The following is a 115,343-nucleotide window of genomic DNA, read 5'->3' on the forward strand; positions in this document are numbered from 1 at the left end:
TACCCGTGTCAGCAAGCCCATGCCGTATTGATGGGAATACTGCTGGAAGTTGGTGTGAAAACCGCTGACCACCGAAATCCCCAAGCGCCGGGCCGCGCGCAGGGCCGACAAGCCGAGGGGGCCTTCGGTGGCGATATACAGCACGTCCGGCCGCTGGCGTTTCCAGCGCCGCAGCAACTTGTGCATCGACGACTGCCCCCACTGCAGGCCGGGGTAACCGGGCAGCGGCCAGCCACGGCAAAGCAGCAGTTCGGTATCGCTGGGGCGGGATTGGTCACAGCTCTGGCGCGGGCGTACCAGTTCGATCTGATGCCCGCGGGCGCGCAATCCGTCGCACAATCGGCCAAGGGTATTGGCCACGCCATTGATTTCCGGTGGGAAGGTTTCGGTGATCAGGGTGATATGCAGAGCTGTCGTCATGTTTACAGTGTCGCCCCGGGCGGTTGCGACACTGTGGCTGTTTGATGATGGATTTATGACGAGGCAGCGTTGTACCGCCTCAGCGCTTCTCGCCGGCCACGGCTTCTTCGCCGCGCTCCCGCACCCAGAACAAGGTCGCCCCAGCCACCGCCGCCGGCATCATCAGCAGGTTGACCACCGGCACCAGCAGCACCAGGTAGACCACCCCGCCAAAGCTCATGCACTGCCAGCGTTTCTGCCGCAGCCAGGCGAGCATGCCGTTCCAGCTCAGCTTGTGGTTGTCCGCCGGGTAGTCGATGTACTGGATCGCCATCATCCAGACCCCGAACAGCAGCCACAGCGGCGCGGCGATGATGTTCACCACCGGGATGAACGACAGGATAAACAAGCCGATGGCCCGCGGCAGGAAGTAACCCAGCTTGCGCATTTCCCGCGCCAGGGTGCGGGGGATCATCGCCAGCAGTTCAGCCCAGCTGAAGGCCGGGAAATTGTCGGTGCCGCGCACCACCACTTCGACCTTCTCTGCGAGAAAACCGTTGAAGGGTGCGGCTATCACGTTGGCGATCAGGGTGAAGGTGAAAAACACCATCAACAGCACCAGCACCACGAACAGCGGCCAGAGGATGTAGTTGAGGAAACCCAGCCAGCTCGGCAGGGTCGGCATCAGGGCGTCGACCCAGACACTGAATTGATGACCGGCCAGATAGATCAAACCGACAAACAGCACCAGGTTGATCGCCAGCGGCATCAGGACGAACAGGCGCAGGCCCGGGCTCAGGACCAGCTTCAGGCCCTCGCGCAGATATTGCGGGCCGGACAGGACGGGTGCGGGCATAACGTGCTCCGAAAGAGGGAAAACGCGCCGACCTTACCGACTTTGCCGGGGCGGTGAAAGGTTCGACATTTGCGGTAACAAAGGCGTCCTGAGAACACCGTTCAGGATAGAGACCTGCTATGAGCTGGATTGTTATTGCGTATTTCCTTAATCTTCGTCTCCTCGATACGCTGCACCTCATTATTTTTCAGGACTGTGTGCTACAAGCCTTCCCCAAGTGCTTTCGCAGTCCTTTTTTTATTCCAGCCGGTCCGCCGGCGTTCCGCACCGGTAGTTGACGGGCGGTCGATAGGAGTGAGTCATGTCTGAAGTACGCCATTCGCGAGTGATTATTCTCGGTTCCGGCCCTGCCGGTTACAGCGCCGCGGTCTATGCCGCCCGCGCCAACCTCAAGCCGCTGCTGATCACCGGCATGCAGGCCGGCGGCCAGTTGACCACCACCACCGAAGTCGACAACTGGCCCGGTGACGTGCACGGTCTGACCGGCCCGGCACTGATGGACCGGATGAAAGAGCACGCCGAGCGCTTCGAGACCGAAATCGTCTTCGACCACATCAACGCCGTGGACCTGGCGAAGAAGCCGTACACCCTGGTGGGCGACAGCGGCACCTTCACCTGTGACGCACTGATCATCGCCACCGGCGCCAGCGCCCGTTACCTGGGCCTGCCGTCGGAAGAGACCTTCATGGGCAAGGGCGTTTCCGCTTGCGCCACCTGCGACGGTTTCTTCTACCGCAACAAGCCGGTTGCCGTGGTCGGTGGTGGCAACACCGCCGTGGAAGAGGCGCTGTACCTGGCCAACATCGCCAGCACCGTGACCCTGGTTCACCGTCGTGAAACCTTCCGTGCCGAGAAGATCCTGATCGACAAGCTGCACGCCCGTGTGGCCGAAGGCAAGATCATCCTCAAGCTGAATGCCACCCTGGACGAAGTGCTGGGCGACAACATGGGCGTGACCGGTGCTCGTCTGAAGAACAACGATGGCAGCTTCGACGAACTGACCGTCGATGGCGTGTTCATCGCCATCGGCCACACCCCGAACACCTCGTTGTTCGAAGGCCAGCTGGCGTTGAAAGACGGCTACCTGGTGGTGCAGGGCGGCCGTGAAGGCAACGCCACCGCGACCAGCGTGGAAGGTGTGTTTGCCGCCGGTGACGTGGCTGACCACGTTTACCGTCAGGCCATCACCTCGGCCGGTGCCGGTTGCATGGCGGCCCTGGACACCGAGCGCTACCTCGACGACCTGCAGAACGCTTCGTTCTGATTGCGTCGCCATAAAAAAACCGGCCGCGGCCGGTTTTTTTATGCCCGCGGGTTTCAGGCCAGCTTGGCCAGGCAGGCCTCAAGGATATCCAGCCCTTCCTCCAGCACCGCTGCTTCGGTGGTCAAGGGCGCCAGCAGGCGAATGATGTGCCGCGACTTGCCGCTGGGCATCAGCAGCAAGCCGGCCTCGCGGGCCAGGGCGAGCAATTGCGTCAACTGCGCCGACGCAGGTTTGCCGTCGGTATTGATCAACTCGATACCACGCATGGCGCCGATACCGGTCAAGCGTCCCAGATAGGGCGACAGCTTGCTGGCTTGCCAGGCTTGGTAACGGCTGACCAGCGCTTCTTCCTGTTGCGCACCCCAGGCGTGCAAGTTCGCGTCAGTCATTTCGTCGAGGGTTGCCAGTGCCGCGGCGCAGGCAAGCGGGTTACCTGAATAGGTGCCGCCCAGCCCGCCCTTGGGCAAGGTGTCGAGCAGCGACTTGCGTCCGACCACCGCCCCCAGTGGTACACCGCCGGCAATGCTTTTACCGAGCAGGATCAGGTCCGGTTCGATCCCCAGTCGCGAGAACGCAAAACGCTGGCCGGTGCGTCCGAAGCCGGACTGGATTTCATCGGCGATCAGCAGGATGTTTTTCTCATCGCAGAAGCGTCGCAAGGTCTGGGCGAACTCCACGTCCAGCGCCAGGAAGCCGGCTTCGCCCTGCACCGGTTCGAGAATGAAACAGGCAATGTCCTCGACGTCGATCTCGACACTGAACAACCGTTCCATGGCTTTCAGCGCCTCGGCGCAGGTCACGCCGTTGTCCGCGCTGGGGAAGGGCAGGTGATACACCGGCCCCGGCAGCACGCCGACTTTCTGTTTGTAGGGGGCGACTTTGCCGTTGAGGTTGAGGGTGGCCAGGGTGCGGCCGTGGAAGGCGCCGTCAAAGGCGATGACGGCCGTGCGGCCGGTGGCGCCACGGACGATTTTCAGGGCGTTTTCCGCGGCCTCCGCGCCGCTGTTGGTGAGCATGCCGCTGACCGGGTAAGTCACCGGAATAAACGCCGTCAGGCGATCCATCAGTTCGAGGTAGGGCGCATGGGGGGCGGCGTTGAACGCGTAGTGGGTCAGCCGGGTGGCTTGTTCACGAATGGCCTCGACGATGCGCGGGTGGCAATGGCCGAGGTTGAGCACGCCGATGCCGCCGACAAAATCGATATAGCGTTTGCCGGCGGTGTCCCAGACCTCGGCGTTTTTGCCGTGGCTGAGGCTGATCGGGTGAACGATGGAAATCGACTGACTGATGGTTTCGCTGCTCATGGATGCCTGACTCGAAGAAGGAAGACTTCTTTTTATCTAAGCCGTGAGCAGCGGTCCCCGGCAAACGAAATAAAGTCGCCGGGTCAATCTTAAAAATCGCGATGTGCGTGCCGGGCCCCGAATCAGCGCCGGGTCAGCGGTGCCTGGGTGAAGGTCACACCGGCCAGGCCGTGTTCGATCAACGCGCGGATATTGCCGTGATCGCTGCCTTCCGGGGTCGCCAGTACCGAACGGTAATGCTCGCCGAAGGCCAGCAACGCTTCCTGATCGCTCAAGCCTTCCAGCAGCGCCAGGCCGAGGGTCTTGCACGAGCCTTCGTTCTGCCCGGCGGCGTTTTCCACGCCACCGTTGTTGAAGGCTTGCGGCTGATAGTCGTAACCGGCGGCAACGAAGGCCAGGGTCTCGGCGAAAACATGTTCGCCGCTGTTGAGGCTGGCGCGCAGGGTGTTCAAATCACTCATCATTTCTGGATCCTTCTTAACTGTTACATGTGATATTCACACGCGTATTCAGGGACTTACATATAGTAACTTTTTTTGCTTTTTCTGAAGTCATTTCGAACCAGTGCAAGCTGGGTAATTGCACGGACTTGGCCACCCATTGCATTTGAACTGACCAGGCGTTTGCGTTGGACTTGAACAGGATGCATGGTAGCCATGATCTGCCGAAACCGGATTGTCACGAAGGGCCGCAGCCGAAAGCGGACGCTTTAGGTGCCCCCAATCCGTGTTTACGTTTTTCCTGTTCCCTGTATCAGGGTTGGCTAGTGAAGTGACGAGAATGAGCCTGCCCCTACATAGTCGCGAAATTGACGAAGCTCAGCGACTTTCACGGTACGGCCGTCCTATAGTCCGCCGTGGAGGTTGACGCCGCAGCGGTCGTGCTCGATCATCACGCACTAACGAATCACAAGGAGGAACACCATGTTCTGGATCGAACGATGCGCCGATGGCAGTTATCTACACCAAGGCGTCGAATACCCTCTACCAGCGGAAGCCATTGAGCAGCTCGACGCTTATGAGATCGACAACTCGGGAAATGAAGGGGCTAGGATCGTTTACCCATTCGAGTTGGAAACCAAACACGGATGGTTCAAGTGGGATTTCGTCATCATCGAATACGTTGAGCAAGACGCCGCCAGCTTCGTCGGCTTCGAAATCACCGACTTCCCTGCAGGGGTTCGACTCAAAGACGAGCTGGAGCTTCGCCTGCAAGACGGTTGGCCTGACTGAAGCACTCGACATGACGTCAGCGATGAGTAAAATGCGCCACGCTCGAAAGAAGATATCTCCCCATGATCGATGCAGTTGACCTTTTCTGTGGTGCTGGCGGACTGACCGCCGGCATGCTCAATGCCGGAATTGCAGTGCGGGCGGGCTACGACATCGAAGCCCAATGCGAATACGCCTATCACGAAAATAACCGTGCGGCTTTCGTCGCTTGCGACGTAAAGGACGTGACCGCCGAGCAGCTTCTCGGCTGGTACCGCCCCGAACGCTACCGCCTCCTCGCAGGTTGCGCTCCCTGCCAACCCTTCTCTACGTATAACCAAGGTAGGGATACCCGTACCGATCGTAAATGGCCGCTGCTGTACCATTTCGCGCGCCTAATAGAGGAAACCGAACCTCACCTCGTGACGATGGAAAACGTTCCCGACGTAACCAAGCACCAGGTCTACCGCGACTTCGTCAAAAGCATCGAAAATAAGGGCTACAAGATTTGGGACGGGCGTGTTTCATGCGTCGATTACGGCCTGCCTCAAAAGCGCCGCAGGCACGTGCTTTTGGCATCGAAATTGGGCCTGCCCATCAGCATCATTCCACCAACCCACAAAGATACTCACGTATCGGTGGAGAGCGTGATAAGGCACTTGCCACGTATCGCAGCAGGTCAGTGCGACCCGAATGACCCACTTCATCGAGCAGCGACCCTATCTCTGCTTAACTTCCGGCGAATAACCCATTCGATACCTGGTGGCACCTGGCGAGACTGGCCGAAGGAACTGGTCGCCGAATGTCATCGCAAGGAGAGTGGGAAGACTTACGCCAGCGTTTATGGACGCATGCGAGCGGATGAGCCGGGCCCTACCATGACCACTCTCTGCTTCGGTTTTGGCAATGGCCGCTTTGGCCATCCCATCCAGAACCGTGCGATATCCCTTCGCGAGGCAGCGATCCTGCAATCCTTTCCAGACGACTATGTCTTTATGGAGCCCGAAAACATCACCTTCAAGGCAGTGGGCCGCATGATCGGCAACGCGGTGCCCGTCCGTTTAGGTGAAGTTATCGGCGAAAGCCTGATGAATCATGTCAGGGAGTACGAGGCGCAGCAGGCGGGAGGCCGAATTCGCGCCTGAGCCGAACGTCCAAAGCTACTAAGTCCTTCGTTTCACATTCCCACACGATCAGCACACGCCAGCCCAGCTCCTGCAGTTGGGCTTCCTTTCGAGCATCTCGCGCTACGTTTCCTTCGAACTTCGGAGTCCAGAACTCCGGGCGAGTCTTGGGCGTCGTAGCGTATTTACAACCAGGATGGCGATGCCAAAAACAACCATGCACGAAAACTACGGCGTGATGCTTCGCTAGAACAATATCTGGCGAACCTGGGAGCGACTTGGCGTGAAGCCTGAAGCGAAGCCCGAGCGCGTGCATCGCCTTGCGAACGAGCACCTCGGGCTTTGTATGAGCACGTCGTACGGCGCGCATGATGCCACTTTGCTTGAACGGCCCCTCAGAGGCCATCGACAATGCCCTTTATTCGGCCAGCATGGTGAGAGGCGGCAATGTAGTCCTCATAGATACGAGTAGCCTGGTTAACGAGATCACTGTATGTGCGAATACTGCCATTCATTATTTTCATTCGAGAGTCGTATTCCTCTGCCAGGAAATTCGAATACACCGGCTGTTTCTCAACGATGAAAACAATATCGATCATAGGAGGGCCGCCGGGAAATGGACTGGATGCGGGATTCTCATGAAAATACTGCTTGAGCGCACGCGAGTACTTAGTACCTTGCTCAATCAGAGCATCCATACCAACTGTGAGGCCTGGCTTTTTTAATTCCAGAACGATGAATCTATTAGCAGTGCTCGTATATGCAATATCTAACCTTGCACCTGCCTCAGCCTCCGGACAAATCCTTTTCAGATAGTTGGTAAGCGTCATTTCATATTCTGTTGGTTTCTCTTTGTACCCCCATGAAGGGTCAACCAACCATAGATGCTTATATATATGATCTTGGACTACGCGCTCTTTGACCTGTTGCTCCTTATGCTGATCAAGCTTCCTGATAACACTCAACCTTTGTTCGATCACCTCCATCTGCATAGCGGCTTCGATATCCTCAACGGTAACCATAACCTCCCGAAAACCGCTAATATTTTTTTCGATGTCTATCGACTCAATTGCTTCGATATTATCTTGAACCTTCAATTTCTCGAACGCTAATATCTGCGCTTTCAAAATTTCACGCTTTTGGCTTTTCTGCTCAGCAGCAGTACCATTGAAACGCATGGTGTATATTTTATTGATCAGCTGCTTGGCTTTTTTCTTAAAATTCGGCTTAAGACTTTCTATCCACTCTTCCAGCTTAGGGAACTCATCTACCAACTCTGCAGAGCCTAATTCTCTGCGCCATTCATCCCAATCGGAAGCGATATTCTTGAGCCTAGTTCTTATGTATCCCATAAACTCTTGGAAGCGGGGATCATTTTCCTGTACCCCCTGGCGACTACTTACGGCTATATCCCTCTGGCCGTTAGCATCCAGAACGTCATATTGAAGCTCGCCAACAAGGTAACTATTGAAAACCTTAGAGTCATCAATTCGTTTCTGAATATCTTCTTCAAAGATACGCCCATTGGCCAATAAGGTAATGGCATTATTATTATCGTCATCCTTCTTCAACTGTTCGGGCACAACAACGCTGCCTATGAAGCCATTGACTACGGCCCCAGCTACAGTAACCCCATCAAAATGATGATGTTTCACATGATTGGCACAAAGCGCTAGAGTTGAAGCCTCCGCGTTCCCGAAAGTCCATACAAACTGGATGTCAGGATAGAACCCTCTGTCGGCGAGAGTGATGGGCGTACCGTTGACATGAATTTTGAAGTCGTGTGACTCACCGATCACACTGAAACGCCGGGCTATCCGCCTACGAAGAAAGGACTCGGTGGCGGAGGTCAGATTCTTGTTGAGCGCTTCAAGCTTGATGACGGTGCCCGAACTTTGTATTTCAATTTCATGTGGCGCGACCTTCGGCTCAGGAAAATACTCTCCGTTTCGCTCGATGGTAGTGGCTAGCTCATCAACCAAAACTTTGAACCCATGCTGCGTGTGGCCAGCCATTCGGCTGTAAAGGGTTACATCGTTTGCCAATGAAAACATGGCTAACTTACCAATCCCTTTACGCCCCATACACTGTCGGCCTTTCGGGGTGATGCTTTCCCCATTATTGCGGCGCGCATATCCCACTGTAAGAAACTTATCTTGAAGAGCACCATAATCCATTCCATGACCGTCATCGGTGATGGTAATCTCACCATTACCTAATTCTATGAAAACATTTTCGGCATCTGCGTCCCAAGCATTCGCAACTATCTCGGTCAAAACCGCTGGAGTGTTGCTGTACAGGCCGATTCCCAAGTGATTGAGAACGTTTGAGTCGATTTTGATTTTTAGGGGGGAAAGAGTGGACATGTTCATCCTTGAAAGTGTTGGTTGTTTTAGTTGACGATCAAAGCTATAAAGTTTAATGCTGCTCAACGTTACTTTGCTGTGCGGCAGATTTGACAAAAAAAGTAAGCGCAGCATCGTATGCTGGTCTTTTTTCTACAAAGGTGTCCTGAGTAAACTCCTCAAAAACATAGTGCATCCAAATTGCTGTGCTAAACATTTTAGTCTCAGTCGATAAGTATTTTTTATAAAATATTTTTTCCAATTCCCTCAACCTACCTAGCACCTCAGCTTCTTTGTTGATATTGCATTCAGCACTGAACTGCTCATTTTTAATTTTAGATTCTTCACCCTGATCAGACGACCAGCTTTTAGAGCACGACTCAACACCTTTTTGCAGCGCAACGAGCACCAAGAACGCTTTTCTCTGACCTGGTGAGAGAACGGAGTAAGCGTTTTCATAATCAGCGATGAGTTCTGGAAAAACGAAACTGGGCACACTATAAGACTCTACAGAGTGTTCCCCTTGCGATATAAAAAGACGTCGATTTTTCATGGTGCTGTCCAGCATATTCAACTGCCAAACTAGGGAGATTTTAATGTCCGCACACTTGAGCAATAATTTTTTCTTAGTCAGATATTGCTGAGTTCTGTGTTTTACGAACTCGACCAAAGGAAGAAAAAGCAGGCCAATTAACGCGCCGATTAATACATATAAAGCTTGCCCGTTGCTCATTTTAGTTCTCCTTAACTAACGAATTAAACATCCATTAGCTACAGCATTTTTATTTCCCAATAGGGTGAGATAAATTGCTGGCCAGCGCTGCAATCATCGTCCTGGTGTAGCCCTGCTCACCATCTGGCAGCAGGCGAAAGTGTTCGAGCAGATCCGCCTCGGCGGCGCTGATGCTGTCCGCCGGGAGCGGTTTCCGTGCTCCACTTACGACGTACAGCACGTCGACGTCCAAGCGCCCACAGCTGCCAGATAAAACGCATCCGGCGCTCCCGATCCTTTCTCGTAATTGATCTGAGTGGTTTTACCCACCCCGCCGGCCGCAGCCATATTGGTCTGATTAAGACCCAGGCGCGACCTTTCTTCCTTCAGCCGAACGCCGATAGCCATTTTTTTGAACCTCAGGCAATTTCAGGATCAAATATCTGAACCAGTATCACCGCGTCATCACACGAAACCGCACTATGCCGAACGGCTACCCCACTGAGCAAGCGTGCAAAGCAGCGCGCGAGCGGCTGCAAAAGCTTGGACTGCCCGCAAAAAACGGGCAGAGCAGAACGACTTCACCCCCCCAGCACCGTGTACGCAGTGCTGAACGGGCGGAAGAAGTGCCTGCGCTGCGTATCGCGCCGGGCCGCTGTGCTGCTGGGTGTTGCCGCTAACCGAAAACTCACGCTTCTTAAAGCCCATTGTCGGCGCTACGTACACAAAGCTCAGTGCTCCGATCGCCGGCCAAGCTGCCGCAGCGGTGCACTTCACGCCAAGTAGTAGCTGGTAGGCATTGCATTGCTCCAATCTTCTCGGTTCGCGGCAACAATTTTATGTATGCAGCTCATTTCATGAGCGGAGATCGACCACCTAACACTTAGCAAGCGCCTAATCATGGGGTTTTCCTTTGGCGAACGCCGCCTGTTGTTCGGCGCTGGCTTCTTGCTGGTATTGGGCTTTCCACTCGGCATAGGGCATGCCGTAGATCACTTCACGGGCGTCGTCGAGGCTGACTTCGATCTGGCGTTCGTCGGCTTCGGCCTTGTACCATTTGGACAGGCAGTTGCGGCAGAACCCGGCGAGGTTCATCAGGTCGATGTTCTGCACATCCTTGCGGCTGTCCAGGTGCGCGACCAGCCGGCGGAAGGCGGCGGCTTCGAGTTCGAGGCGTTCTTGCGTGGTCATTAAGAGGGCTCGCAAAGCGAGCAGTTTCGAGCTTCAAGCTGCAAGCCGCAAGTAAAAAGCGATCAGCTTGCAGCTTAAAGCTTACCGCTCGCAGCCCTAGCGGCTCGCCGCTAGCGTAATCGACACCGATTCGGCAAACCGCAACGCGTGGGGCTTGTCGACTTCGACCTCGGCATACAGCACGGCTTCGTTGCTCATCACCAGGTCCAGCAGTTCCTGGGTCAGGCGTTCGAGCAGGGCAAAGCGGTTGCCCTCCACATGCTGGATGATCGCCTTGGTGATGGTGCGGTAGTTCAGGGCGTGATCGATGTCGTTGTCGCGTACCGCTTCCTGGGCCGCATAGAGGATGGTCAGGTTGATCAGCACATCCTGCTTGTTGAGGATCTCGTCCTCGTTGATACCGATAAAGGTCCGCAGGCACAGGTCCTTGACCCGGATGCGCGCCATGCCTGGTTGAAGTTGTGGCATTACTACTTGCTCCGTCCAATCAGTTGCAGGAACTCCATGCGAGTGGTGCTCGAGTCGCGCAGGGCGCCGAGCATCACCGAGGTGTTCATGGTCGAATTCTGTTTTTCCACACCGCGCATCATCATGCACATGTGCTGGGCTTCGATCACCACCGCCACGCCGGCGGCCTGGGTGACTTGCTCGATGGCGTCGGCGATCTGCCGGGTGAGGTTTTCCTGGATCTGCAGGCGGCGGGCGAACATGTCGACGATCCGGGCGATCTTCGACAGCCCCAGGACCTTGCCGGTGGGCATGTAGGCGACATGGGCCTTGCCGATGAAGGGTAGCAGGTGGTGTTCGCACAGCGAGTACAACTCGATGTCCTTGACGATGACCATCTCGTCATTGTCGGAGGCGAACAGCGCGCCGTTGACCACCTCGTCGAGACTCTGCTCATAGCCGTGACACAGGTATTGCATGGCCTTGGCGGCCCGTTTCGGGGTGTCCAGCAGGCCCTCGCGGTCAGGGTTTTCGCCCAGCCCCAGAAGGATTTCGCGGTAATGCTCGGGCAATGTGGCACTCATGGAAAGGGTTCCTCGCGGGGCGGCTTATTTAAGGTGCCGGCCGCCGTTGACGGTCAAGGTTGTGCCGGTGACATACGGGTTGTCCAGCAGGTAGCGCAGGCTCTGGTAGACCACCCCGGCTCCGGGCTCGATACCCAGGGCCGATTTGGCCAGGGTCCTGGCGCGGTACGCCGCGTCGTCGTCGGGGTTGAACATCAGCAGGGCCGGGGCGATGCCGTTGACCTTGATCCGTGGCGCGTAGCGGGCCGCGAAGGACAGGGTCAGGTTGTCCAGGCCGGCCTTGCTGGCGCAGTAGGCCATGTGCTGGCTGCTGCCCTTGCGGGTGACATCGTCGCTGATGTGCACGATATCGGCCAGCGGCGAGCGTTCCAGCAACTCGGCGCAGTGCAGGTTGATCAGATAGGGTGCTAGCATGTGCAGGCTGAACATCTGGGTAAACGCCGTGCTTTCGTTGCCGGGGCTTTCGCTGATCCAGGCCGAGGCGTTATGGATGATCGCCCGCAGGCTGTCGGTATGCTGCTTCAGCGTCTCGATAAAGGCCAGGATCCCGGCTTCGCTGGAGAAGTCGGCGAACAGCGCAGTCGCGCCAAGGTCGCGCAGGGCCTGGACGCCGGGACGCTCGCTGCGATAGCTGAAGATCACCGGGTAGCCGTCGGCCAGCAGTCGCTCTGCGCAATGCAGGCCGACACGCTGGCCGGCGCCAGTAATCAGGATCGGGGCAGAAGACGGTGGCATCGAAGGCTCGTGGCAAGCGGTGAAGGGGCATCGGTTGACGTTGAAGTCAAAACTATACCAGCCACACCGCTTGTACAACTGCCAAGCCGGCTACCGCGTACCGTCAATGCCGGGCAGCGGCGGTATCGCCCGGCAATGGCAAGGCTTTTGGGCTGTTCAACCAAGCCGCCAGCAGGTGGGTCGACAGTGGAATGAAGAAGTAGACCATCAGCGGAGTCAGCACCAGGGTGCTGACCAGGACCCGTGGCACCAGGCTCAACTCGGCCAGCAATGGCCCGAGGCCAAAGTTGAACAGCAATGACACCGGAAAGAACGCCAGCCAGATCGCCACCGCCTGCTTCCAGCGCGGCGGCCGTTGGCCCGCGGCGCCGAACCAGCCGTCGATGCCACTGACCCGCCGCTCCTGCGGTCCGGCGAACAGGTCGCGGCCACGCACCAGCCAGGCCTTGCGCGAGGCGGAGTGCTCCCAGGCGCCCAGGGTCGCGGCATCGCTGAAGCGGAAAATCATCTGGAATTCGTTGTCACCGGGCGGCGGGGCGAGCACGCCGGAGCCCAGGTAACCGGGAAAGTCGGTGGCGAGCAATTCGCCCTCCTGCAACCAGGCGAGCATGTCCTGGTAGCGGCCATCGGCAACGCGCCGGGCAACCATCATGGTGACGGGTGAGGTAGACATTATGTATCTCCGTAAGACAAGCATGCCGCCCGGGTAGGGTCGATGCGCAACGCAGCGCCGGGGTGGTGGGCTGCGCTTGTGGACAGGCAAGAATTATTCCCTATTCCGGGAAATGCACCAAGACAGTGAGTCGTATTGCGTATGATTTGCAGGGATCTGGATCCATTGGGCTAGAATATCTGTCAATCCTATTCATAAATGTGTGACAGATGCCCGTCATGACCGAACTTGAACCTGCCGCGCCGCTGTTGCGGGCGCTGAAACAGGAAGAGTTGTTCCCCATTCGTGAGGTCTCGCGCCTGACCGGCGTCAATCCGGTCACCCTGCGGGCGTGGGAGCGGCGCTACGGTCTGATTCAACCGACGCGCACCGAAAGTGGGCATCGCCTCTATGCCATGAGCGATATCGAGACGGTCCGCACCATCATGGGATGGATCGAGCGCGGCGTGGCCGTGAGCAAGGTCGGCAAGATCCTGGCGAAAACCAGCGCCCAGGCCCAGCCCATCCACACCCCTTCCGGCATTGCGGCGCAATCGATTGCCCAGGCGGAATGGGACGACTGGCAGACGCAATTGCGCGTGGCGGTCAGCGCTTTCGACGAGCCGGCCCTTGAGCGTCTGTACGGGCAAGTGTTTTCCAGTTATCCACTGACCGTGGTGTTCCAGAATATCCTCCTGCCGCTGTGGCAGCGCTTGCAGCAGGGTGGTGAGTTCGGCCAGGCCAGCGAGTGGCTGTTTCTCGATACCTTCCTGCGTGCGCGTGTTCTGCAGCGTCTGCACCTGGTGCGCGGTCTGCCCTCCCAGCGCATTGTGCTGGCGGCGTTACCGGATCAATGCCGTGAACTCGAATTGCTGGTGGCCGGCCTGTTGCTGGGTGATGGCGACCGCTCCGTCAGCGTCCTGGCCGTCGGCCAGCCCTTCGATGAACTGACCCTGGTCTGTGAAAAGGTCCGGCCCGAGGCGTTGGTGCTGTATTCCAACCGCTCGCCACTGTCCGATCTGCCACGCCGCCTCAACCGTCTGGCGCTGTCGGTGGACTGCGCGGTGATGTTGGCCGGGGATGTCTCGGAGCTATTGCAGGAGCGCCTGGAAGGGTCGAGCATCGGTTGCCTGGGTAACGACGGCCGGCTGATGCGCCGGCGCTTGCAGCAGTTGCTGGCGGGCCGGCTCGACACCTGATCGAACATCAGGCGTCTTCTTTGAGCGGCTGGAGGATTGCGCCAGGTTTATCGCGCAGTGCCGCCGGCTGCCTTCAGTGCATCCAGTTCGGCCTGGACCTCGGCCAGTTGCGCTTCCAGCTGGGCCACCCGCTGTTGCGCCTTGACCTGCACCGTCACGTCTTTTTGCACGCCGACGAAGTAGGTCAGCTGGTCGCTTTGGTTGAACACCGGGGACAGCGACAGTTCGTTCCAGAAATGGCTGCCGTCCTTGCGATAGTTGCGCAGGATCTGCCGGCACGGCTTGCGCGTGTGCAGGGCTTCGCGGATCAGCTCCAGTGCCGGCTGGTCGCGGTCGCCCGACTGCAGGAAGCGACAGTCCTGGTAGAGGATCTCTTCGTTGGTGTAACCGGTCAGGCGTTCGAACGCCGGGTTGGCGTAGATCAGGATATGGTCTTCACCTTCCTGTTCGGCGACCACGATGCCGTCATTCGAGGCGTCAATCACCATTTGCAGCAGTTTGGGATTTATCATCGTTCAAAGCCCCCCGCATTCCGTTGACATGTCCGGCGAAGTTTAAGGCATCGTCTTGAATAATCCATCCCATTTGCTGGCGGCGAAGGGCGGGTTTTGTGAGAAAGTCTCTCATCTGCTGGTATCCTGGGTTTTTTATCAAGCATCAGGATCAGATTGATGAAAGTCGCCATCCTTTCCGGCTCGGTCTACGGCACCGCCGAAGAAGTTGCCCGCCACGCTGAAAAAGTCCTTCGCGAAGCCGGTTTTGAAGCCTGGCACAACTCGCGGGCGACCCTCGCCGATATCCAGGCCTTCGCCCCGCAGGCTTTCCTGGCCGTGACCGCCACCACCGGCATGGGTGAATTGCCGGACAATCTCCAACCCTTGTATAACGCCATCCGCGATCAGTTGCCCGCGGCGTGGCGCGGCTTGCCGGGCGGGGTGATCGGCCTGGGTGACTCCAGCTACGGCGACACGTTCTGCGGTGGCGGCGAACTGATCCGTGAGCTGTTTGCCGAGCTGGGCGTACGGGAAGTCCAGGACATGCTGCGCCTGGATGCCAGTGAAAGCGTCACCCCGGAAACCGACGCCGAGCCTTGGCTGGCCGAGTTCATCAGCGCATTGCGCTGAGGCTGGGTCGCTCGCGCGCCAGCGCCAGCCAGGCCTGGGCGGCCTTGGACAGGTAGGCGCCGCGGCGCCAGATAAAGGTGATGTCCCAGCGCAGGTCGCTCGGTGAACTCAAGGTCAGGCGCACCACCCCGGGCCGTATCAGCGAACGCGCGACCACACTGGGCAGCAGCACCACGCCTTGCCCGGCGGCCACCAGCGCGGCGAGGAAGTCCGCCTGGCCGCTGCGCCCGCTCTCCTTGGGGGTGAACCCGGCTTGCCGACAGGCCTCCATCAAGCGGTGATTGAGGACGAAACTGCGCTGGTACAGCAGAAACGGCGTATCGGCCAATTGCTCCAGGCGGATGGAACCTTCTTCGGCCAGTGGATGATCGGTCGCCAGCAGCACGTCCAGCGGCTCATCGCAAAACGGCTGATGGTCGAACGCCGGATCGCTCGGTTTGAGGCCGCACCCCAGTTCCAGTTCGCCATTCAGCACTGCCGGCTCGATGGTCAGGCTACCGCCTTCGAACAGATGAATGCTGATATTCGGGTAACGCCGCCGGTACTCGGCGAAAAGGCTGGCGAACAGGGCCTCGCCGCCCAGTTGCGGCAAACCCAGACGCAGTTCACCCCGTGCCAGGTGGCTCAGGTCATCCAGTTCGCTGAGCAACTCGTTGCGCAGGCGCAGCATGGCTTCGGCCCGCTGCACGACCACACTCCCGGCTGCGGTCAGCAGGACTCGCGAGCCTTGGCGGTCGAGCAACGGCGTGCCGAGGTCGTGTTCGAGTTGGGCGACCTGCTTGCTCACCGCCGATTGGCTGATGTGCAGGGTTTTCGCCGCCTGGGTGAAGCCGCCTTGACGGACCACTTCGATAAAGCTGCGCAGCTGCTTGAATTCCATGGTCTGATTCCAAAGTGGAATGGCTGTCAGTCTAACAATTCGCTTTCGGGATGGTAGCGACAACTTTAAAATCGGTGTTCTGAGAGGACCGAATCCGATGAACCGTCTGTTGCTGAGAAAATCCTGCCGCTTGCTCGCCGAACTGGCCGTGTTGCTGGGGCTCTATCAGTTGGGCACGTTGTTCGCCGCCTGGAGCCACTGGCCGATTCCCGGTGGGGTGATTGGTCTCGCCTTGCTGTTGTTGGCCTTCGCCAGCGGCTGGGTCAAGCCTGCCACCTTGCAACTGGGGGCCGGGCTATTGATGGCGGAGATGTTGCTGTTCTTCATCCCGGCATTGATGAGCCTGCTGGACTACGGCGCCATGGTCCGCCAGGACGGCTGGCGGATTCTGCTGGTGATCGGCGTCAGTACCCTGGCGGTGATGCTGGCGACCGCCTTTACCGTCGAGTTCGTCTGTCGTTGGAGCGCCCGCCATGAAGCTTGAAGGGATGTCCCTGTTCTGGCTGGGGCTGACCCTGGCCGCCTATGTGTTCAGCCGTTGGGTATATGGCCGCACGGGTCGTTATCTGTTGTCGCCGCTGATCCTGGTGCCGATCGTGTTGCTGGCGGTGGCGGTGCCGCTGCACACGGCGTACGCCGAATATTCGCGCGATACCCACTGGTTGATGCTGATCCTCGGTCCGGTCACCGTGGCTTTCGCGGTGCCGATCTGGCAGCAGCGGCAGATGCTCATGCGTCATGGCCCGGCGTTGCTACTGGGGATGCTCGCCGGCAGCGCGGCGTCCATCGGCACTTCCTATGGGTTGGCCCGGGCATTGTCGCTGGATAACAGGCTGACCCTCTCGCTGGTACCGCGCTCGATCACCACGCCCTTTGCCATGCCGCTGGCGCAGAACCTGGGCGGCGTGCCCGAGCTGACCGCGGTGTTCGTGATGGTCACCGGGGTGTTCGGGGCGTTTCTCGGCGGGCTGTTGCTCAAGTGGTTGCCGCTGCGCAGCAGCCTGGCCCGTGGTGCATTGTTTGGCGTCGGTGCTCACGGTGCCGGGGTCAGTCGCGCCCGGGAAGTGGGCGGTGAAGAGGGCTCGGTGGCGGGCCTGGTGATGGTCCTGACCGGCCTGCTGAATCTGTTTGCCGCGCCCTTGCTGGCCGCCGTGATCTGATCAGCACGGGACAATTCTCATCCTCGGCCGCCTGGCTGACTCGCTGGGTCATCAAGCTGGCTGGCAATGCAACTCCGTTGCGGCAACGGGCTGCTCTAGACTGGTGGGCACTCGAATAAAAACCAGAAACCGCCGAGGTCAGTGCCGTGAACGCAACCCCTGTTAGCGCCGCACCCGATGTGAAGAGCCAAGTCAGCGCCGCCGAATGGCAGACCCGCGTTGACCTGGCGGCCTGTTATCGCCTGGTGGCGATGCACGGTTGGGACGATCTGATCTTCACCCATATCTCGGCCAAGGTGCCGGGCACCGAGGATTTCCTGATCAACCCCTATGGGCTGATGTTCCACGAGATCAGCGCATCGAGCCTGGTCAAGGTCGACCAGGCCGGCAACAAGTTGCTGGAGAGTCCCTACGAGATCAACCCGGCCGGCTACACCATCCACAGCGCCATTCATGAGGTGCGTCACGACGTGACCTGCGTGCTGCACACCCATACCGCCGCCGGTGTCGCGGTGTCGGCGCAGCAGCAGGGGGTGTTGCCCATCAGCCAGCAATCGCTGTTCGTGCTCTCGAGCCTGGCCTATCACGCCTACGAAGGGGTGGCGCTCAACCATGAAGAGAAAGCGCGGCTGCAAGCCGACCTCGGCGAAAACAACTTTCTGATGCTGCACAATCACGGCTTGCTCACCTGTGGTTCGACCATCGCCGACACCTTCCTGATGATGTTTACCTTCCAGCGCGCCTGCGACATCCAGGTGCTGGCGCAAAATGGTGCGGCGCCGCTGATCGTCATCGAACCGCAGATTCTCGCCGGGGCCAAGACCATGGTCGCCGCAGTGACCCGCAGCGCCCAGGGCATGGGCGGTGCGCTGGCCTGGCCGGCGCTGTTGCGCAAGCTGGACCAGCAAGACCCCGGATTCCGGCTCTGAGGCCGCTGTCCGGGAATGGGTCGTTGTGGGCAACGCGGGACTATCCCGCTGCCTTATCGCGTACCATTCAGCCCTGGCCGACTTTATTGTGACCAAAGGCCGGGTGTCCGACACTCGGCGTCTATTTCCATCGGCCCTGGCTGGAGTCCTGTATGAGTGAGTCTGTGCGCTTCGAAGATAAAGTGGTGATCGTGACCGGAGCCGGCGGTGGCCTGGGGCGTGCCCATGCACTGCTGTTCGCCCGCCATGGCGCGAAAGTGGTGGTCAACGACCTCGGCGGCTCGGCCCACGGTGAAGGCGCCAATGCCTCGGCGGCGGACAAGGTCGTGGCCGAGATTCGCGAGGCCGGCGGTACGGCCGTGGCCAACCACGACTCGGTCACCGATGGCGACAAGATCGTGCAGAACGCCCTGGATGCCTTTGGCCGTATCGATGTGGTGGTGAACAACGCCGGCATTCTGCGGGACAAGACCTTCCTGAAGATGGAAGACGCCGACTGGGACCTGGTTTACCGCGTGCATGTCGAGGGCGCCTACAAGGTGACCCACGCGGCCTGGCCTCATATGCGCGAGCAGAACTACGGCCGGGTGATTTTCACCGCGTCGACCTCCGGCATCTACGGCAACTTCGGCCAGTCCAACTACGGCATGGCCAAGCTGGGTTTGTATGGCCTGACCCGGACGCTGGCCATTGAGGGCCGCAAGAATAATATCCTGGTCAACGCCATCGCCCCGACGGGCGGCACGCGCATGACCGAAGGCTTGATCCCGCCCCAGGTGTTCGAGCTGCTCAAGCCGGAACTGATCAGCCCGCTGGTGGTGTTCCTCGCCAGTGAGCAATGCGACGAAACCTCCGGCTTGTTCGAAGTCGGTGGCGGCTGGATCGGCAAGACCCGCTGGGAGCGCAGCCTGGGTGCCGGCTTCGATCCGCACAACGGTTTTTCGGTGGAAGACGTGGCGGCCAGCTGGAAGCAGATCTGCGATTTCGACGGCGCCGTGCACCCGAAGGACACGCCTGAAGCCCTGCGGGAAATGATGGCGAACCTGCAGAAATACATGGCCTGAGTAACGCGGGCGACCTGACACAACGCGATCCTGTGGGAGCCGGCTTGCTGGCGATGGCGTCAGCAAGATCACCGTCAGGCTCAAGGGCCCCATCGCTGGCAAGCCAGCTCCTACAAGGACCTCGGCAGCACGATAGTTTTGTGGTGAGACGCAGTTTTGTGGGAGCCGGCTTGCTGGCGATGGCGTCCGGGCACGCGCCGCAAGGCTCAAGGGCTCCCACGCTACCGTGGCGTTTTCAAGCGCCCGGTATGGAGGCAGTCCAGCCCGTTGGCCTGCGTTCAGGGAAAGTACTTCGCCACCAGTGCCTTCAGGTTGGCGGCGGTTTCGCCATCGAGTACCCCATCGTAATTCGACGGCCGGAAATGCAACTGGAATGCCCTGACCAGTTGTTTGAACCCCGCTTCCGTCTCCGCGCCCTTCACCTCATAACCGTATTTCTTGAAACTCGCCAATATCGTCGTCCGAGTCGGTAGGCCGTCGCGCAGGTATTGTTGCTGGTACGGGTCGCGGGTGGCTTGATCAAACCAGGCGCCGATGCCCGACAGGTACAGATCGTGCCAGGGAAAGGCGGCCCCCGGATCGCTCTTGCGGTTCCAGGCGATATCCGAATGTCCGAGCACCTGGGTGGGTGTGATCTCGGGATAGCGGGCGAGGATATTCAACGACAACTGCTTGAGCGCCTCGATCTGCCGGGGTTCATAGGGCGGAAAATAAAACTGCCCCGCATTGTCCGCGGCCTGGTTGACGATCTCGATGCCGATCGCGGTGTCATTGAGCTGGGTCCTGCCGCCCCAGGCACTGATGCCCGCATGCCAGGCGCGTTTTTGCTCATCGACCAGATTGAACACTTCCTGCTCGTTGAAACCTGCCCGCAGATAACTCGGGTCGGTGACATCGGGCACCAGGTAATGGCTACTGACATTCGGCCCGGTCAGGGCCGCGAGGGAACTGGCGAAGTCGGCTGCGGTGTAATGCAGTACCAGAAAACGAACCCTGTCGTTGAAACTCCGGGTGCTGCGATAAGTGTTGTAGCTGATCGGTTTCATCAGTGATTCCTTTCCCTATTTATGACGTCGTCAGCGTGAGTTCTGGCATCTATCAACGGGAAGAGGATGGATCTTTCGGCGGAGTGAGAAGTGTCCCTGTCTTCTGTGTTTCAAGTTTCAGGCGTGGCAAAACGTGCAGGCATAAAAAAGGCCACTGCAAATAATGCAGTGGCCAAGGGAAGACGTTCGATCAAGGAGTAAATCAACGTCAGTAAAGAGTAGATGACGATCATAATAAGGCGTTCAAACCCGCTGAAAAAGCCTGCTTTGCGACAATCACTGTTACCGCTGGGGTAACAGTCGCCGGTTCCAGTCGCAATGTCCGGAGCCGCCCCGGCTGCCCTCCATCCATGGGCGCTATGACGCGTTATCCATGGGTTCGATGGTCCGCTGAAAACCCCGTCGCAAGCACTCATTCATCCTTTCGAGGTACAGCACGAATACCTCCTTGGTGCGCTTATCGCTCCCGCTGGTGATGAGTAGGGTGAAGCCTTCTGTCACACACCGGGGAAGACGCATGACAAAAACAACAATGCGCGCCATCTTCACGCCGCAGGCTCTGGCCATCGCGGTTGCCATGGGCGCGAGTGCGCAGGCGCAGGCGGTTTCATTCAACATTGGAGAGATCGAAGGCAAATTCGACTCATCCCTGTCGGCTGGCGTGAGCTGGGGCCTGCGCGATGCCGACAAGAGCCTGGTAGGGGTGCCCAACGGCGGCACCGGCCAGGCCGCCACCGGTGATGACGGACGCCTGAACTACAAGAAGGGCGAGGCCTTCTCGAAGATCATCAAGGGTATTCATGACCTGGAGTTGAAGTACGGCGACACCGGCATCTTCGTCCGGGGCAAGTACTGGTACGACTTCGCGACGGCCGATGGCAGTCAGGACTTCAAGAACATCAGCGATTACCACCGCGATGAAGCGGCGCGTTCTTCCGGCGCGCAACTGCTCGACGCCTTCATTTACCACAACTACTCCATTGCTGACCTGCCGGGCACCGTGCGCGTGGGCAAACAGGTGGTCAGTTGGGGTGAAAGTACCTTTATCGGCAACTCGATCAACAGCATCAACCCCATCGACGTGTCGGCCTTCCGCCGGCCGGGTGCCGAGATCAAGGAAGGCCTGATCCCGGTCAACATGTTCTTCGCTTCCCAGAGCCTGACCGACCAACTGACGGTCGAAGGGTTCTACCAGTTGAACTGGGAAAATACCGTTGTTGATAACTGCGGCACCTTCTTCGGCAACGATGTGGTGCAACACGGTTGCAACAACAACTACACCGTCGGCAGCCCGGCGATTGCGCCCCTGCAACCGGTTGCCGCCGCGTTCGGCCAAGGCTTCCAGGTCACGCCGGAAGGGGTTGTCGTGCAGCGTGCCGATGACCGTGACGCCCGTGATGGCGGTCAGTGGGGCATGGCCTTGCGCTGGCTGGGTAGCGATACCGAATACGGCCTGTACTTCATGAATTATCACAGCCGTACGCCAACGGTAGGGACTATCACGGCCAATCAAAGCGCGATTAACAGTATCCCGGGGATTATTGCCACCGGTAACGCGCTGTCCCCTGGAAACGGGGTCAACCTGGCCACCAGCATGCTGCTCGGCCGTGGCCAGTACTACCTGGATTATCCAGAAGACATCCGTCTCTATGGCGCGAGCTTTTCCACCACCCTGCCGACCGGCACCGCGTGGAGTGGCGAGATCAGCTACCGGCCCAATGCGCCGGTGCAAATCAACACCACTGACCTGACCCTGGCCCTGGTCAACCCCCTCAGTGGTGGTACCTCCTCACCGCTGCAGACCAGTGCCGGCGCCGACAACTCCGGCTACCGCCGCAAGGAAATCACCCAGATACAAAGCACCCTCACGCAGTTCTTCGACCAGGTCCTGGGCGCCGAGCGCCTGACATTGGTGGGCGAGGCGGGGATGACCTACGTCGGCGGCCTGGAGAGCAAGGACAAGATTCGTTACGGGCGTGACTCGGTCTACGGTGCCTATGGCTATCAGGGTGATACCAGCGGTTTCGTCACCGCGACCTCCTGGGGCTACCGTGCCCGGGCGATCCTCGACTACAGCAACGTGTTCGCCGGGATCAACCTCAAGCCCAACGTGTCCTGGTCCCATGACGTCAAGGGCTACGGCCCCAACGGCATCTTCAACCAGGGCGCCAAGGCGGTCAGCATCGGTGTGGACGCCGACTATCGCAACACCTACACCGCGAGCCTCAGCTTCACCGACTTTTTCGGTGGCAACTACAACACCCTGATTGACCGTGACTTCGTGGCGCTCAGCGTCGGCGCGAACTTCTGATCCAGGCTTGAGAAGGACAACTTTATGCGCAAGATGATTTTGCAATGTGGCGCCCTGGCCTTGAGCCTGCTGGCAGCCAACGTCATGGCGGCGGTTTCCCCGGAGGAAGCGGCCAAGCTCGGCACCACCTTGACCGCTATCGGCGCGGAAAAGGCCGGTAATGCCGACGGTTCGATCCCGGCCTACACCGGCGGTATCCCGAAAAACGCCGGTGCGGTGGACAGCAAGGGGTTCCTGGCTGATCCGTTCGCCAACGAAAAACCGCTGTTCATCATCACCGCGGCTACCGCCGACCAGTACAAGGCCAAGCTGTCCGAAGGCCAACTGGCGATGTTCAAGCGTTACCCGACGACCTACAGGATCCCGGTCTACCCGACACACCGCACCGTGGTCCTGCCGGACGCGGTCCTTGAGTCGGCCAAGCGCAGCGCCCTCAACGTCACCACGATCAACGACGGTAACGGCCTGGCCAACTTCACCGGCAACCGCTACTACGCCTTCCCGATTCCGAAGACCGGCGTAGAAGTGTTGTGGAACCACATCACCCGCTACCACGGCGGCAACCTGCGCCGCACCATCACCCAGGCCACACCGCAGACCGATGGTTCCTTCACGCCGATCACCTTTGAGGAAGAAGCCGCCGTGCCGTCGGAAATTCCCGACCTGTCGCCGGACAAGGGTGCCAACGTGCTGACCTTCTTCAAGCAGGAAGTGACCGCGCCGGCGCGTCTGGCGGGCAACGTGTTGCTGGTGCACGAGACCCTCGATCAGGTGAAGGAACCGCGTTTGGCCTGGATCTACAACGCTGGCCAGCGTCGTGTGCGTCGCGCCCCGCAGGTTGCCTATGACGGCCCGGGTACCGCTGCCGACGGCCTGCGCACCTCGGACAACTTCGACATGTTCTCCGGCGCGCCGGACCGTTACGACTGGAAACTGATCGGCAAGAAGGAGATGTACATCCCCTACAACAGCTACAAGCTGGACTCGCCGACCCTCAAGTACACCGACATCATCAAGGCTGGCCATATCAACCAGGACCTGACCCGCTACGAGCTGCACCGGGTCTGGGAAATCGAGGGGACGGTCAAGCCGAGCGAGCGGCATATCTATGCCAAGCGGCACATGTACATCGACGAGGACAGCTGGCAGGTCGCGCTGGTGGATCACTACGACGGCCGTGGCCAACTGTGGCGGGTGGCTGAAGGTCATGCGCAGTTCTACTACGACCACCAGGTTCCGGCTTATACCGTTGAAACCCTCTACGACCTGATTGCCGGGCGCTACATCGCCCTGGGCATGAAGAACGAAGAGAAGCACAGCTTCCAGTTCGGCTTTGTCGGCAAGGCGGCGGATTACACGCCGGCGGCGCTGCGGGCGAGCGGGGTTCGCTAAACCCTTGTGGCCAGGCTTTAGATTGTTCTTAACTGACTGACATCAGGCCCTTCGGGGCCTTTTTTTATGGTCTGCGATAAGTTTCCTGAATATTTGTTCATCTCCAGGCGCGAACAGAGCTAGGGTGATCGGATAAAATCAAGAAAGGCCGCCGCAATGACCGCCATGACCCCGCGTCTGGATCGTCCCGGGTTCCTGCCTCGTTTATCCTCCCGCCATTTGCCGCGCCCGCGGCTGAGTACCCCCTTGATCGAGTCCCAGGCACGGGTCCGCCTGCTCTGCGCACCCGCCGGCAGCGGCAAGAGTGCCTTGCTCGCCGAATGCCTGTTGCAAGCCCCAGCCAGTTTTGGCGTGTGCTGGCTGCCACTGTCCGGGACGAATCTGACAACCGAGGCCTTCTGTACTGCCCTGGCCCAGGCGCTCGGGCTGGAAGAACCCCAGGACGAGTCGAGCCTGTTGGCACGCTTGGCGCGCTGGACCACACCGACCTGGATTTTTCTCGACGACTATTGCCGTTTGCCCAATCCGGCGCTGGATCAACTGCTCGATCGGTTGCTGACCGTCAGCAGTCCGGTCCTCAGCTGGTGGCTGGGTGTGCGCCGCCGGCCCCACTGCAATTGGCCACGCCTGTTGCTCGAAGGTGAACTCTACGAAGTCGAGGGCCCGAGCCTGGCGTTCGAGCGCGGTGAAATCGAACGGTTGGTGAGCCATCCGTCGATCACCCTGACCCCGCAGTGCCTCGACCGGATGGACCAATACACGGCCGGTTGGTGCGCCGGGGTACGGGTCGCCATGCTGGAGGCCCCGGCCTGGATCGCCAATGTGCCCGACGCCGGGTCGCGACGTTCGGCGACCTTGCTCGACTATCTGCAGCACGAACTGTTCGATGCCCTGGCGCCCGAGCTGGCCGAGGCCTGGCGCGTGCTGGTGCATCTGCCGCGTTTTAATGCCGATCTCTGCGAGCACCTGTTCGGGGCCGGGGAGGGCGCCCAGTGGATGCGGACCCTGCAGGAACTGGGGTGTTTTATCGAACCCTGGGAAGACTCTTCGGAATGGCTGCGGGTCTTCGCGCCGTTGGCCCTGTTGTTGCGCGATGAGCCTTGGCCGGCCGGGCGTTCCTGGCATCGCCGCGCCTGCCAATGGTTCAGTGCCCGCGGTGACTGGCAGGCGGCGGTTGAGCAGGCCCTGGCCGCCGAAGAGTTCGAGGTGGCGGCGAGCCTGCTGCACAACTTCACTTTCGATTACCTGTTCCAGGAGCAGAACGTTGCGCTGCTGTTGCGCCTGCACGAGCAACAGCCGGACGACCTGATGTTCGGCACCCCGCATCTGGTGGGCTTGATCACCACCGCGTTGCTGTTCGCCGGGCGCTTCGACGAGGCGGCCCAGAGCATCGAGCAGATGGCCCGTTTCTCCCCGCAACCGTCGGCGGCGGCCCAACGGCAACTGGTGGCGCGTTGGCAGGCCCAGCAGGGTTGGTTGTCGCATTTGCAGGGGCAGGCGCAGCGGGCGCGCGGGCATTTTCTTGAAGCCTTGCAGGATCTGCCGGCGGCGGCCTGGCCGGCGCGGTTGTTCTGTCTGTCGGGGCTGACCCAGCAGGCGTTGCTCGACGGTGAATTGGAGCAGGCCCACGCCTTGAGCCGCGATGCCTTGTGCCTGGCGCGGGCGCAAGGTTCGCTGCTGTTCGAGGCGCTGCTGGAACTGGATCATGCCCAGTTGCTGGAGCAGCGTGGCGCGCTGCACCGCAGTGAGAGCCTGCTCGACAGCATACAGGCCTTGTTATCGGCCAAGCGCCATCTGGCGGGGCCGCTGCTGGGGCGCATAGCCTTGCGCCAGGGACGGATTGCCCTGCGCCAGGGGCGCGATCAACAGGCGGCCGAGTATTTTCAGACGGGGCTGGATGAGTGCCTGCGCAGCCAGGATAAACAGGTGTTGTATGGCTTTCTCGGGCTGGCCTTGCTGGATGCCAACCATGGCGACTACGCCCAGGCGTTTGTCCGCCTGCGTGACGCCGAACGCTTGATGCAGCAACGGCATATTCCGGATGTGGTGTATCGCGCGGTACTGCTGATGGTCAGCTGCCATTTCTGGTTGCAGCAAGGGCGAGCGGAGCTGGCGGAAGAGGCGTTGACCCGGGTGCTGCGTCACTACAGCGGCGCGAATGGGGTGCAGGCGCCACCGGCAACGCTGGAGTTGATCCCGCGTCTTGAATACCTGTTGGTGTTGGCGCAGGTTTATCTGCACAAGGCCCTGGCGCCATTGGAAGCGCTGGCGCTGTTGCTCGAACAGGCCCAGCGTCGCGGCATGCAGGGGATGGAAACCGAGCTGCGCCTGGCGTTGGCGGAAGTGGCTTTTCTGCAAGGGCGTAATACCTTGGCCAAGAATCACCTGGAGGAGGGGTTGGCGCTGGTCAGCCGCTGCAACCTGCAACAGGCGTTGCGTGAGTTGCGTTTGCGCCAGCCGGGGATCCTGGCGAGCCTGGGCTTTGAAGAGGCGATGATTGCCACGGGTGACAACCCCTTGAGCCAGCGTGAACTGGAAGTGCTCAAGCTGATTGCCCTGGGCAGCTCCAATCTGCAGATCGCCGATCAGTTGTTTATTTCACTGCACACGGTGAAAACCCATGCCCGGAGGATTCACAGCAAGCTGGGGGTGGAGCGGCGCACCCAGGCGGTGGCCAAGGCCAAGGCTCTGGGGTTGATGGGATAAAGCAGCTGCAAGCTTCAAGCTTCAAGCTTCAAGCTGCAAGGTTGCTGCGGCTTTTGCTTGTCGCTTGTTGCTTATGGCTTGCGGTTTGGCGCTGCTTCAAATCCCATCCGCCAACTGACCGCCTCGCTCGCTGCCAGCAAGCGCTTGGCCGCCGGGCCGTCTTCATCGGCGTGGAACAGCGACGTTGGCCCCACTACCGTGAGCACCGCCACTACTTGGCCGAGGGCATTGAACACTGGCGCCGACAAGGCATCGACCCCCGGCATCAGCAAACCATGGACGAAATGCAGCCCACGCCGACGAATCTGTTCACAGGTCGCGGTATACGCCGCCGCATCCGCCAGCGGGTGCGGTTGGCCGGCCTGGAGTTCGGCTTCCCGCAACTCGACCGTTTCCCGGTCCGGCAGGAAGGCGTTGAACACCAGCCCGGTGGACGAACTGAGCAACGGCAACACCGAACCCAACTGCGTCACCACCGTCACCGCCCGTACCGCCGGTTCGATATGCACCACGGTCGCCCCGTGATTGCCCCATACCGCGAGGAAACAGCTTTCATTCAGATCGTCGCGCAACTCCGCCAGTGGCATCGCCGCCACTTGCAGCACGTCCATGCTGTTGAGCGCCGCGAGACCGACCCGCAGGGCTTCGCGCCCCAGACCGTAGTGGTTGGTCGCGCGGTTCTGCTCGGCAAAGCCGCTGGCGATCAAGGCCTGCAGATAACGGTGTACCTTGCTCGCCGGCATCTGCACATGCTCGGCCAGGCGTGACAGCGAGGTGCTGGGCGACAGCTGCGCCAAGGCCTTGAGGATGTCGGTACCGACCTCCGCCGAGCGGACTTTCTGTTTACCGTTGCTGTCGCTGGTAGGACGCGGCTTTTCCATGGAGGCAATGTAATCCCGGGACGAATGGGCGTCTTTATAGCTTGACGGGCACTGTCAATCAAATTACGTTCTGCATAATTAAGTTACGTAATGCATAATTTTGTTCCCATAAAAACAAACCGACCCGTGCTGCACTCGCCTCGAATCCGAGGCAGCCCCAGGTCCACTCCCTTCAGGAGGCTCCATGAACCCCGATTCCACGGTGCTGGCCTATCAGTCCGGCTTCGGTAACGAATTCAGCAGCGAGGCGTTGCCCGGCGCGTTGCCGGTCGGCCAGAACTCCCCGCAGAAAGCGCCCTATGGTCTGTATGCCGAACTGTTTTCCGGCACGGCCTTCACCGTGGCCCGCAGCGAAGCCCGCCGCACCTGGATGTACCGCATCCAGCCATCGGCGCGGCACCCGGCGTTCGTCAAGCTGGAGCGGCAGTTGGCCGGTGGCCCGCTCGGTTCGGTCACGCCCAACCGCCTGCGCTGGAACCCGCTGGAGCTTCCCAGCGAGCCCACGGACTTCATCGACGGCCTGGTGAGCATGGCGGCCAACTCGGCGGCGGAGAAGCCGGCCGGCATCAGCCTCTACAGTTACCGCGCCAACCGTTCGATGGAACGGGTGTTCTTCAATGCCGACGGCGAATGGCTGCTGGTCCCTGAACAGGGACGGCTGCGCCTCGTCACCGAACTGGGGGTACTGGAGATCGAGCCGCTGGAAATCGCCGTCCTGCCCCGTGGCCTGAAATTCCGCATCGAACTGCTCGACCCGCAAGCCCGCGGTTACCTCGCCGAAAACCACGGTGCGCCGCTGCGCCTGCCGGACCTCGGGCCGATCGGCAGCAATGGCCTGGCCAATCCGCGGGACTTCCTGACCCCGGTGGCCCATTACGAAGACCTGCGGCAACCGACGACCCTGGTGCAGAAGTTCCTCGGTGAACTCTGGGGCTGCGAGCTCGATCATTCGCCGCTCAACGTGGTCGCCTGGCACGGCAACAACGTGCCGTACAAATACGACCTGCGGCGTTTCAACACCATTGGCACGGTCAGCTTCGATCACCCGGACCCGTCGATCTTCACCGTATTGACCTCGCCCACCAGCGTGCCCGGCCTGGCCAATCTCGACTTCGTGATCTTCCCGCCGCGCTGGATGGTGGCCGAGAACACCTTCCGTCCGCCGTGGTTCCACCGCAACCTGATGAACGAGTTCATGGGCCTGATCCAGGGCGCCTACGATGCCAAGGCCGAAGGTTTCCTGCCCGGTGGTGCGTCGTTGCACAGCTGCATGAGCGCCCACGGTCCGGACGGTGAGACCTGCACCCGGGCGATTGCCGCCGAACTGGCGCCGAGCAAGATCGACAACACCATGGCCTTCATGTTCGAGACCAGTCAGGTATTGCGCCCAAGCCGCTTCGCCCTCGATTGCCCACAGTTGCAAAGCAACTACGATACCTGCTGGGCCACCTTGCCCGTCACCTTCAACCCGAATCGGAGATAACCCATGAGTCAGCCCACCATCCTTCGCAGCTGGGTTGCGTCCGCCAACGGCCATGCCGATTTCCCGTTGCAGAACCTGCCGCTGGGGGTGTTCAGCCACAAGGGCTCCGCTGCGCGCAGTGGCGTGGCAATTGGCGAGCTGATCTTCGATCTGGAAGCGGCCCTGGAACTCGGTTTGTTTGAAGGCCAGGCCAAGGTCGCGGTTGAAGCGACCCGTGGCGGTCAGTTGAATCGGTTCTTTGAACTCGGCGCTGCGGCCCGCGTGGCCTTGCGCAGCCGTCTGCTGGAACTCCTCGGCGAGGGCAGCAGCCTGCGCGGCAAGATCGAAGCCCAGGGCGCCAAGTTGCTGCACCTGACCGCCGATTGCCAGTTGCACCTGCCGGCCAGGATCGGCGACTACACCGACTTTTATGTCGGCATCGAGCATGCGCAGAACGTCGGCAAGCTGTTCCGCCCCGACAATCCGCTGCTGCCCAACTACAAGTACGTCCCGATCGGTTATCACGGCCGGGCTTCGACCGTGCGCCCCTCCGGCACCGACGTACGCCGCCCCAAGGGCCAGACCTTGCCGGCCGGGCAGAGCGAACCGACTTTCGGTCCCTGCGCACGGCTGGACTATGAATTGGAACTGGGCATCTGGATCGGCCAGGGCAATGCCATGGGCGAGTCGATCGCCATTGGCGATGCTGCCGAGCATATTGCCGGTTTCTGTCTGCTCAACGATTGGTCGGCGCGGGATATCCAGGCCTGGGAGTACCAGCCGCTGGGGCCGTTCCTGTCCAAGAGCTTTATCACCAGTGTCTCGCCCTGGGTGGTGACGGCCGAGGCCCTGGAACCGTTCCGCAAGGCCCAGCCTGCGCGTCCGCAAGGCGATCCACAGCCGCTGCCGTACCTGTTCGATGCCCGTGACCAGCAGGGCGGTGCCTTTGACATCGAACTGGAAGTGCTGTTGCTGACCGAGGCCATGCGCGAGCGGAACCTGCCGGCTGAGCGGCTGACCCTGAGCAACACCCGGCATATGTACTGGACCGTGGCGCAACTGGTGGCACACCACAGCGTCAACGGCTGCCAGTTGCAGGCCGGCGACCTGTTCGGCTCGGGCACCTTGTCCGGTCCTGAAGCCGGGCAGTTCGGCAGCCTGTTGGAGATTACCGAAGGCGGCAAGAAACCGGTGGAATTGGCCTCGGGTGAAGTGCGCAAGTTTCTCGAGGACGGTGATGAAATCATCCTGCGGGCGCGTTGCAGCCGCGAAGGTTTTGCTTCCATCGGCTTCGGCGAGTGCCGTGGCAAGATTGTTTCGGCCCGTTGAGAGGAGGGGACCATGGAGCTTTACACCTACTACCGTTCGACCTCGTCCTACCGCGTGCGGATTGCCCTGGCCCTCAAAGGCCTGGATTACCACGCGCTGCCGATCAACCTGATTGCCCCGGGCGGCGGTGAGCAGCGCCAGGCCCCGTACCTGGCGGTCAACCCCCAGGGCCGGGTGCCGGCGTTGCGCACCGATGCGGGGGACGTGCTGACCCAATCACCGGCGATCATCGAATTCCTTGAGGAACGTTATCCACAGCCCCCGCTGCTGGCTTCGGACCTGCTGACCCGCGCCCGTGAGCGGGCGGTGGCGGCGGTGATCGGCTGCGATATTCATCCGTTGCACAACTCCGGCACCACCAACCTGCTGCGCCAGTGGGGGCATGACGACGCCCAGGTGCAGGAGTGGATCGGCCATTGGGTCAGCCAGGGGCTGGCGGCGGTGGAGCAGTTGATTGGCGAGGTGGGTTATTGCTTTGGCAAGGAACCGGGATTGGCGGATGTGTACCTGATTCCGCAACTGTATGCGGCGCAGCGTTTCAAGGTGTCGCTGGACGCTTATCCGCGTATTCGCCGGGTGGCGGCGTTGGCGGAACAGCATCCCGCGTTTATCAAGGCGCATCCGGCCAACCAGCCGGATACGCCGGCCTGAAGATCGCGAGTCACGCGTCGAATGGCCACAATCGTGCTGTATGCACCAGCGCCAGTATCCAGATGACTTCGCTGTTGATTTCATACACCAGACGATAATTTTCGTGGGGTATCAGCTCACGGGTGCCGGGTACAGTTCCCGGCCGCCCCATCTCGGGGTGTGTGGTCAATCGGTTTGCCGCAGCGCTGAACAGTTCATCCAGGCGTGCCGCTGCATAGGGGCTCTCGGTTGCGATGTATTCCCATATTTCAAGGCGGTCTTGTTGCGCTTCCGGCGTCCAGATAACGCTCACGCCAGCTTGGCCGCACTCGCGCGGCGCGCGGCAAATTCGGCCTCAACCTCTTCATTCGAGCGACCTCGACCCGCATCCATCGACGCCCGCCCCGCCTCGACCTTGCGGTGTAGGAAGGCTTCATATTCCTGGGATTCGTGTTGGCGTTGAATAAATTCGCGCATCAGTTCGCGCAGCACTTGGGAGGCGGGTCGATGTACCGCTTGGGCACAGGCCATGAATTCGGCGCGCAGTTCAGGTTCCAGTTTCATGGTGAAAACGGCTTCTTTCGGCATGGGCGGGCATCTCATCACAAAGTACTGACGTAGTGTATATATCTTCATTACATGATACGACAGACGCGGACAAAGCGATGGCGAGCACACACTGGTCTTTTCGAGGCTGTCCTGTAATCGCCTAATGCACCACCGCATTCGGCGGCAATTGTCCCAGACGCTCCGTCAGTCTCAGCCGCTGGAGCGGGTCTTCGCTGAGCAGCAGCGCCCGCTCCAGGTCATGGCGTTCGGCCCGTGGGCAATCGAGGCGTTGGTACAGGCTGGCGCGCACCAGGTAGTCGCTGGCGTTGGCCTGGCCCAGTTCCAGGACCCGTTCGGCATCCACCAGGGCACCGAGGAAATCATCGTTGGCCTGGTGCAATTGCCGCAGGTTGCGTGACAGGCGCTGGAGCATCTGCACCGGCGTGGCGTTTTGCATGTGCTCGGCCTTCAGCACGGTGTTCGGGCCGTACTGGCGGATCAGCAGTTCGCGGCAATCGTTGGGGTACAGGCGTCGACCGCCACAGGGATCGAGCAAATGGTCAGCCCCCGGCACCCGCAGCAGGAAATGTCCGGGGAAACTCACCCCGACCAGCGGAATCTCCAACTGCCGGGCCAGTTCCAGGGCGATCAACGCCAGCGCCAATGGCTGCCCGCGCCGCCGCTGGAGGACCTTGTCGAGCAGTGCCGCTTGGGGGCGTAGCGGGGTGAACTCGTCCTGTTGGAACCCCAGTTCATTCAGCCGCCGCAACAGCGGCTGGCCCAACTCGCTGACCGGCAGCATCGGCAGACCGGCGCTGACCCGCTGCTGCAAGTCGCGAAAATCGTGCAGCACCGACTCGGGGCGGACCTGTGGATCATGTTCGGCGGCCATCCACACGGCCGCTTCGAATATCGCGGGTGGAGTGCGTTGCAGGCAGGCGAAAAAAGCTTGGCGGGGGTTCATCAAGATCTCCGGCAGAGTCTCTGTTTTAGCCCCGTGGCCAGCTTTCGTCCAGTCTCTTGCGCAGCTTGAGGGTTATGTCGCAAAGCCAGCAAACACTGGAGGCTTATTCCTGCTTGCTTCTGCAAGCTTTCCCACGAAGCCTATACTCGCTACAGGTAGTATTCAGGGGGGCCTCTCGATGTTCGCTCTCATGCAAAGCACTCGTCTTGAGTCGCTGCACCTCAGTGTCGATCCGATCACCGGGTTGAAGGCGGTGATTGCCATTCACAACCGTCGTCTCGGGCCGGCGTTGGGCGGCTGTCGTTACCTGGCCTATCCCGACGATGAAAGTGCCATGGTCGATGCCATTCGCCTGGCCCAGGGCATGAGCTACAAGGCCGCGCTCGCGGGATTACCCCTGGGCGGCGGCAAGGCGGTGATCATTCGTCCGCCCCATGTGGAAAGTCGCGCCGCCTTGTTCGAAGCCTTTGGCCGTTGCATCGAGCAACTCAACGGGCGCTATATCACCGCCATCGACAGCGGTACGTCCACCGCCGATATGGACTGCATCGCCCAATTTACCCAGCACGTCACCAGCACCACCAGTGCCGGGGACCCGTCGCCCCACGCGGCCATGGGAGTGTTCGCCGGGATTCGCACCACCGCCATGGCGCGGTTGGGCAGCGACAACCTGGAAGGTCTGCGGGTGGCGGTGCAGGGCTTGGGTAATGTCGGTTATGCCCTGGCCGAGCAGTTGCACGCGGCGGGAGCGGAGTTGCTGGTCAGCGACACCGACCCGGGCAAGGTGCAACTGGCCATGGAGCAATTGGGCGCGCATCCGATCGCCTGTGAAGCCTTGCTCAGCACCCCGTGCGATATTCTCGCCCCTTGCAGCGTGGGCAACGTCCTCACCAGCCAGAGCGTGGCGCAGTTGCGTTGCGCGGCGGTGGCGGGTTCGGCCAGCACCCAGTTGACCCATATCAGCGTCGCCGATCAGTTGGAAAAACGCGGGATTCTGTATGCGCCCGACTACGTGATCAGCTCAGGCGGATTGATCTATGTTGCCCTCAGGCATCAGGGCGAGGAGCTGTCGACCATCACGGCCCACTTGTCCCGGATTGGCACCCGCCTGACCGAAGTCTTTGCCCATGCCCAGGCGGAAAAGCGCTCGCCGGCACGGGTGGCCGACGAACTGGCGGAGCGCCTGCTTTACCGTTGAAACAGCGGGCTTCTTCGGTCTGACGCGGTCTTATTCGACAGGGACAGGGGACGAGAGCAATTCGCTCAGTGCATCCGGCTGGCTCTTGAACGCCCGGGCGAACACATCGCGGTTTTTCGCCATGTAGATGCCGGCTTCTTCCACCTGCTGCTCGCTCAGCGAGGGCACGGCTTTTTGCAGGACTTCGGCCAACAGCTCGGCCAATTCGAGCATTTTGTCATGACGATCAGCTTCGGCTTTATCCATGAACAAACGCTCCAGATCTCGGCTGCTGCGGTATACCACTTCGACGGCCATTCACCACCTCACATGCCTTCACGATAGTTGTGTTTTGCAATTACTGTATTTATATACAGCTAAAAGCATAAGCGAATCCCCAGGGTTTGGGTAGTGGCTTTTTAATGTAGACCGGTTTCACGGTTTGTCAGGTCACCCGCCGCGTCGACAGGTCGCAGCCGCGTCACGTGCCCCGAAACCCATTGTTACCATCTCATCCCCCGTCCCTGGCCTTTTTTCTGCATGTTTGTGCAGCGAGGGACAACAGTCATCTTCCACCTGCATCCTCCGATCAAGCCGAACCAAGGAATCTGTACCGTGAAAATCAATTGGGCCGAAAACCTGCGACAAAACGTGCATCAGGTGGCCGAATCCCTGGGCAACCTGCTGGTCGAGTCGTTCCATTACCTGGCGTTGTTCGCCATCGGCGGGGTCACGGCCTGGGCGGCGGTGATGGAGTTCCTGGTGATGATCGAAGAAGGTCACCTGAAGATCGACGACATCCTGCTGCTGTTCATCTACCTCGAACTGGGGGCGATGGTGGGGATCTATTTCAAGACCAACCACATGCCGGTGCGCTTCCTGATCTACGTGGCGATCACCGCGCTGACCCGGCTGCTGATTTCCAACGTGTCGCACCACAATCCGCCGGACATGGGCGTGGTTTACCTTTCCGGTGCAATTCTGTTGCTGGCGTTCGCGATCCTGGTGGTGCGCTATGCCTCGTCGCAGTTCCCGTCGGTGAAAATCGAGAATTCGCAACGCAAGACCGGCGAGGGCTCCAGCGAGCATCCGGAAGTGGAGAAGGGCGAAATCTAGGGGGAGGAGGTAGGAGCGAGCTTGCTCGCGATGGTCGTCCAGACGCCACGGGTATCAGATCTCCCGCGTTATCGTTGACGCCCCTCGCAAGCAGGCTCCGTCTGTATCAGTTGATCCAGGCACCGGCACGCAGATGCCAGCCATCGTTATGCCGTTCCCAGTGCGGGTGCACATAGCGATAACCTGGGCGCACCGGTTCCCAATGACCGTGCATCGCCACATAGCGCCGCCCGTCCCAATGCCAGTAGCCGCGCGTCCAGATGAAACCGGGGCGATAGGCTGGCTCGACTTCGATGACTTCCTGCGGTGGCGGCTGCGGCGCCACCACTTCCACGTATTGCGGCGCGGGTCGTTCGACCACCACCTGGCGATCGTGAACCACTCGCTCCTGTACGCAACCGGAAGCCGCCACGACTACCGCTGCAAGTGCTGCGTAACGTAAAAACATGTTGCCTCCTCGGAATGGTCCGCCCCACGGCGCATGCCTGGCGAACGGATCGGTGCCGTATTTTCTGACCGGCTACGCTTGTTGTAACAGTATGTATCTGTCCGGATCCTGAACCCGATACAGTCTTTTTCACGGCAAGAGCCGCTTGTCACAAGCCTTGGGCAGGATAGAACTGAATGCGCAATTGTCAGCATTGGTACAGCCAGTTCGACAGACACTGGGGATGAAAGGATTGCTGTCGCTCTCACCTTTGGAAGCCTCTTGATATGCCAGTACCGGTTGCTGTTCTTCGTTTTCTGGGGTTGTCGGTGTGTCTGGCGGCGGGCCTTCCCGCCCTTGCCGTGGCGGCGCCTGCCGTGCCGCTGAGTCCCGCCGACTCGGCCTGGCTGCGGCGCGACGGTTACGACCTGGATGCGGCCAACGTCGCGCGCTTTCGCGCCATGGGCCGTTCCGGCCTGCTGGAGGCGCAACTGAGCGAGCGCATTCGTGACCCGTTGCCGCCGGGCATCGATGCGCAATTACGGGCCTTCCCGATCCTCGCGCAACCGCTGCAGGCCACCTTGCTGGCCTTCAAGCAGAACCAGGAGCAGCTCCAGTCGATGCCGGACGGTGACGCCAAGGCCGAGGCGAAAAAGTCCCAGCAACAAAGCCTCAATGACGCCGCCGACCAGGCCCGGCAAATCACCCTGCTGCGGGCGGTCTATGGCAGCAACCAGCTCAAGGAGCAGATGGTCGGCTTCTGGCTCAATCATTTCAGCGTGTTTGCCGGCAAGGGCGCGGTCCGCCTGATGGCGGCGGACTACGAAGAGCAGGTCATCCGCCCACATGCCTTGGGCAAGTTCAAGGACCTGGTTCTGGCGACCCTGAAGAGCCCGGCCATGCTGGAGTTTCTCGACAATGCCCAGAATGCCAAGGGTAAGGTCAATGAAAACTACGCCCGCGAACTGATGGAGCTGCACACCCTGGGCGTCGGTTCCGGCTACACCCAGCAGGATGTCCAGCAACTGGCGCTGATTCTCACCGGCGCCGGGGTGCGGCCGCTGGATGGCCGGGTGCAGAAGTTCGGGCCGCGGGTCGCGCCGTTGGTGGTGAATGACGGGATGTTCCAGTTCAACCCCAAGCGCCATGATTTCTCCGACAAGGTGCTGTTGGGCGAGTCGATCCCGGGCACTGGTTTCGATGAAATCACCCGGGCGGTCAACCTGATCACCCGGCAGAAAGCCTGCGCGCAATTTATCTCACGCAAACTGGCGCAGTACTTTGTCGCCGACCAGCCGCCCCAGTCCCTGGTGGACCGCATGAGCGTGACCTTCCAGCGCAGCGATGGCGACATCGCCCAGGTACTGCGCACGCTCTTCGAGTCGCCGGAGTTGCTGCAAAGCGCCGGGAAAAAATTCAAGGACCCGACCCAGTTCGTGGTCTCGGCGGTGCGCCTGGCCTATGACGGCAAGCCCATCGCCAATCCACGGCCGATGCTCAACTGGCTCAATCAGCTAGGTGAGCCGGTCTTCGGCCGGCAGACCCCGGACGGTTGGCCGCTGGACGCCGCCGGTTGGGCCAGTTCGGGGCAGATGTCGAAGCGTTTCGAAATCGCCCGATCCATCGGTTCGGGCTACAACAAACTGTTCACCCCGGAGGGCAGTGACAGGGCCCAGGGCGGTTTTCCCATGATCACCACGCCGCTGTACTACGAGGCCATCGGCCCGCACCTGTCGGCTGCTACCACCGCCGCGCTGAACCAGGCCACCTCGCCGCAGGAATGGAACACCTTCCTGCTGTCGTCGCCTGATTTCAATAACCGCTAACGTCGTGCTCTTCAGAAAGGTGTTGTGATGAATCGTCGAGACTTTCTGGTCGCTTCAGCGGTGGCTGCCGCGACCCTGCCGACCTTGTCGTTCTCCGGCAAGCTGTTTGCCGCCCCCGCGTCGGCGCCGCGCTTTCTCATGGTCTTCCTGCGCGGCGGCTACGACTGCAACAACCTCCTGGTGCCCTATACCAGCGATTTCTACTACGAGTCGCGGCCGACCCTGGCGATTGCCCGGCCCGATCCGCACAACCCCAACAGCGCCATCGCCCTCGACGGTCATTGGGGCCTCAACCCGGTATTGCGCGACTCGCTCTACCCACTCTGGCAACGCAAGCAGATCGCCTTCGTGCCCTTTGCCGGCACCGACGATCTGTCGCGCAGCCATTTCGAGACCCAGGACAATATCGAGGCCGGCCTGGCCGGCGATCAGCACGGGCACTATGGTTCGGGCTTTCTCGCCCGCCTGGCCGGCGCCACGCCCGGCAGTGCGCCGATTGCCTTTACCGACGCCTTGCCCCTGAGTTTCCAGGGCGGTCGGGATATTCCCAACCTGTCGTTGCGCGGGGTGTCGAAACCGGTGTTCGACGAACGCCAGTCCTCGATCCTCGCCTCGATGTACAAAGGTACGACGCTGGCCGCGCCAGTGTCTGACGGCCTGCAATTGCGCCAGCAAGTGTCGAAGGACCTGCAGGACGAAATGGCCAAGGCCGGGCGCGGCGCGCAGACCGCGCAGAACTTTGCCGCGGAAACCCGGCGCATCGCTACCTTGATGCGCGATCAGTATCGGTTGGGTTTCGTCGATGTCGGTGGCTGGGACACCCACGTCAACCAGGGCGGCGCCCAGGGCCAGTTGTCCAACAACCTGGCGAATCTGGGACAGGGCCTCGCGGCGTTTGCCGATGCCATGGGCGATCAATGGAAAGACACCACCGTGGTGGTGGTCTCGGAATTTGGCCGCACCTTCCGCGAGAATGGCAATCGCGGCACCGATCATGGCCATGGCACGGTGTATTGGGTGCTGGGCGGCAGCGTCCACGGTGGGCGTATTGCCGGCGAGCAGGTGGCGGTGGCACCGGGCAGTCTGTTGCAGAACCGCGACTACCCGGTGCTCAACAATTACCGTGATTTGCTGGGCGGCGTACTGGGGCGTACCTGGGGTTTGTCCGCTGCGCAACTTCAGGGCGTTTTCCCCGGCGCACGCCCCAATGGGTTGCAGTTGGTGTAGCCGCTACTTAACGAATCGGTAGCGTCAGTACCCGTCCGGTGACGATGGCCGGGCGCCCGACGCGGTGACCGGAACCACTCCACGTGGGAGCGGGAAGGGTCGCCAGCTTGACACTGTCGCTGTCGGTCATGGCGGCGAGAATATCCATCGCGCTGTGCCCCTGCTCGATGGCGATGCCGAATTGCACGCTCTGGATCAGGCGTTTCAGGCGCCGCGGATCATTGCGCTGCTCGGCGCTGATCATCCGCTTGGCCACCACGCCGTCGGCGTTGGACAGGGTCAGCATGACGTCGCCGTCCAGTCCCTGGAGGCTGAGGTTGACCCGGTATTCGGGCTGGAAAGCCTCGTTGATCAACTGAAAGGGGTTATCCATGTGTGTCACCACTCTGATCGAAACCTGCATTCATTGACTGCTCGCTGACCGGATTGGTTCGTAGGTTCCGGACCGGCGGCAGGTCAGGTGCCCTGACCTCATGTCGGGGCACAACTGCATCGATACGGCATGGGTGCTGTATCGACGAGTCTGCAGGTGCAAGGCTTGTGCCGAGTAAACGACCGTTCAGTAGAAACGCCGTGGGTCGGCATCGATCAGGCTGGCCAGCTTGGTCAGGGCGAAGCGTAGTTCGTCCCGGCTGGTGGGTGACATCAGCACGACCCGCACGCTGCGGGTATGTCCCAGGCGCTCGGCCTGGAACTGTGTGCCGCTGAGCACCAGCACACCGTTGGCCCGCGCCAGCAGGGTGAATTCATCGCCGTTCCAGGGCTCGGGCAAGGTCAGCCACAGGTGGTAGCTGTGGGGCTGGGTGGCGATTTGAAAGCCGTGAAAGATTTCCGCGGCGATGGCTTGGCGCGCGGCCGCTTCGCTGCGCTGCACGGCGACCAGGCGGGTATCCAGCCCTTCGCTGAGCATCATGCTTGCCAGTTGCGCGGTCAGCGGCGACGGCATCCAGATGCTGCTGCGGACCATGGAGGTCAGGCGCGACAGCAGCTTCGGCGGGCTGTACAGGTAACCGATGCGCAGGGCCGGCATCACCGTTTTCGACAGGCTGGTCAGGTACACCGAGCGGTCCGGTGCATAGCTGGACAGCGGCTTGATCGACGGGTCGCTGGCGAGGAAACCGTAGATATCATCGTCGATAATGATGAAATCGAACTCTTCGGCAATCGCCGCGATCTGCGCCCGGCGCGCGGCGGACATGATCGCCGTGGTCGGGTTCTGGCAGGTGGCGACACAGATCAGCAATGCCGGTCTTTCCCGCAGGCAGCGCTCGCGCAGGGCTTCGGGAATGATCCCTTCATCGTCCATTTCCACGCCGCCGAGCCGCCGCTCCAGGCCATGGGCCAGGGAGATGATGCCGGGGTAGCAGAGCGCTTCGCAGAGCACCAGGTCGCCGCTGTTGCTCAAGGCGCTCATGGCGACCATCAACCCATGTTGCGCACCGGCGGTGATCACCACCTGTTGCCATTGCGCATCGGGCACCGACTGGCGCAACCACTGCGCGCCGGCCTCACGGTGGGCCGGGTGGCCGCCATCAGGGGCGTAGTCCAGGGCGCGGGCAAAATCCGCATCGTTGGCCATGTTCACCAGGGCATCGCGCAACTCGTGTTCGAGAGGCTCGCCATGGGGCTTGATGATCGACAGGTCGAGCAGGTCGGTCGGTCCCGGCGCCAGCAGTGCCGGGGCTTGTTGGCGTGTCGCGGGGGCCGCGCCCTGTTCCAGCACGTAGGTGCCGCGGCCGACTTCGCCCTGCACCAGCTTGCGCCGCTGGGCCTCGCTGTAGGCCCGGCTGATGGTGCCCGGCGTGACATCCAGCGCCTGGGCCAGCTCACGCAATGTGGGCAGGCGGCTGCCGACCTTCAGCGCACCGCTGGCGATATCCCGCGCCAATGCATCGGCGATGGACAGATACACCGGTTGGTTGAAGTCGCTGAGCCGAGGAACCCACATGCTTGATGGCTACCGATCCTGAAAGAATGGGTGGCAGCTTATCACAGGGTCTGTAAAGCTAAATTGATTCTATTGAATCGAATCAATTTTTGCGGTTATATGCGCTTAAATCGATTCAATCGAATCAATGTCTCCCTCGCCCAGGTGCCGACGCTTATGAGTAACCTCAGACAGGACTTTTCGTTATCCGCAGTGATCGCCGGCTTTATCGCCGTGGTCATTTCCTATGCCGGCCCGTTGATCATCGTGTTCCAGGCGGCGTCCCAGGCCCATTTGTCCAACGACCAGGTGTCGTCGTGGATCTGGGCGATCTCCATCGGCAGCGGCGTTACCGGCCTGTTGTTGAGCTGGCGCCTGCGGATCCCGGTGATTACCGCCTGGTCGACGCCCGGCGCGGCGCTGCTGGTGTCGATGTTGCCGACGGTGTCGTTCGCCGAGGCGATCGGGGCCTATGTGGTGGCGTCGGTGATCATCCTGGTCGTCGGCTTGTCGGGGGCCTTCGACAAGTTGATGAGCCGCCTGCCCAAGGCGATTGCCGCGGCGATGCTGGCGGGGATCCTGTTTCGCTTCGGTGCCGAGCTGTTCACTTCGATTCGGCTGCAACCGGCACTGGTGTTGTCGATGATTGCCGTCTACCTGGTGTGCAAGCGCTTTTCGCCGCGCTACGCGATTCTGTCGGTGTTGATCGTCGGTTGTGCCTTCGCCGGGGCGATGGGTGAGTTGAACCAGGGGGCAATCACCGTGGCGGTGGCCCACCCGATCTTCACTGCGCCCGAATGGAGCTGGCACGCAATCATCAACATCGGCCTGCCTTTGGCGTTGGTGACCCTGACCGGTCAGTACGTGCCCGGCATGGCCGTATTACGCACGGCCGGCTACACCAATCCTTCCCGCCCGATGATTTCGCTGACCGCCATCGGCGCGGTGTTGCTGGCGCCCTTCGGTGCCCACAGCCTCAACCTGGCGGCGATCACGGCGGCGATCTGCACCGGTCGCGAGGCTCACGAAAATCGCGACAAACGCTACATCGCCGGTATCGCCTGCGGGGTGTTCTACATCCTGATGGGCACTTTCGGCGCGACCCTGGCCTCGGTGTTCGGCGCCTTGCCCAAGGAACTGATTGCGTCCCTGGCCGGGCTGGCGCTGTTCGGCGCGATCAGTGCCGGGCTCACTGGCGCCATGGCCGATGAGAAACAACGGGAAGCGGCGCTGATCACTTTTCTGGTGACCGCTTCGGGCATGAGTTTCCTGGGACTGGCGGCGGCGTTCTGGGGATTGATCTTTGGCCTGGTGGCGCATTTCGTACTGAGCTACACCCGTGAACGCAAGGTGCTGGCGGGGCTGAGCGACGCTTGATGGATGGAATGCCGGGCAAGGAGGCCTGGCACTTCAAGGCGTGTTTGCCGAGGGCGTTGCAAGGTTTTTTCAGGGAGGTTGTTGCAGGAAATGACAGGAAAGCGACTCGACCGAACTCCCGACATTAACAGCGCTTTGCCGGCTTGTCCGGCTATTTCGTCGGATAATTATTTATCTTTTCAAAGGGGTTGAATTGTTTTTCCAACTGCCCAACTCTGTCATCAAGAGGTCATGTTCAGCACGCCTCCAGGCGTTGCCGACGAGCCTCTTGCAAGCTCGCTGAAATAAGGGAAGAACTATGCAAATCCAAGTCAATAGTGATAACCATATTCAAAGCAGCATTCGACTGGAGGAGTGGGTCCGGACGAGCGTAGAGAACGCGCTCGAACGTTATGAAGAAGACCTGACACGGGTCGAGGTTCACCTGGCGGACGAGAACGGCGACAAACCTGGTCCCCACGATATGCGCTGCCAGATGGAAGCGCGGCCAAAAGGCCATCAACCGATTTCGGTCACCCATAAAGCCGATACGCTGGAACAGGCGATCGATGGCGCGGCCACCAAACTGGAACATGCACTGGAGCATCTGTTCGGCAAACTGCAAGCCAAACGCGCGACCGCCATCAAGGGCGAGCGCCGCGACCTGGGAGACGCACTGCTGGAAGAGGAGTTCGAAGAGAAAGAACGTGTACGGCTGGCCGCTAACGGCTGATCTTCAACACTGACCATGACGGGCCTGCATTTGCAGGCCCGTTTTCGTTTGGCTCCCTTCAACACCGCGTCAGTTCAGGGGCTCGCCGGCCTGGCGCGCGGCCCTTGCCCGCAGCCAGTGGGAAATCGGCGCGGCGTTGATGAACACCGCAATGCCCAGCAGGATCAGCATAATCGAGGCCAGCTTATAGGGGCCGATGCTTTCGTCGAACATCAGCCACGCGGTGGTGACGCCGGAAATCGGCACCATCAACGACAGCGGCGCAACCATTGCCGAGGGGTATTTCTTCATCAGGTTGTTCCACACCCGGTAGCCGAACAGGGTGGTGACATAGGCCTGGAACAGCACCGAAAAGATCGCCGAAGGCGTCAGGTTGCTGCCCAACTGATAAAACGGTGCCGTGCCCTTGGCCAGCCAGGTCATGAAAAACAGCGGCGGGGCGGCGAACAGGCTGGACCAGACGATAAAGGCAACCATATCGCCGGGGCGTGTCTGCTTGACGATCAGGTTGCACGCACTCCAGCTCAAGGCGGCCAGCAGCACCAGCGCGGTGCCGGCGAGTACCGCGTCGCCTTCGGTGAAGTGAATGATCGACAGCAGCCCGACGCTGGCCAGGACCACCCCGGCGATCTGCGGGCCGGCGATTTTTTCCTTGAACAACCAGGCGCTGAGGAAAATCGTGAAGAAGGCGCTGAACTGCAGGATCAGCGAGGCCAGGCCCGGGGTCAGTCCCAGGTGCATGGCGTAGTTCACCACCCACCAGAGCCCGACCCCGAACAGCAGGCCATACCCGGCGATGGCGCTGAGGCTGACGCCTGCCGGTCGTTTCATGAAAAACACCAGGGGCAAGGCGCAGCAGGTAAAGCGCAGGGCGGAGAGTAGAAACGGGTCCAACTGCTCAAGGCCCAGTTCGATGACCGAGAAGTTGCTGCCCCAGATAATCGTGACCAATAGCCCCAGGGCCAGGTCCAGCGGTTGAAATTTCATAGGGTTTCGACGTCCTTTGGGTTCAGGCTTGCAGAGTCCCCGGCCGGCGCCAGGGACGCGTGGGCGGGTCAGGCGGCGATCTCGGGGTCGACACCGTCATAGACGAACGCGTCGAATTTCTCCGGCCGCCATACGTCATCCCGGGTGTAGTAGTTCAGGACCACGGTGATCTTCCTTTCCGTGACCGTCGGCTCGCAGTCATGGAGGATTTCCCGGCCCTTCATGACCAGCAGCGAGCCGGCCCTGGCATGGATTTGCCGGTGTTCGATCCAGGGTTGCGGTTTGCTCGGATGGGCGCGGGGAATCTGCATGCGCAGGGGCGCTTCACGGTTGCTGGTGAGGAACAGCAGCACGGTGATCGCATTGGTGTCGTAATGCTCACCCAGTGTTCCGCCGCCTTCGGGGTAGACCTTGATATTGATGTCGGAGCGGTTGTGGGGCGAGACAATCACGTCCTGACTGGTGATCAGGCTGATCAGCGGCAACAGCGAATGATAGATCGCCGTCAGCTCCGGCAAGTGATCGCGCACATCCTGGCCCTGAAAGATGTAGTGCAGGTATTGCCCGCCAGCGTCGGAAACCTCGTCGGTGCCGAGTCCCTGGTGGTCGACCAGCTTGATCCGGCCTTGGGCGATGGTGTGTTCGACCCGTTCTTTCAGGGTGTCGCACAGCGGCGGCGGGACGATATCGTCCAGGACCGTGACATAGTCGTAGTGATATTCGGCAATGTGCCGGGTGAGATTGAACTGAGCGTTTTTCATGGAAGCTCCCTGCTGTTTTTTGCGGACGGCGCTACCCTCGACTGCCTGGCTGAAGAGGCCGTATATTGAGCGATCAGGTAAGGCGGGCCCAGGGATTTCCATTCGCTACGCAAGCCCGGGCCGGATCGATGGCCCGTGCTGGCACGGCACCGTCGATGGGGCGAAATTAGCCCAGCCTTCGGCTGATCCACCAGTGTTTTTCTCCGTGGCTAGCCGTTCGGATAGTCAGTGGCTGATGTCCTTGTGCTACTGCGAGTCGTCGGATGTCTTTGCGTATGAGAATTTTTATCATTAATATTGGCGTCTCTTCACGCCGGCTTTCCTGATCGCGCTTCTCCAACGCGCCCGGCGACTCCTCAGGTTCCAGGGTCCAACCATGAAAAGCGCTGTTGGCGGTCTATCTGTTGCCCATCGCCTGGCTGTCACTTCACGCCTGGCAAGCCCGGCTGTGGCGGGTGCGCCGCGATGAACCTGGCGATGCGTCCCCCCGAGAACCCGGAGGCCGAGGGCAACGAGCAGCACGCCGGACGCGCGCACTTCCTGCAAGTGTTCCTGTCCCAGCGTTCACAGATGGAAGCGCTGGTCAGTCGTCGGGTCGGTTGTCGGGCGACGGCGGCGGACCTGGTCCAGGACCTGTTCCTGCGTTTCTGGCGGCGGCCCCTGGTGCAGGTGGAGGAGTTGAGCACCTACCTGCTGCGCTGCGCCGGCAACATCGCCATCGACCATTTGCGCAGCGAGGGTGCCCGCGTGCGAGTCAATGAAGGCTGGCTGCCCGAGCAGCAGGACAACCAGAGCCTCGAGCCCGAGGCGGCCCTGGAGGCGGGTAACGATCTACGTCATGTCGAGGCGGCGTTGCGCAGTTTGCCGGAGCGCACCCGGCAGATTTTCCTGCTCAACCGCATCCATGGCCGCAAGTACGCCGAGATCGCCAAGGCCATGGGCCTCTCGCAAAGTGCCGTGGAAAAACACATGATGCGTGCCCTTGAAGCCTGCAAGGCCAGTCTTCGAGAGCCCTTAGCCACGCGTCTGCCAGGGAAAGCATCGTGATCCATTCTTCCAGCATTGTTGTGACACCCGCCCAGGAACAGGCCGCGTTGGCCTGGCTCAGCCTGCTGCACGATCAGCCGAGCCGGGGCGACCAGGCGCGTTTCAGCTTTTGGCTGCAAGCCGATCCGGCCCATGTCGAAGCCTATGCCCAGGCCCAGGTGCTCTGGGAGTTGAGCGAGGTGCCGGCGGGCACCCTGGCCCGGGAAGACGACGCGGCCTTGCAGGTTCTGCTCGCGGCCATGGACCGAGCGCAACCGGCGTCGCGCTGGCGCTGGTCGGCGGGCCTGGCCATGGCCGCCTGCCTGCTGCTGACGGTGTCCATGGGCCTGGGGTTCGAGCCCGGGCGCTGGCTCGACGACCTCGGCGCCGACTATGTCTCGGTGCCGGGGCAGGTGCGCACGGTGACCCTGGCCGATCGGTCCGAAGTGACGTTGGACACCGACAGTGCCATTGCCGTGGATTTCAGTGGCGGCGAACGGCACGTCCGGCTGCGGCGCGGTTCGGCGTTTTTCCAGGTGACCCATACCGGCGAACCTTTTGTGGTGGATGCCGAGGGCGGCGAGGCGCGGGTGCTCGGGACGCAGTTTGAAGTGCGTCTGCAACCGGGCGGCGCACGGGTGACGGTGTTGTCCGGGCGGGTCGGGGTGCGTGCCAGCGCGGGGGCGCCGCAACAGATTCTCGGCGCCAACCAGCAGGTGGCTTATGCCGACGGTTCAGCGCAGCCGCTGCATCCGGTGGACAGCGACCAGCTGTTGGCCTGGCGCCAGGGTTGGCTGAACTATTCGAAAGTCACCTTGGCCGAGGTGGTCGAGGACCTGGGGCGTTATTACCCGGGACGCATCCTGGTGTTCAACGACAGCCTGGCGGCGCGGCGGATCAGCGGCAGCTTTCCGAACAAGGATCCACGGGCGGTGCTCGACTCGTTGCAAGGGGTGCTGGGCTTTGAACAGCACAGCCTGCTGGGTCGGCTCATCGTCCTGCGCTGACCCTCCCGGAAAATATTTTCAAAATAAAGGTGAGGTAAACCCGAAGCCCATCCGTGTAGTGGTTGAAAGTGCGATTCATTCGCATTAATGTTTTCTCTACGCACGGGTCGTACACACATGAAGTCCAGGGCAAAATCGGTGGCAGGCAGTTCGGTCAAGCGGTGGTTTGGCGCATCGGCGCTGGCGGTATCGGGGTTGGCCTTGCTGCCCCTGAGCGTGGCCCTGGCCGCCGAGTCCGCGGCGCAGCACAGCGCGCAATTCAACTTTGCCATCGCCGCCAAGCCGCTGCCCCAGGCCCTGAGCGACTTCAGTCGGGTCACCGGCCTGAGCGTGGTCTACACCGACGACACGGCGTATGGCCGCCAGGCACCGGCGGTCAACGGGCAGATGAGCGCCGAGCAGGCCATGCAACGGCTGCTGAGCAATTCCGGCTTCACCTTCCGCCGCACCGATGACCACACCCTGGCCCTCGAGCCTTTACCGACCCAGGGCGCCCTGAACCTCGGCGCCACCACCATCAACGGCAACCAGCAGGCCTCTTCCACCAGCTACCAGCCGCCGCAGGTCACCTCGGTGTCCCGCTCCAGTGCCTCGCTGCAGGAAATCCCGCAGACCATCAACGTGGTGTCGGCCCAGGTCCTGCGTGACCAGACGCCGCGCAACCTCGACGACGCGCTGAACAACATCAGCGGCATCACCCAGGCCAACACCCTCGGCAGCACCCAGGACGCGGTGATGATTCGTGGTTTCGGCGACAACCGTAACGGTTCGATCATGCAGGACGGCATGCCCCTGGTGCAGGGCCGTGCGCTGAACGCCACCACCGAGCGGGTCGAAGTGCTCAAGGGCCCGGCCTCCTTGCTCTACGGCATCCAGGACCCGGGCGGCGTGGTCAACCTGGTCAGCAAGAAACCCCAGCTGGAACAGTACAACGCGGTGACCCTGCGCGGCTCGACCTATGGCGACGGCAAGAACGGCAGCGGCGGCAGCCTCGACAGCACCGGCGCCCTCGGCGACTCCGGGCTGGCCTACCGCATGGTCCTCGACCGTGAAGACGAAGATTACTGGCGCAACTTCGGGGCCCACCGCGAGACCCTGATCGCCCCGTCCCTGGCCTGGTTCGGCGAGACCACCAAGCTGCTGCTGTCCTACGAGCACCGCGAGTTCCTGACCCCGTTCGACCGTGGCACCGCCATCGATCCGCGGACCAACCACCCATTGGCCATTCCCAAGGATCGTCGGCTGGATGAGCCGTTCAACAACATGGAAGGGCGTTCGGACCTGGTTCATTTCGAAGCCGATCATGACCTGAACGACAACTGGAAGGCCCACCTCGGCTACAGCTGGAACCGCGAAACCTACGATGCCAGCCAGGTCCGGGTGGTGTCGGTCAACCCGGTCAACGGCACCCTGGTGCGCAGCATGGACGGCACCAAAGGTGCATTGACCACCGACCGTTTCACCACCGCCAGCCTCGAAGGCAAGGTCGATGTGGCCGGCATGCAGCACGACCTGGAGTTCGGTGTCGACGACGAGTATCGCAAGATCTACCGTTCCGACCTGATCCGCCAGAGCCCGCTGAGCACCTTCAGCTACCTGGACCCGGTCTATGGTCGTGAAGTCCCGGGCTCCACCGTCAGCCCCAAGGACAGCGACCAGACCGACCTGCTGCGCAGCGACTCGCTGTTCGCCCAGGACTCGATCCACCTCAACGACCAGTGGATCCTGGTGGCCGGTGGACGTTTCCAGATGTACGACCAGTACGCGGGCAAGGGCCGGCCGTTCCAGGTCAACACCAACGGCAATGGCGAGAAGTTCGTACCCCGTGCAGGCCTGGTGTACCGCTACACCGACGAGTTGTCGTTCTATGGCAGCTACACCGAGTCGTTCAAGCCCAACTCCACCATCGCCCCGTTGGCACTGACCAGCAGCACCCGCCTGGTGCTGGACGGCTCGCTTGAGCCGGAACAGTCCAAGGCCTGGGAGATCGGTACCAAGCTGGATATTCCAGGGCGCATCACCGCCACTGCGGCGATCTTCGATATTCAAAAACGTAACGTGCTGGTGTCCGTCGCCGACGGCCTGACCACCCAGTACAGCGTCGCCGGCCAGGTGCGCTCCCGTGGCTTGGAACTGGATGCCAGCGGTCAACTGAGCGACCGTTGGAGCGTGATCGGCAGCTACGCCTACACCGACGCCCAGGTTACCCAGGACGCCAACTTCCAGGGCAACCGCCTGCAAAACGTGGCGAAGAACGCCGGCTCCCTGTCGGCGGTCTACGACTTCGGCTCGATCATGGGCGGCGGCGACAAACTGCGGGCCGGTGCCGGGGCACGTTATGTCGGCCAGCGCGCCGGGGACGCGGCCAACACCTTCCAACTGCCGGGCTACACCGTGGCCGATGCCTTCGCCACCTACGACACCAAGGTGGAAGGGCAGAAGGTCAAGTTCCAGCTCAACGTGAAGAACCTGTTCAACAAGGTCTACTACACCTCGGCGGTCAGCCAGCTGTTCGTGTCCATGGGTGATGCCCGGCAGGTGTCGGTGTCCAGCACCCTGGAGTTCTGATGAAAAGCGTCAGCGCCATGCTGCTGGCCCTGAGCCTGAGTGCCACCGCCCTGGCGGCGGCACCCGGGGACGGGCGCCTCTACCATCGCGAGCATCAGGCGCGCTTGCCCGGCTCCGGCGACAGCTGGGGTTTCGCCGCCCTCGACCCGACACGGCCCTACCTGTTTCTCGCCCGGCGGGACAACGGCCTGAGCGTGTTCGACGTGGCCAGACAGCGCCTGGTGAAAACCCTCGAGCACTCGGCGGGGGCCAATGCCGTGGTGTTCGTGCCTGAACGTAATCGCGTGTTTGTGCTCAACACTGATGGCAGCCTCGGCGTGGTCGAGTTGTCCAGTCTCAAGCTGTTGAAACGAATCCCGGTGGCCCAGAGCAACCTCAACAGCGCGGTGTATGAGCCGCACACCGGCCAGGTGATCGTCGTCAGCGGACGCCGGGCGGATCGTTCGACATTGTTTGTCTTCGACCCACGGGCGGAGAAGGTCACGGCGGCCCATGAACTGGACGTGAAGAAGATCGATCCGTTGCTGGTCAAGGGCGATGGCAGTTTCTTCCTGCCGATGCGCGACGAAGGCAAGGTGGCACGGTTTTCGGCCAGCACCTTCGAAGTGCTCGACAGCTGGAGCTTCGACGGCTGTCCCAAACCCAGTGCCCTGGCCGAGGATCAGCAGGGGCAGCGGCTGTTCGTCGCCTGTCGCGGCGAGCAACCCCGGTTGATCGTGGCTGACCTTGCGAGCGGCGCGGTCAAGGCCAGCCTGCCGATCACCCGGGATGTGAATGCCCTGGCCTGGGATGCCCGCCAGCATCGGCTGATCATCCCCAGCGGGGTGGACGTCAACCTGACTCTGGTCGAACAGACGGATGTCGACCACTACCGCACACTGGGCAGCGTCAGCACCTTGCCGATGGCCTACAACATGGCGTTCGATCCGGTGAGCCGCAAGGTCTACCTGCCCGCCATGGACTTCACCCTGCCGGCCACCGCCAAGGGCGAAGCCAAGGCTGACCCGGTTTTCCACGCCAATACCTTCTCGCTAACCACCCTGGCGCCCTGAGGGCGCTATTCTGTTCTTGGGGAGCGAGCTGCTCCCTCATGGATTCCGAGGGGCGAGTTACCGCATAATTCCATCTGTTGACTCGATAAGTGTCCTGTCCTTTCGTGCCTCCTGAGTGATGAGCCTCTGCCGACCGCAGGGGCTTTTCTGTATGGTTTGAGTTGAATTGAGGCAAACGATGAATTTGCGACAAGGTTTCATGGGCAAGGCCGTTGTCGCCTCGCTCTTTGTCCTGCTGGCGGCCTGTTCCAGCAAGCCGGTCCGTGCTCCCGAGCCGGCCAGGACGGTTATCCTGCAGGCCGCGCAATTACCCCTGCCGCTGCCGCGCAGCGCTTTTTGCGCCGGACTCGACAGCACCCTGCGCAACTCCGCGCTGCAAGGTGCGGTGACCTCGCTGGTGGTGCGCGAAGCGAACGGTGGCAAGCTGGTCTGTGAGTACAACCCCGAGAGTCGCCTGGTGCCGGCCTCCAGCCTCAAGCTGGTGACCACTGCCGCCGCGATGGACGTGCTGGGCGCCGACTACCGGTTCTCCACCACCCTGCTGACCACCGGTGTGCAGCAAGGCAATGTGCTGGTCGGTGACCTGTACCTGCGTGGTACGGGCGATCCGAGTATCCGCCAGGAAGATTATCGTGCCCTGGCCGCTGATCTGGCCCGCAAGGGCATCACCCGCGTACGTGGCCGGCTGATCCTCGACGACACCGCCTTCGACCGCGAGCGGCTGGGACTCGGCTGGGACAGCCAGGATGAGCAGCAGTACTACTCGGCGCAGATTTCCGCGTTGAGTGTGTCGCCCAACGACGATCTCGATGTCGGCTCAATCCTGGTCAATGTGCGCTCCAGCGGCCCGCGCCAGCCTGTGCGGGTCAGTTTCACGCCCGACAATCGCTACATGAGCGTGCTTAATCGTGCGACCACCGGCCGGGGGCCATTGTCGGTCAGCCGAGTTCATGGCGGTAACCTGTTGCGGATCGATGGCGGCGTGCCCAAGGGCGCCGAGCGAACGGCCCAGGTCAGCGTCTGGGAACCGACCGGGCTGGTCGCGGACCTGTTCCGCAGTGCCTTGTTGCAGTCCGGTGTCGCGATGGAAGGAAACACGCTCCTGGGCCAGGCCACGCCGCCAGGCGCCAAGGTGCTGGTGGAGCATCAGTCCGCCGTGCTGGCGGACCTGATGGCGCCGTTGCTCAAACTGTCGAACAACAACATGGCGGAGATCCTGCTCAAGTCCATGGGGCGCAAGACCACTGGCGCTGGTACGGCCCAGGCGGGCGCGGCGGCGGTGAATGGGTTCCTGCATGCCCGTGGCGTATCGTCGGTGCAGTTGCTGCAGGTGGACGGCTCGGGACTGTCGCGTGGCAACCAGATCTCGGCCAGGACCCTCAGCGACCTGTTGCTGGTGGCGCGCAGTCGTCCCTGGTTCCAGTCCTGGTATGCGGCACTGCCGGTGGCCGGCAATCCTGAGCGGATGATCGGCGGCACCCTGCGCAAGCGCCTGGCTGGCACGGCGGCGGCCAACAACCTGCACGCCAAGACCGGCAGCATGCGCAGCGTGTCGTCGTTGGCCGGCTATGTCACCAACCGCGACGGTCGGTTGCTGGTGTTCGCCATGTTGACCAACAACTATGCAGTGGGGGGCCGGCAGATCAAGGCCGTGGAGGACGCGGTCGTCGAGTCCCTGGCCAACAAGGCTGACTAAGCCAGGTCGCTGTGGCGCCACTGCTCGGCGCCGCCTGCTGGACACAGCAGCAGGCGCGAAGGGCCGCGCACGCAAGCCTTGGTCGCTCAAGCCAAAACGCCAGTCCTCAAGTCTGGCCGAAATTTGTGGCGAGCGGGCTTGCCCGCGTTGGGCTGCGAAGCGGCCCTAAAACCATTAATCGCGGTGTATCAGGTACACCGAGGTGCTTGGGTTTACGGCTGCTGCGCAGCCGAGCGCGGGCAAGCCCGCTCGCCACAAAACCGCGTTCGGCTTCAAACTGCCTTAACTGACTGGCATTAGCTCAAGCCCTGGTATCCCGATTCAGGTAGTGACTGGCTGGAGTGGTCAATAACCAAGCTATGCAAGTTGCCGCTATTATTAACGCAGTGTTATGTGTTGATGATAATAATTTAAAATCTGCGCGTGTTTCTGCGGCACTTTCTTTTTTTTCATACAACTCATACTTGTATATCTCCGACTCCCGGTTTTAAAGCACTTTCGGCCTTAAGTGGGCCCGCACGCACGCCTAAAATTAATGTCATCGACTGGCCATGTTGCTGTTAACGACCACTTAATATTATTAATCGACAGTACCGCTGGATTATCAAGCCGCCCAGACGGCACTTCCTTTTATTTACTTAGAGATTGAACTCATGAAACTGTCTACGTTAGTCATTGCCGGCTTGTTGTCCGTCAGTTCTGTTGCTGCCTTTGCCGAGGGCGGTTCCGATCGCACCATCGAGCATTGGCAGAAATTCCAGCTCAGCCAACAGGCCAGCCGCGAACAGGCCGAGCAGAAGACCCTGACGGCCCAGGCACAGAAAGTCGACGATGTATCGAACGGGTCGAAAGACGCCCAGCAGCAACCTGACACCTGAGTTGCAGCGGGCCAGCCGCTTCAGCGTGCAAACGCCTGCCGATAGTCACCCGGCGTTGCACCGAGGATCTGCCGGAAGCGATTGTTGAAGTGGCTGGCGCTGGCAAAACCGCAGGCCAGGGCGATCTCGCCCAGGGGCTGGTGGGTGGCGCGCAGCAGTTCGCGGGCCCGGGTCAGTCGCCGCGCCAGGACATACTGGTGGGGCGGCAGGCCAAAACTGGTACGGAACATCCGCGCAAAGTGGTATTCCGACAGCGCGCATAAGCCGGCCAACTCACCGAGGCTCAACGGCTGGCCCAACTGGCTGTCGATGTACTCCACCAGCAGGCGCCGCTGATACGCCGCCAAACCGCCTTTCAATCTCAAGCCCTGACGCAACCCCACCTGATTGAGCAACGTATGACTGAGCAGTTCATGGGCCAGGCTGCTACTGAGCAGGCGCTCTCCCGGTTCGTCCCAGTCGAGGTCGATCAATTGGCGAAAACGCCGCGCCTGCTGCGGGTCTTCCAGAAACGTGTGTTCCTGCAATTGCAGCTCACGGGGCTCACGATCCAGCAGCGTCACGCAACCGGCCGCAAACTGTTCCTGACTGAAATACAGGTGGGCCAGGCGAATACTGCCGTTGATCACCCAGCCGGACTGATGTTCGGCGGGCAGGATACACAGCTTGTCCGGGCCGCCCTTGGTGTCCGGGCGGTCGCGGCGAAAAGTCCCGGTGCCGCCGGCGATATAGCAGGACAGGGTGTGATGGCCGGGCGCCTCGTAGTCCTGGGCGTCGTGATGATTGCTCCACAAGGCCGCCGCCAGGCCGTCACCGAGCTCCGCGCTGTGCTCCAGGCGTGAATTGGGTGAGCGGTTCAGGGCTTGAAAGACTTGCAGGGTATCCAGTGCGGGCATGGTCTGTTCTCCAACGCCTTGCATCCTACTCCGTCGCGTAAAGCCCTGGCAGCCGCGGGCCGACAAAAGCGCAAGTTTTTGCAAGCGCGCAAGCGGCGTGTCCACCGACACTGAGGCCTGTCTTCTGGAGTCCGCCGCATGAACCTGTTTCTCTACCTGCTGACCGTATTGATCTGGGGCACCACCTGGATCGCCCTGAAACTGCAACTGGGGGTGGTGGCGATTCCGGTGTCCATCGTCTATCGCTTCGGCCTGGCGGCGCTGGTGCTGTTTGTCATGCTGCTGCTCAGTCGCCGCCTGCAACCGATGAACCGCCGTGGTCACCTGATCTGCCTGGCCCAGGGCCTGTGCCTGTTCTGCCTGAATTTCATGTGTTTCCTCACCGCCAGCCAGTGGGTGCCCAGTGGCCTGGTGGCGGTGGTGTTTTCCACCGCGACCTTGTGGAATGCCCTGAATGCCCGGATCTTCTTCAAGCAGAAGATCGCCCGCAATGTGTTGATGGGCGGGGCCTTGGGTCTGCTCGGCCTGGGCCTGCTGTTCTGGCCGGAGCTCTCCGGGCACACCGCCGGCCCGCACACGCTGCTGGGCCTGGGTTTGGCCTTGCTCGGCACGCTGTTTTTCTCGGCTGGCAACCTGCTTTCCAGCCTGCAACAGAAGGCCGGGCTCAAGCCCCTGACCACCAATGCCTGGGGCATGCTCTACGGCGCCTTGATGCTGGCGACCTACTGCCTGTTCCGGGGCATCCCGTTCGAGATGGAATGGAACACCCGCTATATCGGCTCCTTGCTGTACCTGGTGATTCCGGGTTCGGTGATCGGCTTCACCGCCTACCTGACCCTGGTCGGGCGTATGGGGCCGGAGCGCGCGGCCTATTGCACGGTGCTGTTCCCGCTGGTGGCGCTGAACGTTTCGGCCTATGCCGAGGGCTACCACTGGACGGCCCCGGCGCTGCTCGGGCTGGTCGCGGTGATGGCGGGCAATGTGCTGGTGTTCCGCAAACCTGCGGCGCCGTTGCGGCAGACGTCGGCCAGGGTCGCCTAAGAAACAGCACATCTATGTAGATCAGTCCCGAGTCCATGGCTGGATAACCTGACGCTTTGCACGGCGTATCAGGAAGGACAGGCCATGAACCGATCTGCTGGAAAAAGCACCGATGTCGACAGGGCGGATGAGCTGCTGGCGCAGCTTCCCGCCGAGGTCGACGACCCTTTGTTGCTGGCGTTCATGCGTCGCGACACCGACCTGCTGCACAACCAGAAGAGCTGGGCGCGGCAACAGGTCGTCGAGCAACTGGCGATTTCGTTCAAAGCGGCCATGGGGCCCTTGCATGAAGCCGAACAGCGCACCTGGCTGGGACGTTATCGCCAGTTCATGGCGGCCAGAGAGGCACTCGACGAGGAGAGCCACAAGGTCGTCGACGCCTTCGAAAAGGCCGGTTTGGCCAAGCTGCGCGAACGCCTGCGACAAGCTTCGGGCCTGGACCTCGACCCGCTCAGCACCTATCTCCATACCGTGATCGATTCGCCAACGCAGGTCCGCCAGCCCCAGGGGGATGGCCCGCCGGTGCAGGTGGAATCGTTCGAGCGGCGCATCGGTACGGTCACGGTCTCGACCATGACCTTGTGGCAAGCCGCCTGTCTGAATTTCGCCTTCTCCGATTCCAGCTACGCCAACCTCAAGCGGCGCTGGATTTCCTCCGACAAAAAAGTCGATATCAACGACCGGCGCTGGTTGCTGGCGACGCAGACCTTTGTCCAGATCGTCCGTGAGCTTGATCTGGGGGCCGTGCTCAAGCCCCATGTGGCGCAGGCCATGGGCGTGGACGAGCCATTGCCGCAGTCGATACTGGCGTTTGCCCACGCCGCGATTCACTTCGGCCTGTATGACGCGGCCCGGCAGCCGACCATCACCGGCATGACCTACGCCGCCTTCGTAGCCTTCAGGGATGAACTGACGGCGGCTCGCCCTCGGCTCAAGGGCTCCTATGTTGCACTGCGCCTGCCCGGTGGTCTGCAAGCGCGGCTGGACCGGGTGCTGGAGTCCATTGAAAGCGAGTGGCTGCATCTGTTCGATATCGAGCGTGAGCCCCTGGAGCTGATCTACCTGCCGCTGCAAGTCTTTGTGGTACCGGGCCAGCAGGGGCTTTACAGCTTTTGCGGCGACCGTCCCGGGGCCGCCATGCGCTACCACGATTCAACCGCTGCGTTCGAGCGGGACTTCAAGGCGCAACTGGAAAATGACAGTCGCAGCGGACAGCTGGGCTGGTTGCTCTCCTCGTTGGCTTTCAAGCAGCAGCACCAGTTCTGGCAATGGCTCAAGGATCACGCCAGGACCAAGCCCCTGAGCTGGATGTCGACCTTCGAAGACGTCTACCGCTGGCTCTGGTCGGGGGAGGGCATTGAGGCACTGACATTCGAGTATGGCGATACGCCCGCCGATTCCAGCCCCGGCCAGGTTCTGGCCGGGTTCTATGCCTGGCGTTTTCGCTTGAATACCGAAGCCATCGCGGTGGCAAAGACCGAACACGATCTGCAAGCCGTCAAGGAGGGCTTTCTTGAGGTCATGAACCTGCTGCTGAACGTTCTGATGTTGCCGGTGCCGGGAGGTTTCGGGGCTCTGGGGCGGATGCTCGCGGTGGTCATGTTTGCCCAATTGGGTGTGGGGCTGGCCGATGGCATCCTGGCGACTTTCCAGGGGCGCCCCAGGGCGTTGGGGCAGGCGCTGGCCAACGTCGGCCTGGCGATCCTCGCCGGGGGTGTGCTCGGCTATGCCGGACACGTCCTGGAGCGCAAGCTTCAGGCCTTGTCCCTGGAGCTTTGGCGCTGGCGCAAGGTGACAGCGGCCCAGGGGCCGCCCCGGCTGTGGAAGGTCGACCTGAGCGGTTATGCCGTTTCCGTGAAGGGCTTGCGGGAACGCTTTGCTGCCGATGAGCGCGGGCTCTTCGAGGAGAGTGAAGCGCTGTTCGGCATGGTGCGCGAGCCCGGCGGCCTGATTCCGGTCAGGCTGGAATACGACATCGTGCTCAAGCGCTATGTGGCGGTCGCGCCCGAGCCTTCGGGATTCCGCCCGCCCATGCGCTATGAAAGGCAAGCGCGCAGCTGGGTGGTGGACCTGGATGACAGCCATACCCTGAGCGAAGCCCGTTGGCTGGAACGGATGATGGTCCAGGGTAATGCCGAACAGGCCGAGACGCTGTTGCAGATCAGCGGTGTTCGCCGTGAGGTGTTGCAAGAGGTCTGGGCGGGTGGCTTGCCACCGGCGTCGCTGGCCGAGGCCGAGCGCCGCCGACAGATCGACGCCGGCCTCGATGCGTTGATCGGCGGCAGTGATGCGCGGCTGAGCTTGCCGGTGGAGGCCGAGCGTGCCCTGTTCTGCCTGTTGCCGCGGCTGTCCGATTGGCCCGAAACCACCGGGTTGTTTATCCACGGACCCGAGGGCGAGTTGTTGGCGGTCCATGGTCGCCAGGCGCGACCGGCCGACTTCGAGCACAGAGTGGCGATCCGGCGGTTGGAAGAGGGCGGGTATATCGAGCAGCCGGCCGATCCATTGCAGGTTCCCGACGGTCTTGCCCATGAAGACGGGGTGCAGGCGTTGATCCTCGGCCTGTTGCCCGACGGCTGTCCGCTCAAGGGCGACTTCCAGCCCTTTGTCCGGCGCCAGTGGAACAAGGCGATACGCCAGCAAGTCAACGCTCTGGCTCGGCTTGAACGCCTCGGGTTATTCGAGGTACTCGGCAGTCACGACGGCCTGGATCGTTCTACCTCGCGATCCCCCGCCCGCCATTTCCTCTCACTGGTCACGCCGTCCCTGCCGCCCCTGGTGCTCAAGCTCCAGGCCTTGTATCCCGCGCTGTCACTGGCGCGCATCGGTGAGTATCTACGGCACGTGAGCCTGGCGCCGCAGCCGCTCCAAGGGTTTCTGGAAAGCGGCCAATTGCCTGGGGCGCAGGCCCGTGCGTTGGCCGATGCACAAGCCATGACCCGCCTGGGCCGGGCGCTGGACGGAATCCATCAGGCCCGCTCGTTTCACCGCGACACCGATCAATGGTTGCAACTGGCCGGCGAGTTGTTGGTTCGCGAACGACTGGCAACGACCCTGTGCCCTCGGGTCTCCACCAGCCCGACTCACGACAGTTTCTACCTCGCCCTGGCGGCGCTGTTCACCCCCCATGAATTGAGCCAGTTGGGTGTGACCTCGGCGACCGACGTGAAGGCCTTGCGCACACTGCTCGCCGGCGTCCTGGAGCGTCGGCGGGCGGCCGACGGGCGTATTTTGCTGCCGGTCGAACGTTGCCGGGAGACGCTCGTCCTGCCGGCGACCCTGATGCCTGATGAAGCCGGTCTCTACCGACACGACGACAACACCTACCTGTCGCTTGAGGGCGGTCTCTACCGCATTGAAAATACCGGCTTGCCCGAGGATTGGCGGATCAACCCCAGCGATCTGCCGGGTGCCTATACACCGCGTCTGGAACATAACGGCGCCAGCGCCTGGTGGCACGAGTTCGAAGACCCGCTGGGTTGGGAGGGGCCGACGGCGTTTCGTCGCCTGGGTGGGCAGGCGGCGTCGTTTTCCGAGGCGGTTGCCCGGCAGATCCTGGCGGTCAGCGATACCTCGGACAGCCTGTTGCGCCAGACGATTTTCTGCAATCAACCTCCTCCTGCGTTCCTGCTGTCGGTCATGCAACGCTTCAGGGACCATCTGGATATCGAGCAGCACATCGCCGCGCTGACATGGCGTTCGACGCAACTGCCGGCGCTGTTCAAAACCGCGCTTGATGGTCTCAGCGTCGCTGATGAACTGTGGCTGGGCCTCGATCCGGGTGTGTCGGCAAGCCAGGCGATCGGTTACTTGCTGCGGCGCCTGGCGCTGGACCCGCGACGTGTCCGGCAGGTACTGGCCGACGGTCTGGCCGGTCAGCGGGCCCAGACCGCAGAGCCTTTGGTGAGTCAGTTGGAGCAGGCCTTTGCGGGGCTGCCAGGTGGGGTGGCCGAGGAGATGCTGGAACACAGCGAATCCTGGCAACGCCGACTGCTCACCGACTCGCGACGGATACCGCTGGCGTTGGCCGAAGAGGCCCGCTGGTGGTGCGAGGAAGCCATCCTGGGCCAGGCTCTCACGGGGTTGAGCCCCGACGGGTTGAGCAATCCCCATAGCGATCAGATCCTGTTGACGGTGCTCAAGGCACTGCCGGGTTGGCCGGATAGCGCCCGGATTGAAATCCGCGAGACGGGAGTCGACGGCCCGCTGCTGGACAGCAGCGGGCGCGGCGATACCGACAAGCGCCGGGTGGTGGTCAAGCGGCCCGACGGTTATGAGGCGTTTATCGTCGATGGCGAGCAGGTTTCCCGTCAGGGAGCGGTGCAGAGCGACCTGCTCCTGGCCTTGTCCCGAGTGGTACGGGATCTGCCCGCGCGCCTGCCCTGGGGGGGAGCGCAAGGGCCGGAGGCGCTGTTGAAAAACCTGATCGGCCAGCAGGCGATTCGCCTGCGCGCCGAACTGCGCCAGCGACTCGGGTTGCGTCCCACGCCGGGCTGGGCGTCGCTGCCGCGCCGTCTGGTGCGTCAGCGCGACGGTCAGATTGGCATCGCGATGAGTGGACGTGGCAGGAATCTGCCGGAGGTGCAGATGTTTGCCCGGTTGAAAAAACTCTATCGCGGCGCCACTCAGCAGGAGTTGTTCGACCAACTGCGCTCGGCGGGCCGCACGAACGCCGAGCAACGGCTGGCGGTCGAGGCGTTGGAGCGCGACTACAGCACCTTGAAGAGCGAGTTGGTGAGCTGGGTCAACATGCCGCGAGGCGTCGACGGACTGGTATGGGACGCCAACTTCAGGATGCGCGTGGCCATGGCGTGCAGGATCAGGCGTTGCTGGCGTTGGGAAAGTCGCAATCTCATGGGCGGCCTGTTGTTGCTCGAAGGCTTCGTGATCAAGCAGATGCCCAGTCTCAGCGTATCGTTCAGCCACGTGACCCAGTTGCTGGTGCGTGACATGAACCTGGATATCAGCTACGTGAATGGGTTCCTGCGCGCGTTTCCGGCCTTGAAGCACCTGCGCCTGTATGGCGCCGGCCTGAAGCGTCTGCCTCCGGAGATTGGTCAGATGACGGCGCTGGAAGAACTCGACCTGGAGGACAACCGGATTGTCCTGACCGAGGCGGCGGTCTTGCAACTGGCAGGGCTGCAGCGCTTGAAGAGTCTGAACCTGCGTGGGAATCCATTGAAGCTGCTACCCGAGTTCGGTGCCCTGACCCATCTGCAATCACTCGACCTGAGCCGGACCGGCATGGATTCATGGCCCTCGGGTACGCTCTTTCTCAAGCACCTGGCCTACATGAATCTGGCCGATAACCGGATCCGCCAAGTCCCCAATGCCTTGCTCTCGGCTTCACCGCTGATCAAGCGTGGCGTGCGTCTGAATGGCAATCCGCTGGAGCACGACGTGCTCGCCAAGCTAGCGGTCGAAGCCCGGGAGCAAAGGGGTGAGGGGATTACCTTCGGGCTGTCCGCCGGCCAGCTTGCGGGCCCCGTCGGGATCGAGGCCTGGGGTTCGGTCGTGGGGCGCAGCGATGAGCAGCACCAGGTCTGGCAACGGGTCCGCGATGAGCCGGACGCCGACGTGCTGTTCGATTTTCTCGACCAATTGAGTGCCTTGGCGGCCTTTTATGAGCCGCAGTTTTCCGCCGCACGGAGCAATCTGACACGGCGTGTCTGGCGGATGCTCGAAGCGGCGGCCGAAAGTGCGGATTTTTGCGAGCAACTCTTCGTCCGGCAACAGGTGTTGGCGGCCGGGGGGATGGGCAGTTTGCAACTGTTCAATGAACTGGAGTTCGCGGTGCTCTGCCGCCAGGCCTTGAACGAGGTCGACAAAGCCACGGCCCAGGCCCGGCTGCTGCGTTTGCTCAAAGGCAAGTTCCGCTTGCAGGTGCTCTGGGACAAGTCCGCCGACCTCAGTATTTATCGGACTTATTGGGAGCTGTTGGGCACACGGCTGGAGTTGCCCGATCTGTTCAACGAACGCTTCTACAAGGAGCGGGTGGTGTTGAGCGACGCTCAGCTCGAGGCCATGGTCGAGCAGGTCCGGCGACGGGAAACGGCGGTGAAGGGGGCGCTTGGCCTGCATCGTTACCTGACGGAGGATATTGCCTGGCGCAGGTTTCTCGAGCGGGCCTATGGCGAGGATTTCCAGTCGTTGTCCGAACAGGAGCGTCATGCCCGCATCGACACGTTGACGATCAACGCCTTGAGTGACACGGCACCTGTCGTATTTAGTTAGAGCCGGTGCCCGGGGCGAGAGGGCTAGGCTGGGCTTTTCCAGCAATGAAAAGAGCAGCCATGGACGACTCCCACCCCCTTCCCGACCCCGGCGTCGGGCTTGAGACCCAATCGCTCATCGACGAACAACAACGCTTTGTGCATTCGCGGGAGAGTTGGCGACTCGCGGACATCGGCAACCATCTGCTGTCCGTTTCCGCCACCGCGATGGAGCCCCTGAACGAGGTCGAGCGGCTGACCTATGCCAGCGCGTTTCGCTACCTCAACGACATGACCCGGGCGGTCGAAGCCGAGAATCGCAAGCTTGGCAGCGCCTTCGAGCAGGATGGGCTCAAGCGCCTGCGTGAGGCCTTGCGCGAAAGCACCGGGCGCGACCAGGATCCGCGCAAGGTCTATATCCATACCCTGCACATGGAGTTCAAGGACAGCGATTGGCAAACCGGCCGCCGCAGCAAGCGGGCCTACGACCCCAATGCGCCGCTGGCCCATGTCTACAGTTTGTCGCTCTGGCAGGCGGCCTGCCTGAACTTCGGCTTCGGCGATCTGTTCAGCTCCGAGCGGGTGCGTGCCAGTTGGATCGATGAGCGACCCGGCCCCGGCTATCAATGGGGATTCGCGCCCCATGACATCCTCCAGGTCAGCACGATGCCGATCCTCGATTTCGTCAACATCGCCCGCGCTCTGGATCTCGGGCGCGATCTCAAGGCCCGTGTGGACAAGGCGCTTGGCGAGGGTGGTGTGCTGGGCCAGCGCCTGGAGCAGATGGCCTGGGCCGAGATCGTGTTCAACCCCTATGAGGCTTATCGCAATGGTGCATCCAGCGGGGTCACCCATGCACCCTTCACTGTCCTGCGTCATGCGTTATGGAGCGCGCCGCAGACCGTGACCGTGAATGCCGTCTCGATCCGGCTTCCGGACAACGAAGTCGTGGTCATTCTGAAAAAGGTCAACCTTTCCTATCAACTGGGCAAGGCGCTGTTCGGCGAGAGCGACGTGATCTCCAGTTTTCTCGAACTGCCGTTGTTCACCTTCGAAATCGAGCGCTTCGACGGGGTTTTCAGTTACTACCCCAATCGACTGGGAGGGGCGTTGCGTTACCACAGCGACACCTCAACCTTCGAGACCGAGTTCAAGCAGCAGCTCAAGGACGACAATGCACAAAAGCGCCTCAATTGGTTTCTGGCGCCATTGAGTATCAAGCAGCAGGCCGTTGTGCGCGATATCGTCACCGAGCATCCCCGGCCGGAAGGGCTGAACGCGGTGACCGGCGGGCTATACGATGCCTTCCATTGGGCGTTTCCTGCGCCGGTACTCGAAGCACTCCAGTGGAATTACCAGGCGCTGACGAGCACGCCCGCGCAGGCGTTGAGAGACTACTACCTGCAACGTGACCGGCAGAACCTCAACGAACTGGCGGTCGAGCGCTCGGTGCAGGATTGGCGGGCCTTCATCGAGGGTGCCAGTGCGGTCCTGGATGAAGTGCTCGGGCTGTTGCTGTTGCCGGTGCCGGGAGGGTTGCGCGGCATGGGCCGGGTTGTGCAGATCGCCCTGTTCGGAACCCTGGGCTACAACTTCATCCAGGGCCTCACGGAGGCGGCAAAAGGGCGGCCGGAGCAACTGGCGCAGTCGGTCGTCGATATCGGCAATCTGTTGATCAGCGCGGGCCTTCATCGCAACGCGGTGAAATGGTCGATACGCCGTCACCGCGAATTGCAGCGTTGCCTGGGCGCCGCGCACCGGATCCAGGTGGCGGGCAACCATACCCTCTGGGCTTCGCGGTTGGACCGTTATGTCAGCGTGAAAATCGGCCTGCTGCATGGTGAGTCGGTCCGCGAGCCAGGGGTGATCGAACGGGGCGGCAAGCGATACGGCGAGCTGCGGGTCGATGGCGAACGGCAGGCGTTCGAGCTGGCCTACGATCCCGTCTCCAAGGAATACACCCTGGTGCATCCGGACCCCGGCGTATACCGCCCGGTGGTGAACTTCGACCCGCAGTTGCGGCATTGGCAGCTGGCGCTGGACAACCCCGAGCCGCCGACCCTGAGTCAACTGGGCGAACGACTGTTGCCGGGTGGGCCGTTGACGAGTCGCGAATTTGCCCGCTTGAACCGGATCAGCGGGACCACCTCGCAGACCCTCCAGCAGGTCTGGAAGGGCGAGCCGGCGCCCGCCGCGCTGGTCGACACGGTCAAACGGCATAACATCGACCGCGCCCTGCAGGCCTTGAGCGCACCGTTGGTGTCGCGGTCGCCCTTGCCCGAGGAAGCGGATCGGGCGTTGTTCTCGGCGTTGACGCAACTGCCGGACTGGCCGGACGACCTGGCCCTGAGTATCCATGACCAGCAGGGCGCGCTGCTGGAGGCCTACGGGAAACAGGACCGCTTGGCCGAACATGGCCGGCGTGTGTCGATACGCCGCCTGGCGGATGGCGGGTATGTGGATCACGGGGCGCCGGAGACCATCGCCGATCACGATCTGGGCCCGGTGGGGTTGATTCTCGGGTTATTGCCGAGCGATGCGGCGCTGGCCCGGCCCCTTTCGCCCAGCCAGGCATTTTCGAGCCGGGTGGTTATCCTCAGGCGACGGATCGTTGATCTGGTGACCCGTGAGAGACCCCGACTGTTCGAAACCCTGAGCCGCTATCCGGGGCAGCTGAAGTCCGAGCGGCCGGAGTTGGCGCCGGGTCTGCGCAAGTTTCTCCCGGTGGCGCGAGCGCCGCGATCGGCGTTGTTCGAAAAGGTCCTGGCCCTGCATCCCGACCTGTCTCCCGCACGTGCTGCCGAGTGGTTGCGCAGCCCGTCATTGACGGCCGCCGAGCGTGCCGGCCTGCTGACTTCGGGCCTGTTGCCCGAAGGTCCTCGTCATGCCCTCGCGCAAGCGGCCAGAAGTCAGGGCCTGGAACAGTCGCTCGATGGTATTTATCAGCGTCGGTCGTGGAATCTGTCGACGGATGCCTGGGCGCGTGAAGGCATGGCGGCGCTGTTGTGGCAAAAACTGGGGATGACCCTGGAGATTACCGAGGTCCGGCCAGGGCAAACCGTGGCGCCGGTTGCCGCGGATCCGGCGGCCAGGCGGGTGTTGTTGCACCATCACGGGCAGGGCCGCTATGGGGTATTCGATACCCTCAGCCAATCTGAGCGCCCGGTCCCGGCGGGCGATGACAATTTCTACAAGGCCTTCAACGCCGCGTTGCCGCGTGACGATCAGATCCGGCTGGGGATCAACGATGTGACGGCGGACAATGCCGGGTTATTGCGGCGCGACACCGGGGACGCCCTGACGGACCGGCGCACCGATGACGGTGATATACGGCCCTGGAACGATTCGGCGCACGCTTACCGGCAAGCCTTCGACCTGCCTGCCGAGCTGGAGCCCGATCCGCTGGGGCTGTATCGCTGGCGGGAGAAAACCTGGTTGCCCTTGGATGACGGGCTGTTCGAGGCCAATCGGAATCCGCTCCTGGACGAATGGGGCATCGAGCATCCGCGCTTGCCTGGAGCCTATCGGCTTGAGCTGGAGCACAACGACGCCGGTGCCTGGTGGCACGAGCAGGAACAGCCGCTGGAGTGGGAAGGGCTGAAGCTGTTTCGGCGTCTGGGTGATCGGGCAGCGTCGCAGTCCGATGAGTTGGCGCGGCACTTGATGGCGATCTGTGATGTCAGCGAGGACCAGTTGCGCAAGGTTCATGTGACCCGTTCACGGGCGCCGGGGCTGCTGATGGATACGTTGCAACGGGTGGACAGTCATGTGCGGGTCGGCGACAGCCTCGACCGGCTGAGCACCACCGGCAAGCTCGACCAGGTTCTGAGCCGGGCGCTCGAACAGTTGGGCGACTCGGAACGCCGCGCACTCTTCGGCGAGAGTGAGCGTGACGAAGCGAGCCGTGTGCAGGCGCTGATGGACAAAAAACGCGAGGACGCCCAGGCACTCAAGACCCTGCTGGGCAACGCACTTGAGCGGGCCCGGGCGCCCGCCAGCGATCCGTCGACGGCGCTGATTCGCCGGCTGTTTCCCGGTTTGCCAGAGCGGGTGGCCCGGGAAATCGTCGAACAGGCCGATGACGAACAGCTTCGAGAGATGGACACCGGCAAGCTGCCCCTGGCGTTGGGGCAAGAGGCCCGTTGGTGGATTCAGGATGTCCGGCTCGGTCGGGCGCTGGAAGGTTTTCAGGTCGACAGCCTGATCAATGGCGACAACGACCGGCTGGCCTTGCATCTGCTCGAACATCTACCGGAATGGCCGGCAGACCTGCGCATCGAGATCCGCGAGACCTCGGCGTCGGGGGCGCTGCTCGACGGCCTGGGCAGTACTGATGCGTCCCAGCGCGCATTGATCGTCAAGTCCGCCGAAGGCTATGCGCCTGGCGCCGACCAGGGCAATGGCCTGCGCCCGGTGAGTCGCAACCTGATTCCCTCGATCATGGCCGCCTTGCCTGCGCCTGTGCGCCGGGCGCTGGTCCCCAGCGGCCTTGCCAGCCAACTGCGCCGCGACCTGGCCGGTGTCGCGGTCGGCGACCGTGGACGAGCGAAGCGTCTGTTGGGCATGCGCCCCGAGATCCCCGGTTTTGTGCCGCCACAGCGTCTTGCCGATGGCCGGGTCGGCTATGAACTGAGCGGCGGTGAAGGGCGGCACAATCGGCAATTGACGCGTTTCAGAAACCTGTATTCGGGCTATTCCTATGCCGAAGCGTCTCGACAGCTGGCGCTGCTGGGCGAGAGTTTCGCCAGTCGCGATGGGGTGATCCGTCAACGCGTTCAGGAGCTGGATGCGCTCAGGGGCGATCTCAAGCGCTGGCGCCAGACCCGGTATAACGCTGAATCACAGGCGCATTTGTATCAGTTCGCCAAACGCATCAAGCAGTGCTGGCGCCGGGAAACCTTGCGAGCCCCCGCTCAGAGCAGTGGCGAGTCCGGTTACCTGCTGAGCCTGGACCGCCTGGAGGTCAGTCGCTTTCCGTTGTTTCCCAGAGCTGCCGACTTTTCCCACGTCACGCGCTTGTCGATGCGCAGTATGAAGGTCGAGGCGCCGGTGTTTCTCGACCAGTTCCTGCGTCAGTTCGTGTCATTGCAGGAGCTGGATCTGTCCTACAATCGCCTGTCCGATTTTCCTGTATTGGAAGGCTCGATGCGTGAGCTGCGTCGGCTGAAGCTGGCGCATAACCGTATTGTCTTTCCCCAGGGCGGTCATCAGCGCCTGGCCAGCATGAGCGAACTGGTTCAACTGGACCTGAGTGACAATCCGCTGTGGCATTCGCCCGATCTCACCGAGCTGCATTTGCTGAGAAAACTGGACCTGCGCAATACCCAGATAGAAACCCTGCCTGACGGAATCGAGCAGCTGCACCAACTGACTTTTGCCAACTTGAGTAATAACCGTATTCGGAATATTTCGGGGCGAGTCCTTGCCGGCTTCGCGGCCGCCAGGCCCGAGAACGTTGAACCGACAGCGGTTGCGCTGACCCACAATCCGCTTTCAGGCAATACACGACGACGCCTGCAATATTTCAAGCTGAGTCATCCGGATAATCGCTTCGGCTTTGATGTGCCTGAGCTGGAGGGGCTCGATCTGTGGTTATGGGAACAGTCTGCCAGCCGCGACGATGCGCTTGCGCAGGCCTGGCATAGCTTGTCCGCCGCCTCGGGGGAGGAGTTCCTGCTTTTTTTCCGCGAGTTGGCGAAGCTTCCCGAACTGTATCTGGAGAGCAAGGATACGATTCGCGAAAACCTGATCGAGCATCTGCAGTACGTCCTCTCTTCTGCCGCACGGAACCCGGAGTTGCGCAGCCAGCTATTCGATATCGTCCACTACGGTGGGCTGGGTGACTCGACGGCCTTCGAGATTTTCAGACGGCTGCAGTTGGAGGCGTTTTATGCGTTCGCCCGCCGTCAGACCGAGGTAAGTATGAGGGAGCAGAGGGTCTTTGTGCTGGCCCGGGGAGAGTTCCGCTACTTCACCTTGCACAATGAGGTGTACAGACAGAACGTCCAGTATCCGGAGGAACGCTTTCGGGCGTATGCCTCCGACCTCGGCGAGCTTCACCTGCCGCCGCTGTTTCTTGATGACGTGGTGCCGAGGAGCGTTGATCCAAGGGCGGTCGAGTCCATGCGCCGGCTCGTCCTGGACGCCGAAGCGGAGCGAGGGCTGGACAGTATATTGATGAGCAACCGTCATTGGCAGGCGTTCCTGAAGGACAGCCATATCAGCGAGCACGACCGGCTCTTTGGCGAGTTCTTCGACTATGAACCCTTGGAAGGCGAGACCACGCAGGACTACAGGGACCGTGGCGAAGCGTTGCAGCGTGAGTACCTGAAGCGCTGTGAAAACTGGCTGCGCATCCTGACGCGCCAGGCACTGCCCAGGCTCTTTCGGGTCAACATCGACGCCGGGCAGGATTAATCCTGCCCGGCGTCCGTTCAGCCTTTCCAGACCTGGGGATTGACCAGGTCGCGCGGGCGTTCGCCCAACAAGGCGCTGCGCAGGTTGGCCAGCGCCCGATTGGCCATGGCTTCGCGGGTTTCGTGGGTGGCCGAACCGATATGCGGCAGGGTCACGGCGTTCTTCAGCTGGAACAACGGCGACTCGGCCAGCGGTTCTTTCTCGTAGACGTCGAGGCCGGCGCCACGCAGGGTGCCGTTTTGCAGGGCCTGGATCAGCGCCGCTTCGTCCACCACCGGACCCCGGGAGATGTTGATCAGGATCGCGTCGGACTTCATCAGGCCCAGTTCGCGATGGCTGATCAGGTGGCGAGTCTTGTCGCTCAAGGGCACCACCAAGACCACGAAGTCGGACTCGGCCAGCAAGGCGTCGAGGCTGCGGAACTGCGCGCCGAGTTGCTGTTCGAGGTCCGGCTTGCGGCTGTTGCCGCTGTAGAGAATCGGCATATTGAAGCCGAGGTGACCACGACGGGCGACGGCGGCGCCGATATTGCCCATGCCGACGATGCCCAGGGTCTTGCCGTGCACATCGCCGCCGAACAGGGCCGGGCCGACGCTGGCCTGCCATTGTCCGGCCTTGGTCCAGGCGTCCAGTTCGGCGACCCGGCGGGCGCTGCTCATGAGCAGGGCGAAGCCCAGGTCGGCGGTGCTTTCGGTGAGCACGTCGGGGGTGTTGGTGAGCATGATCCCGCGTTCGTTGAAGTAGGCCAGGTCATAGTTGTCGTAGCCGACCGAGACGCTGGAGACCACTTCGAGCTTGCCGGCGTTTTCCAGCTGGGCGCGCCCGAGCTTGCGGCCGACGCCAATCAGCCCGTGGGCGTGGGGCAGGGCTTCGTCGAATTGGGCGTTGAGATCACCGCGTTTCGGATCCGGGACAATCACTTCGAAATCCTGGCGCAGGTGCTCGACCATGGCAGGGGTGACACGGCTGAAGGCGAGTACAGTCTTTTTCATCGCGGGGCTCATCGAACGGCGGGAATGCCAAGCACGCTATCATTTTTCGCCGGATCCTGCCTCGCCTGCGATCTCAAGCCTGGCCGAGATGCAATTTGAAGCCGAGCGCGGACGTGTGGCGAGCGGGCTTGCCCCAATGCCAGTCAGTTAAGAACCATCTCAAGCCTGGCCGAGACTTGTGGCGAGCGGGCTTGCCCGCGCTCGGCTGCGAAGCAGTCGCAAAATCTATCATCGTGTTCTACCTGACACATCACGATCACTGGTTTTGGGGCCGCTTCGCAGCCCAGCGCGGGCAAGCCCGCTCGCCACAGGACCGCGCTCGGCTTCAAATTTTCTTAACTGACTGGCATTAGGGCTTGCCCGCGCTGGGCTGCGAAGCGCCCCTAAAACCAGAGAACTCGTTCCACCTGATACAGCGAGGTGTCAGGTTTTACGACTGCTGCGCAGCCGAGCGCGGGCAAGCCCGCTCACCACAAGGGAAATCGCCTGCGATCAGGTTGCGATCCGCACGTGCCCCAGTTCATACGCCGCCAATTCGGCCTGATGACTCGCGAGGATCTCCGGCAAGGTACTGCGCAGGTACTCGACCCAGGTCTTGATCTTGGCATCCAGATACTGGCGCGACGGATAGATCGCATACACATTCAGTTCCTGCGACCGATAGCTGGGCATCATCCGCACCAGGCTGCCGTTGCGCAGCCCTTCAATCGCCGCATACACCGGCAACACGCCAACCCCCATGCCACTGGTGATCGCCGCCTTCATCGCATCGGCGGAGTTGACCAGGAACGGCGACGTCGCAATGTTCACCGCTTCCTGACCATCCGGGCCATCGAAGGCCCAGCGGTCCAGGGCGATCACCGGGCTCACCAGGCGCAGGCAGGCATGGTTGAGCAGGTCGCTGGGGCGCTGCGCGCAGCCGTTGGCTTTGACGTAGGCCGGCGAGGCACACACGATGCTGTAGGTGATCCCCAAACGCTGGGAGACAAAACCCGAGTCCGGCAGCTCGCTGGCCAGCACGATGGACACGTCATAACCTTCGTCGAGCAGATCCGGCACACGGTTGGCCAGGGTCAGGTCGAAGGTGACATCCGGATGGGTCTTGCGATAACGGGCGATGGCGTCAATGACGAAATGCTGGCCGACCCCGGTCATCGAGTGCACTTTCAACTGCCCGGCCGGACGCGCATGGGCATCGCTGGCCTCGGCTTCGGCTTCCTCGACATAGGCCAGGATCTGCCCGCAGCGCAGCAGGTAACGCTTGCCGGCCTCGGTCAGGGCGATGCGGCGGGTGGTGCGGTTGAGCAGGCGGGTTTGCAGATGGGCCTCAAGAGCCGAGACCGCGCGCGAGACGTTGGCCGTCGTGGTGTCCAGTTGCACGGCGGCGGCGGTGAAGCTGCCGGCTTCGGCCACGCAACTGAAGGCGCGCATGTTTTGCAAGGTGTCCATGGGGTGCTCTCTGGGGTGACGGCAAATTGTGACACGAAGTAACGGTGTGAAGGGCATACGACCAAGGGATTATCGCGTTAACGGTAACAAAGATTCACAGAAAGGCCATCTTATCGCCTGACGGGCCGCCCCCTAGAATTGCACGCATTCACCGCTGGGCTGTGGGAGCCGGCTTGCTGGCGATCCGCCGAAGGCGGCCATTGATGACGGATGTGTGGCGTTAATGAAATCGCCATCGCCAGCAAGCCGGCTCCTACGGGTTCGGTGTTTCACCACACAATACCGTCAGCCCCCGTAGGGGCAATCCACCTCGCTTAATCTCAGGAATTCGCAGCAGTGCCGCGTCGCATCAGCAGAGAGCTGAAGACTCTCAGTGTTTGGGCTTTATCCTTGGCTATCAGCGGCTGCATCGGAACCGGAGGTATTGCCCCGCAGGGCCACACCCTGGCGGCCAACACCTTGCTCACCGACGAAGCGATCCAGAGTGCCGAGCGCGATGCGCACTGGCCGGCGGCGCAGTGGTGGCAAGCTTATGGCGATCAGCAGCTCAACCAATGGATCGTCCGCGCCGTGCAAGGCAGCCCGAGCCTGGCCATGGCCGCTGCCCGCGTGCGTCAGGCCCGGGCCCTGGCCGGCCTGGCCGAGTCTGCCGAGTCCGTGCAGATCAAGGGTGACGCCGCGCTGAAACGCCACAACTGGGCCAACGACCAGTTCTACGGCCCTGGCGAACTGGCGAGCACCACCACCTGGGACAACAACGCCAGTCTCGGCCTGAGTTATTCCCTGGACCTCTGGGGCCGCGAAAGCAATGCCAGCGAACGCGCCGTGGACCTGGCCCATATGAGCGTCGCCGAAGCACGGCAAGCCCAGCTCGAATTGCAGAACAGCATCGTCCACGTCTATATCCAGCTGTCGTTGCAATACGCCCAGCGCGATATCGTCGAGGCCACCCTCAAGCAGCAGATGCAGATTCTCGAACTGGCGCAAAAACGCCTGAACGGCGGCCTCGGCACCCATTTCGAAGTCAGCCAGGCCGAGACGCCGCTGCCGGAAACCCATCGCCAGATCGACTCGCTGGACGAGGAAATCGCCTTGAGCCGCAATCAACTGGCGGCCCTGGCCGGTGCCGGTCCGGGGGAGGGCGCGCGGTTGCAGCGCCCGTCGCTGTCCCTGCACACCGCGTTGAAACTGCCCTCGGCACTGCCCGCGCAACTGCTCGGCCAGCGTCCGGACGTGGTCGCCAGCCGCTGGCAAGTGGCGGCCCAGGCCCGTGGCATCGATGTCGCCCACGCCGGCTTCTATCCCAACGTCGACCTGGTCGGCAATCTCGGCTACATGGCCACCGGCGGCGGCATGCTGGAGTTTCTCACCGGCCAGAAATTCAACTATGGCGTCGGCCCGGCGGTGTCCCTGCCGATCTTCGACGGTGGTCGCCTGCGCGCCGAGTTGGGCGAAGCGGCGGCGGGCTACGACATCGCCGTGGCGAAATACAACCAGACCTTGGTCAACGCCCTCAAGGGTATTTCCGACCAGTTGATCCGCCGCGAGTCCCTGGACAAGCAGCAGGTGTTCGCCGCCCAGTCCGTGGCCTCGGCGCAGAAAACCTACGACATTGCCATGGTCGCCTACCAACGGGGTCTGACCGATTACCTCAATGTGCTCAACGCCCAGACCCTGCTGTTTCATCAACAGCAGGTCGAACAGCAGGTCCAGGCCGCGCGCCTGAGTGCCCATGCCGAACTGGTCACCGAGTTGGGTGGCGGGCTGGGCGCGGGCAATGACGTGCCGGCCGAGAGCCGCACCGTGGCGAACAAACCTCCAGCGGTGCTGGCCGCCTTCGATCACTGAGAAACGTTTCATGACTCCCTTGCCCGCCCCGGTGCGCTGGCTGTACTCCCTGGAATGGCGTCGCGGCTTCTTCGACTGGGCCCGTAGCGACGGTGTGACCTGGATCTATATCTTCAAGGTCCTGGCCGCCGCCTTCCTCACCTTGTGGCTGGCCATGCGCCTGGAGTTGCCGCAGCCGCGCACGGCGATGATCACCGTGTTTATCGTGATGCAGCCGCAGAGCGGCCATGTCTTCGCCAAGAGTTTCTACCGCTTTCTCGGCACCCTGGCCGGGTCGGCGGTGATGGTGGCGCTGATCGCCCTGTTCGCCCAGTACACCGAACTGTTCCTCGGCGCGTTGGCGATCTGGGTCGGCCTGTGCTCGGCCGGCGCGCAACGCAACCGCAACTTTCGCGCCTACGGTTTTGTCCTCGCCGGCTACACCGCCGCGATGGTCGGCCTGCCGGCGCTGGCCCATCCGGAAGGGGCCTTTATGGCGGCGGTCTGGCGGGTGCTGGAAATCTCCCTGGGGATTCTCTGTTCGACCCTGGTCAGCGCCGCGATCCTGCCGCAAACCTCCAGCGCCGCCATGCGCAACGCCCTCTATCAGCGCTTCGGGGTGTTCGCCGGATTTGTCAGCGCCGGCTTGCGCGGCCGTCATCCGCAGGCCGCCTTCGAAGCCGCCAACGTCGGCTTTATCGCCCAGGCGGTGGGCCTGGAAGGGCTACGCAGCGTCACGGTGTTCGAAGACCCGCACATGCGTCGGCGCAACGGTCGGCTCAATCGGCTGAACAGCGAGTTCATGACCCTCACCACCCGCTTCAACGCCTTGCACCAGTTGCTTGAGCGGCTGCGCAGCCGGGGCCGGGTCGAAGTGCTGGCGGCCGTCGAGCCGGGCTTTCCCGGGTTGGGCACATTGCTCGACGACTTTGCCGGCCGCGCCCTGACCGATGCCGATGCCCAGCGCCTGGCGACCCGCCTGGCCGACTACAAGCTGGGGTTGCCGGAGCAGGTCCGCAGCCTGCGGGCGAGTTTCCTGCACAGCGCACCGAGCGAAGACGACCTGCTGGATTTCCACACCGCCTACGAGTTGCTCTATCGCTTTGTCGAGGAACTGCACAGCTACGCCCTGACCCACGCATCCCTGGCCGATCATCGCCACGAACGGGAACAGTGGGACGAGCCCTATGTGCCGAAAACCAACTGGCTCGCCGCGTCGGCGTCGGGCCTTCGTGGCGCGTTTATCCTGATCGTGCTCGGCAGCTACTGGGTGGCGACCGCCTGGCCGAGCGGCGCGACCATGACCCTGATCGCCGCCGCCACCGTGGGCCTCTCCGCCGCGACGCCGAACCCCAAGCGCATGGCCTTCCAGATGGCCTGCGGGACCTTGCTCGGTGCGGTGATCGGTTTTGTCGAAATGTTCTTCGTGTTTCCCTGGATCGACGGTTTCCCGCTGCTGTGCCTGATGCTCGCCCCGGTGATCGTGCTGGGCGCCTTTCTCGCCTCACGACCGGCTTACGCGGGCATCGGCCTGGGCCTGCTGATCTTCTTCAGCACCGGTTCGGTGCCGGACAACCTGACGATCTACAACCCCTACGCCTTTATCAATGACTACATCGCCATGGTCATCGGCATGCTGGTGTGCGCGGCGGCGGGGGCGATCATCCTGCCGCCCAACAGTCGCTGGCTGTGGCGGCGCCTGGAGCAGGACCTGCGTGAACAGGTGGTGTTTGCCATCAGCGGCAAGCTCAAGGGCTTGGGCTCGACCTTCGAAAGCGGTACCCGCGACCTGCTGCACCAGGCGTATGGCCTGGCCGCCGGACAACCGAAAGTACAGAGCCAACTGCTGCGCTGGATGTTCGTGGTGCTGGAGGTCGGCCACGCCATTATCGAGCTGCGCAAGGAACAGGCGATTTTGCCGGTGCACCCGGCCTATGCCGAATCGCAGCCATGGCGCCAGTCGATCCGCGTCATGGGCCGGGCGCTGATGCGCCTGTTTATCCAGCCCAACGCGAGCAACCTGGAACGTGGGCTGCTTGCCGTGGATCACGCCATCAGCCGGGTCCAGGCCACCGACGAACCTTTTGCCCGGCACTTCGACACCTCGGCCCTGCGCCGGGTGCAGAGCTACCTGCACTTTATCCGCACCTCATTGCTGGACCCGCAATCCCCGCTGGCCGCGCTGGGCCGTCCACAAGGAAATCCCCATGCTCCGTGAAATCGCCTTCCAGGGCGTCTATATGCCGACCATGACCCTGATGTTCCTGATCGCGGCGGGGTTGGGCTGGGCGCTGGACCGGTTTATCGCCAGCCATGACCTGTACCGTTTCTTCTGGCACCCGGCGTTGCTGCGCCTGAGCCTGTTCTGCTGTTTGTTCGGCGCCTTGGCGCTCACTGTCTACCGTTGAGAACGACCTGATGAAAAAGCTTTTCAGCCTGATCGCCACCTTGCTGGTCCTGGCCCTGGCGATCTGGATCGGCCGGGTCTTGTGGGTCCAGTACATGGAAACCCCCTGGACCCGTGACGGCCGGGTGCGTGCCGACATTATCAACGTCGCCGCCGACGTTACCGGTGAGGTGGTGGAGGTGCCGGTGCGCGACAACCAGCAGGTGAAAAAGGGCGATTTGCTGATGCGCATCGACCCCGAGCACTACCGCATTGCGGTCAAGCAGGCGCAGTCATTGGTGGACTCGCGCAAGGCCACCTGGGAGATGCGCAAGCTCAATGCCCATCGCCGCGCCGACCTGGACAACCTGGTGATCTCCAAGGAAAGCCGCGACGACGCCAGCAACACCGCCGACGCGGCCCTGGCCGATTACCAACAGGCCCAGGCGCAACTGGAGGCGGCGCAGTTGAACCTGGCGCGCACCGAAGTGCGGGCGGCGGTGGACGGTTACGTCACCAACCTCAATGTGCACCGTGGCGACTACGCGCGAATCGGCGAGGCGAAGATGGCGGTGGTCGATATGAACTCGTTCTGGGTTTATGGCTTCTTCGAAGAGACCAAGTTGCCGCATCTCAAGGTGGGTGATCCGGCGCAGATGCAGTTGATGAGCGGCCAGGTGCTCAAGGGGCATGTGGAGAGTATTTCGCGGGGTATCTATGACCGTGACAACCCTGAAAGTCGTGAATTGATTGCCGATGTGAACCCGACGTTCAACTGGGTGCGCCTGGCCCAGCGGGTGCCGGTGCGGATTCATATCGACCAAGTGCCGGACGGCGTGCTGTTGGCGGCGGGGATTACCTGCACGGTGATTGTTAAACCGCCGGGGGAGTGAGGGCAGCCGGTTGATGCTGCGTTGCCAGTGCCGGCCTCATCGCTGGCAAGCCAGCTCCTACAAAGACCTCGGCAGCACGATATTTTTGTGGTGAGACGCGATCCTGTAGGAGCCGGCTTGCCGGCGATGGCGTCCGCAAGAGCACTGCAAGACTCAAGGGCCTCATCGCTGGCAAGCCAGCTCCTACAAAGACCTCGGCAGCACGATATTTTTGTGGTGAGACGCGGTCCTGTAGGAGCCGGCTTGCCGGCGATGGCGTCCGCAAGAACACTGCAAGGCTCAAGGGCCTCATCGCTGGCAAGCCAGCTCCTACAAAGACCTCGGCAGCACGATATTTTTGTGGTGAGACGCAGTCCTGTAGGAGCCGGCTTGCCGGCGATGGCGTCCGTAAGAACACTGCAAGGCTCAAGGGCCTCATCGCTGGCAAGCCAGCTCCTACAAAGACCTCGGCAGCACGATATTTTTGTGGTGAGACGCGGTCCTGTAGGAGCCGGCTTGCCGGCGATGGCGTCCACAAGAACACTGCAAGACTCAAGGGCCTCATCGCTGGCAAGCCAGCGCCTACAAAGACCTCGGCAGCACGATATTTTGTGGTGAGACGCGGTCCTGTAGGAGCCGGCTTGCCGGCGATGGCGTCCGCAAGAGCACTGCAAGGCTCAAGGGCCTCATCGCTGGCAAGCCAGCGCCTACAAAGACCTCGGCAGCACGATATTTTTGTGGTGAGACGCAGTCCTGTAGGAGCCGGCTTGCTGGCGATGGCGTCAGCAAGGACAGCGCCAGCCCCAAGGGCTTCATCGCCGGCAAGCCAGCTCCAAGACCCGGGTCGGCCACAGATTTTCTGTGCGCTGAAGTCCGGTCGTGTTATCAGGCGCCGCTGATGGTGTTGACGCTGGTGATTCTGCCGTTCCAGATCATCTCGTAATGCGCGGTCTGGATGATCGATGAAACCGGGCGCGGGGTCATCAGTGCCCAACAGTGCTGGCCAGGATTACGCACGGATCGGTAGCGCAGCCCAGGGCATCCGCCATCCTTTATCGCCTTGCCCAACGCGTGAGCGTGGCTGTAATCGTCCGGGGCATAAATGGGATCTGCCATCGGGATGACAACCGCATCTTTCATCGCCGTATCGGTGAACTGGCAGGACAGGCCCCGAAAAACAAATCGCTCGTAGTTGAGGCCCTGCACCTTCGACCAGTAGTGGTTCTGATGGTGCAGGACTTCGGCCAGCGCCGTTTCCATGGTATCGGCCACGTATAGCACGCCAAAGCGGCCATCGCTGAACCGCGACCCGGCGGGATTGACGTGGGTGAACGGCGCCGTTGCATAGGCGCACCCCGGAATACCAAAGGGGATTTCTTCGCGCGCGATCAGCTCCAGCCGCCCCAACTCGTTCTGCAGCCTCGGATTGGTAAGCGCCTGAATCTGGTACAGGACCTCAAACTCGTCGGCATCCGCCACGTCATCGAACAACGCAATGGGCGGGAATTTGGAATTGACCAATCGGTAGGCCGGCAAGTGGTCGCCGGGTAATACAGGTAGATCGCTTGCTATCACCATTGCGCGCCTCGCAGCACGTCAATCCGCCGAAACGTCTCGTACAGCGAGATCATGTCGCCCTGGGACATGATCTCAAGCGGGGTACGCCCGTTGAAAAATGCGTTGTCGTTCGCCATCGCCGGAAAACCATACACGTTCTCGGGATTGTCGAAGACAATGCGCAAGGCTGCGTGGATGTTCAGGACAAAGCTGATTCGTTGCATCTGGTCCGAGTCCAGGCTGACGGACCAGGCGGGATCACGCTGTTTGGCACGGGTGTAGGTGCTGCGGGAAATACGCAGGATATGGCAGGCCTGATCACTCGACGCCTGCCATTTTTCGAGAATGCCCACGGCGGCCCGCAGACCCGCCACGCACTGGTCTTTGGTAAATCCTTGTGCTGGGAGGGTGACTGTCATGACGACTACCTTGAAATTAATCTACAGATTCAAAAATATCAAAATAGGGTCTGTAGATCAAGTTCGCTTGCATGACTGGCGTCAGGCGCCACAGAACGTCTCATGCAAATGCCGCCACAGCACCCGCCCATCCGCCTGTTTTTCAAACACCGCCGTCGATAATCGGTCCGTGTGTGTGCCGCTGTCATCCGCCTGCCATTCGCGATAACGAACGATGGCTCCCGCCTCATGCAGCGCAAATACTTCAAGCTCGCCGAGGGTGATGGTGCAACCGGGTCGACGTCCGCCTGCACCGGCAAACAATTCGGCCAAGCCTGGCTTGTCCAACTGCCGGCCTCCGGGCGTGACCATTGAAAAGGCCTCGGAGAATCGCGCCAGCAGCGGCGCCAGCGCATCGTTTGCCAGGGCCCCGGCAAACCATTGCTCGATGACTTTATGGGCTTCGATCACTTCATTGAGGTACAGCGCTTTATCGCTCATGCAGGTTCTCCTTGTTTGGCGGTTAACAGTGCCAGCACTGCTGGCGTATCGAGACGAAAGACGGCGAACAGCGGCACCAGGGTCAGTGCCGCGGCGATCAGGAAACACTCGCGGAACCCACTGGGGTTGCTGCCCAACTGATCCAGCAACCCCATCAACAGCGCCGCGCCCAGGCAAAAGCTCAGTTGCCGGTTGATGTTCCACACCGAACTGGCGTGGCCCATACGCGGCAACTCGACATCGATAAAGGCGCAGTTGTGTGCGGTGCTGCTGCACAGGCTGCCGCCCAGGCCCATCAGCCCGTAGGCGAGGATCGGCAGCGGTCCGTGGGGATCGACGATCAGTGCCAACACCCCGATGCCCAGCGCCTGGGCCAGCATGCCGGCCAGCAAGAGGGGCTTGGGGCCGATACGGTTGAAGTAGCGCTTGCCCAGCCCAATCGCCACGCCCGAAGCCAGGGCCCAGGGCAACATCAGGGCGCCGGTCTGGGCCGCGCTCGCTCCCAGGCCACGCAGATAGAGAATTGCTACCAGCTGGGTGCCGATAAACACCCCGGGCACGAACAGGTACACCAGCATTGCCAGGCGCAGCAACGGAATACGCGTGACCTGGGCGGCGCTCCAAAGCCCGCGATGGCTGAACGCCGGTCGTTGCGCCGGCAACAGGTCCGGCTTGAACCACAGCCCGGTCAACAACAGCGGCAGCAGCGCCAGCGGGATATTGGCGTAGAAGATCCAGCGCCACGACGCATGGTCGACAATCAACCCGCCCAGCGCTGGCGACAAGGCCGGAATCAGCAAGGCCACCAGCATCATCCGCGAGGTCAATCCGGCGCGTTCATTCACCGGGTAGTTGCGGTAGGCCATGGCCTGTCCGACCGGGATCAGCAAACCGCCGGCCAGGCCCTGCACCAGCCGCCAGCCGATCAGCGTCTCGATGGAGCCGACCTGGGCCACGCCACCGGAGGCCAGCGCGAAGAGTGCCAGTGAGGCGGCGATCAAACGCCGCTCGCCGAACACCGACGCCAGCCAGACACTCAAGGGAATGATCGCCGTCAGACCGAGCATGTAGGCATTCCCGACCCAGGCCAGTTGCGTCACCGAGGCCCGCAGCTCAAGGCCGATTTCCGGGTAGGCGACGTTGGCGACAAACATGTTCACCAGGTCCAGGGAAAACCCCAGCAGGTACACCAGGGCGATTTTCGAGCGGTAGCTCATGACGGTCTCCATCGAATAAGGCGACAGGTTAGGTCGCCGACCAGGCTTGGGAAACCGCGCGTTGACTGCTAGTTTGTCAAAATTATTTTGACAATGGAGGCAAGGGCCCATGGTCAGCCTGGATCGTTTCGAGACCTTCAAGACCGTGGTAGAAGCCGGTTCGTTGACCGCTGCGGCCGAACGCCTGGGGCAGACCCGGGCCGTGGTCAGCTTTACCCTCAAGCGCCTGGAAGCCGAACTGGGTGTAACCCTGTTGACCCGCAATACCAGACGCCTGGCCCTGACCGAGGCCGGCGAGCGCTTTTACGGTCGCTGCCTGAGCATGCTGGAACAGGCCCGCCTGGCGATTGACGAAGCGCGTTCGGAACATACGCAACTGCGCGGCACGCTGCGCATCACCACCACGGTGGAATATGCCTTGGCCAAGGTGGTTCCGGCGCTGGAGCTGTTCCGGCGGATTCATCCGGAGTTGAAGGTGCATCTGTTGACCTCCTCGACCCACGCCGACCTGATCTCGGAGCGTTTCGACGTGGCGATCCGGCTCGGCCAGGTTTCCGATTCCAATCACCGGGCCACGCAGCTCGCCACCTTCAAGATCTTTGCCGTGGCGTCACCGGGGTTTGTTGCCGGGCTGCCCGGCGGCGAGTTGCACCGCTTCGAGGACTTGAAGCAGGTGCAGAGCCTGGTGCATCGGCGCCTGGGGGATCTGGGCCTGACCCACGTGGAGAGTGGCGAGCCGTTTTTCTTCCGACCCGCCGCCGAGCAGTCCCGGATCGTCGCGGACAACTCTTCGGTGCTGCGCGGTTTTGCCCTGGCCGGGCAGGGCGTGGCGATTCTGCCGGACTGGCTGGTACGCGAGGACCTGGAAACGGGGCGCCTGTGCCGTTTGTTGAACGACTACCGCTTTGTCGAACAGGGGATTTACGCCTTGTATCCGGACACCCGGCACCTGCCGCTGAAGGTGCGGGTGTTTATCGATTTCATGAAGGAATATGCCTGAGCATTATTGTGGGAGCGGTGCTTGCCCGCGAAGCTTTTGGCGCTCTCAAGGCCTCATCGCTGGCAAGCCAGCTCCCACAGGGATCGTGCCCGTTGGCAAACCACACAGGTATGACTTGCCCTCAGGTCGTTACAGCCGAGCACCCAACCCAAAGCGTTTCATCAAGACCTTTTCCAGCAAGCCCTTGGGCAGCAACCAGGCCATCAGCGGCAATGCCCGAGAGCCATTGCCCAGGCGCAACAGGCGCGGCGGCCGGTCCTGCTGCACCGCTTTGAGCAAGTCGGCAGCGACACGGGTGGCCGGCGTCGGATTGTTCTGCGAAGCATTGGCCCGCGCGCGAATACCGTCACGCAGCGGCCACCAGGGCGATTGCTCGCTGATCAGTTGTTCGGCCTCATGCCCGGCGTTCCTGGCGAAGCGGGTATCGATGGCCCCCGGCTGCACTTCCATCACCCGGATCTCGAACGGCGCCAACTCCATGCGCAAGGCATCGCTCAAGGCATGCACCGCCGCTTTGGACGCGCAATAGGCCCCGGCGAACGGCGTCACCAGTACCCCGGAGACACTGCCGATATTCACCACCAGACCCCGGCTGCGGCGCAGCACCGGGAGCATCGCCCGGGTCACCCCGACGATGGAAAACACATTGGTTTCGAATTGCCGGCGCATGGCCTCGACCCCGCCGTCGAGCAGCGGGCCCATGGCGCCATAACCGGCGTTGTTGATCAATACATCGAGGCCGCCACATTGGCGGTTGAGGCGTTCGCCCAATTGCTGCAGGGCCTCGCCGTCATTGACGTCCAGTTGCACCGCGGTGAACCCGGCGTCGGTCAGCACCGCGACATCCTCGGCCCGCCGTGCCGAAGCCCAGACCTCGTAACCCGCGTGCTTGAACACATCCGCCAGGGCGCGGCCGATGCCGCTGGAACATCCGGTAATCAGGGCAACGGGCATGGCACTTCCTTAGTGGGCTTGATGAGAGTCGAAGACCTCCGAGAATACCCCGTTCGAGACAAAAAGGAGCGAATCGAGGCCTTTCTTGATCTCTTCCTTCTGCGTGCCGTACATGTGCGTCTGGGCGCCATGGCCATCGAGGAAAAACAAGGCCGGGACGAACTCTATCCTGATCTCCGGCTGGAACAGTTTGAAGATCGGATAACTGATCTGATAAAACACCACCCGCTCCCGGTAAGGTCCCGCCGCCAGGGCTTCGAGCAAGGGCTTGAGCTTCTCACACGGCGCACAATCACGTTTATAGATCAGCAGCACGGCGGGGCGGGGCCGGATCAACGGCACCTCCAGGCTGCCCAACTCTGTTCTGAACGTTTGTCGAGTCTTGATCTCGATAACCGTGTTCGTCCCTTTCATGCTCGATACCCTGCCACCCGTTTCAGTGTTGGGAGGTATTCAACGTCAAATGTGATCCAATGTAACCTGTCAGAAATGACGGGTGTCAAAGTGCCACTATTGTTGAGTGAGGCGTCTGAAATAGCGTTATTTCAACCGTTCTGCCTGAAACTCAAGGGGTTGCGGGCAGAAGCCGGGGGACGACGTTGCAATGGATCAGGTCGTTTTGAGTTTGCTCCTGGTCGGTAATAATGAGTCCCGGGCTCAGGTTGTCGTATGAGGGCAAGCGGGATATACCCCGTTTGGCTTTTGATTATTTCGTTAAACACTAAAAAACTGTCAGTTCTGACAGTAGATCGGCCCCATCGGTTACGCCCACATTAGCTCCAGCAGACCTGCTTGGAGCCTGGCGATGGACCCACAAGAAAGCTTCAGTATCACGCCGCCTTCGCTACCCAAGGGTGGCGGTGCGATTCAAAGCATCGGCAAGGGCTGGGGCGAGGTCGGCTCCACCGGCAAGGCCTCCTTTGACCTGCCGTTGCCCATTTCGCCCGGACGCGGTTTTGCCCCGGCCCTGGCCCTCGGTTATGGCAGCAGCGTGGGCAACAGCCTGTTCGGCATCGGTTGGGTACTGTCGCTGGGGTGCGTGGCGCGGCGCACCAGCAAGGGTGTTCCGGATTACACCGATGAGGATGTCATGCTCGGCCCCGACGGGACCGTGTGGATGGCGGAGCGTGATGCCAGCGGGGCGATTATTCTCCGGTTGGTGAATACCTATCGAGACCTGGACCTGGGCATCGACTATCAGGTAGCGCGTTACTTTCCCCGTATCGAAGGCGCGTTCGAACGTATCGAGCACTGGCGTTCGGCGCAGGACTACCCGGGGTTCTGGCTGATTCACGGGGCCGACGGCAGCCTGCATCTGTACGGTTTCAAGACGTCGTCGCGCAGCACCGACCTCGACGATTCCCTGCGGGTCGGCGAGTGGCTGCTGGACGAAAGCCTCAATGTCCACGGCGAACACATCCTTTATGAGTACGCCGGCGAGGACAACGCGGGCATGCCCGCCGATACGCCCCGTGACTTCAGCGCCCAGTGCTACCTGAGCCGGGTCCGCTATGGCAATGCCGAGGCGAACGCACACCTCTACCATTGGGCGCCGGAACAGCTGGAGCAGGCGCAATGGCACTTCGATCTGATCTTCGACTACGGCGAGCGTGACACCGGGCTGGAAGATATCCCCAGTTACGAACCGACGGGCGAGTGGCCGGTGCGCAGCGACCCGTTTGCCACCTATGGGTATGGTTTCCTGCTGGGCAACCTGCGTCTGTGCCGACAGGTGCTGATGTTCCACCAGTTTGCCGAACTGGGCAGCGAGCCGCTGCTGGTGCAGCGGTTGCTCTTTGAATATCGGACCACCGAACTGGGCTACAACCTGCTGTGCGCCGCCCATCAGCAAGGCTATGACGAGCAGGGACGTATCGAGTCGCGCCCGCCCGTTGAGTTCACCTACTCGGCGTTCGAACCCGAGCACAGCGAGTATCAAGAATTCGATGCCATGCCCGGCCTCAACGACGGCCAGCAGTACCAACTGGTCGACCTGTATGGCGAGGGCATTCCGGGTGTGCTCTATCGCAGTGACAAGGCCTGGTACTACCGCGAGCCGCTACGGGCGCAGCCGGCGGCAACGTCCGATGAGGTGGCCTACGATGCGTGGCGACGCCTGGATGCCATCCCGGTCATGGACAGCCGCAAACCGGTGCGTCAGTCGCTGATGGACCTCACCGGCGATGGCCGCCTGGACTGGGTGATGGCGCAACCCGGCGTCAGCGGTTTTTTCACCCTCAACCCGGATCGCAGCTGGTCGAACTTCGTCACCTTTGCTGCCTTTCCCGTGGAGTTCTTTCACCCGCAAAGCCAACTGGCCGACGTGATGGGCGGCGGCCTGTCCGACCTGGCCCTGATCGGCCCGCGCAGCGTGCGCCTTTACGCCAACCGCCGCCGCGACGGTTTTGCCCAGGGCAAGGACGTGGCCCATGACGTCCCTACAGCCCCCGACGATCGCCTGCCGCTGGTCAGCCCGGCGCAGACCGAACTGGTGGCCTTCAGCGATGTATTGGGCAGCGGCCAGCAGCATCTGGTGCGTATTCGCCACAATGAAATTCGCTGCTGGCCCAATCGCGGCCATGGGCAGTTCGACCCGGGCTTTCTCCTCGGCACCTTGCCCTACAGCTACGAATCGTTCGATGCCTCGCGCATCCTCCTGGCCGACCTCGATGGCTCCGGCGCGGCAGACCTGATCTACCTCACCAGCGAGCATGCCGAGATCTTCATGAACCGTACCGGCATGGGCTTTGAAAGCACGCCACTGATCCAGCCCTGGCCGCCGGGCGTACGTTATGACCGGCTGTGCCAGGTCAGCACCGCCGACCTGCAAGGGCTTGGTTGTTCCAGCCTGGTGATCACCATCCCGCATATGAAACCCCAGCATTGGCGCGTCGATTTCGTCCAGGCCAAGCCGTATCTGCTGCATGGCACCAATAACAATATGGGCGCGGTGGGGGAGGTGATCTACCGCAGCTCGGCCCAGGAATGGCTGGATGAAAAACAGGCGTTGCTGGCGGCGAATCTCGAGGTTGCCAGCTATGTGCCGTTTCCGATGCCGGTGGCCGTCGAGCAGACCCAGCTCGATGAAATCACCGGCAATCGGCTGACCCAGCGCTTTGAGTACTGCCAGGGTTTTTACGATGGGCAGGAGCGCGAGTTCCGTGGCTTTGGCCTGGTGCTGCAAACCGACAGCGAAGCCACGGGCGACGCACCACGGCAGGCCGGTTTTACCGCGCCGGTGCTGCGCAAGAGCTGGTTCCATACCGGGCGCGCGCCCGACCTGCCCGGCCTGGATTACGACCATTCGGACAGCGCGGCCCGGCCCCTGGGAGCGGCCTTGCTGCTGGCGCCACAAGGTGACTCGCCCGACGAAATCATCAGCACCACCGATGACGCGACCTGGCACGACATGGCCTACGCCCTGGCCGGCCTGCCGCTACGGGTCGAAGTCTTCGGTCTCGACGCCGACGACCCGTTGCAGGCACTGCCCTATTCGGTGCAGCAATCGCGGTATGCCGTGCGTCTGTTGCAACGGCGCGACGAGCACCAGCCCTATTGCCGGATGCAGCCGCTGGAACTGGAGTCGATCGCCTATACCTACGAGCGCCAACCTGACGATCCGCTGTGCCAGCACCATATCAGCCTGGCCTGGGACCCTTATGGTGGGCTGACTCATGAGGTGACGGTCGACTATGCCCGGCGCAAGAGCGTCACTGACGATCCGCCGTTCGACGAAGTCCATGAGCAAACCTGGTGGCGTGCGGCCCACGATGATGCGCAGCACTTTTACTACCTGAATGAAGGCCGCGCCCAATTCATTCACCTGGATGATCCGCAAGGCTGCCGCCTGGGCTTGCCCTACCTGTCGCGGGGCAATGCGCTGGTGCTGTCGAAGGCCGTATTGAGGCCGGAAGATATTTTCCATGAGGCAATGCTCGACCGTCTCGATGCGCCGCCAACGGGTGACTACCAGCGGGTGCTGACGCAGTTGTCCGTGCAACGTTATCAAGAGGCCGGCCAGACTCTGCCAGCGGGCCAGGCCAGCTTCGAGGCGCTGGCTGACTTCCTTGAGTCCGCCGAGCTGGATGAAGTGGCGCTGCAGGCGTACGCCTCGGTGCTCAGCCCCGAAGAGCTGGCGGACACATTGCCCGGACTCGGTTATCGGCCTATCGGCGCCGTGCTGCCGGCGGAACCGGACAGGGTGCTGTGGTCGACCCGCAAGGGTTTTATGACCTACGCCGGGCTGGACGGTTTCTATCGACTGATCAGTGCCCGGGCCACCGAAAGCCAGGGGCCGACGGACATCGAATTCGATCCGTATTACTGCCTGCCGATCAGTGTCACCACGGCCGATGCTTGTGTCACCCGCGTGGCCGCCGTCGATTATCGGTTCCTGCTGCCCCGTCGCATCGTCGATCCGAACCAGAATATCCAGGAGGCCCGCTATGACGGTTTTGGCGAGCTGTCGGTCAGCAGCTTCCATGGCACCGAGGCGGGCGTTGCGCTCGGTTTTGATCCGCTAGACGAGTACCTGCCGGTTGCCCGCTTGCCCGCCGAGGCCATCGCCGATCCGGACGCGGCGTTGCAAGGGGCCGCCAGCGCCTGCTTTCGCGACGCGTTCAGTTGGATGCGGCAGCGTGAGCCGGTGCATGCGGCGGTCCTGCAAGCCGACCGCTACCCGGCACCTCCCGACCATCCCGGGCGCAAAATCCGTATCGCCGTGGAGTGCTGGGACGGCTTTGGCCGGACCTTGCAGAGCAAGCACAAAGTCGAACCGGGGGACGCTTACCAGATCGCCGCCGACGGCACCCTGGTGCTGGACGGCGACCAGCCCGTCAGCGCCCCGGCGGCCGAGCGCTGGCGGGTCAGCGAACGGGTCGAATACAACAACAAGGGCCTGGCGGTACGGGTCTATCGACCGTATTTCGCCGATGGCTACCGCTATATCAAGGACGAGTCCTTTCGCGTTTTTGGGCATTGCGACCAGCAATTCTACGATCCGCTCGGGCGGCCGACCTTGACCATCACCGCCATGGGGTATTGGCGTCGCCAGCGGTATTTGGGCTGGTACGGGATTGCCGAGGATGAAAACGACACCTTGGAAGAGTCCTCAACGGGAGATGGGCAATGAACAAGACTCCAAGTTCACTGTTGCAGTTGCTGGGCAAGACCGAACGCAGTCGCAGCCAACTGCTGGAGCATTACGACTCGGTACTGGAGATCGCCAAGGGGTCGCTCCAGCAGTTGATGAGCACCGACAAAACCTTGCACATCACCGAAGCGCGGGCCTTGCATGAACAGGCCAGGGCCATCAGCGCCGTCACGCTCCGACAGTTTCGTGAGCAGCGGCTGACCACGGCGATACACCGTGCCTTCGAGCCCGGCTCCGGCATCCGTGGGCTGGTGGAGGCCCCGACCTACAACGACCTGTTCCGGCCGGACTGGGCCAACCATTGCCCGACGGATGCGATTGAAGCGACCACCTCACCTATCGCCTATCTGGCCGATCTCTACCGCGAAGTACAGAAGATCGAGCAGAGCGGCAGGACGAGGGATGGGCAGGGCAACCGTATTCTGTTGGCCGACCGGCGTCCGGACCTGGCGGACCTGTGGTTGGATCACAGTGCCCTCGAGCGTGTCGAACCGACCTTGGTCCTGGTCAACGAAATACTGGAAACCTCGGCGCGTGGCTATCTGGACGACATCAGCGACGAACGTTCTCTGGATGACGTGCTGCTCGATGTCCGTTATCCCATGACCCTGCCTTACGAGCGATATCAGCAGCAGATCAACTACACCTTGCAGCGCAAGGATCGCCTGCCCGGCGACGTGATCCGTTGCACCGACCGGGCCTATCCCTATTTCAAGGAACCTGGCGTGCATTCGCTGCTGTCGGATATCGCCCTGGTGCAAGACACCGGCTTTGGCCCGGTGCAGCAGGGGATCTTGCTGGAGGCACCGTATTTTCCGGAGTTCGACCCCGATCTGGAGCCCGAGCAAACCTTGGCCTTGGGCCGTATCAACCCCAGAACCCACCTGCTTGAAACCGCCGGCACGGATCCCGAAAGCTTCTTCAGGACCAACTTTGGCGAGGGCGACGTTTTCAAGCTGCTCGATACCCAAACCTTCTGCCTGCATACCGGGCTGAAGACCGAAGAGCTCGAATCGCTGTTGTCCGTGGGCGCTTATGCCCCCTATTCGTCGGCCAATCTCATCGTCTCGGATGAGGTACCGGTGGATGGCGCGGTGTTCGGTTCGGTGTACGTCAACGCCGGTATCGGCCCAGCCATGGCCATTGAAACGACCGGCGACGATGAAAGTGGCCCCAGTCACCAGATCGTCAATGGGTCCCATGATCGTTTTGATCGTCTTAACCGCATGATCCGTCTGGCACGCTGGCTCAAGCTGCCGTTCGACCAGGTTGATCGCCTGCTGATGGCCTCGATTGGCGCCGAAGGGAGAGCGTCGGACCCTCGGATCACTACCGACACCTTGCGTGCCCTTGGCCTGTTCCAGAGCTTGCGCACGCGCTACAAGGTCAGCGCGGACGACTTTGCTGCGCTGCTTCAACGGCTGGCGGTGCGCGCCCGGGGCAAGCAGCCGACGCAGTTCGACCAGATATTTAACAGTCAGGCGCTGTTTCCCACTCCCCTGGTCCTGGATGGGGAGGTATTTGATATCACCCCTGGCAATGAGGCCGAGCGCCAGAAAATCGATCATTTGTGCGCCGCCCTGGGCATGACCTATGAGATGTACCGTTTTACCGCGAAGGTCATCGAGCAGGCCTACGCCGGTGAGCCCTTGCGCTGGAGCGCGGCAGTGGTGTCGGCGTTTTACCGGTTGGTCCGGCTGCCTCATTATTTGGGGCTGACGACCATCGAGGCGTTGGCGTTGCTTGAGCTACTGGACAACGGCGGCAGCCAATTGGTCTCGAAACTGGCCGGGCCGACCCATATCGCCTCCTACCAGACTTCCGGCAACACCGACACCTTGAGCGCGATCCATGCCCTGGTCGAAGCCAGCGCCTGGCTGGCCGAGCACAAATGGACGGTCGGCCAGGTCTGTCGGATCGTGCTGCCGGCCCTGACCAAACCGGTGGCCAGCGAGGCCGAGCTCAACCTGCTCAAACAGATGCACTCGCGCCTGGCCGCGGCGCTGATCAGCGACAGCAGCTTTGCCGAAACCGGCGCACCGCAAACCCGCGTGGTGATTAACGTCGACGACGAGAAAGGCGAGGTGTTTTCCTTGGTCGCCATCGACTGGTTCGAGGAACTGCAAGACTTCATCGAGGCAGGAGAAACCACCCCGGCGGCCAGGGGCCTGGTCAAATACCTGAAGGGGGAAACCGAAGAGAACTATGAGTCGGCTTTGAGCGGCACCGTGGCGCAGGTGCTGGAGCGATTCGATCTGCCGATCGAAGGCCTGCACGCCCAGATCTGCAATATGATCATGCGTGCTCGCGGCGCGCAGGAAGCCTTGCTGATGGAAGGGCTGGCCGGCTACCTGGACAGCTCCGTCGATCTGGTGAAGGTGTTGCTGTCCTGGGCCGAGGGCAATCGCTATCAGTTGCTGATGGAGGTGCTGCGGGTCTATGGGCTGGCGGGTAACACCAGCGGCCCCTTGCAGTTGGCTATTGGTGACGAAGTCCTGTTGGTGCTCGACAGCCTGGTCAAGCGAGCCGCCGTGACGACACACCTGGACCTGAGCCCGGCATTTATCGATCAGTGTGTACAGCAGCCGCAGTGGTTCGGCCTTGAGGATGTCGGGTTGTCGTTGCAGACCCTGTACTTTTTTTCCCAATACGCTGCGACGGTACGCCTGAGCGCCCAACCGGAAGAGCGGCTGCTGGATTATCTGCAACTGATCAATACCCTGTGGGACAAGGCCCTGGAAGGTGACAAACGGCTGATCCGCGACAGTGCGGCGAACAAGCTGGCCGGCTTTCTTGACTGGGGCGTGCGCCAGGTACTGGCGGTGGCCTTTCACCTGAACCCGGAGGACGGGGTGATCTTTACCCTCGCCGAACTGGATCTGTTGGTGCGCACCTGTCGTTTGGCGCGGCATACCGACCTGGATGCCGAGGCGCTGTTGGCGCTGGGCTGCCTGACGCCGACCAGTGACGTGGCGGATTTTCGGTATGCCGCGGAGCTGGCCTTGGCCAGCCTCACCGAGCCCGTGCCGGGAATCCCGGCCGGTGAAGTCGGGCAAAGCCATAGCAGCGTGATCACGGTGACACCGGATTATCTGGTGGCCAACAAATCGGGCGAAAGCGCGACCTACTCCATCACCCTGCGCGACTTCATGGATGAGCCGTTCGAAGACGTCACCATTAACTGGAGTACCAACAACCTCGGGGAATTGGAGCAGACCTCGACCGTCACCGACCAGTACGGCGAAAGCAGCGTCACGCTGGCGAGCGGCAACACGATGGGCATCGCTCATGTGGTGGCCGAGTATGGGCTGGGCGACAAGGTGCTGGCGCCGGTGGTGACCATTGGTTGCGATGAAGCCTCGTTGCACTTTTCCGCGCCGACCTATGATCGTTCGGAGGCGTTGTCCAACAAACTCGAAGCCATCAATTTCAGCATCACCCTGGTGGATGATTTTACCAACCTGGGGATTGATCGTCTGGTGGACTGGGGGACGACCTTGGGCGAGTTCCAGCGCTACCAGACGATGACCAACCACGAAGGCATCAGCCATGCAAGTCTGCGTAGCGGGCCACTGGGCGAGGCAACGGTGATCGCACGGTACGGAAACGGTAGTTACTGGGAGTTTCCAGAAGTGAACTTTACCAGCACACCGTATTTTCAATATGTACGTTTTACCAGCACGGTGGTTGAAGATGTCGAGGTTGAGCTGAGTTGTCGATTGGTGGAGCTTAATGGTGATGCTGTACCGGAGGGAACGCGTGTTGCCTGGCGCGCGGATGCTGAAGATTTGCTTGTGCTGGAAAGCACCACTGATGCTCAGGGTATTGCGTTGTCGCGATTCAAACCCGAGGGCTCCGGCACGGTCACTGTAACGGTCAGTGCGCAGGGCGAGATAAAGGAGAAATCAACGGAAGTCACGAAAATTTACCCTCAGGCTGTGATTGCCAAGTACGAATCTTCTCAGCCGCTTTATATGGTGGGCGATCCGAACCCCGTCATATTTTCTGTTTGGCTGTTGATGGGGGGTGATATATCGCCAAGGGCGCCTGTTGAGTGGAAAGTGGATGGTGTGTTCAAGGCGACCTCTCTGACTGATAAGGATGGGCTCGCGACCTTCAGTTCGAAGTTTGAAACCGAGCAAGGCGCCTATACAGAACATACGGTGGTGGCGACAGTCGCGGGCACCGATAAAATGGTCGAGTTTAAGGTTGTGGCAGTACCCTATTTTAAAATTCAGGTGGAACTCGCTGGGGAGGGCGTCTATGAGCGGGCTCCCAAATTTATCGGCTCGGGCAGGCCTTATACGCTTGTGGTAAAAGCGATTGGTGGTGACGGTCAATCCTTGGCGGGTATTTCATTTAAACTGACAAGCCTCGGTATCGACCCATCCTTGCTTTGGCTGCGTGTTGAAAATTTGAACGAGCTCGTTGAAACAACAGGGGAAGGTTACAGTTTTAATGTGCGTTCCACGTCCGGGCCAGCGGGTGAAGTGGGTATGGCGGATATATCCCTGGGGGTTGAGGTCGCAGGGAGACGCTTGTGGGAGGATTCCTACAGGGTCGGTATTATTTATAGGTGCTATGACGCACTTATTAAGAACGGTGTTCTTCGTGTTAGATTTTCTCCTTGGGATCAATATAATTTGATTGCATTTGATCATTGGTCGCTTCTGGGATTTTCCGTGACGGCCGAAGTCGTTGAGGTTTCATGGGTGGGCACCGTAGGGATAGTTTGCATCACTAACGAGGCTGTCTGTTGGCAGGCGCATTTTCCTCTGGGTGCGGGCGCACACCCCACGCAAGGGCAGTATCTTAAAGTCTGCGAAGTGGTGGGGGGAGATGGCTACATCATACTTTCAGCGGATGAAACTGTTATTTGGGCGGATGTTTAGTCGGGTTTTGGTTTTAATTTTAACAGGTGCTCACTATGAAAACCGGAATTATCCACGAACTCGAAGAACAACGCCGTGACGCTCTGGTCGCCTATTACCTGGGTCAGATCGTACCGTCATCGAACACGGCGGCGCCCTTGCGCCTGACCACCCCCGAGGACCTTTACGAATACCTGCTGATCGACAATCAGGTCAGTGCCCAGGTGGAAACCAGCCGTGTCGCCCAGGGCATCGCCAGCCTCCAACAATATATCCACGCCATCTACAACGGCATGGAGCCCGGTTACCCCTATGGGTTCAGTGCCGAGGAACTGCGCTTGTGGCGTGAGAGCATGAGTCAGTACAGCATCTGGGCCGGCTACCAGATGATTGAAGACTACCCGGAAAACTACATTGATCCGGCCTTGCGCCTGGGCAAGACCAGCCAGTTCAATGCCTTGGAGAACGACCTGGGGCAAAGCCGCCTGACCGAAGGCAGCGTGCAGACCGCGCTGAAAAACTACCTCAGCCAGTTTGAATTGGTGAGTAACCTGAAGATGATCTCGGGTTATATCGACGGCACGGACTTCAGACACGCCAACTATTACTTCGTCGGTCGGCAAAACGTCGAACCTTTTGCGCCCTATTGGCGCAAGGTGGCGATTGACCTGAATGATTCGAGTACCCACGTTTCGCCCTCGGCCTGGAGCGAATGGAAAACCATCGATGTGGCTTTTCAGGCGGGCGTCACCCAGGTTCGCCCCGTGGTGATTCGAGACCGACTGCACCTGGTCTGGGTCGAAGTCGATCAGGCAGAGGTCAGAGATGACGGCAGTAAAACCAATCAGTACCTTTATTCGGCCAAGATGGCCTATAAACAGCTCAACGATCAATGGTCCCCGGCCACGATACTGTTTACCGGGCTCACTGCGACGAACGCCTTGACGGACAGATCGGCGGCCGAAGACTATATCAAGAGTGGCGCATTTTCAGTGGCCATGGACCTTCGTATCACCTCGACGCCTCGGTTGGTCGTGGCATTTAAACTGGGCGCAGAGGAGCATATACGAGCCTATGATGAGTCGTTCAGTCACATCCTGTTAACGCCGGCCGAAAAGAGCGAGTTGTCTCGTGTGGCGGGTTCGATGTTCGGGGGCGACCGCACACGTTTGCAGTTTCCTTATAGTGGTATTGATAGCGGTTCTACGAAAATTGATTGGATGATCAGTTCGTTACTGTGGGATCGTGACAATACCCATAACTATTATCCGCCGGCGGCAGAGTATCCGGATGCCTTGAATGCCTATTTGGAGTTCAGTGCAACGTTGCACATGAATACGGGCGCTCAGGGAGGAAAGCTTGAGGTTCAAGGCTCTTGTTCTGTTGTCCGTATGGAACGAGTGGAGATGAAATTCTCCCTTGAAGATCGAAAAGTCTGGGACTGGACTCACCTGAATGTTTTATCCAGGGTTGAGGTTTTCTTTGGTGTTTTTTATGAAAAGGGGGAGGCCTGGGCACTGTGCGAGATGATTAATCATGTGCTCTATTTTGAGGAGAAAATACATCACAGTCATGTATTCAGTCATGATGGAACCACGTTGGTTACGATAGATCAAGACACGCCGGGCATCCAGGTGGGTGAGGATTGGAACAGCTCTTTTCATAATGGGCGTGTCAGGCGGATGCGCTTCAAAGTTCCGTTGGACTTCGACCTGGCTGCGCTCCTGCCTCTCACCCCTGAAGAGGTTCAGGGAGGGGCTTCGTTCAAGGTGGTGTCAACGATCTCTCTTAAATGGGGTGGCCAGGTAGAGGGGACTGTTAACTTTGTCAATAAATCAAATATAGGTTCTGAGGCCTCCTTTGGCCCGCTGACGAGAAATTTTGGCGTTTGGTACGCGGATGAGAGTGGCGGTGGATATACGGAGGAAAGCCTGGGTTCAACGGCGCTCGCGTTAAACGGTGCTGCCAAAACGCCGATTTACACAAAAAGCTGGAGCGTCGCTACCAGCACTTCCTATGCATTCCCTTTTGGTGTGACGAGAGGTGCTGATCCTGGGATAGGTTGGAACAGGTTCCTGGTGACCCTCAGTCCAATGCTCCGTGACGTCCCCAAAGTCACGACCACCTCGGCGGGCGCGCAGTTTCTTGATCTGCAGGCGCTGGAGTTGAACGACCTGCGTTACGTTCGACTGAACAGCTTGTTCGCCGCTGAGTTGGTCGCCAAGGCGGCCTTCTCCGTGGAAGCGGCCCTGGGCTGGGAGACCCAGCACACGGCGGAGCCTCCCGCTCCCGGTGCTTCGCAACCGGTTCCAGTGGACTTCAACGGCGCCAACGGTCGTTATTTCTGGGAACTGTTTTTCCATGCCCCGCACCTGGTCGCGCAGCGCTTGCACAGCGAGTTCGATTACCTGGGCGCTGAAACCTGGTATCACGCCATTTTCAATCCGTTGGCACGTATTCAGCCGCTTTATCCCGCGCCCTCCCTGGACTATCCGTATTGGTGTGTCAGGCCCTTGGCCCAGCCGGATAGTCCCGCCGAGCCGTTTTTCGGACTGGGTGGTTTGCGTGATCCGGATGCGATTGCCTACAGCGTGCCTTCGCACTATCGCAAGGCGATCTTTACGGGTTACGTGAAAAACCTGATTGCCCGCGGCGACATGCTTTACCGACAACTGACCCGTGATGCCCTCAACGAAGCCAAGCTCCTGTATGTCCGTGCCTTGTCCTTGCTCGGCCCCTTGTCCAAGGGCCGCAGCATCAGCCGTTGGGAGCCCAAACCGCTGGAGGAGGCGGCGGCCTATGACAGCACGTTGTTCAGCGCCTTCGAATCGTCGATCCAGGCGCTTTTCGCCCAGGATATTCCTCAGCATATCCAAGGCGACCCCTGGTTGCGCCTGATCGATGCGCCCTGGTTCCGCTTGCCGGTGAACACGCAACTGCTCGACCTGTGGGACAACCTCGACTTACGCCTGGGCAACCTGCGCAACAACCTTACCCTGGACGGTAAGCCCTTGCTGCTGGCGCTTTACGAGGCGCCGGCCAATCCGTTCGACCTGTTGCGCGCGCAATTGGCCGGCGAGGGTGGCGGCGCGCGGCGACTGGGGTCCCTGGCGATTATCCCGCCTTACCGTTTCCGCGCCATGCTGCCCCGTGTGCAGAGCGCCGTTGACACCCTGATCCGCTTTGGCGATCAGGTGCGCAGCTTTATGGAGTGGCGTGATAACACTCAGCGCGAAGAACTGCTGCAATCCCATGTGCAGGAACTCTCCGAGTTTGGCGTGACCTTGCAGGATCAGGCCATTGACCAGGCCCGCAAAAGCAAGGAGGTCCTGTTGGCAAGCAAGGCGCTGGTGCTTACCCGTCAAGGTTATTACGAGCGGTTGCATAAAGAGGATGTGTCCGCCAACGAGAAAAAAATCATGGATGAGCGCTTGGCTGCGGGGGTACTCAATGTCGCCACGACAGCCGTCACGGCGGCCGGGAATCTGATTGAGGCCTTTACTCCCAATAAGGCGGGAACGACTGTTGGGCCACGCAGACCCGCCGCGACGCTCTTTGCGATTGCGGCAGGATTAGACATCGCCTCTAAAGGAATCATGATCGACGCAGAGCTGCGAACCCAGAAAGAACTGTATCGCCGCCGCCGCGAAGAATGGGATTTCATGATCGAGCAAGCCAAGGTTGAAATCGTAGTGCTTGATCAACAGATCGCGACTCAGCAAATCGTTATCGATTCCGCCGACACCGCTTTGCTGCAAGCCCAAAAAGCCCGCGACCAGGCGGTCACCTACTATGACTTCCTCAAGCATCGTTCCACTGGCCCGGGGCTGTACCAGTGGCTGCTCAGCCAGATGTCGACGCTGTACTTCCAGGCCTATGACGCCGTGTTGTCGATGTGCATGGCCACCGAAGCCGGTTGGCAATATGAGCTTGGCGATCATGACACGCACTTTATTCCCTATGATGCCTGGGCTGACAACCGTCATGGCCTGAACGCCGGCGAAGCCTTGAAACTGGGTTTGCTACGCATGGAGTCGGCGTTTCTCAATCGCCATGAGCGCCGTCTGGAATTGACCAAGACGATCTCCCTGAAAACCTTGCTCAAGGATTACGACCCCAATGCCGAGCGCGGTGGCGTCACACCCATGGCCACCGGTTGGGGGGCCGTGCTGGATCAGCTCAGGGAGCATGGCGAGATCGCGTTCCAGCTGAACAGCTCGTTGTTCGACAAGGATTATCCCGGCCATTACCTGCGCCAGTTGGTGGGCGTGAGCCTATCGTTCCCGGTCGTGCTGGGGCCGTACCAGGATATCCATGCCACGCTGGTGCAAACGCGCAGCAGCACCTTGTTGAAACCCTCATTCGGTGGCGTGGCGAGTCTCTACAGCCAGGCCGGTGAGTTGGCCGCGGACAGTGATATCGAACTTGATCCACGGTACATCGTCTTCAATCCGCGGCTCAGCCAGCAAATCGGCTTGTCCAGCGGCCTGGATGATAATGGCCTGTTCACCCTTAACTTCGACGATGAGCGCTACCTGCCGTTCGAGGGAACGGGCGCCGTATCGAGCTGGGTGCTGAGTTTTCCCCGGCACCCTTCGGCACATCAACAAGCAGTCTTTGACTCCTTGACCGACATTATCCTGCAGGTGCGTTACCTGGCGGTGGATGGCGGTAAGACGTTTGCCGCCCAGGTTGAGCCGCTGGTGCAGTTTGTCGAAGCGCAGGATGAGGTCGCTCATCCTGCAACCACGGCCTTGACCGTGAGCACGGGAAAAAAGCTCGCCAATGGCGTGGATGCCTATACGGCCACCGTCACCGCCAAGAATGCCGAGGGCGGTCCGCTCGCGAATGTGCTGGTGGTGTTTTCCGACATCCCGAATGCCTCGCTCAATCATGCCGTCGGCACCACCGATGCACAGGGGCAATGCAACGCTACGATCACCTCGACGGTGCCCGGTCCCAAGACGGTACGTGCCACGTTGTTTGGGGGGACGACAGTGGCTGGCAGTCCGAAGAGCGTCGATTTCGTTAGCCTTGATTCAGCTCAATCGAGCCTGGAGATGATGGATGACAATGGGGTCGTCAGTGATACGCAAAAAAGCAATAAGGTCCGGGCCACGGTCCGTCTGAGCGATGGCTCTCTGGCACCGGAGGGCACCCGGGTGACCTTCGATGAGCTGATTGACGTTTCTTTTAGCGAACCCACGTGTCTTACCGTGGGCGATACCGGCCAGTGTGAGGTGACGCTGGGCAGTACCGTGGCGAAGACGTACAGGATCAGTGCCAGACTTGAGGGGAATCTCTCAAGTATGAAGACCGATGCGACCTTCGTTGTCGGGACGTACGATTCAGCCGCTTCTACCCTGGACCCGATGACCGGTGAGAAGAATGCCAATGGGGTGGATGCACACATTGCAACCGTGACGCTGCGTGATGCCTATGGCAATCCTTACACGGGGACCACGGGATCTTCCTATGTGCTGTTTCCGGCGGTCCCCGGCGTGACCATTGACCCCACCGCGCCTGACCGATGCGAGTTCGCGCCGGGTAGTGCAACGACCAGCGCCCGTATCACGTCGGAACTCGAGGGCACCTATTCCATTACAGCGACCTTTGGGAATGGCGACGCTATTGGACAGGCGCAGTCCGTGACGTTTTCCGATGTTAACGGTGATGAGAGCGCGTCAAATCTTCATATCGCCCCGGGTTCTGTGCCGCCCGACGGCATCGCCACAAAAACAGTAACGGCTTTTATCCGCAATGCCGCCGGTCGCTCAGTTGAGGGCGTTACCGTGTATTTCAGCGCGCTTGCGACGACGGTGATTCTGAAAGATGAAACCTGCGTCACCGGGCCAGAGGGCAGTTGTTCAATAGAAGTCGCGGGGACGACTACCGGTACGAAAAATATCTCTGCCAGCCTGGGTCGTATGAACGAGGACAGACCTGTTTACCTGGCCGGTAGCCCGCAAATGGCTGCTTTTTACTGGCCCGACCTGTCATGAAAAGGGGATGTTTCAAGCATTGGCCCGCTGGCGTCTGAATGCGGCAGATCCGCATCGAGGGTATGCATCAAGCAAGGAGCGTAAGACATGTCGGTTCTGGCGGAAGGGATTCATACCCATACCCCGAGGTTGACGGTCAGTGACCCTCGCGGGCTTGCGGTGCGTACGGTGGACTATTGTCGTTCCGCCGAGGGCGCTGAGCCTGAAGAGCGGGTCAACCGTAGCGCTTATGACGCCATGGGGCGCTTGGTCGAGCAATGGGACCCCAGGTTGTGGGCGCTCAGTGCCGAAGACGCCGCAGCGCCGCCGAATCTGACTAACCGTTATTCCTTATCCGGGAAGGTCCTGGGTTCGCTCAGTGTCGACGCTGGCGAGCGAGTCAGCCTGTTCGGCGATGGCGATCAGCTGGTGCAGGCCTGGGATAGCCGGGGCAGTGAGCGGTGGGTTGAGTACGACGATTTGCTGCGACCGCTGGTGATCTTTGAGCAGGGCGAAGACGAGGCACCGCGTTGCACCGAGCGTTATGAATATGCCTACGCCGGCGCCGATTTCGCCGCTCACAACCAGTGCGGACAATTGATCCGACACGACGATCCTGCGGGCACTTTGACGATGGACGAGTTCGCCTTGACCGGAGGCGTACTTGAGCAGACCCAACGCTTTTTGAGTGTGCTGGAAATACCGAATTGGCCGCAAGCACTGCCGGAGCGAGATGCACTTCTGGATTCTGTTGCGCAGGCGGCGACCAGCTCAACACACTTCAATCCACTGGGCGATGTGCTGGAACAGACCGATGCCAAGGGCAACCGGCAACAGTTTGACTACACCGTCGACGGTCAATTGTTCGTCACTCACCTGCAACTCAGCGCTCAAACAACGGCGAAGACCCTGGTCAGCGACATCCACTACAACGCCTACGGTCAGGTTGAACAGGAAACCGCTGGCAACGGCGTGATCAGCACGCTGGCCTACCGTCCGGAAGACGGCCGTCTGATTCGTCTTCAAGCTCGGCATGGAACTGAGGCGGCGCTGCAAGACCTGCATTACGAGTACGATCCGGTGGGCAATGTGTTGAGCATTGAAGATGCAGCCTTGCCGATGCGTTATTTCGCCAACCAGCGGGTTGAGCCGAAAAAGCAGTATGACTATGACAGCCTTTACCAGTTGATCAAGGCGACCGGCTGGGAGGCGGGCACCGCCAGTCGAGGGCCTGCGTTCAATCGTTTCGACGACCCGAGTGCCGTTGCCAATTACCAGCAAACCTACCGTTATGACGCCGGCGGGAATTTGTTGGAATTGGTGCATGTCGGCCCGCAAAGCCATAGCCGCAAGCTGACGGCTGCGCGTTACAGCAATCGTTGCCTGCCCGAACAGAATGACCGGCCTCCGACCGAGGATGAAATTGCCGCCGCGTTTGATGGCAACGGCAACTTGCTGGAGTTGCAGCCGGGGCAGGCAATGAGTTGGGATTTGCGCAATCAGTTGCGCGAGGTGCGACCGGTTGAGCGTGAAAGTTCCGACGATGATCTTGAGTTGTATCTGTACGGTGGCGATGGGATGCGGCGACGCAAGGTCCGCTCGACCCAGGCCAACGCCCGTTCGCTGATATCCGAGGTCCGCTATTTACCGGGCTTGGAAATCCGCACCCGCGAAGGCACGGGTGAAGTGTTGCAAGTGATCTGCGTGCAGGCCGGACGCAGCGCCATGCAGGTACTGCACTGGGAAACCACACCGCCATCCGGTATCGCCAATGATCAATATCGCTACAACCTGACTGACCACCTGGGCTCCAGCAGCCTGGAGCTGGATGGCGAGGCCGCGGTGATCAGCCAGGAAATCTATCACCCCTACGGCAGCACGGCCTGGTTTGCCGGGCGCAGTGAGGTGGAGGCGGGCTACAAGACCGTGCATTACTCGGGCAAGGAGCGGGATGCGACGGGGCTTTACTATTACGGTTACCGGTACTACCAGCCGTGGGCGGGAAGATGGCTCTCAGCGGACCCGGCGGGCACGGTGGACGGGCTCAACCTGTTCAGGATGTGCAGAAATAATCCGGTGACATTGAAGGATGATGACGGCTGCGTCCCTGTAAGCCCGGTACCCAAAAACATCTGGCATATATGGATTGGACCTCATGCATTAAATGATACGGATATTGAGCATTTAAAAAGTAACGCTAATAAAAACCCTGACTACTCAATAACTGTATTAACTGACAGTACGTTCTGGAGCGGTAACCCATGGGAGGAAAAATTAAAGCAGGGTGTGTTAGGTAGGATTCAGGTACTTGACATCATGCAAACTGAAGAAGGGAGAAAATTCTCTCGTAGTAAAAATTACAATCAGTATCAATCCGCCGTTAGTTCAGGCTATGCCGCAGCCGGCGCTGATATTCTAAGGTACTACTGGCTAAAAGAGCGTGGTGGGATTTACATGGATCATGATGATACAGTCAATAGCGCCTTTGGCGACATCAACCTTTCCAGTAAAGGTATCGGGTTAAGCGGACTGTACAGAATGCCAACAACAGACACGGCACAGCTTAGTTACGGCTATTCATTATCGCATTTTGCAGTGCAGTCAGGGTCGGAAGTGCTGGCTCAGGTGTTAGATACTGCCGCAAAGAATTTTGCGGGCAAGGAGGGGGGCTACTATGAAAATTTAGTAAAAGGTACAAATGCCACGACCCATGAAGTTCTTGCAAGTAGTGGTAACCTTCTATTCACTAAAGTGATAAATGAAAACAAAGGAAAATTAAGGGAATATTACAATACTAAATTGAAACTCTTGAATGATGAAGTTGTATATTCAAAAATAGATCAAGCTGAGAAAAAGACACAAAATTTTGAACTTGCCTCATTCCCATTAAGAAATAAGGTGACAGCAGGAAATGCTCATACATGGATGCGCAACTGAGGCTGACCGCAAAGCGGCTGAGCGGCTGAGCGGCTGAGCGATTGAGCCAGGGGATCGGCATTACCATTGATCGGCACTGTTATTTCTGACAGTAGTTGACGGCGTGGATCAGGTGCTTAATTAGCGCAGGCATCCAATGCGGAGCACAAGCCATGCCGATTCTGACGGTGGGGCTTCACACTCATACACCGACGCTGACGGTCACCGATCCGCGTGGGTTGGTTGTGCGTTCGGTGGGTTACTGCCGCTCCGTTGAGGGCTCTGAGCCTCAAGAGCGGGTCAATCGCAGTGCCTATGACGCGATGGGGCGTTTGGACGAGCAATGGGACCCCAGGTTGTGGGCGCTCAGTGCAGAGGATGCCGCAGCGCCGCCGAATCTGATTAATCGTTATTCGCTGTCCGAGAAAGTGCTGGGCTCGCTCAGCGTCGATGCCGGCGAGCGAATCAGCCTGTTCGGCGATGGCGATCAGTTGCTCCAGGCCTGGGACAGCCGGGGCAGCGAGCGGCGGGTTGAGTACGACGAGCTATTGCGACCGCTGGCGATCTTCGAACAGGGCGAAGACGAAGCTGCGCGTTGTACCGAGCGTTATGAATATGCCAACGCCAGTGCCGATTTCGTCGCTCACAATCAATGCGGGCGATTGATCCGACACGACGATCCCGCAGGCACTTTGACGATGGGTGAGTATGCCTTGACCGGTGGTGTGCTTGAGCAGACCCAACGCTTTCTGAGTGCGCTGGAAATACCGGATTGGCCGCAAGCATTGTCGGCGCGAGATGCACTTCTGGAGCCTGTTGCGCAGGCGGCGACCAGTTCCACACACTTCAATCCGTTGGGCGATGTACTGGAACAGACCGATGCCAAGGGTAATCGGCAACAGTTTGACTACACCGTCGACGGTCAACTGTTCGCCACTCACCTGCAACTCAGCGCTCAATCAACGGCAAAGACCCTGGTCAGCGATATCCACTACAACGCCTACGGCCAGGTTGAACAGGAAACCGCCGGTAACGGTGTGGTCAGTACGCTGACCTATCGCCCTGAAGACGGTCGCCTGACCCGGATTCAGGCCCGACATGGAACTGAAGCGGCGTTGCAAGACCTGCATTACGAGTACGATCCGGTGGGCAATGTGCTGAGCATTGATGACGCGGCGTTGCCTGTTCGTTATTTCGCTAACCAGCGGGTTGAGCCGAAAAAGCAGTTTGACTATGACAGCCTTTACCAACTGATCAAGGCGACTGGCTGGGAAGCGGGCGGCGCCAGTCGAGGACCGGCGTTCAATCGTTTCGACGATCCGAGTGCGGTTGCCAACTACCATCAGACCTACCGCTATGACGCCGGCGGGAATTTGCTGGAACTGGTCCATGTCGGCCCGCAAAGCCACAGTCGTAAGCTAACGGCGGCGCGCTACAGCAATCGCTGCCTGCCTGAACAAAATGATCGACCTCCGACTGAAGAGGAGATTGCCGCCGCGTTTGATGGCAACGGTAACTTGCTGGATCTGCAACCGGGGCAGGCGATGAGCTGGGACTTGCGTAATCAGTTGCGCGAAGTGAGGCCGGTTGAGCGTGAAGGTGCGGACGATGATCGCGAGTTGTACCTTTACGATGGGGATGGCCAGCGGCGGCGCAAGATCCGTTCGACCCAGACCAACGCCCGTTCGCTGATATCGGAAGTCCGCTACTTGCCAGGCCTGGAACTCCGCACCCGCGAAGGCACGGGCGAAGTGTTGCAGGTGATCTGCGTCCAGGCCGGGCGGAGCGCCATGCAGGTATTGCACTGGGAAAGCACGCCGCCATCCGGTATCGCCAACGATCAATATCGCTACAACCTGACCGACCACCTGGGCTCCAGCAGCCTGGAGTTGGACGATGAGGCGGCGGTGATCAGCCAGGAAACCTATCACCCCTACGGCAGCACGGCCTGGTTTGCCGGGCGCAGTGAAGTGGAGGCGGGTTACAAGACCGTGCGTTACTCAGGCAAGGAACGGGATGCGACTGGGCTTTATTACTATGGATTCAGGTATTACGCGCCTTGGTTGCAGCGATGGATTAACCCTGATCCTGTTCGGGACATGGATGGGTTGAATTTCTATAGGATGGTTAGAAATAATCCGATTAGTTACAGCGATACAGACGGATTAATGCCGACGAAAGAGACAGACAAGTTTAAGCCAGAATCCTCTAGGGAGATGACAAACAGGGTGAGTCGCGTTAGTAGGGGTGACCGGGAATTTAATTCAGCACCGATACAGTCTAACAGCCTGGGTAGTTTGAGCCCATTCGGCGGTGGAGGGCGCAATGCGTCTGCGTCTCCTGAAGGGGATCCCCTGAATCGAAGAAGCCCGCAAGGGAGTACGCCTTATTTTTTCGGTATTGCCACGACTATAATAGCGGCTAATCGTTTTAAAAGACCTCTTAAGCCGACGCTAAGCAATATTCCTGATGTCCCATTTCGTGAAATTATCAAGCATCTTGGTGGGCAGGATCTCGAGAACCTTTCTTTGACCTCGAAATATTTTAACGCAGTGGTAAACAAGAACACGCAACCGATGGCATTGATTGAAAAACTGGACAGTTCTGGTTATATGGAAGCGCTGCGCGATATAACTTTAAATAATAGGCTGGGATACCTGCCCTCTCAAGTGCTGGGAAACATGAAATACCTGGAAGATTCCCAGGGTGTCTTGGCTGCCGATAACGAGCCAGGGCGCAGCTATTTTCAAAAAAGATATTTAGATGAGCTTAGTCATGCAAGTTATCTTCGTGCGAGTGAAAGACGGGCGAGAGAGAATGAAAGACAGGCGATAGAGAAGGAACGTACTCTGCTGTGGAAGAAAGCTGCCTATGGTTTGGATTATCATTCAGACAGCAGCTATGACAGTGACTGACTTGTGCAAAGCTGCGGATAGGCCGGCGCCTGAGGATTTAATCGATACGCCAGCGGTGCCCAGCCGATCAGCCGTTGTGGCGTTTACTCGGTGTGTTCACTGTGGCTAGAGAGGCACTCGGCCGTTTGGTTTTGATTGTTGCGACCACACCCGCACAGCAGTGCGGGTGTGGATAACGCCTTCAGCCCATCAGGCGGTTGCTGTTTGTTGCCCGTCGAGCAATTCATCCATTTCCTGCTGGGCCATATCGATCAGATGCACCGCGCCCAATGCGAGCTTGCGCTCTGAGCCCTGGAGATTGTCCGCCGATTCGTAGGCGGTCGCCGAGGCGCACTGGAGGAGTTCGTAGATATGGACCAAGGTGTCTTCGGTGCTGCGTCCCGGTTTTTTCCGGGGCCGATTGTGGGGCGGCAGCAGTTCGTAGTGAGCGAAGGCGCGCTCGGCGGCGAGTTTGAATGCGGGGGAGTTGAGGTCTTCCGCACCAGGCGGATTGGGGGTGATCTTGAACATGATGAGATTCCTTAACCGTCATTGGGAGCTACCACGCTTCGCTTGCACGCGAAGTGGGGTGGCAGCTGTACGCAGGTGTGCAAGACCGGTGGTTAAGGAAACGAAAACCCGGCAGATCCGAAGATCTCCCACGCACAGCCACCATGACATTGAATCTCAGAGACACGTCCTCTGAAATTTTGATCAGGCGTCGTTGTTTCATTCACCAGTCCGGACTTGCACGTCCGTATCACCGGGTTAGCGGTGATGAAGACAGACTAGTCATCGAAATGGGCAGAAGCAACGGGTTGGGATTTTCTAGGAAATTTCAGTCAAGTGAAAGGGAATAGTCGTCGCTGATGCTCTGTCGGCGCAGGCCTGAACGCTTTTTCTGCCGGTAATACCATTGATCGGTACTGTCATTTCTGACTGTAGCCGGCAACGTGGATCAGTTGCCTGGGGCGAGGGCTCGAAAGCGCGGGAGGTGAGACCTTCCGCCCCATGCAGATTGGGGTGGTCTTGAACAGGGTGACTGCCACGCCCCTACCCTCACGTCAGGCAGAGCAGGAGCGTTCTGCATACCGTCAACGACCTCAAGGGATTACACCCGAAACAGGAGAGACCGCTTTCTGATAGGAGGACATTTTCGCCGCCTGTTCCCGCCAAAGCCGTGCCATATCCGCTGTTGTCGCATTGCCTAGCGGTTTTCCGGACGAGTCGGAGATCAGCGGGGTGGAGTAATATGGAGCGCTATTGCCACAGAGAAAAGTCGACGATGTACCGTTGCTGTAACCAAATTTATAATCATTGCTTCCTCCTGTATTACAGTGATTTCCACCCACATTGTGACCGATCTCGTGACGAAAGGCCGTGGGGCTATCCACACCTTGTAGGCTATAACGCCCACCTAGAGAAGCAAATCCTCCGCCTCCTCTGGAAAACCCGGCTATCATATCGGCGCCTATCAACTGGGCTGCCGGGCCAAATAAACTGGAAAGCTCACTCAGGGACTCCCGGGTCATTGGGAAGTCTTCTTCAACGATATCGATGCCGAGAAGACGTAATCTTACAGTATCAATGCGTGAATTGCGCAGACCGACATTGGCTGCCTCTATTGCGAGCCTTGCGTAGTCTAGAGTAAGTTCCGGACCGCCTATTTTGTTAACCGCCGCTCGTGAAAACCCCGCTAGGACATCAACAATATTTGTACCGTTGCAGTCAACATCAGCCTCCGGTGCCACAGTGGTCTCGTTGTTTGTTTCGCTATTTTCTAACTTTACCGTGTCGGGTGCCAGCTCGTCATAGGGTTTTTCAGGTATTAGAAATTGTTCTCCCTTCGCGTTACTACGAACTACTCCGCGAAACGTGGGTGATTCCACTAGTGCATAAAAGCGACCTTCATTATTGAGCACTACGCTGATGCTGCCGACATTGTAATTTTTATCATTTTTCAACATGGCGCTGGCGACTTCGGAGTCTTTCTCTTGGCGCCAAGAGGAAAAATGCCCTAGGACCAGACCTTGCAGTAGTGGGGATGTTTTCGTCGAGCCTTTTGTAACAAGGGCGGCCATATCAATCTGGTCCCCAGGAGTGAACCGTTGCTTCGTAGCAAAATGCGAAGGCTCAGCGGCTTGAGTCGTGACGGGGCAGCCAATGGCTCTCACCTTCCACCAGGTATTATCCTGATTGTTCGTTGGGTAATAATGTGTTGGGCCAGCCACACCATTGAATTTTGATTCAACTCTTATAGTATTCCCAGCGCCGTGAATAGCCCCTATGTAGGTGATCTCTCGCCAGGATTTTGGATCACCGAAAGTCCCAGCATGTGCGCCTCGCCAAAACCAGTAGCTGTTATCTTGCCCCGCCGGTGGGAAGTATTTATTACCTGTGGCGGCGCTGCCGGTGAATCGGGACTCAAAATAACCATCATTTCCTTTGTGGACAGCCCCCGGGTAGGACCAATCACTCCAGTGTTTGGGGTCGAAGTACGTCCCCGCATGCACGCCTAGCCAAAACCAGTAGCTGTTATCTTGCCCTACCGCTGGGAAGTACTTATTACCTGTGGCGGCGCTGCCGGTGAATCGGGACTCAAAATAACCATCATTGCTTTTGTGGACAGCCCCCGGGTAGGACCAATCACTCCAATATTTGGGGTCGGAGTACGTCCCTGCATGTACTCCTCGCCAAAGCCAGTAATTGTTATCTTGCCCTGCCGGTGGGAAGTACTTATTGCCTGTGGCGGCGCTACCGGTGAATCTGGATTCAAAATAACCAGTGTCGCTCTTGTGAATAGCGCCTGGGAAAGTCTGCTCGCTCCAGTATTTGGGATCGGCGTACGTTCCAGCGGCTTGAACTTGATTTTTACTTGAATTCTCGCTTTTACTCTCCAGTGAGGGTGCTGGGGCAGCAGCCTCTTGAGCGAAAACTACCGTTGTTACAAGAGCGTTGAGCCCTACTATAACAAGTGATATGAGGACTGAAGGGGATTTCATATGATCATCCTTGGCCATGCGGCCAGCGCAATATAAGCAGGATGATAGGGTAAGGCTCACGGTGTTCGAAACTGTTAGAAGTGACAGTTTTATAGAGTTAAATGCAATAAGCCAATGCCTCATTATTTCTTCTGGCCCGGCTCAAGCAAGAAAAGCGCTACAGTAGGAAAGGCGCGTGAACGCTTATATGTACCTGCGTCTTAAGAGTGAAAGCAACTCGGCCCGCAGTGCGAAAAAGACTGCATCTGTTCCATAGGTTGAGTGGCGATACCTGCTCCCGCATGGTCGTGCGGAAACAGGTTGGCTTTCAGTTCATCAGGCAATTGCCACTGATTGCCCGTCGAGTAGCTCATCCATTTCCTGTTGAGCCATATCGATCAGGTGCACCGCGCCCAACGCGAGTTTGCGCTGTGGGCCTTGGAGATTGTCCGCCGATTCGTAGGCCGTCGCCGAGGCGCACTGGAGGAGTTCGTAGATATGGACCAGGGTGTCTTCGGTGCTGCGTGCCGGTGTTTTCCGGGGCCGATTCTGGGACGGCAGCAGTTCGTAATGAGCCAAGGCGCGCTCGGCGGCGAGTTTGAATGCGGGGGAGTTGAGGTCTTCCGCACAAGGCGGATTGGGGGTGATCTTGAACATGGTGTATCCCTTTTGATGAGTTGGGACCGTCACCGTTCGCTTGCACGCGAATGAGGGTGGCGGTCGTACGCAGGTGTGCAAGACCGGGGCAAAAGGTAAACCCGGCAGATCCGAAGATCTCCCGCGCACGTCCGCCATAACACGATATTTCAGGCGTAAAAAACCTGAAAGTATTTGGCGTGGCGTGCCTTTTGTCAGTCCGGACTTGCACGTCCGTATCACCGAATTTGCGGCGACACTGTGCAGACTAGTCGCCGGTCCTGACAGGCGCAACGGGTTGGGATTTTCTAGGAAATTTCAGTCAAGTGAAAGGGAATAGTCGTCACTAATGCTCTGTCGGCGCAGGTCTGAACGCATTTTCTGCCGGTAATACCATTGATCGGCACTGTCATTTCTGACAGTAGCCGGCAACGTGTATCAGGTGCTTAGTGAGTGTAGGCATCAAACGTGGAGTTCAGGTCATGCCAGTTCTGGCGGCGGGGATTCACACTCACACACCGACGCTGACGGTCACCGATCCCCGTGGGCTGGTTGTGCGTTCGGTAGGTTATTGTCGTTCCGTTGCGGGCGCTGAGCCTGAAGAGCGGATCAACCGCAGTGCTTATGACGCGATGGGGCGCTTGGTCGAGCAATGGGACCCCAGGCTATGGGGGCTTAGTGCGGAAGATGCCGTGGCGCCTCCCAACCTGATCAATCGTTACTCACTGTCCGGGAAGGTATTGGGTTCGCTCAGCGTCGATGCCGGCGAGCGAATCAGCTTGTTCGGCGATGGGGATCAGTTAGTACAGGCCTGGGACAGTCGGCGCACTGAGCGGCGGGTTGAGTACGACGAGCTGTTGCGCCCCGTGGCGATCTTTGAGCAAGGCGAAGGTGAAGCTGCGCGTTGTACCGAGCTTTATGAATATGCCGACGCCAGCGCCGATTTCGCCGCTCACAACCAGTGCGGCCAATTGATCCGTCATGACGATCCGGCAGGCACTTTGGCCGTGAATGATTTTGCCTTGATCGGCGGCGTGCTTGAGCAGACCCAACGTTTTTTGAGTTCGCTGGAAATACCGGATTGGCCGCAAGGGCTGCCGGAGCGGGATGCGCTGCTGGAGCCGGTGGCGCAAGCGGCAACTACCGCTACGCACTTCAATCCACTGGGCGATGTGCTGGAACAGACCGATGCCAAGAGCAACCGGCAACAGTTCGACTACACCTTCGACGGTCAACTGTTCGCCACTCACCTGCAACTCAGCGCTCAAACAACGGCGCAGACCCTGGTCAGCAATATCCACTACAACGCCTACGGCCAGGTTGAACAGGAAACCGCCGGTAACGGAGTGGTCAGTACACTGACCTATCGTCCTGAAGATGGTCGTCTGACCCGGCTTCAGGCCCGACTTGGAACTGACGCGGCGCTGCAAGACCTGCATTACGAGTACGATCCGGTAGGCAATGTGCTGAGCATTGAAGACGCCGCCTTGCCGATTCGTTATTTCGCCAACCAGCGCGTTGAGCCGATCAAGCAGTATGACTATGACAGCCTCTACCAACTGATCATGGCGACTGGTTGGGAGGCGGGCAGCGCCAGTCGAGGGCCTGCGTTCAATCGCTTTGATGATCCGGGGGCTGTCGCCAATTACCAGCAAACCTACCGTTATGACGCAGGCGGGAATTTGTTGGAGTTGGTGCATGTCGGCCCGCAAAGCCATAGCCGCAAACTGACGGCAGCTCGCTACAGTAACCGTTGTTTACCCGAGCAGAATGACCGGCCTCCCACTGAGGAAGAGATCGCCGCCGCGTTTGATGGAAACGGTAACTTGCTGGACCTGCAACCGGGTCAGGCGATGAGCTGGGACTTGCGCAATCAGTTGCGCGAGGTGCGACCGGTTGAGCGTGAGAGTTCCGACGATGATCTTGAGGTGTATCTGTACGGTGGCGATGGGATGCGGAGACGTAAGGTCCGCTCGACCCGGACCAGCGCTCGTTCGCTGATATCGGAAGTCCGCTACTTGCCGGGTCTTGAAATCCGTACCCGCGAAGGCTCGGGCGAAGTGTTGCAGGTGATCTGCGTCCAGGCCGGACGCAGCGCCATGCAGGTGTTGCACTGGGAAAGCACGCCGCCATCCGGCATCGCCAACGATCAATATCGCTACAACCTGACCGATCACCTGGGTTCCAGCAGCCTGGAGCTGGATGGCGAGGCCGCAGTGATCAGCCAGGAAACCTATCACCCCTACGGCAGCACGGCCTGGTTTGCTGGGCGCAGTGAAGTTGAGGCGGGTTACAAGACCGTGCATTACTCAGGCAAGGAGCGGGACGCGACGGGGCTTTATTATTATGGACTTCGCTATTATGCACCGTGGCTACAGAGATGGATCAATCCTGATCCCGGCGGTGGTATAGATGGTTTGAATGTCTATCGGTCTCTTCGAAATAGTCCTGTGCAGTATATGGATCCTCAAGGACTGGCCCCAATAAAACCTAAGGATGCCTCAGGTACGTTGTCTGGTGATAATGAGGACGATGATGGGTCGCTTTTAACTGAGGAGAAAACAGTCTCGATTTCCGATACGATTGAACAATCTCCTTTTTATTCTGAGGAAATCATGGACTACTCATCTACTGGTGCTGCCCAAGAGAGTGGTCGCGTTCGTTATAAAGACCTCCACCTTGAAGATCGCCTGCGAAAACTTGATCGGGTACGATTTTCCGACAGAAAGATAGCCTTCCACGTAACGCATGAAATAGGCTCGGCGCCTGGATTGATCAGAACTGACATACGGACGACGTCAGGAGATGATGCGGGGCTCTTTGAGAATACTTATTCTCCGCGCGAATGGATTTTTCAAGAAAACTATAGAGAACCTGCCGCAGGAACCCATTTCTTTGCAAACGATATTGTCAGGCGTCAATTCAGACTGGTCTCTAAAATAGGCGGATTTGAAAATAGCAGACCTGAGAAAATTATCCGAAAACACGTTCTCAACTATAAGACGACAAAAGAAACTTCCGGTTTGAAAAGTGGTTCCCCGGAAATGCTCAAGGTGTTTATGGAAAGAACGCCTAACGGCAGGAGTACAGCGAGAATTTTAGAAGACTTTGGTTTGCGTGCAGTTCGTGTGGAGCGACTTGATCAGGGCGGGACTGATTTTCACGTATATGTTGAACCCAAAGACTCCATGGCCGCGTTGGCATGGAAATCGACCGTGGCACGGATTACCGAGTCCCGTTTGGGGAAAACCAGGAGTTTGCTTAACAACCCAGGTGCTGCTCGCTTGGATAAAACACGATAATTTTTCTGAACTCTACTGACCAGCAGGCATTGAAATATCATCTGACGCAGACACTCGCCCGGCACTTGCGCCTTTACCCGTGAATCGGCGATCCAGAGTGATGCTGGCTTTGTGTCGAGCGGACTTGTCCTAAGGGAGCGAGGGCAGGAGGCGAGCAATGGGGTTGACGTGCGGATCGTCACTCAATGGCAGGTCATAGTGCGCGAAAGCACGTTGGGTAGCAGTGTTGAAGGGCGGCATTTCAGACTGGGATGCGGGGAACCATTGATCGGCCCTGTCATTTCTGACAGTAGCCGACAGCGTCGATCAGGCGTTTAGTTAACGCAGGCATCAACTGCGGAGTTCAGACCATGCCGATTCTGGCGGCGGGGATTCACACTCACACACCGAGGTTGACGGTCACCGATCCTCGTGGGTTGGTTGTGCGTTCGGTGGGTTACTGTCGTTCCATAGAGGGGAGTGAGCCTGAAGAGCGGGTCAATCGCAGTGCTTATGACGCCATGGGGCGTTTGGTCGAGCAGTCGGATCCGAGGTTGTGGGCGCTCAGTGGGGAAGATGCCGTAGCGCCGTCTAATCTGGTTAACCGTTATTCGTTGTCAGGGAAGGTCCTGGGTTCGCTCAGCGTCGATGCCGGCGAGCGAATCAGCCTGTTCGGCGATGGCGACCAGTTGGTCCAGACCTGGGATAGCCGGGGTAGCGAGCGACAGATTGAGTACGACAATCTGTTGCGCCTTGTAGCAATCTTTGAGCAGGGCGAAGACCATGCACCGCGCTGCACTGAGTGTTATGACTATGCCGATGCCAGCGCCGATCTCGCCACTCACAACCAGTGTGGCCAACTGATCCGCCACGACGATCCAACAGGCACCTTGACGTTGGACGAGTACGCCTTGACCGGCGGCGTGCTTGAGCAGACCCAGCGGTTTTTGAGTGCGCTGGAAATACCGGATTGGCCCCAAGCATTGCCGGCGCGAGATGCACTGCTGGAGCCCGTGGCGCAAGCGGCGACCAGCTCCACACACTTCAATCCGCTGGGCGATGTGCTGGAACAGACCGATGCCAAGGGCAACCGGCAACAGTTCGACTACACCTTCGACGGTCAGTTGCTTGCCACTCACCTGCAACTCAGCGCTCAAACAACGGCGAAGACCCTGGTCAGCGACATCCACTACAACGCCTACGGCCAGGTTGAACAGGAAACCGCCGGTAACGGCGTGATCAGCACGCTGGCCTACCGAGCCGAAGACGGCCGTCTGCTTCGGCTTCAAGCTCGGAATGGAACTGCAGCGGCGCTGCAAGACCTACGTTACAGCTACGATCCGGTCGGCAATGTGCTGAGCATTGAAGATGCAGCCTTGCCGATTCGTTATTTCGCCAACCAGCGGGTTGAGCCGAAAAAGCAGTATGACTATGACAGTCTTTACCAGTTGATCAAGGCGACCGGTTGGGAGGCGGGCACCGCTAGTCGAGGACCGGATTTCAATCGTTTCGACGACCCGGGTGCAGTTGCCAATTACCAGCAAACCTACCGCTATGACGCCGGTGGGAATTTGCTGGAATTGATCCATGTCGGCCCGCAAAGCCACAGCCGCAAACTGACGGCGGCTCGCTACAGCAATCGTTGCCTGCATGAACAGGATGGTCGGCCTCCCGCTGAGGAAGAGATTGCCGCTGCGTTTGATGGCAACGGCAACTTACTGGGCTTGCAACCGGGGCAGGCGATGAGCTGGGACTTGCGCAATCAGTTGCGCGAGGTGCGACCGGTTGAGCGTGAAAGTGCGGACGATGATCTCGAACTGTACGTGTACGACGGCGATGGTATGCGGCGACGCAAGGTCCGCACGACCCAGACCAACGCTCGTGCGTTGCTCTCTGAAGTTCGCTACTTGCCGGGCCTGGAAATCCGCACCCGCGAAGGTACTGGCGAAGTGTTGCAGGTGATTTGCGTCCAGGCTGGGCGCAGCGCCATGCAGATATTGCACTGGGAAACAGCGCCACCGTCCGGCATCGCCAATGATCAATATCGTTACAACCTGACTGACCATCTGGGTTCCAGCAGCCTTGAGTTGGATGGCGAGGCGGCGGTGATCAGTCAGGAAACCTATCACCCCTACGGCAGCACGGCGTGGTTTGCCGGGCGAAGTGAGGTGGAAGCGAGTTACAAGACCGTGCGTTACTCGGGCAAGGAACGGGATGCGACGGGGCTTTATTATTATGGATTCAGGTATTACGCACCTTGGTTACAGCGGTGGATCAATCCGGATCCTGCTGGGGGCGTGGATGGCTTGAATTTATATGCATTTGTTCGAGGGAGTCCTACTAGTCGTATTGATCAAAGCGGGTTATGGGGCATGGATGATCAGCAGCTCCAGCATTTTCGAGCGAATCCGCCTGCGGCAATCCCCGAAGGGCAAGAAACTCACTTGTATGCTGCACAAATGAATCAACAGATTGCCGCTAATGGTCTGGACGAGTTTGCCCCTTTAGAGCAAGTCGCGGTAACGGATGCATTATTCGAAGCACCTTCTGTGTTGAGGGACGCCCAGTTAATGCTGGAACAACATCCCAATTTAAGTGCGTCCCTCATGAAGGATTTTTTTGGCGAGGATTACCTCAAGGAGCGCTCAACCATTATCCATACATGGGCGAGGACAGAGAGGCTCCTAAGGCAATACCACAATACTGGATTTGGTCGGGGTAAATTTGTCAGGACCAGTGGGGGTAATGGCGGCACAGGATGGATCCATCCAGAAGATCGTTCAGGGCACATATTTATTCCCGACGGCTTTATGGGTGAATTTGATTTCAATAGAGTCATTACACTCATTCATGAAGTGAGCCACCTCTCTCGCGTCAATCGATTTGTCGGTGTGGGGGCGGCTACCCGAGATTTTTATTATCTGACCAGTGATTTGTTGTTGTCACTGCAGCGCGCTGCTGATATTGCTGGGCAGGGAAATGCAAAGGTGTCAGACCTAGAACTTACTGCTAAGGGATTTGTCGCGGAGGCTAATGAATGGGCGGGAATAACATCGACTACGGCGAGCTTTGATGAGTTTATGGCTGTCATTTATCATAATGTAACGCCGGGCTTGCGGTCTCATATGGCTGCCCGTAATGCAGATAGTGTTGCAGTGGCCGCTATGATGATGAGCGTTGCTTACAAGGCTCTGCATTTCACCCCCGATCCCACCCACGGCGGATAGGGGATGCAGCCAGCAGAGGTAACCATTTATCGGTACTGTCATTTTGACAGTGGCCGATGGCGTGGTCATCGAGAGCACGGGCGTCCTGGCGGACGCCATCGCCAGCAAGCTGGCTCCTACAGGGGGCTGTGTTGTGCCGGGGAGATGGGGGGCAAAAAAAGCCCCCGACCCCACCCGCCGCGGATAGGGGGGACGCAGCGAGCGGGGCGGGGGCCAAGAGAACGCGGGGCTACTGGGCGATGGTTTTCACCGGTAGATCCGTTTCAACCGCCGTCGAACGCCCGTACACATCCTCAAACCGCTCGATATCGTCCTCGCCCAGGTAACTGCCGGACTGCACCTCGATGATTTCCAGCGGAATCTTCCCTGGATTGCGCAGGCGGTGCACCGAGGCAATCGGGATGTAGGTCGACTGGTTCTCGCAGAGCAGAAACACTTTCTCGTCGCAGGTCACTTCCGCCGTGCCCGACACCACGATCCAGTGCTCGGCCCGGTGATGGTGCATCTGCAACGACAGGCACGCCCCCGGTTTGACCGAGATGTGCTTGACCTGGAAACGCCCACCCATGTCCACCGAGTCATAGGAACCCCACGGGCGGTAGACCTCGCAGTGGTTCTGGGTCTCGCTGCGGCCCTGTTCGTTGAGGGTGTTGACCATCTGCTTGACGCCCTGAACCTTGTCCTTGTGGGCGATCATCATGGCGTCCTTGGTTTCGACGACGACGATGTCGTCCAGGCCGATCACCGAGACCAGCTTGCCGTTGCCGTGGATCATGCAGTTGTGGCTGTCCTGGATCACCACGTCGCCTTTGCTGACGTTGCCGTTTTCATCCTTCTCATGCACGTCCCACAACGATGACCAGCAACCGACGTCGCTCCAGCCGGCGCTCAGCGGTACCACGCAGGCGCGCTGGGTTTTTTCCATCACCGCGTAGTCGATGGAATTGTCCGGGCACTGGGCGAAGGTGGCTTCGTCGAGGGTCACGCTGTCGCCGTCCTGGGTGCTGCGCTCCAGGGTCAGCAGGCAGGTGTCGTAGATGTCCGGGTCGTGCTTTTTCAGTTCTTCGAGGAAGCGGCTGGCACGGAACAGGAACATGCCGCTGTTCCAGAAGTAGCCGCCGGCTTCGACGAATTCGGTGGCGCGTTTCTCGTCCGGTTTTTCGACGAACTGCGAGACCCGGCTGACGCCTTCCGGCAGCAGCGCATCGTTGCTGGATTTGATGTAGCCGTAGCCGGTTTCCGGTTTGCTGGCCGGGACGCCGAACAACACCATTTCGCCGCGCTCGGCGGCGACGGTGGCCAGGGCCAGGGCGCGTTGCAGGGCTTTCTGGTCTTCGAGCACGTGGTCGGCGGGGAGCACCAGCATCAGCTCGTCGCGGCCTTCGTTGACCAGCAACATGGCGGTCAGGGCCACAGCCGGGGCGGTGTTGCGGCCGAAGGGCTCCATCAGGATGCGCTGGGCGGCGAGCTGGCGGTTGCTCAGTTGCTCGTTGACGATAAAACGGTGGTCCAGGTTGCAGACCACGATGGGGCTTTCCATGCCGTCGAACACCAGGCGTTCGAGGGTTTGCTGGAACAGCGTCTCCTTGCCGGTAAGGGCGAGGAATTGCTTGGGAAACTGCTTGCGCGAAAGCGGCCAAAGACGTGAGCCACTACCGCCTGAGAGGATTACTGGAATCATGGTGTTACTCCTTTAAGCAATCTATGGGTTAGAGCTACTGTGTTCTGTCGTTTCACTGTCTTGTTGTTGTTTCGTGCCGGGTTGCAGGACCAGCCACTTCCCCTGTGGCAAGTGGGCCTGTTGTGGCGAGGGGGCTTGCCCCCGTTGGGGGGCGAAGCAGCCCCAGAACCGGCCAATGGGTTTTTCCTGATGCACCGCGTTGCTCGGTTTCAGGGCCGCTTCGCACCCCAGCGCGGGCAAGCCCGCTCGCCACAAAGACCTCGTCTGGCTGGCTATTTGCGTCAATCAATGGATCTCCCGGCGAATTCATCAGCGGGTCGAAACCGGGCGCTTGACCCAGACCGGCGACAGGTTGCTGCCGTTGCCGGTGACGTAGAGCACCGCCGCTTCACCGCGCTCCAGGGCCACCGGCTTGAGGTCGCTGACCTTGGTGGCGCCGTCGTACAGGGCAAAGCTGACTTTCACCGGGTTGATCTCGCGCTCGCCGCGGCCCTTGGCCGCCACCGCCTGGACCACGTCGGTCTTGCCGTCCGCGGTCTTCAGGGTCAGGGCCTTGTCACTCAGGTTCTGCACCCGCACCAGGGACTTCTGCTTGTTCTTGAACGGCGGCTCTTCGATCAGTTGCGGTTGGCCGCCGGCGTTGTTGACCAGGGTGTAGTAGTGGTCGGCGGCCAGTTTCAGCGGCAGGGCCTGGCTGCCGATCTTGGCGCTGTAGTCGCCGCCGGGCATGAAGCTGAAATCACTGCTGGCCAGCGGTGCGACGTCGTTGATGGCGGTGGCGCCAACGGTGGCGCTGACCTCCTGGTTGCTGGCGTTGTAGATGCGCACGAAGCTCGAGCCTTTAGGTGCGACGGGGCCGTACAGCGCGGCGTCGCCACCGGCCCAGGCCGGCACGGACAGCAGGCTTATGCCCGCCGCCAGGGCCAAGGTTTTGACCAGGCGTTGTGGGGTGTTTTTACGAGTGACGTTGAAGGTCATGGCAAGTACCTCTTTCAGTTTTGCGCCTGTGCAGGCGACTCGGATTTAGGGGTGTTCTGGACCAGGTTCTGTTGACGGTTTCCAGCGGCTTTCAAGTGCGCGACCCACTGCGGGTCGGCATCGCCGATTTCGTTGTTGACCGGCAGGTAGCGCTCCGGGAATTCCCAGATCAGCAACTGCGGCGGTGAGTGCTTGAAGGCGTCGCTTTCCAGGTAGGCGAGCATCGGCAGGATCGGCCCGTGGCCGTCTTCGGCGTAATTCACCACGTCGCGGTGCAAGGCCTGTTTCAGTGCGCCGACAAAGTTCCAGTTCGGGTTGGCGCTGTAGCTGGTGCCAATCAATGCCACCGGGACTTCGTTATCAGCGAACAGCGCATCGTCGCTGGCCGGTTGGGCATCCGCCGCATGAGTGATGCGTTTTTCCAGCGGCTCCTGGGGCGGCATCAGGTGGCTGAACAGCGGGTCCAGCGGCAGGAACAGGGTCAGGTCGCCCTTGTGCTGCTCAGTCTTCTCGGCCTCGGTGACAAAGCGCAGCGGTGTGCCACTGAGCGGGCTGTGCTGTTCGATGGCGTTGGCCAGTTGCGTCGCGGCGATTTGCGCGCCGTCCGGGGTCCAGTGGGTGTCGGTACGCAGGAACACTTGCCGGCCTTGGTCCTTGGCCTGTTGCAGCGGGCCGAGCAGGTCGGGGGCGAGGATCCGGTCGGCGGCGACGTGGTTGTGGAAGTCCTGGTAGAGGTTGGCGTGAATGCTCGCCGGGCGGACGTCACCCAAGTGTTCCGGGTACAGGCGGACCTTGGCCGGGACAATCGCCAT

At 60.4% G+C, this 115,343-nt stretch carries 85 protein-coding genes (2 of these 85 running past the window's edge); 42 read left to right on the forward strand and 43 right to left on the reverse strand.

Annotated elements, in window-relative coordinates; translation table 11 throughout:
* A protein-coding gene (locus HX866_RS00770; RefSeq protein ID WP_177093184.1) for a glycosyltransferase family 4 protein crosses the window boundary here: on the reverse strand, window positions 1-420 show its start. 804 nt of this gene lie to the left of the window's left edge; only the first 420 of its 1,224 coding nucleotides appear in the window; the start codon lies at window positions 418-420; the stop codon falls past the left edge of the window.
* Window positions 421-499: 79 nt separating this feature from the next.
* A complete protein-coding gene (gene cysZ / locus HX866_RS00775; RefSeq protein ID WP_177124626.1) occupies window positions 500-1,255 on the reverse strand; it encodes a sulfate transporter CysZ in 756 nt (251 codons plus the stop codon).
* Between the two features lie 301 nt (window positions 1,256-1,556).
* On the opposite strand from cysZ, the gene trxB reads away from it, so the two are divergent.
* Complete coding sequence (gene trxB, locus HX866_RS00780; protein WP_177093182.1) at window positions 1,557-2,519, forward strand: thioredoxin-disulfide reductase; 963 nt, start codon at window positions 1,557-1,559, stop codon at window positions 2,517-2,519.
* Between the two features lie 53 nt (window positions 2,520-2,572).
* Here trxB and HX866_RS00785 read toward each other — a convergent pair whose 3' ends face one another.
* Window positions 2,573-3,823, reverse strand: coding sequence for a 2-aminoadipate transaminase (locus HX866_RS00785; RefSeq protein ID WP_177137737.1), 1,251 nt, complete (start codon window positions 3,821-3,823; stop codon window positions 2,573-2,575).
* A 122-nt stretch (window positions 3,824-3,945) separates the two neighbouring features.
* On the reverse strand, window positions 3,946-4,284 hold the full coding sequence (locus tag HX866_RS00790) for a HopJ type III effector protein (RefSeq protein WP_177093180.1): 339 nt from the start codon (window positions 4,282-4,284) through the stop codon (window positions 3,946-3,948).
* Window positions 4,285-4,746: 462 nt separating this feature from the next.
* Between HX866_RS00790 and HX866_RS00795 the strand changes: the two genes are divergently transcribed.
* Entirely contained in the window at window positions 4,747-5,055 is a 309-nt protein-coding gene (locus HX866_RS00795) for a hypothetical protein (protein ID WP_177137738.1), read from the forward strand.
* A gap of 62 nt (window positions 5,056-5,117) precedes the next feature.
* On the forward strand, window positions 5,118-6,179 hold the full coding sequence (locus tag HX866_RS00800) for a DNA cytosine methyltransferase (protein ID WP_177137739.1): 1,062 nt from the start codon (window positions 5,118-5,120) through the stop codon (window positions 6,177-6,179).
* Here HX866_RS00800 and HX866_RS00805 read toward each other — a convergent pair.
* The 9 genes from HX866_RS00805 to HX866_RS00845 form a co-directional block, all read right to left on the reverse strand.
* A complete protein-coding gene (locus HX866_RS00805; protein ID WP_177137740.1) occupies window positions 6,133-6,564 on the reverse strand; it encodes a very short patch repair endonuclease in 432 nt (143 codons plus the stop codon). The genes HX866_RS00800 and HX866_RS00805 overlap by 47 nt on opposite strands.
* On the reverse strand, window positions 6,554-8,638 hold the full coding sequence (locus HX866_RS00810) for a BbrUII/HgiDII family restriction enzyme (RefSeq protein WP_177137741.1): 2,085 nt from the start codon (window positions 8,636-8,638) through the stop codon (window positions 6,554-6,556). The genes HX866_RS00805 and HX866_RS00810 overlap by 11 nt, the downstream gene beginning before the upstream one ends.
* Window positions 8,577-9,236 carry a hypothetical protein gene (locus tag HX866_RS00815; RefSeq protein WP_177137742.1) on the reverse strand — a complete coding sequence of 220 codons (660 nt, stop codon included), beginning with the start codon at window positions 9,234-9,236 and terminating at the stop codon, window positions 8,577-8,579. The genes HX866_RS00810 and HX866_RS00815 overlap by 62 nt, the downstream gene beginning before the upstream one ends.
* A 49-nt stretch (window positions 9,237-9,285) precedes the next feature.
* Window positions 9,286-9,468 carry a Cro/Cl family transcriptional regulator gene (locus HX866_RS34630; protein WP_371319204.1) on the reverse strand — a complete coding sequence of 61 codons (183 nt, stop codon included), beginning with the start codon at window positions 9,466-9,468 and terminating at the stop codon, window positions 9,286-9,288.
* A gap of 641 nt (window positions 9,469-10,109) precedes the next feature.
* A complete protein-coding gene (locus HX866_RS00825; protein WP_371319205.1) occupies window positions 10,110-10,406 on the reverse strand; it encodes a DUF1244 domain-containing protein in 297 nt (98 codons plus the stop codon).
* A gap of 96 nt (window positions 10,407-10,502) precedes the next feature.
* A complete protein-coding gene (folX, locus tag HX866_RS00830; RefSeq protein WP_042935429.1) occupies window positions 10,503-10,874 on the reverse strand; it encodes a dihydroneopterin triphosphate 2'-epimerase in 372 nt (123 codons plus the stop codon).
* A 2-nt stretch (window positions 10,875-10,876) separates the two neighbouring features.
* Window positions 10,877-11,437 carry a GTP cyclohydrolase I FolE gene (gene folE / locus HX866_RS00835; protein WP_100941739.1) on the reverse strand — a complete coding sequence of 187 codons (561 nt, stop codon included), beginning with the start codon at window positions 11,435-11,437 and terminating at the stop codon, window positions 10,877-10,879.
* Between the two features lie 24 nt (window positions 11,438-11,461).
* Window positions 11,462-12,172 carry a dihydromonapterin reductase gene (folM, locus tag HX866_RS00840; protein ID WP_177137744.1) on the reverse strand — a complete coding sequence of 237 codons (711 nt, stop codon included), beginning with the start codon at window positions 12,170-12,172 and terminating at the stop codon, window positions 11,462-11,464.
* A gap of 103 nt (window positions 12,173-12,275) precedes the next feature.
* Window positions 12,276-12,845 (reverse strand): antibiotic biosynthesis monooxygenase, encoded by a 570-nt coding sequence (locus tag HX866_RS00845; RefSeq protein ID WP_177093177.1) that lies wholly within the window; start codon window positions 12,843-12,845, stop codon window positions 12,276-12,278.
* Between the two features lie 209 nt (window positions 12,846-13,054).
* Here HX866_RS00845 and HX866_RS00850 point away from each other — a divergent pair, with 209 nt between their 5' ends.
* Window positions 13,055-14,023 (forward strand): MerR family transcriptional regulator, encoded by a 969-nt coding sequence (locus HX866_RS00850; RefSeq protein WP_177093176.1) that lies wholly within the window; start codon window positions 13,055-13,057, stop codon window positions 14,021-14,023.
* Between the two features lie 47 nt (window positions 14,024-14,070).
* Here HX866_RS00850 and HX866_RS00855 read toward each other — a convergent pair whose 3' ends face one another.
* Both HX866_RS00855 and HX866_RS00860 read right to left on the reverse strand, forming a co-directional pair.
* On the reverse strand, window positions 14,071-14,535 hold the full coding sequence (locus tag HX866_RS00855) for a PAS domain-containing protein (protein WP_177093175.1): 465 nt from the start codon (window positions 14,533-14,535) through the stop codon (window positions 14,071-14,073).
* Window positions 14,501-14,650 carry a hypothetical protein gene (locus HX866_RS00860; protein WP_177093174.1) on the reverse strand — a complete coding sequence of 50 codons (150 nt, stop codon included), beginning with the start codon at window positions 14,648-14,650 and terminating at the stop codon, window positions 14,501-14,503. The genes HX866_RS00855 and HX866_RS00860 overlap by 35 nt, the downstream gene beginning before the upstream one ends.
* A gap of 44 nt (window positions 14,651-14,694) precedes the next feature.
* Here HX866_RS00860 and HX866_RS00865 point away from each other — a divergent pair, with 44 nt between their 5' ends.
* On the forward strand, window positions 14,695-15,147 hold the full coding sequence (locus HX866_RS00865) for a flavodoxin (protein ID WP_177124633.1): 453 nt from the start codon (window positions 14,695-14,697) through the stop codon (window positions 15,145-15,147).
* Here HX866_RS00865 and HX866_RS00870 read toward each other — a convergent pair.
* Complete coding sequence (locus tag HX866_RS00870; protein WP_177093172.1) at window positions 15,131-16,027, reverse strand: LysR family transcriptional regulator; 897 nt, start codon at window positions 16,025-16,027, stop codon at window positions 15,131-15,133. The genes HX866_RS00865 and HX866_RS00870 overlap by 17 nt on opposite strands.
* A gap of 97 nt (window positions 16,028-16,124) precedes the next feature.
* On the opposite strand from HX866_RS00870, the gene HX866_RS00875 reads away from it, so the two are divergent.
* From HX866_RS00875 to HX866_RS00890, 4 genes are all read left to right on the forward strand, one after another.
* Window positions 16,125-16,511, forward strand: a complete 387-nt coding sequence (locus HX866_RS00875) for a CidA/LrgA family protein (protein ID WP_177093171.1) — start codon at window positions 16,125-16,127, stop codon at window positions 16,509-16,511.
* Window positions 16,501-17,187 carry an LrgB family protein gene (locus HX866_RS00880; protein ID WP_177137745.1) on the forward strand — a complete coding sequence of 229 codons (687 nt, stop codon included), beginning with the start codon at window positions 16,501-16,503 and terminating at the stop codon, window positions 17,185-17,187. Before HX866_RS00875 ends, HX866_RS00880 begins: the two co-directional genes overlap by 11 nt.
* Window positions 17,188-17,333: 146 nt before the next feature.
* Window positions 17,334-18,116: a class II aldolase/adducin family protein gene (locus tag HX866_RS00885; RefSeq protein WP_177093169.1), complete on the forward strand. Its 783-nt coding sequence runs from the start codon at window positions 17,334-17,336 to the stop codon at window positions 18,114-18,116.
* Between the two features lie 152 nt (window positions 18,117-18,268).
* The gene (locus HX866_RS00890) at window positions 18,269-19,180 is read left to right on the forward strand and encodes an SDR family oxidoreductase (protein ID WP_177137746.1); all 912 of its coding nucleotides are present in this window, start codon (window positions 18,269-18,271) and stop codon (window positions 19,178-19,180) included.
* Between the two features lie 278 nt (window positions 19,181-19,458).
* On the opposite strand, the gene HX866_RS00895 is transcribed toward HX866_RS00890, so the two are convergent.
* Window positions 19,459-20,226 (reverse strand): N-acetylmuramoyl-L-alanine amidase, encoded by a 768-nt coding sequence (locus HX866_RS00895; protein ID WP_177137747.1) that lies wholly within the window; start codon window positions 20,224-20,226, stop codon window positions 19,459-19,461.
* Between the two features lie 517 nt (window positions 20,227-20,743).
* On the opposite strand from HX866_RS00895, the gene HX866_RS00900 reads away from it, so the two are divergent.
* The 3 genes from HX866_RS00900 to HX866_RS00910 all read left to right on the forward strand — a co-directional run bounded on the left by HX866_RS00900 (window position 20,744) and on the right by HX866_RS00910 (window position 26,635).
* Window positions 20,744-22,537 carry a DUF1302 domain-containing protein gene (locus HX866_RS00900; RefSeq protein WP_177093166.1) on the forward strand — a complete coding sequence of 598 codons (1,794 nt, stop codon included), beginning with the start codon at window positions 20,744-20,746 and terminating at the stop codon, window positions 22,535-22,537.
* Between the two features lie 24 nt (window positions 22,538-22,561).
* Window positions 22,562-23,929 carry a DUF1329 domain-containing protein gene (locus HX866_RS00905; protein ID WP_177093165.1) on the forward strand — a complete coding sequence of 456 codons (1,368 nt, stop codon included), beginning with the start codon at window positions 22,562-22,564 and terminating at the stop codon, window positions 23,927-23,929.
* A gap of 156 nt (window positions 23,930-24,085) precedes the next feature.
* Complete coding sequence (locus HX866_RS00910) at window positions 24,086-26,635, forward strand: LuxR C-terminal-related transcriptional regulator (protein WP_177137749.1); 2,550 nt, start codon at window positions 24,086-24,088, stop codon at window positions 26,633-26,635.
* Window positions 26,636-26,706: 71 nt separating this feature from the next.
* Here HX866_RS00910 and HX866_RS00915 read toward each other — a convergent pair whose 3' ends face one another.
* Window positions 26,707-27,516, reverse strand: a complete 810-nt coding sequence (locus tag HX866_RS00915) for an IclR family transcriptional regulator (protein ID WP_177137750.1) — start codon at window positions 27,514-27,516, stop codon at window positions 26,707-26,709.
* A gap of 184 nt (window positions 27,517-27,700) precedes the next feature.
* On the opposite strand from HX866_RS00915, the gene hmgA reads away from it, so the two are divergent.
* From hmgA to maiA, 3 genes are read left to right on the forward strand one after another with little or no spacing between them, the layout of a single operon-like run.
* Window positions 27,701-28,999, forward strand: coding sequence for a homogentisate 1,2-dioxygenase (hmgA, locus tag HX866_RS00920; RefSeq protein ID WP_177137752.1), 1,299 nt, complete (start codon window positions 27,701-27,703; stop codon window positions 28,997-28,999).
* A 3-nt stretch (window positions 29,000-29,002) separates the two neighbouring features.
* Window positions 29,003-30,307 carry a fumarylacetoacetase gene (gene fahA / locus HX866_RS00925; RefSeq protein ID WP_177137754.1) on the forward strand — a complete coding sequence of 435 codons (1,305 nt, stop codon included), beginning with the start codon at window positions 29,003-29,005 and terminating at the stop codon, window positions 30,305-30,307.
* Window positions 30,308-30,319: 12 nt separating this feature from the next.
* Complete coding sequence (gene maiA, locus HX866_RS00930) at window positions 30,320-30,958, forward strand: maleylacetoacetate isomerase (RefSeq protein WP_177093160.1); 639 nt, start codon at window positions 30,320-30,322, stop codon at window positions 30,956-30,958.
* A 10-nt stretch (window positions 30,959-30,968) separates the two neighbouring features.
* Here the strand turns inward: maiA and HX866_RS00935 are convergent, their stop codons facing one another.
* From HX866_RS00935 to HX866_RS00945, 3 genes are all read right to left on the reverse strand, one after another.
* Window positions 30,969-31,250, reverse strand: a complete 282-nt coding sequence (locus HX866_RS00935; protein WP_177104568.1) for a type II toxin-antitoxin system RelE/ParE family toxin — start codon at window positions 31,248-31,250, stop codon at window positions 30,969-30,971.
* The gene (locus HX866_RS00940) at window positions 31,247-31,525 is read right to left on the reverse strand and encodes a CopG family ribbon-helix-helix protein (protein ID WP_177104566.1); all 279 of its coding nucleotides are present in this window, start codon (window positions 31,523-31,525) and stop codon (window positions 31,247-31,249) included. The genes HX866_RS00935 and HX866_RS00940 overlap by 4 nt, the downstream gene beginning before the upstream one ends.
* Before the next feature lie 121 nt (window positions 31,526-31,646).
* Entirely contained in the window at window positions 31,647-32,450 is an 804-nt protein-coding gene (locus HX866_RS00945) for a SirB1 family protein (RefSeq protein ID WP_177137756.1), read from the reverse strand.
* Window positions 32,451-32,628: 178 nt separating this feature from the next.
* On the opposite strand from HX866_RS00945, the gene HX866_RS00950 reads away from it, so the two are divergent.
* A complete protein-coding gene (locus HX866_RS00950; protein WP_177093156.1) occupies window positions 32,629-33,648 on the forward strand; it encodes a Leu/Phe/Val dehydrogenase in 1,020 nt (339 codons plus the stop codon).
* Between the two features lie 30 nt (window positions 33,649-33,678).
* Here HX866_RS00950 and HX866_RS00955 read toward each other — a convergent pair whose 3' ends face one another.
* Entirely contained in the window at window positions 33,679-33,945 is a 267-nt protein-coding gene (locus HX866_RS00955) for a YebG family protein (protein WP_100941760.1), read from the reverse strand.
* Window positions 33,946-34,242: 297 nt separating this feature from the next.
* Here HX866_RS00955 and HX866_RS00960 point away from each other — a divergent pair, with 297 nt between their 5' ends.
* On the forward strand, window positions 34,243-34,743 hold the full coding sequence (locus HX866_RS00960; protein ID WP_177137758.1) for a phosphate-starvation-inducible protein PsiE: 501 nt from the start codon (window positions 34,243-34,245) through the stop codon (window positions 34,741-34,743).
* A 106-nt stretch (window positions 34,744-34,849) separates the two neighbouring features.
* Here HX866_RS00960 and HX866_RS00965 read toward each other — a convergent pair whose 3' ends face one another.
* On the reverse strand, window positions 34,850-35,191 hold the full coding sequence (locus tag HX866_RS00965; RefSeq protein WP_177093154.1) for a YXWGXW repeat-containing protein: 342 nt from the start codon (window positions 35,189-35,191) through the stop codon (window positions 34,850-34,852).
* A 266-nt stretch (window positions 35,192-35,457) separates the two neighbouring features.
* On the opposite strand from HX866_RS00965, the gene HX866_RS00970 reads away from it, so the two are divergent.
* Window positions 35,458-36,996 (forward strand): DUF1800 domain-containing protein, encoded by a 1,539-nt coding sequence (locus HX866_RS00970; RefSeq protein WP_177137760.1) that lies wholly within the window; start codon window positions 35,458-35,460, stop codon window positions 36,994-36,996.
* A gap of 27 nt (window positions 36,997-37,023) precedes the next feature.
* Entirely contained in the window at window positions 37,024-38,223 is a 1,200-nt protein-coding gene (locus HX866_RS00975) for a DUF1501 domain-containing protein (protein WP_177137761.1), read from the forward strand.
* 7 nt (window positions 38,224-38,230) lie between these two features.
* On the opposite strand, the gene HX866_RS00980 is transcribed toward HX866_RS00975, so the two are convergent.
* Both HX866_RS00980 and HX866_RS00985 read right to left on the reverse strand, forming a co-directional pair.
* The gene (locus tag HX866_RS00980) at window positions 38,231-38,596 is read right to left on the reverse strand and encodes a DUF3509 domain-containing protein (protein ID WP_177093151.1); all 366 of its coding nucleotides are present in this window, start codon (window positions 38,594-38,596) and stop codon (window positions 38,231-38,233) included.
* A gap of 186 nt (window positions 38,597-38,782) precedes the next feature.
* Window positions 38,783-40,171 (reverse strand): aminotransferase-like domain-containing protein, encoded by a 1,389-nt coding sequence (locus tag HX866_RS00985; protein ID WP_177124641.1) that lies wholly within the window; start codon window positions 40,169-40,171, stop codon window positions 38,783-38,785.
* 156 nt (window positions 40,172-40,327) lie between these two features.
* On the opposite strand from HX866_RS00985, the gene HX866_RS00990 reads away from it, so the two are divergent.
* Window positions 40,328-41,527: a benzoate/H(+) symporter BenE family transporter gene (locus HX866_RS00990; protein ID WP_177093149.1), complete on the forward strand. Its 1,200-nt coding sequence runs from the start codon at window positions 40,328-40,330 to the stop codon at window positions 41,525-41,527.
* A gap of 298 nt (window positions 41,528-41,825) precedes the next feature.
* Complete coding sequence (locus HX866_RS00995) at window positions 41,826-42,239, forward strand: HPF/RaiA family ribosome-associated protein (RefSeq protein WP_177093148.1); 414 nt, start codon at window positions 41,826-41,828, stop codon at window positions 42,237-42,239.
* 69 nt (window positions 42,240-42,308) lie between these two features.
* Here the strand turns inward: HX866_RS00995 and HX866_RS01000 are convergent, their stop codons facing one another.
* Both HX866_RS01000 and HX866_RS01005 read right to left on the reverse strand, forming a co-directional pair.
* Window positions 42,309-43,226, reverse strand: coding sequence for an EamA family transporter (locus tag HX866_RS01000; RefSeq protein ID WP_177137762.1), 918 nt, complete (start codon window positions 43,224-43,226; stop codon window positions 42,309-42,311).
* Window positions 43,227-43,294: 68 nt separating this feature from the next.
* Window positions 43,295-43,987 (reverse strand): hypothetical protein, encoded by a 693-nt coding sequence (locus HX866_RS01005; protein WP_177093146.1) that lies wholly within the window; start codon window positions 43,985-43,987, stop codon window positions 43,295-43,297.
* A 465-nt stretch (window positions 43,988-44,452) separates the two neighbouring features.
* On the opposite strand from HX866_RS01005, the gene HX866_RS01010 reads away from it, so the two are divergent.
* The 6 genes from HX866_RS01010 to HX866_RS01035 all read left to right on the forward strand — a co-directional run bounded on the left by HX866_RS01010 (window position 44,453) and on the right by HX866_RS01035 (window position 52,214).
* The gene (locus HX866_RS01010) at window positions 44,453-45,034 is read left to right on the forward strand and encodes an RNA polymerase sigma factor (RefSeq protein WP_371318749.1); all 582 of its coding nucleotides are present in this window, start codon (window positions 44,453-44,455) and stop codon (window positions 45,032-45,034) included.
* The gene (locus HX866_RS01015) at window positions 45,031-46,020 is read left to right on the forward strand and encodes a FecR family protein (RefSeq protein ID WP_177093145.1); all 990 of its coding nucleotides are present in this window, start codon (window positions 45,031-45,033) and stop codon (window positions 46,018-46,020) included. Before HX866_RS01010 ends, HX866_RS01015 begins: the two co-directional genes overlap by 4 nt.
* A gap of 117 nt (window positions 46,021-46,137) precedes the next feature.
* On the forward strand, window positions 46,138-48,588 hold the full coding sequence (locus HX866_RS01020; RefSeq protein ID WP_177124643.1) for a TonB-dependent siderophore receptor: 2,451 nt from the start codon (window positions 46,138-46,140) through the stop codon (window positions 48,586-48,588).
* Entirely contained in the window at window positions 48,588-49,640 is a 1,053-nt protein-coding gene (locus tag HX866_RS01025) for a hypothetical protein (protein WP_177137763.1), read from the forward strand. Before HX866_RS01020 ends, HX866_RS01025 begins: the two co-directional genes overlap by 1 nt.
* A gap of 178 nt (window positions 49,641-49,818) precedes the next feature.
* Entirely contained in the window at window positions 49,819-51,336 is a 1,518-nt protein-coding gene (gene dacB, locus HX866_RS01030; protein WP_177124645.1) for a D-alanyl-D-alanine carboxypeptidase/D-alanyl-D-alanine endopeptidase, read from the forward strand.
* 653 nt (window positions 51,337-51,989) lie between these two features.
* On the forward strand, window positions 51,990-52,214 hold the full coding sequence (locus tag HX866_RS01035) for a hypothetical protein (protein WP_177093141.1): 225 nt from the start codon (window positions 51,990-51,992) through the stop codon (window positions 52,212-52,214).
* Between the two features lie 20 nt (window positions 52,215-52,234).
* Here HX866_RS01035 and HX866_RS01040 read toward each other — a convergent pair whose 3' ends face one another.
* Entirely contained in the window at window positions 52,235-53,110 is an 876-nt protein-coding gene (locus HX866_RS01040) for a helix-turn-helix domain-containing protein (RefSeq protein WP_177104549.1), read from the reverse strand.
* 138 nt (window positions 53,111-53,248) lie between these two features.
* Between HX866_RS01040 and HX866_RS01045 the strand changes: the two genes are divergently transcribed.
* From HX866_RS01045 to HX866_RS01055, 3 genes are all read left to right on the forward strand, one after another.
* Window positions 53,249-54,151: a DMT family transporter gene (locus HX866_RS01045; RefSeq protein WP_177093139.1), complete on the forward strand. Its 903-nt coding sequence runs from the start codon at window positions 53,249-53,251 to the stop codon at window positions 54,149-54,151.
* Window positions 54,152-54,235: 84 nt separating this feature from the next.
* Complete coding sequence (locus tag HX866_RS01050; protein ID WP_177137764.1) at window positions 54,236-60,385, forward strand: NEL-type E3 ubiquitin ligase domain-containing protein; 6,150 nt, start codon at window positions 54,236-54,238, stop codon at window positions 60,383-60,385.
* Between the two features lie 59 nt (window positions 60,386-60,444).
* Window positions 60,445-66,780 (forward strand): NEL-type E3 ubiquitin ligase domain-containing protein, encoded by a 6,336-nt coding sequence (locus HX866_RS01055; RefSeq protein ID WP_177137765.1) that lies wholly within the window; start codon window positions 60,445-60,447, stop codon window positions 66,778-66,780.
* A 17-nt stretch (window positions 66,781-66,797) separates the two neighbouring features.
* Here HX866_RS01055 and HX866_RS01060 read toward each other — a convergent pair whose 3' ends face one another.
* Window positions 66,798-67,772 carry a 2-hydroxyacid dehydrogenase gene (locus tag HX866_RS01060; protein ID WP_177093136.1) on the reverse strand — a complete coding sequence of 325 codons (975 nt, stop codon included), beginning with the start codon at window positions 67,770-67,772 and terminating at the stop codon, window positions 66,798-66,800.
* Between the two features lie 492 nt (window positions 67,773-68,264).
* Window positions 68,265-69,221: a LysR family transcriptional regulator gene (locus HX866_RS01065; protein ID WP_177093135.1), complete on the reverse strand. Its 957-nt coding sequence runs from the start codon at window positions 69,219-69,221 to the stop codon at window positions 68,265-68,267.
* A gap of 336 nt (window positions 69,222-69,557) precedes the next feature.
* On the opposite strand from HX866_RS01065, the gene HX866_RS01070 reads away from it, so the two are divergent.
* The 4 genes from HX866_RS01070 to HX866_RS01085 are packed head-to-tail and all read left to right on the forward strand — an operon-like array spanning window position 69,558 to window position 74,327.
* The gene (locus tag HX866_RS01070) at window positions 69,558-71,069 is read left to right on the forward strand and encodes an efflux transporter outer membrane subunit (RefSeq protein ID WP_177137766.1); all 1,512 of its coding nucleotides are present in this window, start codon (window positions 69,558-69,560) and stop codon (window positions 71,067-71,069) included.
* Window positions 71,070-71,079: 10 nt separating this feature from the next.
* Window positions 71,080-73,266 (forward strand): FUSC family protein, encoded by a 2,187-nt coding sequence (locus tag HX866_RS01075; RefSeq protein WP_177137769.1) that lies wholly within the window; start codon window positions 71,080-71,082, stop codon window positions 73,264-73,266.
* Complete coding sequence (locus HX866_RS01080; protein ID WP_177093132.1) at window positions 73,256-73,456, forward strand: DUF1656 domain-containing protein; 201 nt, start codon at window positions 73,256-73,258, stop codon at window positions 73,454-73,456. Before HX866_RS01075 ends, HX866_RS01080 begins: the two co-directional genes overlap by 11 nt.
* A 10-nt stretch (window positions 73,457-73,466) precedes the next feature.
* Entirely contained in the window at window positions 73,467-74,327 is an 861-nt protein-coding gene (locus HX866_RS01085) for an efflux RND transporter periplasmic adaptor subunit (RefSeq protein ID WP_177137771.1), read from the forward strand.
* A gap of 864 nt (window positions 74,328-75,191) precedes the next feature.
* On the opposite strand, the gene HX866_RS01090 is transcribed toward HX866_RS01085, so the two are convergent.
* The 4 genes from HX866_RS01090 to HX866_RS01105 all read right to left on the reverse strand — a co-directional run bounded on the left by HX866_RS01090 (window position 75,192) and on the right by HX866_RS01105 (window position 77,979).
* Window positions 75,192-75,884, reverse strand: coding sequence for an RES family NAD+ phosphorylase (locus HX866_RS01090; RefSeq protein WP_177125096.1), 693 nt, complete (start codon window positions 75,882-75,884; stop codon window positions 75,192-75,194).
* Window positions 75,878-76,282, reverse strand: coding sequence for an antitoxin Xre-like helix-turn-helix domain-containing protein (locus HX866_RS01095; protein WP_177093129.1), 405 nt, complete (start codon window positions 76,280-76,282; stop codon window positions 75,878-75,880). The genes HX866_RS01090 and HX866_RS01095 overlap by 7 nt, the downstream gene beginning before the upstream one ends.
* 81 nt (window positions 76,283-76,363) lie before the next feature.
* Window positions 76,364-76,762, reverse strand: a complete 399-nt coding sequence (locus HX866_RS01100) for a DUF4440 domain-containing protein (protein ID WP_177125095.1) — start codon at window positions 76,760-76,762, stop codon at window positions 76,364-76,366.
* Window positions 76,759-77,979 carry an MFS transporter gene (locus HX866_RS01105; protein WP_177125094.1) on the reverse strand — a complete coding sequence of 407 codons (1,221 nt, stop codon included), beginning with the start codon at window positions 77,977-77,979 and terminating at the stop codon, window positions 76,759-76,761. Before HX866_RS01105 ends, HX866_RS01100 begins: the two co-directional genes overlap by 4 nt.
* A gap of 109 nt (window positions 77,980-78,088) precedes the next feature.
* Between HX866_RS01105 and HX866_RS01110 the strand changes: the two genes are divergently transcribed.
* Window positions 78,089-78,979 (forward strand): LysR family transcriptional regulator, encoded by an 891-nt coding sequence (locus HX866_RS01110; RefSeq protein WP_177137773.1) that lies wholly within the window; start codon window positions 78,089-78,091, stop codon window positions 78,977-78,979.
* 129 nt (window positions 78,980-79,108) lie between these two features.
* Here HX866_RS01110 and HX866_RS01115 read toward each other — a convergent pair whose 3' ends face one another.
* A complete protein-coding gene (locus tag HX866_RS01115) occupies window positions 79,109-79,933 on the reverse strand; it encodes an SDR family oxidoreductase (RefSeq protein ID WP_177125092.1) in 825 nt (274 codons plus the stop codon).
* Between the two features lie 9 nt (window positions 79,934-79,942).
* On the reverse strand, window positions 79,943-80,347 hold the full coding sequence (locus HX866_RS01120; RefSeq protein ID WP_177093124.1) for a thioredoxin domain-containing protein: 405 nt from the start codon (window positions 80,345-80,347) through the stop codon (window positions 79,943-79,945).
* 391 nt (window positions 80,348-80,738) lie between these two features.
* Here HX866_RS01120 and HX866_RS01125 point away from each other — a divergent pair, with 391 nt between their 5' ends.
* Window positions 80,739-85,064, forward strand: coding sequence for a SpvB/TcaC N-terminal domain-containing protein (locus tag HX866_RS01125; RefSeq protein WP_177137775.1), 4,326 nt, complete (start codon window positions 80,739-80,741; stop codon window positions 85,062-85,064).
* Window positions 85,065-85,078: 14 nt separating this feature from the next.
* On the opposite strand, the gene HX866_RS34135 is transcribed toward HX866_RS01125, so the two are convergent.
* The gene (locus HX866_RS34135) at window positions 85,079-85,228 is read right to left on the reverse strand and encodes a hypothetical protein (RefSeq protein WP_256344811.1); all 150 of its coding nucleotides are present in this window, start codon (window positions 85,226-85,228) and stop codon (window positions 85,079-85,081) included.
* Here HX866_RS34135 and HX866_RS01130 point away from each other — a divergent pair.
* The 4 genes from HX866_RS01130 to HX866_RS01145 all read left to right on the forward strand — a co-directional run bounded on the left by HX866_RS01130 (window position 85,181) and on the right by HX866_RS01145 (window position 101,768).
* Window positions 85,181-89,977, forward strand: a complete 4,797-nt coding sequence (locus HX866_RS01130; RefSeq protein WP_256344799.1) for a Tc toxin subunit A — start codon at window positions 85,181-85,183, stop codon at window positions 89,975-89,977. The two genes, HX866_RS34135 and HX866_RS01130, sit on opposite strands and share 48 nt — an antisense overlap.
* A 35-nt stretch (window positions 89,978-90,012) precedes the next feature.
* A complete protein-coding gene (locus HX866_RS01135) occupies window positions 90,013-95,958 on the forward strand; it encodes an Ig-like domain-containing protein (protein WP_177137779.1) in 5,946 nt (1,981 codons plus the stop codon).
* Between the two features lie 87 nt (window positions 95,959-96,045).
* Entirely contained in the window at window positions 96,046-98,874 is a 2,829-nt protein-coding gene (locus tag HX866_RS01140) for an RHS repeat-associated core domain-containing protein (RefSeq protein ID WP_177137781.1), read from the forward strand.
* A gap of 152 nt (window positions 98,875-99,026) precedes the next feature.
* Window positions 99,027-101,768: an RHS repeat-associated core domain-containing protein gene (locus HX866_RS01145; protein WP_256344788.1), complete on the forward strand. Its 2,742-nt coding sequence runs from the start codon at window positions 99,027-99,029 to the stop codon at window positions 101,766-101,768.
* A 189-nt stretch (window positions 101,769-101,957) separates the two neighbouring features.
* On the opposite strand, the gene HX866_RS01150 is transcribed toward HX866_RS01145, so the two are convergent.
* From HX866_RS01150 to HX866_RS01160, 3 genes are all read right to left on the reverse strand, one after another.
* On the reverse strand, window positions 101,958-102,278 hold the full coding sequence (locus HX866_RS01150; protein ID WP_177137783.1) for a DUF6124 family protein: 321 nt from the start codon (window positions 102,276-102,278) through the stop codon (window positions 101,958-101,960).
* A 572-nt stretch (window positions 102,279-102,850) separates the two neighbouring features.
* Window positions 102,851-104,749, reverse strand: coding sequence for a hypothetical protein (locus HX866_RS01155; RefSeq protein WP_177126587.1), 1,899 nt, complete (start codon window positions 104,747-104,749; stop codon window positions 102,851-102,853).
* Between the two features lie 315 nt (window positions 104,750-105,064).
* Window positions 105,065-105,385: a DUF6124 family protein gene (locus HX866_RS01160; protein ID WP_177126585.1), complete on the reverse strand. Its 321-nt coding sequence runs from the start codon at window positions 105,383-105,385 to the stop codon at window positions 105,065-105,067.
* A gap of 461 nt (window positions 105,386-105,846) precedes the next feature.
* On the opposite strand from HX866_RS01160, the gene HX866_RS01165 reads away from it, so the two are divergent.
* Window positions 105,847-108,666, forward strand: a complete 2,820-nt coding sequence (locus HX866_RS01165; RefSeq protein WP_256344789.1) for an RHS repeat domain-containing protein — start codon at window positions 105,847-105,849, stop codon at window positions 108,664-108,666.
* A 350-nt stretch (window positions 108,667-109,016) separates the two neighbouring features.
* Window positions 109,017-111,872, forward strand: a complete 2,856-nt coding sequence (locus HX866_RS01170) for an RHS repeat domain-containing protein (protein WP_256344790.1) — start codon at window positions 109,017-109,019, stop codon at window positions 111,870-111,872.
* Window positions 111,873-112,101: 229 nt separating this feature from the next.
* On the opposite strand, the gene HX866_RS01175 is transcribed toward HX866_RS01170, so the two are convergent.
* The 3 genes from HX866_RS01175 to HX866_RS01185 form a co-directional block, all read right to left on the reverse strand.
* Window positions 112,102-113,553, reverse strand: a complete 1,452-nt coding sequence (locus HX866_RS01175; RefSeq protein WP_177137785.1) for a mannose-1-phosphate guanylyltransferase/mannose-6-phosphate isomerase — start codon at window positions 113,551-113,553, stop codon at window positions 112,102-112,104.
* A gap of 309 nt (window positions 113,554-113,862) precedes the next feature.
* Window positions 113,863-114,531, reverse strand: coding sequence for an alginate O-acetyltransferase AlgF (locus tag HX866_RS01180; protein WP_177126582.1), 669 nt, complete (start codon window positions 114,529-114,531; stop codon window positions 113,863-113,865).
* Window positions 114,532-114,545: 14 nt separating this feature from the next.
* Window positions 114,546-115,343, reverse strand: the 3' portion of a protein-coding gene (locus tag HX866_RS01185; RefSeq protein WP_177126580.1) for an alginate O-acetyltransferase. Its footprint extends 381 nt past the window's final position; 798 of the gene's 1,179 nt are visible here — the last part of the coding sequence; the start codon falls outside the window, past its right edge — the gene reads right to left on this strand; its stop codon occupies window positions 114,546-114,548.

The sequence above is a fragment of the Pseudomonas gingeri genome (assembly GCF_013386165.1).
In the GTDB taxonomy this organism is placed as follows: domain Bacteria; phylum Pseudomonadota; class Gammaproteobacteria; order Pseudomonadales; family Pseudomonadaceae; genus Aquipseudomonas; species Aquipseudomonas gingeri_C.

Excerpts from the sequence above, each read along its gene's own strand:
- cysZ (WP_177124626.1), bottom strand. The coding sequence starts at position 1,255 with ATGCCCGCACCCGTCCTGTCCGGCCCGCAATATCTGCGCGAGGGCCTG.
- trxB (WP_177093182.1), top strand. The coding sequence starts at position 1,557 with ATGTCTGAAGTACGCCATTCGCGAGTGATTATTCTCGGTTCCGGCCCT.
- HX866_RS00785 (WP_177137737.1), bottom strand. The coding sequence starts at position 3,823 with ATGAGCAGCGAAACCATCAGTCAGTCGATTTCCATCGTTCACCCGATC.
- HX866_RS00790 (WP_177093180.1), bottom strand. The coding sequence starts at position 4,284 with ATGAGTGATTTGAACACCCTGCGCGCCAGCCTCAACAGCGGCGAACAT.
- HX866_RS00795 (WP_177137738.1), top strand. The coding sequence starts at position 4,747 with ATGTTCTGGATCGAACGATGCGCCGATGGCAGTTATCTACACCAAGGC.
- HX866_RS00800 (WP_177137739.1), top strand. The coding sequence starts at position 5,118 with ATGATCGATGCAGTTGACCTTTTCTGTGGTGCTGGCGGACTGACCGCC.
- HX866_RS00805 (WP_177137740.1), bottom strand. The coding sequence starts at position 6,564 with ATGGCCTCTGAGGGGCCGTTCAAGCAAAGTGGCATCATGCGCGCCGTA.
- HX866_RS00810 (WP_177137741.1), bottom strand. The coding sequence starts at position 8,638 with ATGCTGCGCTTACTTTTTTTGTCAAATCTGCCGCACAGCAAAGTAACG.
- HX866_RS00815 (WP_177137742.1), bottom strand. The coding sequence starts at position 9,236 with ATGAGCAACGGGCAAGCTTTATATGTATTAATCGGCGCGTTAATTGGC.
- HX866_RS00825 (WP_371319205.1), bottom strand. The coding sequence starts at position 10,406 with ATGACCACGCAAGAACGCCTCGAACTCGAAGCCGCCGCCTTCCGCCGG.
- folX (WP_042935429.1), bottom strand. The coding sequence starts at position 10,874 with ATGCCACAACTTCAACCAGGCATGGCGCGCATCCGGGTCAAGGACCTG.
- folE (WP_100941739.1), bottom strand. The coding sequence starts at position 11,437 with ATGAGTGCCACATTGCCCGAGCATTACCGCGAAATCCTTCTGGGGCTG.
- folM (WP_177137744.1), bottom strand. The coding sequence starts at position 12,172 with ATGCCACCGTCTTCTGCCCCGATCCTGATTACTGGCGCCGGCCAGCGT.
- HX866_RS00845 (WP_177093177.1), bottom strand. The coding sequence starts at position 12,845 with ATGTCTACCTCACCCGTCACCATGATGGTTGCCCGGCGCGTTGCCGAT.
- HX866_RS00850 (WP_177093176.1), top strand. The coding sequence starts at position 13,055 with ATGCCCGTCATGACCGAACTTGAACCTGCCGCGCCGCTGTTGCGGGCG.
- HX866_RS00855 (WP_177093175.1), bottom strand. The coding sequence starts at position 14,535 with ATGATAAATCCCAAACTGCTGCAAATGGTGATTGACGCCTCGAATGAC.
- HX866_RS00860 (WP_177093174.1), bottom strand. The coding sequence starts at position 14,650 with ATGAGAGACTTTCTCACAAAACCCGCCCTTCGCCGCCAGCAAATGGGA.
- HX866_RS00865 (WP_177124633.1), top strand. The coding sequence starts at position 14,695 with ATGAAAGTCGCCATCCTTTCCGGCTCGGTCTACGGCACCGCCGAAGAA.
- HX866_RS00870 (WP_177093172.1), bottom strand. The coding sequence starts at position 16,027 with ATGGAATTCAAGCAGCTGCGCAGCTTTATCGAAGTGGTCCGTCAAGGC.
- HX866_RS00875 (WP_177093171.1), top strand. The coding sequence starts at position 16,125 with ATGAACCGTCTGTTGCTGAGAAAATCCTGCCGCTTGCTCGCCGAACTG.
- HX866_RS00880 (WP_177137745.1), top strand. The coding sequence starts at position 16,501 with ATGAAGCTTGAAGGGATGTCCCTGTTCTGGCTGGGGCTGACCCTGGCC.
- HX866_RS00890 (WP_177137746.1), top strand. The coding sequence starts at position 18,269 with ATGAGTGAGTCTGTGCGCTTCGAAGATAAAGTGGTGATCGTGACCGGA.
- HX866_RS00895 (WP_177137747.1), bottom strand. The coding sequence starts at position 20,226 with ATGAAACCGATCAGCTACAACACTTATCGCAGCACCCGGAGTTTCAAC.
- HX866_RS00900 (WP_177093166.1), top strand. The coding sequence starts at position 20,744 with ATGACAAAAACAACAATGCGCGCCATCTTCACGCCGCAGGCTCTGGCC.
- HX866_RS00905 (WP_177093165.1), top strand. The coding sequence starts at position 22,562 with ATGCGCAAGATGATTTTGCAATGTGGCGCCCTGGCCTTGAGCCTGCTG.
- HX866_RS00910 (WP_177137749.1), top strand. The coding sequence starts at position 24,086 with ATGACCGCCATGACCCCGCGTCTGGATCGTCCCGGGTTCCTGCCTCGT.
- HX866_RS00915 (WP_177137750.1), bottom strand. The coding sequence starts at position 27,516 with ATGGAAAAGCCGCGTCCTACCAGCGACAGCAACGGTAAACAGAAAGTC.
- hmgA (WP_177137752.1), top strand. The coding sequence starts at position 27,701 with ATGAACCCCGATTCCACGGTGCTGGCCTATCAGTCCGGCTTCGGTAAC.
- fahA (WP_177137754.1), top strand. The coding sequence starts at position 29,003 with ATGAGTCAGCCCACCATCCTTCGCAGCTGGGTTGCGTCCGCCAACGGC.
- maiA (WP_177093160.1), top strand. The coding sequence starts at position 30,320 with ATGGAGCTTTACACCTACTACCGTTCGACCTCGTCCTACCGCGTGCGG.
- HX866_RS00940 (WP_177104566.1), bottom strand. The coding sequence starts at position 31,525 with ATGCCGAAAGAAGCCGTTTTCACCATGAAACTGGAACCTGAACTGCGC.
- HX866_RS00945 (WP_177137756.1), bottom strand. The coding sequence starts at position 32,450 with ATGAACCCCCGCCAAGCTTTTTTCGCCTGCCTGCAACGCACTCCACCC.
- HX866_RS00950 (WP_177093156.1), top strand. The coding sequence starts at position 32,629 with ATGTTCGCTCTCATGCAAAGCACTCGTCTTGAGTCGCTGCACCTCAGT.
- HX866_RS00955 (WP_100941760.1), bottom strand. The coding sequence starts at position 33,945 with ATGGCCGTCGAAGTGGTATACCGCAGCAGCCGAGATCTGGAGCGTTTG.
- HX866_RS00965 (WP_177093154.1), bottom strand. The coding sequence starts at position 35,191 with ATGTTTTTACGTTACGCAGCACTTGCAGCGGTAGTCGTGGCGGCTTCC.
- HX866_RS00970 (WP_177137760.1), top strand. The coding sequence starts at position 35,458 with ATGCCAGTACCGGTTGCTGTTCTTCGTTTTCTGGGGTTGTCGGTGTGT.
- HX866_RS00975 (WP_177137761.1), top strand. The coding sequence starts at position 37,024 with ATGAATCGTCGAGACTTTCTGGTCGCTTCAGCGGTGGCTGCCGCGACC.
- HX866_RS00980 (WP_177093151.1), bottom strand. The coding sequence starts at position 38,596 with ATGGATAACCCCTTTCAGTTGATCAACGAGGCTTTCCAGCCCGAATAC.
- HX866_RS00985 (WP_177124641.1), bottom strand. The coding sequence starts at position 40,171 with ATGTGGGTTCCTCGGCTCAGCGACTTCAACCAACCGGTGTATCTGTCC.
- HX866_RS00990 (WP_177093149.1), top strand. The coding sequence starts at position 40,328 with ATGAGTAACCTCAGACAGGACTTTTCGTTATCCGCAGTGATCGCCGGC.
- HX866_RS00995 (WP_177093148.1), top strand. The coding sequence starts at position 41,826 with ATGCAAATCCAAGTCAATAGTGATAACCATATTCAAAGCAGCATTCGA.
- HX866_RS01000 (WP_177137762.1), bottom strand. The coding sequence starts at position 43,226 with ATGAAATTTCAACCGCTGGACCTGGCCCTGGGGCTATTGGTCACGATT.
- HX866_RS01005 (WP_177093146.1), bottom strand. The coding sequence starts at position 43,987 with ATGAAAAACGCTCAGTTCAATCTCACCCGGCACATTGCCGAATATCAC.
- HX866_RS01010 (WP_371318749.1), top strand. The coding sequence starts at position 44,453 with ATGAACCTGGCGATGCGTCCCCCCGAGAACCCGGAGGCCGAGGGCAAC.
- HX866_RS01020 (WP_177124643.1), top strand. The coding sequence starts at position 46,138 with ATGAAGTCCAGGGCAAAATCGGTGGCAGGCAGTTCGGTCAAGCGGTGG.
- HX866_RS01025 (WP_177137763.1), top strand. The coding sequence starts at position 48,588 with ATGAAAAGCGTCAGCGCCATGCTGCTGGCCCTGAGCCTGAGTGCCACC.
- dacB (WP_177124645.1), top strand. The coding sequence starts at position 49,819 with ATGAATTTGCGACAAGGTTTCATGGGCAAGGCCGTTGTCGCCTCGCTC.
- HX866_RS01035 (WP_177093141.1), top strand. The coding sequence starts at position 51,990 with ATGAAACTGTCTACGTTAGTCATTGCCGGCTTGTTGTCCGTCAGTTCT.
- HX866_RS01040 (WP_177104549.1), bottom strand. The coding sequence starts at position 53,110 with ATGCCCGCACTGGATACCCTGCAAGTCTTTCAAGCCCTGAACCGCTCA.
- HX866_RS01045 (WP_177093139.1), top strand. The coding sequence starts at position 53,249 with ATGAACCTGTTTCTCTACCTGCTGACCGTATTGATCTGGGGCACCACC.
- HX866_RS01050 (WP_177137764.1), top strand. The coding sequence starts at position 54,236 with ATGAACCGATCTGCTGGAAAAAGCACCGATGTCGACAGGGCGGATGAG.
- HX866_RS01055 (WP_177137765.1), top strand. The coding sequence starts at position 60,445 with ATGGACGACTCCCACCCCCTTCCCGACCCCGGCGTCGGGCTTGAGACC.
- HX866_RS01060 (WP_177093136.1), bottom strand. The coding sequence starts at position 67,772 with ATGAAAAAGACTGTACTCGCCTTCAGCCGTGTCACCCCTGCCATGGTC.
- HX866_RS01065 (WP_177093135.1), bottom strand. The coding sequence starts at position 69,221 with ATGGACACCTTGCAAAACATGCGCGCCTTCAGTTGCGTGGCCGAAGCC.
- HX866_RS01075 (WP_177137769.1), top strand. The coding sequence starts at position 71,080 with ATGACTCCCTTGCCCGCCCCGGTGCGCTGGCTGTACTCCCTGGAATGG.
- HX866_RS01080 (WP_177093132.1), top strand. The coding sequence starts at position 73,256 with ATGCTCCGTGAAATCGCCTTCCAGGGCGTCTATATGCCGACCATGACC.
- HX866_RS01085 (WP_177137771.1), top strand. The coding sequence starts at position 73,467 with ATGAAAAAGCTTTTCAGCCTGATCGCCACCTTGCTGGTCCTGGCCCTG.
- HX866_RS01090 (WP_177125096.1), bottom strand. The coding sequence starts at position 75,884 with ATGGTGATAGCAAGCGATCTACCTGTATTACCCGGCGACCACTTGCCG.
- HX866_RS01095 (WP_177093129.1), bottom strand. The coding sequence starts at position 76,282 with ATGACAGTCACCCTCCCAGCACAAGGATTTACCAAAGACCAGTGCGTG.
- HX866_RS01100 (WP_177125095.1), bottom strand. The coding sequence starts at position 76,762 with ATGAGCGATAAAGCGCTGTACCTCAATGAAGTGATCGAAGCCCATAAA.
- HX866_RS01105 (WP_177125094.1), bottom strand. The coding sequence starts at position 77,979 with ATGAGCTACCGCTCGAAAATCGCCCTGGTGTACCTGCTGGGGTTTTCC.
- HX866_RS01110 (WP_177137773.1), top strand. The coding sequence starts at position 78,089 with ATGGTCAGCCTGGATCGTTTCGAGACCTTCAAGACCGTGGTAGAAGCC.
- HX866_RS01115 (WP_177125092.1), bottom strand. The coding sequence starts at position 79,933 with ATGCCCGTTGCCCTGATTACCGGATGTTCCAGCGGCATCGGCCGCGCC.
- HX866_RS01120 (WP_177093124.1), bottom strand. The coding sequence starts at position 80,347 with ATGAAAGGGACGAACACGGTTATCGAGATCAAGACTCGACAAACGTTC.
- HX866_RS01125 (WP_177137775.1), top strand. The coding sequence starts at position 80,739 with ATGGACCCACAAGAAAGCTTCAGTATCACGCCGCCTTCGCTACCCAAG.
- HX866_RS01130 (WP_256344799.1), top strand. The coding sequence starts at position 85,181 with ATGAGCACCGACAAAACCTTGCACATCACCGAAGCGCGGGCCTTGCAT.
- HX866_RS34135 (WP_256344811.1), bottom strand. The coding sequence starts at position 85,228 with ATGCAAGGCCCGCGCTTCGGTGATGTGCAAGGTTTTGTCGGTGCTCAT.
- HX866_RS01135 (WP_177137779.1), top strand. The coding sequence starts at position 90,013 with ATGAAAACCGGAATTATCCACGAACTCGAAGAACAACGCCGTGACGCT.
- HX866_RS01140 (WP_177137781.1), top strand. The coding sequence starts at position 96,046 with ATGTCGGTTCTGGCGGAAGGGATTCATACCCATACCCCGAGGTTGACG.
- HX866_RS01145 (WP_256344788.1), top strand. The coding sequence starts at position 99,027 with ATGCCGATTCTGACGGTGGGGCTTCACACTCATACACCGACGCTGACG.
- HX866_RS01150 (WP_177137783.1), bottom strand. The coding sequence starts at position 102,278 with ATGTTCAAGATCACCCCCAATCCGCCTGGTGCGGAAGACCTCAACTCC.
- HX866_RS01155 (WP_177126587.1), bottom strand. The coding sequence starts at position 104,749 with ATGAAATCCCCTTCAGTCCTCATATCACTTGTTATAGTAGGGCTCAAC.
- HX866_RS01160 (WP_177126585.1), bottom strand. The coding sequence starts at position 105,385 with ATGTTCAAGATCACCCCCAATCCGCCTTGTGCGGAAGACCTCAACTCC.
- HX866_RS01165 (WP_256344789.1), top strand. The coding sequence starts at position 105,847 with ATGCCAGTTCTGGCGGCGGGGATTCACACTCACACACCGACGCTGACG.
- HX866_RS01170 (WP_256344790.1), top strand. The coding sequence starts at position 109,017 with ATGCCGATTCTGGCGGCGGGGATTCACACTCACACACCGAGGTTGACG.
- HX866_RS01175 (WP_177137785.1), bottom strand. The coding sequence starts at position 113,553 with ATGATTCCAGTAATCCTCTCAGGCGGTAGTGGCTCACGTCTTTGGCCG.
- HX866_RS01180 (WP_177126582.1), bottom strand. The coding sequence starts at position 114,531 with ATGACCTTCAACGTCACTCGTAAAAACACCCCACAACGCCTGGTCAAA.